62 protein-coding genes and 3 pseudogenes (1 of these 65 cut by a window edge) are annotated in these 107,883 nt (G+C 74.1%); 32 read left to right on the top strand and 33 right to left on the bottom strand.

The window, feature by feature from the left end; translation table 11 throughout:
• Positions 1-177 precede the first annotated feature (177 nt).
• The 7 genes from ACIGYR_RS05130 to ACIGYR_RS05100 all read right to left on the bottom strand — a co-directional run bounded on the left by ACIGYR_RS05130 (position 178) and on the right by ACIGYR_RS05100 (position 44,945).
• Positions 178-1,428, bottom strand: a complete 1,251-nt coding sequence (locus tag ACIGYR_RS05130; protein WP_400014135.1) for an MFS transporter — start codon at positions 1,426-1,428, stop codon at positions 178-180.
• Entirely contained in the window at positions 1,425-2,249 is an 825-nt protein-coding gene (locus ACIGYR_RS05125; RefSeq protein ID WP_399603168.1) for a GNAT family N-acetyltransferase, read from the bottom strand. The genes ACIGYR_RS05130 and ACIGYR_RS05125 overlap by 4 nt, the downstream gene beginning before the upstream one ends.
• A gap of 136 nt (positions 2,250-2,385) precedes the next feature.
• A complete protein-coding gene (locus ACIGYR_RS05120; protein WP_345060467.1) occupies positions 2,386-2,589 on the bottom strand; it encodes an MbtH family NRPS accessory protein in 204 nt (67 codons plus the stop codon).
• Between the two features lie 135 nt (positions 2,590-2,724).
• Entirely contained in the window at positions 2,725-22,764 is a 20,040-nt protein-coding gene (locus ACIGYR_RS05115; RefSeq protein WP_399603164.1) for a non-ribosomal peptide synthase/polyketide synthase, read from the bottom strand.
• 13 nt (positions 22,765-22,777) lie between these two features.
• The gene (locus ACIGYR_RS05110) at positions 22,778-41,704 is read right to left on the bottom strand and encodes a non-ribosomal peptide synthase/polyketide synthase (RefSeq protein ID WP_399603161.1); all 18,927 of its coding nucleotides are present in this window, start codon (positions 41,702-41,704) and stop codon (positions 22,778-22,780) included.
• 577 nt (positions 41,705-42,281) lie between these two features.
• On the bottom strand, positions 42,282-43,634 hold the full coding sequence (locus ACIGYR_RS05105) for a serine hydrolase domain-containing protein (protein ID WP_399603158.1): 1,353 nt from the start codon (positions 43,632-43,634) through the stop codon (positions 42,282-42,284).
• 102 nt (positions 43,635-43,736) lie between these two features.
• A complete protein-coding gene (locus ACIGYR_RS05100; protein WP_399603155.1) occupies positions 43,737-44,945 on the bottom strand; it encodes a cytochrome P450 in 1,209 nt (402 codons plus the stop codon).
• A gap of 1,321 nt (positions 44,946-46,266) precedes the next feature.
• Here ACIGYR_RS05100 and ACIGYR_RS05095 point away from each other — a divergent pair.
• Positions 46,267-48,411: a SpoIIE family protein phosphatase gene (locus ACIGYR_RS05095; RefSeq protein WP_399603259.1), complete on the top strand. Its 2,145-nt coding sequence runs from the start codon at positions 46,267-46,269 to the stop codon at positions 48,409-48,411.
• A gap of 256 nt (positions 48,412-48,667) precedes the next feature.
• Here the strand turns inward: ACIGYR_RS05095 and ACIGYR_RS05090 are convergent, their stop codons facing one another.
• Positions 48,668-50,137: a S1 family peptidase gene (locus tag ACIGYR_RS05090; RefSeq protein WP_399603257.1), complete on the bottom strand. Its 1,470-nt coding sequence runs from the start codon at positions 50,135-50,137 to the stop codon at positions 48,668-48,670.
• A gap of 211 nt (positions 50,138-50,348) precedes the next feature.
• Here ACIGYR_RS05090 and ACIGYR_RS05085 point away from each other — a divergent pair, with 211 nt between their 5' ends.
• From ACIGYR_RS05085 to ACIGYR_RS05065, 5 genes are all read left to right on the top strand, one after another.
• A complete protein-coding gene (locus ACIGYR_RS05085; protein WP_399603152.1) occupies positions 50,349-50,762 on the top strand; it encodes a PaaI family thioesterase in 414 nt (137 codons plus the stop codon).
• 454 nt (positions 50,763-51,216) lie between these two features.
• On the top strand, positions 51,217-51,432 hold the full coding sequence (locus tag ACIGYR_RS05080; RefSeq protein ID WP_399603149.1) for a type A2 lantipeptide: 216 nt from the start codon (positions 51,217-51,219) through the stop codon (positions 51,430-51,432).
• Positions 51,433-51,600: 168 nt separating this feature from the next.
• Complete coding sequence (locus tag ACIGYR_RS05075; RefSeq protein WP_391837642.1) at positions 51,601-52,404, top strand: HlyD family efflux transporter periplasmic adaptor subunit; 804 nt, start codon at positions 51,601-51,603, stop codon at positions 52,402-52,404.
• A 113-nt stretch (positions 52,405-52,517) separates the two neighbouring features.
• Positions 52,518-54,635: an NHLP family bacteriocin export ABC transporter peptidase/permease/ATPase subunit gene (locus tag ACIGYR_RS05070; protein ID WP_399603255.1), complete on the top strand. Its 2,118-nt coding sequence runs from the start codon at positions 52,518-52,520 to the stop codon at positions 54,633-54,635.
• A gap of 1 nt (position 54,636) precedes the next feature.
• Entirely contained in the window at positions 54,637-57,564 is a 2,928-nt protein-coding gene (locus tag ACIGYR_RS05065; protein WP_399603145.1) for an NHLP bacteriocin export ABC transporter permease/ATPase subunit, read from the top strand.
• On the opposite strand, the gene ACIGYR_RS05060 is transcribed toward ACIGYR_RS05065, so the two are convergent.
• Positions 57,494-58,318 carry a ribonuclease BN gene (locus ACIGYR_RS05060; protein ID WP_399603142.1) on the bottom strand — a complete coding sequence of 275 codons (825 nt, stop codon included), beginning with the start codon at positions 58,316-58,318 and terminating at the stop codon, positions 57,494-57,496. The two genes, ACIGYR_RS05065 and ACIGYR_RS05060, sit on opposite strands and share 71 nt — an antisense overlap.
• A gap of 343 nt (positions 58,319-58,661) precedes the next feature.
• Between ACIGYR_RS05060 and ACIGYR_RS05055 the strand changes: the two genes are divergently transcribed.
• Entirely contained in the window at positions 58,662-59,708 is a 1,047-nt protein-coding gene (locus ACIGYR_RS05055; protein ID WP_399603252.1) for a galactosyldiacylglycerol synthase, read from the top strand.
• Positions 59,709-60,045: 337 nt separating this feature from the next.
• Here ACIGYR_RS05055 and ACIGYR_RS05050 read toward each other — a convergent pair whose 3' ends face one another.
• The 5 genes from ACIGYR_RS05050 to ACIGYR_RS05030 form a co-directional block, all read right to left on the bottom strand.
• Positions 60,046-60,831 (bottom strand): polysaccharide deacetylase family protein, encoded by a 786-nt coding sequence (locus ACIGYR_RS05050; protein WP_399603139.1) that lies wholly within the window; start codon positions 60,829-60,831, stop codon positions 60,046-60,048.
• A 7-nt stretch (positions 60,832-60,838) separates the two neighbouring features.
• Positions 60,839-61,762 carry a DMT family transporter gene (locus ACIGYR_RS05045; protein WP_399603137.1) on the bottom strand — a complete coding sequence of 308 codons (924 nt, stop codon included), beginning with the start codon at positions 61,760-61,762 and terminating at the stop codon, positions 60,839-60,841.
• Positions 61,763-62,054: 292 nt separating this feature from the next.
• Positions 62,055-62,909: an SDR family NAD(P)-dependent oxidoreductase gene (locus ACIGYR_RS05040; RefSeq protein WP_399603135.1), complete on the bottom strand. Its 855-nt coding sequence runs from the start codon at positions 62,907-62,909 to the stop codon at positions 62,055-62,057.
• A 498-nt stretch (positions 62,910-63,407) separates the two neighbouring features.
• A complete protein-coding gene (locus tag ACIGYR_RS05035; protein WP_399603132.1) occupies positions 63,408-63,935 on the bottom strand; it encodes an SRPBCC family protein in 528 nt (175 codons plus the stop codon).
• Between the two features lie 26 nt (positions 63,936-63,961).
• A complete protein-coding gene (locus ACIGYR_RS05030; protein WP_399603130.1) occupies positions 63,962-64,282 on the bottom strand; it encodes an ArsR/SmtB family transcription factor in 321 nt (106 codons plus the stop codon).
• Positions 64,283-64,444: 162 nt separating this feature from the next.
• Here ACIGYR_RS05030 and ACIGYR_RS05025 point away from each other — a divergent pair, with 162 nt between their 5' ends.
• From ACIGYR_RS05025 to ACIGYR_RS05005, 5 genes are all read left to right on the top strand, one after another.
• Positions 64,445-65,950, top strand: coding sequence for an MFS transporter (locus tag ACIGYR_RS05025; protein ID WP_399603127.1), 1,506 nt, complete (start codon positions 64,445-64,447; stop codon positions 65,948-65,950).
• 132 nt (positions 65,951-66,082) lie between these two features.
• A complete protein-coding gene (locus ACIGYR_RS05020; RefSeq protein WP_391837659.1) occupies positions 66,083-66,250 on the top strand; it encodes a hypothetical protein in 168 nt (55 codons plus the stop codon).
• A gap of 369 nt (positions 66,251-66,619) precedes the next feature.
• A complete protein-coding gene (locus tag ACIGYR_RS05015) occupies positions 66,620-67,702 on the top strand; it encodes an iron-containing redox enzyme family protein (RefSeq protein ID WP_399603125.1) in 1,083 nt (360 codons plus the stop codon).
• A 45-nt stretch (positions 67,703-67,747) separates the two neighbouring features.
• Positions 67,748-68,377 carry a HemK2/MTQ2 family protein methyltransferase gene (locus ACIGYR_RS05010; RefSeq protein WP_399603249.1) on the top strand — a complete coding sequence of 210 codons (630 nt, stop codon included), beginning with the start codon at positions 67,748-67,750 and terminating at the stop codon, positions 68,375-68,377.
• On the top strand, positions 68,358-68,579 hold the full coding sequence (locus tag ACIGYR_RS05005) for a CDGSH iron-sulfur domain-containing protein (protein WP_391837665.1): 222 nt from the start codon (positions 68,358-68,360) through the stop codon (positions 68,577-68,579). The genes ACIGYR_RS05010 and ACIGYR_RS05005 overlap by 20 nt, the downstream gene beginning before the upstream one ends.
• 208 nt (positions 68,580-68,787) lie before the next feature.
• On the opposite strand, the gene ACIGYR_RS05000 is transcribed toward ACIGYR_RS05005, so the two are convergent.
• Entirely contained in the window at positions 68,788-69,222 is a 435-nt protein-coding gene (locus ACIGYR_RS05000) for a protease inhibitor (RefSeq protein WP_399603122.1), read from the bottom strand.
• 503 nt (positions 69,223-69,725) lie between these two features.
• On the opposite strand from ACIGYR_RS05000, the pseudogene ACIGYR_RS04995 reads away from it, so the two are divergent.
• Positions 69,726-70,230: pseudogene (locus ACIGYR_RS04995) on the top strand (cytosine permease); the annotation flags it as partial.
• Positions 70,231-70,325: 95 nt separating this feature from the next.
• Positions 70,326-71,495 (top strand): lactate 2-monooxygenase, encoded by a 1,170-nt coding sequence (locus ACIGYR_RS04990; RefSeq protein ID WP_399603119.1) that lies wholly within the window; start codon positions 70,326-70,328, stop codon positions 71,493-71,495.
• Between the two features lie 298 nt (positions 71,496-71,793).
• Here the strand turns inward: ACIGYR_RS04990 and ACIGYR_RS04985 are convergent, their stop codons facing one another.
• Positions 71,794-73,458 (bottom strand): RICIN domain-containing protein, encoded by a 1,665-nt coding sequence (locus ACIGYR_RS04985; RefSeq protein ID WP_399603117.1) that lies wholly within the window; start codon positions 73,456-73,458, stop codon positions 71,794-71,796.
• 689 nt (positions 73,459-74,147) lie between these two features.
• Here ACIGYR_RS04985 and ACIGYR_RS04980 point away from each other — a divergent pair.
• Positions 74,148-74,678 carry a methylated-DNA--[protein]-cysteine S-methyltransferase gene (locus tag ACIGYR_RS04980; protein WP_399603114.1) on the top strand — a complete coding sequence of 177 codons (531 nt, stop codon included), beginning with the start codon at positions 74,148-74,150 and terminating at the stop codon, positions 74,676-74,678.
• Between the two features lie 151 nt (positions 74,679-74,829).
• The gene (locus ACIGYR_RS04975; protein ID WP_399603111.1) at positions 74,830-75,552 is read left to right on the top strand and encodes a 2OG-Fe(II) oxygenase; all 723 of its coding nucleotides are present in this window, start codon (positions 74,830-74,832) and stop codon (positions 75,550-75,552) included.
• A 108-nt stretch (positions 75,553-75,660) separates the two neighbouring features.
• Here ACIGYR_RS04975 and ACIGYR_RS04970 read toward each other — a convergent pair whose 3' ends face one another.
• Positions 75,661-78,765, bottom strand: a complete 3,105-nt coding sequence (locus ACIGYR_RS04970) for a glycoside hydrolase family 2 TIM barrel-domain containing protein (RefSeq protein ID WP_399603108.1) — start codon at positions 78,763-78,765, stop codon at positions 75,661-75,663.
• Positions 78,766-79,041: 276 nt separating this feature from the next.
• Here ACIGYR_RS04970 and ACIGYR_RS04965 point away from each other — a divergent pair, with 276 nt between their 5' ends.
• Complete coding sequence (locus ACIGYR_RS04965) at positions 79,042-81,435, top strand: SpoIIE family protein phosphatase (protein ID WP_399603105.1); 2,394 nt, start codon at positions 79,042-79,044, stop codon at positions 81,433-81,435.
• Positions 81,436-81,474: 39 nt separating this feature from the next.
• Here ACIGYR_RS04965 and ACIGYR_RS04960 read toward each other — a convergent pair whose 3' ends face one another.
• Positions 81,475-82,023: an RNA polymerase sigma factor gene (locus ACIGYR_RS04960; RefSeq protein WP_399603102.1), complete on the bottom strand. Its 549-nt coding sequence runs from the start codon at positions 82,021-82,023 to the stop codon at positions 81,475-81,477.
• Positions 82,024-82,070: 47 nt separating this feature from the next.
• On the opposite strand from ACIGYR_RS04960, the gene ACIGYR_RS04955 reads away from it, so the two are divergent.
• The 5 genes from ACIGYR_RS04955 to ACIGYR_RS04935 all read left to right on the top strand — a co-directional run bounded on the left by ACIGYR_RS04955 (position 82,071) and on the right by ACIGYR_RS04935 (position 87,635).
• Positions 82,071-83,462, top strand: a complete 1,392-nt coding sequence (locus tag ACIGYR_RS04955; RefSeq protein WP_399603099.1) for a protein kinase — start codon at positions 82,071-82,073, stop codon at positions 83,460-83,462.
• A 152-nt stretch (positions 83,463-83,614) separates the two neighbouring features.
• Positions 83,615-84,328 carry a DUF4232 domain-containing protein gene (locus tag ACIGYR_RS04950; RefSeq protein WP_399603098.1) on the top strand — a complete coding sequence of 238 codons (714 nt, stop codon included), beginning with the start codon at positions 83,615-83,617 and terminating at the stop codon, positions 84,326-84,328.
• 196 nt (positions 84,329-84,524) lie between these two features.
• Entirely contained in the window at positions 84,525-85,766 is a 1,242-nt protein-coding gene (locus ACIGYR_RS04945) for a hypothetical protein (protein WP_399603095.1), read from the top strand.
• 64 nt (positions 85,767-85,830) lie between these two features.
• Complete coding sequence (locus ACIGYR_RS04940; RefSeq protein WP_399603246.1) at positions 85,831-87,084, top strand: SLC13 family permease; 1,254 nt, start codon at positions 85,831-85,833, stop codon at positions 87,082-87,084.
• A gap of 32 nt (positions 87,085-87,116) precedes the next feature.
• A complete protein-coding gene (locus tag ACIGYR_RS04935; protein WP_399603092.1) occupies positions 87,117-87,635 on the top strand; it encodes a universal stress protein in 519 nt (172 codons plus the stop codon).
• A gap of 1 nt (position 87,636) precedes the next feature.
• Here the strand turns inward: ACIGYR_RS04935 and ACIGYR_RS04930 are convergent, their stop codons facing one another.
• Together ACIGYR_RS04930 and ACIGYR_RS04925 are read right to left on the bottom strand one after the other, a co-directional pair.
• Positions 87,637-89,634 (bottom strand): ricin-type beta-trefoil lectin domain protein, encoded by a 1,998-nt coding sequence (locus ACIGYR_RS04930; protein WP_399603089.1) that lies wholly within the window; start codon positions 89,632-89,634, stop codon positions 87,637-87,639.
• A gap of 338 nt (positions 89,635-89,972) precedes the next feature.
• Complete coding sequence (locus ACIGYR_RS04925; protein ID WP_399603086.1) at positions 89,973-90,941, bottom strand: aldo/keto reductase; 969 nt, start codon at positions 90,939-90,941, stop codon at positions 89,973-89,975.
• Between the two features lie 139 nt (positions 90,942-91,080).
• Between ACIGYR_RS04925 and ACIGYR_RS04920 the strand changes: the two genes are divergently transcribed.
• Positions 91,081-91,932: an endo alpha-1,4 polygalactosaminidase gene (locus ACIGYR_RS04920; RefSeq protein ID WP_391837689.1), complete on the top strand. Its 852-nt coding sequence runs from the start codon at positions 91,081-91,083 to the stop codon at positions 91,930-91,932.
• Positions 91,933-91,996: 64 nt separating this feature from the next.
• Here ACIGYR_RS04920 and ACIGYR_RS04915 read toward each other — a convergent pair whose 3' ends face one another.
• Entirely contained in the window at positions 91,997-92,197 is a 201-nt protein-coding gene (locus ACIGYR_RS04915) for a ferredoxin (RefSeq protein WP_399603082.1), read from the bottom strand.
• Between the two features lie 12 nt (positions 92,198-92,209).
• Positions 92,210-93,439, bottom strand: coding sequence for a cytochrome P450 (locus ACIGYR_RS04910; protein ID WP_399603079.1), 1,230 nt, complete (start codon positions 93,437-93,439; stop codon positions 92,210-92,212).
• Positions 93,440-93,946: 507 nt separating this feature from the next.
• Here ACIGYR_RS04910 and ACIGYR_RS04905 point away from each other — a divergent pair.
• Positions 93,947-94,396: a nitroreductase family deazaflavin-dependent oxidoreductase gene (locus tag ACIGYR_RS04905; RefSeq protein WP_391837695.1), complete on the top strand. Its 450-nt coding sequence runs from the start codon at positions 93,947-93,949 to the stop codon at positions 94,394-94,396.
• Between the two features lie 127 nt (positions 94,397-94,523).
• Here ACIGYR_RS04905 and ACIGYR_RS04900 read toward each other — a convergent pair whose 3' ends face one another.
• On the bottom strand, positions 94,524-95,642 hold the full coding sequence (locus ACIGYR_RS04900) for a cation diffusion facilitator family transporter (RefSeq protein ID WP_399603076.1): 1,119 nt from the start codon (positions 95,640-95,642) through the stop codon (positions 94,524-94,526).
• 98 nt (positions 95,643-95,740) lie between these two features.
• On the opposite strand from ACIGYR_RS04900, the gene ACIGYR_RS04895 reads away from it, so the two are divergent.
• Positions 95,741-96,757 carry a glutathione S-transferase family protein gene (locus ACIGYR_RS04895; protein WP_399603074.1) on the top strand — a complete coding sequence of 339 codons (1,017 nt, stop codon included), beginning with the start codon at positions 95,741-95,743 and terminating at the stop codon, positions 96,755-96,757.
• Positions 96,758-96,785: 28 nt separating this feature from the next.
• Positions 96,786-97,088 carry a DUF4235 domain-containing protein gene (locus ACIGYR_RS04890; RefSeq protein ID WP_391837701.1) on the top strand — a complete coding sequence of 101 codons (303 nt, stop codon included), beginning with the start codon at positions 96,786-96,788 and terminating at the stop codon, positions 97,086-97,088.
• A gap of 135 nt (positions 97,089-97,223) precedes the next feature.
• On the opposite strand, the gene ACIGYR_RS04885 is transcribed toward ACIGYR_RS04890, so the two are convergent.
• From ACIGYR_RS04885 to ACIGYR_RS04875, 3 genes are read right to left on the bottom strand one after another with little or no spacing between them, the layout of a single operon-like run.
• A complete protein-coding gene (locus ACIGYR_RS04885) occupies positions 97,224-97,616 on the bottom strand; it encodes a VOC family protein (protein WP_391837702.1) in 393 nt (130 codons plus the stop codon).
• A gap of 52 nt (positions 97,617-97,668) precedes the next feature.
• On the bottom strand, positions 97,669-98,133 hold the full coding sequence (locus ACIGYR_RS04880) for a pyridoxamine 5'-phosphate oxidase family protein (RefSeq protein ID WP_399603071.1): 465 nt from the start codon (positions 98,131-98,133) through the stop codon (positions 97,669-97,671).
• 55 nt (positions 98,134-98,188) lie between these two features.
• Positions 98,189-98,431, bottom strand: a complete 243-nt coding sequence (locus ACIGYR_RS04875) for a hypothetical protein (RefSeq protein ID WP_399603069.1) — start codon at positions 98,429-98,431, stop codon at positions 98,189-98,191.
• Between the two features lie 179 nt (positions 98,432-98,610).
• On the opposite strand from ACIGYR_RS04875, the pseudogene ACIGYR_RS04870 reads away from it, so the two are divergent.
• Both ACIGYR_RS04870 and ACIGYR_RS04865 read left to right on the top strand, forming a co-directional pair.
• A pseudogene (locus ACIGYR_RS04870) lies at positions 98,611-98,708 on the top strand (APC family permease); the annotation flags it as partial.
• Positions 98,709-98,878: 170 nt separating this feature from the next.
• Positions 98,879-100,504 (top strand): amidohydrolase, encoded by a 1,626-nt coding sequence (locus ACIGYR_RS04865; protein ID WP_399603066.1) that lies wholly within the window; start codon positions 98,879-98,881, stop codon positions 100,502-100,504.
• A 144-nt stretch (positions 100,505-100,648) separates the two neighbouring features.
• Here ACIGYR_RS04865 and ACIGYR_RS04860 read toward each other — a convergent pair whose 3' ends face one another.
• The gene (locus ACIGYR_RS04860; protein ID WP_399603064.1) at positions 100,649-101,494 is read right to left on the bottom strand and encodes a hypothetical protein; all 846 of its coding nucleotides are present in this window, start codon (positions 101,492-101,494) and stop codon (positions 100,649-100,651) included.
• A gap of 93 nt (positions 101,495-101,587) precedes the next feature.
• On the opposite strand from ACIGYR_RS04860, the pseudogene ACIGYR_RS04855 reads away from it, so the two are divergent.
• Positions 101,588-101,716: pseudogene (locus tag ACIGYR_RS04855) on the top strand (zinc-binding dehydrogenase); the annotation flags it as partial.
• 129 nt (positions 101,717-101,845) lie between these two features.
• Positions 101,846-102,226, top strand: a complete 381-nt coding sequence (locus ACIGYR_RS04850) for an anti-sigma factor antagonist (protein ID WP_399603062.1) — start codon at positions 101,846-101,848, stop codon at positions 102,224-102,226.
• On the opposite strand, the gene sigJ is transcribed toward ACIGYR_RS04850, so the two are convergent.
• Positions 102,218-103,162: an RNA polymerase sigma factor SigJ gene (sigJ, locus tag ACIGYR_RS04845; RefSeq protein WP_399603059.1), complete on the bottom strand. Its 945-nt coding sequence runs from the start codon at positions 103,160-103,162 to the stop codon at positions 102,218-102,220. The two genes, ACIGYR_RS04850 and sigJ, sit on opposite strands and share 9 nt — an antisense overlap.
• Before the next feature lie 176 nt (positions 103,163-103,338).
• On the opposite strand from sigJ, the gene wrbA reads away from it, so the two are divergent.
• Together wrbA and ACIGYR_RS04835 are read left to right on the top strand one after the other, a co-directional pair.
• Entirely contained in the window at positions 103,339-103,947 is a 609-nt protein-coding gene (gene wrbA / locus ACIGYR_RS04840; protein ID WP_399603056.1) for an NAD(P)H:quinone oxidoreductase, read from the top strand.
• Between the two features lie 135 nt (positions 103,948-104,082).
• Positions 104,083-104,739 carry a DUF4230 domain-containing protein gene (locus ACIGYR_RS04835; RefSeq protein ID WP_399603054.1) on the top strand — a complete coding sequence of 219 codons (657 nt, stop codon included), beginning with the start codon at positions 104,083-104,085 and terminating at the stop codon, positions 104,737-104,739.
• Here the strand turns inward: ACIGYR_RS04835 and ACIGYR_RS04830 are convergent, their stop codons facing one another.
• The 5 genes in view from ACIGYR_RS04830 to ACIGYR_RS04810 are tightly spaced (at most 21 nt apart) and all read right to left on the bottom strand, a layout consistent with a single transcriptional unit that may run on beyond the window.
• Complete coding sequence (locus tag ACIGYR_RS04830) at positions 104,740-106,503, bottom strand: complex I subunit 5 family protein (RefSeq protein ID WP_399603053.1); 1,764 nt, start codon at positions 106,501-106,503, stop codon at positions 104,740-104,742. It lies immediately after the preceding gene.
• Positions 106,503-106,850 carry a sodium:proton antiporter gene (locus ACIGYR_RS04825; protein ID WP_201837993.1) on the bottom strand — a complete coding sequence of 116 codons (348 nt, stop codon included), beginning with the start codon at positions 106,848-106,850 and terminating at the stop codon, positions 106,503-106,505. The genes ACIGYR_RS04830 and ACIGYR_RS04825 overlap by 1 nt, the downstream gene beginning before the upstream one ends.
• A gap of 8 nt (positions 106,851-106,858) precedes the next feature.
• Positions 106,859-107,596, bottom strand: coding sequence for an MnhB domain-containing protein (locus tag ACIGYR_RS04820; RefSeq protein WP_399603051.1), 738 nt, complete (start codon positions 107,594-107,596; stop codon positions 106,859-106,861).
• Complete coding sequence (locus ACIGYR_RS04815) at positions 107,593-107,853, bottom strand: Na(+)/H(+) antiporter subunit B (protein WP_391837724.1); 261 nt, start codon at positions 107,851-107,853, stop codon at positions 107,593-107,595. The genes ACIGYR_RS04820 and ACIGYR_RS04815 overlap by 4 nt, the downstream gene beginning before the upstream one ends.
• 21 nt (positions 107,854-107,874) lie before the next feature.
• A protein-coding gene (locus tag ACIGYR_RS04810) for a monovalent cation/H+ antiporter complex subunit F (RefSeq protein WP_399603047.1) crosses the window boundary here: on the bottom strand, positions 107,875-107,883 show its 3' end. Its footprint extends 444 nt past the window's final position; 9 of the gene's 453 nt are visible here — the last part of the coding sequence; the start codon falls outside the window, past its right edge; the stop codon is at positions 107,875-107,877.

Genomic DNA, 107,883 nt, shown 5'->3' with positions numbered 1-107,883 from the left:
AACTAGACAGACACCGCCCGGATGCCCTTGCCGAAGGTGGCCGTCACCGCGGCGGCGACGACCAGCACCGGGAACACCAGCATGGCCGGCCCCGGACACCGGCGAGCCAGCAGAGCGCCGACCCAGAGCAGGGGGCCGGCACGCCTGAACCACCCGCACAGCCCCCGTACACCCGAACTAGACAGACACCGCCCGGATGCCCTTGCCGAAGGTGGCCGTCACCGCGGCGGCGACGACCAGCACCGGGAACACCAGCATGGCCGGCCCCGGATTCCACCGGGCCAGGAGGGCGCCGGCCAGGGCGGGGGCGAGCGCGGCGGCCGAGCCCGCGGCGAGCAGCACACCGCTGACGACGCGGCCTTGCAGGTGGTCCGGGGTGACGGCGGCCTGGTGGCCGAAGAGGGCCGCGTTCGCCGTGGGCCCGAGGAACACGGCGGCGGCCAGCGGTACGGCGGCCAGGACGGTACGGGACAGCAGCGCGCTGACCGCCATCAGCGCGGCCGTCACCCAGCACAGCAGCGTGATCAGGACGGGCAGCCGCAGCCGCCGCTGAAGGGCCGGGGCGGCGAAGGCGCCGAGGAGGCCACCCACCGCGAAGATCGTGCCGGCGACGCCGATCAGGAGCGGTGAGGCGCCGGCGCGGCGCAGCGCCAGGGTCATCGCGAAGACCATGCCGGTGAAGGCCATGTTCAGCGGGGCGGCGATCACCAGCAGGGCCCGCAGGAACGGATGCCCCAGCAGGAAGCGCAGGCCCTCCGCGGCGGACGCCCCGGCGGTCGGGGCCGTCCGCTGCCGGGCCTGCTGAAGGGGCCGCCGGATGCGGCAGACGGCCACCAGGGAGAGCAGGAAGCTCAGTGCGTTGCCGAGGAAGGGCAGGGCCCGGCCGAGCCCGAACAGCAGGCCGCCCAGTGGTGGCCCGGCGAGCGACACGCCGTAGGTGCGTGCCTCGTTGCGGGCGACGGCGGAGGTGAGCTGGTCGGGGCGGACCAGGCTGCGCACCGAGGCGTGCTCGGCGGTGCTGAAGACGGCCGTGGCGGCGGCGCCGGCGACCACCGCCGCGAGGATCACCGGCAGGCCCGCGGTGCCGGTCACCACCGCCCAGCCGAGGAGGGCGTAGACGGCGAGCCGCAGCAGATCGCAGGCGATCATCAGCCGGCGCCGGTCGTAACGGTCGGCGAGGACACCGGCCGGCAACCGGCACGCCAGGGTGGTGACGAGCCCGGCGGTGCCGACGAGCCCGGCCCGCGTCGGGGATCCGGTCTGCTGGAGAACCAGCAGCGGCAGGGCCAGGTCCACCATGGCACCGCCCAGGTCGGACAGGCACTGGCCGGTCCACAGCAGGTTGAAGTCGCGGTTGCGCCACAGACTCGGCGCCGGGCCGGTGTCGGCGGCCCCCGCGGGGCCCTCGGCCACCGGCGGCCGGCTCATACCGCGTCCTCGGCGGACGCCGCCGCGACACCGCCCGCGCGCCCAGCCCCTCCGACCGCACCCCCGACACCGTCCACCGACCCAGCCCCTCCGACCGCATCGCCCACGAACCCAGCCTCTTCGACCGGGCCCCCGACGTTCGTCACCCGGTCCGGGGCCGAGTCCTTGGTGGTCGCCGGTGCGGTGGCGGCCGCGCCGCTCGTCGGTTCCGTGGGCTCCCCGGCACTCGCCGCCCTCCTGGCGCTCGCCCCGACACCCTGAACCCCACCACCGCTCGTCGCTCCCCCCGGATGCCCGGCACGCACCGGCCCGCCCGGGTCAGTGGTCGGGATGACCAGGAGCTTCGTGACGGAACCGTCGTCGCCGACCACGTCCCGGACGTGGCGGAAGCCCAGGCGGCGGCACATGGCCAGGCTGGCGGTGTTCCCGGCGCCCACCATGCCGTACGCCTCGCTGAGCCCGAGGTTGTCGGCGGCGTGCCGGAGCAGGCCGCGCACCGCCTCACCGCCCAGCCCGTGCCCCCAGTACCGGGGGGCGAGCGCGGTGACGAGTTCGTGGCCGTCGACGTTGCCGGTCGGCTTCACCTCGGCGTGGCCGACGTAGGCGCCCGCCAGCCACAGTCCCCACACGTCGAACCGGCGCCGGGGGTAGATGTCGGTGAGGATGGCGCGGAAGACCTCGCGGATCTGTGGTTCGGGCACGAGGTCCTGCCCCATCCAGCGGCACACCTCCTCGTCGCGCAGCAGGGCGACGAAGACGTCCTCGTGCTCGGGCCGGTAGGGGAGGAACTCCAGGCGTTCGGTACGCAGGACGGGGGTCATGGCGGGCTCCTCGGGTGTGATGCGGTGCGGTGGGGCCGAGGGCGGTGGGGCACCGTGACGGCGACGCGTGGGGGGAGGCGGCGCCGGGCCGGCGCGGGTGCGGCCGGCCCGGCGTGCAGGTGTCAGGCGTGGCCGGTCAGGCGCCGGTGCTCTCCATGCGCTCGCGCAGGCTCTTGGGCCGCATGTCGGTCCAGACCTCGTCGACGTAGGCGGAGCACTCGGCCTCGGTGCCCTCCTTGCCGACGGGCTGCCAGCCGGCGGGGACCTCGATGTCGACGGGCCAGAGGGAGTACTGCTCCTCGTCGTTGCGCAGCACCTGGTAGCGGGTGTTCTCGTCCATGTCGTGTTCCTTCGTCGTCCGGTTCGGATGGGCGGGTGAGTGGATGGTGGGCCGGTGGTGGGCCGGTCGGGGCGCGGGGTGAGCGAGGGCCGCGCCGGGCGGCCGGCCGGCGCGGCGCCTCGCGGCGCTGGTGTGTCACCGGCCTCCCCTGGCGTGCCGGGCGAGGTGGCGCAGGGCCTCGGCGAACTCCTCGGCCACCTGGCGCACGGTCGCCGTGTCGTGGACCGCGGGCCGGTGGTGCCAGGTGAAGGCGAGCCGCCCGTGCTGCACCGCGCCCACGACCTCCACCGGGTGCGAGCCGGGGTCCCGGGGGTCGTGGTCCTGCCCGAAAGAGCCGTGTTCGGCGCGGACCAGGCCCTCGTCCGGGGCCTCGGGACGGGCGTCCCACTGGCCGAGGTAGTTGAACACCACCTGCCCGTGGGCGTGGGCGCCGAGGCGTTCGCGGACCTCGGGCGAGCCGAAGGTGCGCAGCGCCCCGAAGCCGATGCCGTTTCCGGGTACGGCGCGCAGCTGGCGGCGCACCGCCTTCACCAGGGACCGCCAGTCGCGGTCCGGTCCGAGGTCGCCGGGGTCGGGCACCTGGACGGCGACCGGGTAGACGGTGGTGAACCAGCCGACGGTGCGGGAGAGGTCGACGCCGTCGAGCAGGTCCTCGCGGCCGTGGCCCTCCAGGTCCAGGCGGACCCGGTCGTGTCCGGTCCAGCGGGCCAGCGCCAGGGCCAGGGCGGCGAGCAGCACGTCGTTGACCCGGGTGCGGTACGCGGTGGGCGCGGAGCGCAGCAGGGCCGTGGTGTCCTCCTCGTCCACCTCCACGCTCACGGTGGCGGCCGGTCCGGCCTCGGCGGCCGGGGGCTGGCCGGCCGGCGCGGGTGCGGTGTCCACCGCCTGCTCCCAGTGGGGCAGTTCGTGGTCGAGACCGCCCTCGGCGACGTGCGCGGCCAGCCGCCGGGACCACTCCCGGAAGCTGGTGCCGCGCTCCCCCAGCGTGACCGGACCGCCCTGGAGGGCCTGCCGGTAGGCGGTCTCCAGGTCGTCGCGCAGGATGCGCCAGGAGACGGCGTCCACCACCAGGTGATGGGCGACGAGGAGGAGGAACACGGGCCGGCCCGGGTCCCCGGTGAACAGGGCCGCCCGCAGCTGCGGTCCACGGGCCAGGTCGAAACCGGCGTGCAGCTCGTCGGCGGCCTTGGCCATGGCCGCGTCGGCCTCCTCGGCGGACAGGCCGGTCACATCGTGCCGGACGAGGATGTCGTGGCCCTCGGCGGGCGGCGGATTGAACTGCCGCCAGCCGTTCTCGTCCCAGGTGAACCGCATGCGCAGCGCGTCGTGGTGGTCCAGCAGCGCGTCGAGCGCGGTACGCAGCGCCCGCTGGTCCGGGGCGCCGTCCAGCTCCAGCAGCGCCGACTGGTTGAAGTGGTGGTGGGCGGCGCGGGGGGTGGTAAGGAACCATTCCTGGATCGGGGTGAGCGGCACCTCGCCGGTGACCGGGCCCTCGCCGGACCGCCGGGGCGCGGCACGGACCACGGTGGCGAGTTCGGCGACGGTCTGGTGGGTGAACAGGTCCCGGGTGGCGACGTGCAGGCCGTCGCGGCGCAGCCGCGAGACGACCTGCATGCTCAGGATGGAGTCGCCACCGAGCGCGAAGAAGTTGTCGTCGGCGCCGACCTCCTCGATGCCCAGCACATCGGCCCAGATACGGGCGATCCGGCGTTCGGTGTCGGTGCGCGGCGCGGTCCGGGGACCGTCCGCGGCCTGCGCCGGCCCGGGTGCGGGCAGGGCCCGCCGGTCGGTCTTGCCGTTCGGGGTGAGCGGCAGCCGGTCGAGCGGCACGAACACCGACGGCACCATGTACGGCGGCAGCAGCCCGGCCAGGTGCAGCCGCAGCTCACCGACGGGCAGCCCGGCGGCGGAAGGCTCAGCGGGTACGACATAGGCGACCAGCCGGGCCGGGGCGGCGGACGTCTCCTGCGCACCCGCTCGGCCCGGGGCGCCGGACGTCTGCGCCGCGCGCTCCGGGGCCGGGGCGCCGGACGTCTGCTCCGCGCGCTCCGGGGGCGGGGCGCCGGGCGTCTGCGCCGCGCGGACCACCACGACCGCGTCCCGCACCAGGGGGCTGCGGCGCAGGGCGCTCTCGATCTCGCCGGGTTCGATGCGGAAGCCGCGCAGTTTGACCTGGTCGTCGGCGCGTCCGGCGAACCGGAGCCGGCCGTCGGCGGTCCAGCGGACCAGGTCCCCGGTGCGGTACATCCGCTCCCCCGGCGCGCCGAACGGGTCGGGCACGAACCGGCCGGCGGTGAGCCCCGGCCGCCCCAGGTAGCCGCGGGCGAGACCGGGCCCGGCGACGTACAGTTCCCCGGTCACGCCGGGAGGTACGGGGCGCAGGGCGGCGTCGAGCACATGGACGCGGGTGCTGCCCGAGGGGTGCCCGATGGGCGGGGCGCCGGTGCCGGGGGACAGCGGGCCGGTCCAGGTGGCGACCACGGTGGCCTCGGTGGGCCCATAGGAGTTGATCATGCGGCGGCCGGGGGCCCAGGTGTCGACCAGGTCGGCCGGGCATGCCTCGGCGCCGACGATGAGGGTGCGCAGGTGGGGCAGGGCGGCGGCGGTCTCCGGCGGGACGGTGGCCAGGGCCGCCGGGGGGATCAGCGTGTGGCTGACACGCCGCTGGGCGAGCACCTCCGCCAGCCGTTCCCCGACCAGCGGCCCCTCCTCACCGGTGACCAGCGCGGCCCCGCTGAGCAGGGAGACGCACAGCTCCAGCACGGAGGCGTCGAAGCTCGGTGAGGCGAATTGCAGCACCCGGTCACCGGGACCCGCCGCGTACTGTTCGGCGGCTGCCGTGGCGAAGGACGCGAGGCCCCGATGGGTGACGACGACGCCCTTGGGTGTGCCGGTGGAGCCGGAGGTGTAGATGACGTAGGCGGGGTGTGCGGGGGTGAGCGCGGTGGTGCGGTCGGCGTCCGTGGGTGCCGTCTCCGGGCCGTCGGCGGCCCACACCTCGGCCGGGTCGCCGAGGACCAGGCGGGCACCGGCGTCCCGGATCATGAACTCCCGGCGCTGTCGCGGATAGTCGGGATCCACGGGCAGGAAGGCGCCGCCGGCCTTGGCGACGGCCAGTTGGGCCACCACGATCGCCGCCGAGCGGGGCAGCGCCAGGGCCACCACGTGCTCCGGTCCGACGCCGTCCCGCAGGAGCCGGTGGGCCAGCCGGTTGGCCGCCCGGTCCACCTCCGCGTACGTCAGTTCCCGCTCGCCGTCGACCAGCGCCACCGCGTCGGGGGTACCGGCCGCCTGCCGTTCGAACAGGGCGGCCAGGGTGGCCTCGGGCACCGGGCGGAAGCTGCCCCGGCCCTGGTCCAGCAGGGTCTTCAGCTCGTCGTCGGAGGTCAGTGGCAGGGCGCCGAGCGGGCGGTCGGGGTCCTCGGCGACGGCGTGCAGCAGGGTGCCGAGCTGTCCGGCCATCCGTTCGGCCGTGGCCGGGTCGAACAGGTCGGTGTTGTAGGTGAGCAGGCCGTGCAGGGCTCCGGAGCCGGTCTCGGCGAACTCCAGGGTGAGGTCGAACGCGGCCTGCTCCGAGTCCGGTTCGACGTCGGTGACGTCGAGGCCGGGCAGGTCGAGGTCGGCGGCCGGGGTGTTCTGGAGGACGACCATGACCTGGAAGAGCGGACTGCGGCTGGTGTCGCGGACGGGCTGCACCTCGTCCACGACCCGCTCGAACGGCACGTCCTGGTGGGCGAAGGCGTCGAGCACGGTCTGCCGTACCGAGTCGAGGAACCCGGTGAACGGCTGCTCCGCCCCGGCCCGGGAGCGCAGCACCAGTGTGTTCACGAAGAACCCGACGAGGGCCTGGGTCTCCGGCCGGTCGCGGCCGGAGGTGACGGTGCCGACGGCGATGTCCTCGGCGCCGGACAGCCGGGCGAGATACGTCTGGGCGGCGGCGACGAGCGTGGTGAACAGGGTGGTGCCGCGGTCCCGGGCGAGCCGGGTGAGCCGGCGTACGGTGCGGGCGGGCACCACCAGCCGGGTGGTAGCGCCGGAGCTGGTGCGCACCGGCGGCCGGGGACGGTCGGTGGGCAGGTCCAGCGGTGCGCTGTCGGCCAGTTGCTCCTTCCAGTAGGCGAGGTGCGCGTCCGCGCCGGTGTCCCCGGCGGTGCGCTGCCAGTGCGCGTAGTCGGCGTACTGCACCGGCAGTGGCGTCAACTCGGCCTCGCTGGAGCCGAGTGCGGCGCGGTAGAGGTGGGCGAGGTCGCCGAGCAGGACGGAGGTGGACCAGCCGTCGGTGACGATGTGGTGCAGGGCCAGGGCGAGCACATGGTCGTCCTCGGCGAGCCGGACCAGGCCGGCGCGCAGCAGCGGGCCCTCGCGCAGGTCGAAGGGGCGGGTGCGTTCCCCGGCGAGCAGCCGGCGCAGCGCCGGCTCCCGCTCGGCCTCGGGGAGCCGGGACAGGTCGTGCTCGGGCAGCGGCACGTGCTGCGGGGGGTGGACGATCTGGATGCCGTGCCCGTCGACGCTGTCGAAGGTGGTGCGCAGCGACTCGTGCCGGGCGACGACCGCGCGGAGGGCGGCGCGCAGGGCGCCGGTGTCCAGGGTGCCGCGCAGGCGGAGGGCGAGCGCGGTGACGTACTCGGCGCCGCCGGGCTCGAACTCCTGGAGGAACCACAGGCGTTGCTGGGCATGGGACATGGGTGCGACGGCGTCACGGGCGACCGGGACCAGCTGCGGGCGGCCGGAGCCCTGCCGTTCGTCGAGCAGGCGGGCGAGCGCGGCCGGGGTGGGGTGGGTGAACACCGCGCGGGGTGTGAGGTCGGTGTCGAAGGACTCGGCGAGGCGGGAGGCGAGCCGGATGCTGAGGATCGAGTCGCCGCCGAGCTGGAAGAAGTCGTCCTCCACGCCGGGCGGTTCGCAGTCCAGCACCTCCCCGAAGACGGCCGCCGTGCGGCGTTCGGTCTCGGTGCGGGCCTCGACCCGCGGGCGCCGGGAGTCGGCGTCCGGTGCGGGCAGGGCGGCCCGGTCGACCTTGCCGTTGCGGCTGAGCGGGAGGGCGGCGAGCGGGACGAAGGCGGTGGGGACGAGGTAGTCGGGCAGGGTGCGGGCGGCGAAGGCGCGTAGTTCCTCGCCGTCCTCTCCGGCGGGTCCGACGACGTAGGCCACGAGCCGCTTGACGCCCGGCCGGTCCTCGCGGGCCAGTACGGCGACGTCCGCGACGTCCGGGTGGGCGGCGAGCGCGGCCTCGACCTCGCCGGGCTCCACCCGGAAGCCCCGGATCTTGACCTGGTCGTCGGCGCGGCCCAGGAACTCGACGGTGCCGTCCGGGCGTCGCCGCGCCAGGTCACCGGTGCGGTACATCCGGGCGCCGGGCGGGCCGAGGGGGTCGGCGAGGAAACGGGCCGCGGTGTCGCCGGGGCGGCCCAGGTAGCCGCGGGCGACCCCCTCGCCGGCCAGGTACAGCTCGCCGGGGCAGCCCGGTGGCACGGGCCGCAGCCGGGCGTCGAGGAGGTGCGCCCGCATGTCGTCCAGCGGGCGGCCGATCGGTACGGTGCCGGGCACCGCCGCGGGGTCGGTGAGGGCGCAGGAGGTCGCGAAGGTGGTGGTCTCGGTGGGTCCGTATCCGTCCACGACGGTCAGGCCGGGGCACGCGGCCAGCACCCGGCGCACGGCGGTGGCGGGAACGACGTCGCCGCCGGTCCACACCTGCGCCAGGCCCCGGAAGCAGTCGGGCGTGTCCTGGGCGAGCAGCCGGAACAGGCCCGCGGTGAGCCACAGCGCGGTCAGTTCGCCGTCGCCGGCCAGCCGGCGCAGCAGGGCCGCGTCGACGCTCCCGCCCGGAGCCACGACCACGCGGCCGCCGTTGAGGAGCGGAGCCCACACCTCGAACGTGGCGGCGTCGAAGGCCACCGGCGAGTGCAGCAGCACGCCTTCGCACACGCCGTCGGCGAACCGGCTGTCGGTGGCCAGCGCCGCGACGTCCCGGTGCCGTACCGCGACCGCCTTGGGCAGGCCGGTGGAGCCGGAGGTGAACATCACGTAGGCCAGCCGGTCGGGGTCGGCGGGCGGTGCCTGCCGACCCGGGGCGGCGGTGCGGGGCGCGGGCGGGCCGGGCTGCGCGGGCGGTGCCGGCTCCACCCGGGCGGCGGTGACCTCGGCGGCGGTGAGCTCGGCGGTCGCGCCGGCCTGGGCGAGCAGGACGCGGCGGCGCTCCTCGGGGGCCCGGTTGTCGACGGGGACGTAGGCGCCGCCGGCCATGAGTACCGCGAGCTGGGCGACGACCAGTTCGGCGGAGCGGTCCAGGAGCAGCGCCACCCGGTCCTCGGGCGCCAGCCCGTCGGCCACCAGGCGGGCGGCCAGCGAGCCGGACCAGTCGCGCAGTTGCCGGTAGGTCAGCTCGCGGTCGCCGTCCCGGACCGCGATCGCGTCCGGCGTGCGGCGCGCCTGCTCGGCGAACAGGTCCACGGGGCTGCGCGGGGCGGCCCGGCGGGCGGTGGTGTTCCAGGTGGCCAGCAGGTCGCGGTCGGCCGGGGTGAGCAGGTCCAGGTCGGCCAGGTGGGTGTCGAGCCCGTCGGCGAGGGTGGTGAGCAGGGTGGCCAGCCGGTCCGCGGCGAGTTCGGCGGTGGCGGGGTCGAACAGGGCGGGGTCGTAGGCGAGGTCGAAACCGAGCCGGTCGGCCAGGTGGGCGCGCAGACACCAGGGGAAGGTGGTGGCGTCGTCGGCGCGCACCTCCTCGACCCGGACGCCCGTGCGGGCCGTGGCCGACTCGTCCACGGGGTAGTTCTCGAACACCACCATGCTGTCGAACAGGGTTTCCCCGGACGGGACGTCACTGACGGCCTGGATGCGGGGCAGGGCGAGGAAGTCGAAGCGGCGGGCGTCGCTCTGCCGTTCCTGGAGTCCGCGCAGCCAGGGCAGCACCGGCCCGGCGGGGACGTGGACGCGGGTCGGCACGGTGTTGATGAACATGCCGATCATGCCCTCGACGCCGGGCAGTTCGGCCGGGCGGCCGGAGACGGTGGTGCCGAACACCACGTCGTCCCGGCCGCTGGAGCGGGCCAGCAGCAGGGCCCAGGCGCCCTCCACCACGGTGTTGACGGTGAGCCCGGCGCGGGCCGCGTTCTCCCGCAGCCGCCGCGAGGTCTCCGCGTCCAGTTCGCGCGGGACGGCGGCGGCGGACCGGGCGCGGTGGGCTTCGGCGGGTGAGCGGTCGTACGGCAGCGGGGTGCGGGCGGTGAACCCGGCCAGGGTCTCGGCCCAGTGCCGCTCGGCCGCCGTCTCGTCCTGTGCGCGCAGCCAGTGCAGGAAGTCCGCGAAGGGCCGCCGTGCCGGGGGTGCCGGGTCCGGGCCGCCGGTGAGCGCCGCGTAGCGTTCGCACACCTCGGTGAGCAGCTGTCCGGTGCTCCAGCCGTCGAGGACGATGTGGTGGGTGGACCACACCAGCAGCACCTCGTCACCGGGCAGGGCGGCCAGGGTGAGCCGGGTGAGCGGCGCGGTGGTGAGGTCCATGCCGGCCGCGCGGTCCTCGGCGAGCAGCCGCTCGGTGGCCTCCGCGCGCCGCTCGGGTGGCAGGGTGCGCCAGTCGAGGTGGGTGACGGGCAGCTCGGCGCGGTGGTGGACCACCTGGACCGGGTGGGACAGGCCGTGCCAGTGGACGCTGGTGCGCAGGGCCGGGGTGCGGTCGGCGACCTGCTGCCAGGCAGTGGCGAACGCGCCGGGGTCGGCCACCCCGGCCAGCCGTACGGCGGTGCGGTCGAAGTAGGCGTGCTCGGTGTCCACCAGGCCGTGGAAGAGCATGCCGGACTGGAGCGGGGTGAGCGGCAGGACGTCCTCGACGTGCCGGCCGGTGCCGACGACCCGGTCCAGCTGGTCCTGGCCGAGACCGGCGAGGGGGAAGTCGGAGGGGGTACGGCCGCCCGCTTCGGGGCGGGCGCAGTGCGCCACGATGTCCCGCAGGGCCGCGAGGGTCTCCTCGGCGAGCCGGCGGACGGTGGCCTCGTCGTAGACCCGCGCCGGGTAGGTCCAGCCGAGTTCGAGTCGGCCCGCCTGGACCACGCCGGTGATGTCCAGGAGGTAGGGGCGGGGTTCGTCCGGGTCGGTGTCCCGGCCGGCCGGGGGGAGGGAGCCGCGGAACAGGCCGTCGCCGCCGCCGGTGTCCCACTGGCCGTGGTAGTTGAAGCCGACGCGTGGTGCCGGGGCGCCGGCGAGCGGGCTGCCGGGGACGAGGTGGCGCAGGGCGCCGTGGCTCAGGCCGTGCAACGGCACCGCGCGCAGTTGCTCCTTGACCGCGCGGAGGGTGTCGTGCCAGCCGGCGTCCGGGTCGACGGTGAGCGCGAGCGGGAACTCGGCGGTGAACCAGCCCACGGTCCGTGACAGGTCCACGTCCTCGAAGAGGTCCTCCCGGCCGTGTCCCTCCATGCCGAGCAGGACCGTCTCGCGCCCGCACCAGCGGGCCAGGGTGCGGCCGAGGGCGCTGAGCAGGACGTCGTTGACCTGGGTGCGGTAGGTCTGTGGGACCTTGCGCAGCAGGGCCTCGGTCGTCTCCGTGTCCAGAGTGACCGTGAGGGTGGCGGCGGTGCCGTGGGTGTTGGGGCCGGGCCGTCCGGCGGGCAGCTCGGCGGGGGCCGTGCCGGTGCGGGTCCAGTGGGCCAGGTCGGTGTCCAGGGCCCCGGAGCGGGTGTGCCGGTCGAGCCGGGCGGCCCAGTGGCCGTAGGGGGTGCCGGTGGCGGGCAGCTCGACCGGGTCGCCGGCCGCCGCCGCCCGGTGGGCGCTCTCCAGGTCCGCCAGCAGGATCCGCCAGGACACCCCGTCGATCACCAGGTGATGTGCGGTGACGACGAGTTGCCCGGACCGTGCCGGGCCGCGGTCGAGGAACAGCACGCGCACGACCCGGCCCGTCGTGGGATCGAGAGCGGCCTGCGCCTCGTCCGTGAGCCGCTGGACCTCGCTCTCCAGCGCCGTATCGTCCAGCCCGGCCACGTCGTGGCGGGTGAAGACGCCCTCCGGGGCCTCGGGCAGGACTTCCTGGCGCCAGCCGTCGGTGGTGCGGCGGAACAGGGTGCGCAGGGCGGCGTGGTGGCGTACGAGGGCGACGGTGGCGGCCCGGAGCGCCTGCCCCCGCACGTCCGGGGCGAGTTCGAGGCGCTGTGTCATGGTGAAGCGGAGCTTGTGCCCAGGGTCGCGGCCGTCCAGGTACCAGTGCTGGATCGGCGTGAGCGGCGCCTCGCCGGGCGCGGTGTCGACGGCTTCCTCGGTTCGCGGCGCCGGCTCCCGTGTACGCAGGGCGAGTTCGGCGACCGTCTGGTGGCGGAAGACGTCCTTGGTGGTGAGGGCCAGTCCGGCCTGCCGGGCACGGGAGACGATCTGGATGCTCAGGATGGAGTCTCCGCCGAGTGCGAAGAAGTTGTCGCGCGCGCCGACACGTTCGACGCCCAGCACCTCCGCCCAGATCGCGGCCAGGCGTTCCTCCGTACCGGTCCGCGGAGCGACGTACGGGGTGGCGCTGTCGGGCTGCGCGGGCGGGGCGGGCAGGGCGCGCCGGTCGGTCTTGCCGCTGGTGGTGCGGGGGATGCGGGCGAGCGGGACGAACGCGGCGGGCACCATGTGGTCGGGCAGGGTACGGCGCAGTGCGAGGCGCAGGGCGTCGGCGGACGGGACGCGGCCGGCGGTGGGCACCACGTAGCCCACGAGCATGCGGCGGCCGGCGTGTTCGCGTGCGGTGACGGCGGCGTCGGCGACGTCCGGGTGGTCCAGCAGGGCGGCCTCCACCTCGCCGGGCTCGATGCGGAACCCGCGGATCTTGACCTGCTCGTCCACCCGGCCCAGGAACTCCAGTCGCCCGTCCCGCTCCCAGCGGGCGCGGTCCCCGGTGCGGTACATCCGCTCCCCCGGCCCCCCGAACGGATCGGCGAGGAAGCGGGCGGCGGTGAGGCCCGGCCGGTTCAGATAGCCGCGGGCCACCTGTGCCCCGGCCAGGTACAGCTCGCCGGGCACGCCGGGGGGTACCGGGCGCAGGGCGCCGTCGAGCACGTAGGCGCGCAGGTTGCCGCCGGGGCGGCCGATGACCGGGCGGTCGGGCCGGTCGGCGCAGCGGCCGTAGACGGCGTCGACGGTGCACTCGGTGGGCCCGTACATGTTGTACACGGCCACGCCCAGTTCCCGTTCGGCGCGCACGAGGTCACGCCAGCCGGCCGGGGTGACGGCCTCCCCGCCGACGAGCAGCAGGCCCGGGTGGTGACGGCCCGGGGCGAGCAGCCCGGCGGAGGTCAGTTCGCGCAGGAAGGACGGGGTGACGTTCACCAGGTCGAGGCGGTCCTGGGCGACCCTGGCGCAGAACGCCTGCGGGTCCAGGCATACGTCCTCGTCGATCAGGTGGACCTCGTGACCGAGGGCGAGGAGGAGGGGTCCTTCCCAGGAGGTGTCGAAGGAGAAGGAGGCGCTGAGCGCGGCCCGCAGCCGCCGCCCGCCGGTGGTGTGCGGGCCGAGCAGGCCCGTCCGGTGGTCGTGGCAGAGGTTGGCCAGCTGCCGGTGTTCGACGGCGACGCCCTTGGGACGGCCGGTGGATCCGGAGGTGTAGACGATGTACGCGGTGTGCTGTGGGCGCAGCGGCCGGACGCGGTCGGTGTCGGTCGGGTCGTGGGCGGGCAGCCGGTCCCAGGGCACCGCGCCGAGGTCGGTCAGCAGGGTGTGCGGCCGGGCGTCGGCAAGAAGGAACTCGGTGCGCTCCGGGGGGAGTTCGGGATCCAGGCAGAGCAGTGCCGCGCCCGCCTTGAGGACCGCGAGCAGCGCCACGACCAGCTCGGAGGTGCGGGGGAGCCGCACGGCGACCACGTCTTCGGGGCCGGCCCCCTGGGCGATGAGGTGGTGGGCGAGCCGGTTGGCCCGCTGGTTCAGCGCCGCGAAGTCCAGGGTGGTGTCGCGGGCCGCCAGGGCGGTGTGGTGCGGGGTGCGGGTGGCCTGGGCCTCGAACAGGGCGGGGAAGGTGGTGTCCGGCTCGGGCAGCCGGGTGCCCTCCTGCCACCGGAGCACCTGCCGCCGCTCGCCGTCGGTCATCAGCGGCAGCCCGCCCACGGTCTGCTCCGGGTCGTGGGCGGCGGCCTCCAGCAGGACGCGCAGCCGGGCGGCGAGGCGTTCGGCGGTGTCGGCGTCGAAGAGACCGGTGTTGTACTCCAGATAGCCGGTGAGACCGTCGTCGTCGGCCACGAAGTCGAAGGCCAGGTCGAAGGTGGCGTTGCGGACCGGCGGGGTCATGGGCTCCACCGCCAGGCCCGGCAGCCGGGGCGGCTCGGCACCGAGGTTGTGCAGGGCGACCATGACCTGGAACAGCGGGGTGCGGCTGGTGTCCCGCTCGGGCTGGAGTGCGTCCACCACGCGCTCGAAGGGCACTTCCTGGTGGGCGAACGCCTCCAGGACGGTGGTGCGCACCTCGGCCAGCAGTTCCCGGAAGGGCAGGTCGGGGCGGACCCGGGCGCGCAGTGCCAACGTGTTGACGAACATGCCGACCATGTCGTGCAGTTCGGGCCGTTCACGGCCGGCGGTGACCGTACCGACGGTGACGTCCTCCTGGCCCGCCCAGCGGGCGAGCAGCACCTGGCATGCCGCCACCAACGTCATGTAGAGGGTGGCGTCGGCCTCCCGGCCCCGCTCGCGCAGCCGCTCGGTCAGCTCGGCGGGCAGGGTGAACGTCACCAGGGCGCCGTCGCGGGTGCGGACGGCCGGCCGCGGCCGGTCGGTGGGCAGCTCCAGGGGGGTCACGCCGTCCAGGACCCGTCGCCAGTAGGCGAGTTCGTCCTCGGCGCGGTCGGTGCGGGCGCGCTGCCAGGCCGCGTAGTCGGTGTAGCGGACGGGCAGGCCGGGCAGTTCGGGGTGGCGGTTCTCCAGGGCCGCCGCGTACAGCTCGCCCAGGTCCCGGGCGAGCACGCCGACGGACCAGCCGTCGGTGACGATGTGGTGCACGGCCAGGACGAGGACGTGCTCGTCGGTGCCGAACCGGGCCAGGCGGGCGCGCAGCAGGGGCCCGGTGGCCAGGTCGAAGGGGGTGGCGGCCTCGCTGTCCAGGAGGGTGTCCAGGGCCGCGGTGTCCGCGAGGTTCCGCACCGGGAGGTCCACGCGGTGCGGCGGGCGGACGATCTGCCGGGGCCGGCCCTCGTGTTCGGCGAACGTGGTGCGCAGGGCCTCGTGCCGGGCGACCAGGCCGTCCAGGGCGGTGCGCAGGGCGGCGGTGTCGAGCGGGCCGCGCATCCGCAGCACGGACAGGGTCGTGTACTCGGTGCTGCCCGGCTCGAACCGGTCGAGGAACCACAGGCGCTGCTGGGCGTACGACAGGGGCGCCGGGGCGTCCGCGCCGGCGGCCGGGATGGTGCCGGCGCTCTCCCCGGAGCGGGGTTCGCCCAGCGTGGCCGCGAGGTCGGACAGTGTGGGGTGGGTGAACAGCAGTCGGGGTGAGACGTCCGTGCCGAAGGCGGCGCGCAGCCGGGAGGTGACGCGGACGGCGAGGATGGAGTCGCCGCCGAGCGCGAAGAAGTCGTCGTCGGCGCCGACCTCCGCGGTGTCCAGGACGTCCGTCCACGCGGCGGCGACCAGCCGTTCGGCGGGGGTGCGCAGCGGGGTCCGTGCGCCGTCGGCGGCGAAGCCCTCGGGGCCGGGCGCGGGCAGGGCGCGCCGGTCGAGCTTGCCGTTGACCGTGAGCGGCAGCGCGGTCATCGGCACGTAGGCGGCCGGCACCATGTGCGCGGGCAGCAACCCCTCCAGGTGGGAGCGGAGTTCGGCCGCCGACGGAGGCGGTGCGCCGGCGTCCCCGGTGCCGGTGCCGACGACGTGGGCGACCAGCCGGCGTGTCCCGGCGGTGTCCTCGTACACGCCGACGGTGGCCGCGCCGACCCCCGGGTGACTGTGCAGGGCGGCCTCGATCTCGCCGGGTTCGATGCGGTAGCCGCGGATCTTCACCTGCTGGTCGGCGCGGCCCAGGTACTCCAGGGTGCCGTCGGCCCGCCAGCGGGCCCGGTCCCCCGTGCGGTACATACGGGTGCCGGGCCGGCCGAACGGGTCGGCGGGGAACCGGGTCGCGGTGAGGCCGGGCCGGTTCAGGTAGCCGCGTGCCAGGCCCTCCCCGGCGACGTACAGCTCGCCGACGGCGCCGGGCGGCACCGGCCGGAGGGTGTCGTCGAGGACGTACAGCCGGAGGTCGGGGATGCCGGTGCCGATGGGGCTCGCGGTGCCGGGGCGGGCCGTCGAACGGTCGAGCCCGGCGTAGGTGACGTGCACGGTGGTCTCGGTGATGCCGTACATGTTCACCAGGCGGGGCGCGGTGTCCGGGTGCCGGGCGTACCAGTCGGCGAGCCGGGCTACGTCCAGCGCCTCGCCCCCGAAGATCACCGTGCGCAGCGCCAGCCGGGCGCCGGTGTCGGGGAGTTCGGCGTCCGCGCGGATCAGCGGATAGAACGCGGAGGGGGTCTGGTTGAGGACGGTGACCTGTTCGTCGGCGAGCAGGCGCAGGAAGTCCTCCGGGGAGCGGGCGGTGTCCTCGGGGACGACGACGAGCCGGCCGCCGTGCAGCAGCGGGCCCCACAGTTCCCACACCGAGAAGTCGAAGGCGTAGGAGTGGAACAGCGTCCACACGTCCTCGGGGCCGAACCCGAACCAGTGCCGGGTGCGGGTGAACAGCCGGACCACGTTGGCGTGCGGGACGACCACGCCCTTGGGCCGGCCGGTGGAGCCGGAGGTGTAGATGGCGTAGGCGGGGCTCTCGGGCAGCGCGCGGCGGGCCGGGCCGGCGGCCGGACGCCGGGCCAGATCGGCTCGTACGGCGGGGTCGTCCAGCAGCAGGAGCGGCACGGTGGTTCCGGCCCGGGTCCCTGTCGTGGTCACCAGCGTCACCGGCTCGGCGTCCGCGAGCAGGTGCCGAAGGCGTTCCGGGGGCAGCCCGGGGTCGATGGGCAGGTAGGCGGCACCGGTCTTGAGGACGGCGAGGACGGCCACGACGAGGTCGGTGGAGCGGGGCAGCGCGAGGGCCACGAACTTCTCCGGTCCGGCGCCGAGTTCGGCCAGCCGGTGGGCGAGCCGGCCGGAGCGCTCGTCCAGGGTGGCGTAGTCGAGGCGGTCGTCGCCGCAGGTGACGGCCTCGGCGTCGGGGGTGCGGGCGGCCTGGGCGGCGAAGAGGCGGTCCAGGGTGTCGGCGGGCCGGCCCTCTTCGGTGCCGTTCCAGTCGGCCAGCATCCGCCGCCGCTCCTCGGCGGTCGTCCAGGCGAGGGCGCGCACGGGCCGGTCCGGGTCGTCGGCCAGCTCGGTGAGCAGCAGGCACAGCCGGTCGGCGAGGCCGCGCACGGTGGTGGCGTCGAACAGCTCGGGATCATAGGCGAGGTCGAAGCCGAACCGCTCGCCCTGGTAGGCCCGCAGCACGAGCGGATAGTTGGTGGCGTCGCGGGCTGAGACGTCCGCCAGGCGTATCCCCGAGCCGGCCGCGCGGGTCTCGTCGAAGGGGTAGTTCTCGAAGGCCACCATGCTGTCGAACAACGGGCTGCCGGAGGGCACGTCGCTCAGCGAGGTCAGCTCGGCGAGGGACACCGCCGCGAACCGCCGCGCCTCCGCCTGCGCCTCCTGCAGCTCTCTGAGCCAGGCGACGGCGGTCCGTCCGCCGTCCACGCGGACACGGGTGGGCAGGGTGTTGATGAACATGCCCACCATCGACTCGACGCCGGGCAGATCGTCGGGGCGTCCGGAGACGGTGGTCCCGAACAGCACGTCCCGTTCGGCGCTGAAGCGGGACAGCAGCAGCGCCCAGGCGCCCTGCACCACGGTGCCGAGGGTGAGCCCGGCCGCGCGGGCGGTGCGCGCGAGCCGCGCGGAGACCTGGTCGGACAGCCCGGCCGTGTGCAGGCCCGCGGACCGGGCCTCGTGTCCCGGGCGCCGGGCGCGGTCGACGGGCAGCGGGGTGGGGGTGGCGAACCCGGCGAGGACGGTCCGCCAATGGGCGTGCGCGGCCTCACCGTCCTGGCCCGCCAGCCAGCGCACGTAGTCGCCGAACGGCCGGCGCGCCGGGGGCCGTGGTGGGGCACCGGTGGTGAGAGCCGCGTACTCCTCGAACACCTCGGTGAGCACCTGGGCCAGGCTCCAGCCGTCCAGGATCAGGTGGTGGGAGGTCCACAGCAGGTGCAGCCGGGCGTCGGGCAGCCGGACGAGGGTGAGCCGCATCAGGGGGGCCGTGCCGAGGTCCAGGCCGCGTTCGAGGTCGTCGGCGCGCAGCCGGTCCAGCCGCTCGGCCCGCTCCCCCGCGTCCAGCGCTCGCCAGTCCAACTGGGTCACGGGGACGGTCACGTGACGGTGGACGACCTGGAGCGGCGCCGGCACGCCCTCCCACACCACCGAGGTGCGCAGGGCGGGGGTGCGGTCGGTCACGTGCTGCCAGGCCAGGGCGAGGGCCTCGGGGTCGGTCACCCCGTCCAGCAGCAGTGCGGCCTGGTCCACGTACACGTCGTCCGGTCCGCCGACCAGCCGGTGGAAGAGCATGCCCTCCTGGAGCGGGGTCAGCGGCAGCAGGTCCTCCACGTCCAGGCCGTCGCCGGCCAGGCGGTCCACCCCGGCCTGGTCCAGGCCGGCCAGCGGGAAGTCGGAAGGAGTCCGGCCGCCCGCGCCGGGACGGGCGCAGTGCTCGGCGATGGCGGCGAGGGCCCGCACCATGTGGTCGGCCAGCTCCTGGACGGTGCCGGCCCGGTGCACCTGGTCGCTGTAGTGCCAGGTGATCTCCAGCTCGCCGTCGGCGACCAGGGCGGACACGTCCAGCAAGTGGTCCAGGGGCGCACCGGGGTCCATCTCCCGGCCGGGTACGTCGGCGACGGGCGCGAAGTCTCCTCCCGCAGGCGCCTCCCACTGGCCGTGATAGGTGAAGCACACCTGGGGAAGGGGCAGTTCGCCGAGGGCGCGGGCTTCCGGCCGGGGGGAGCCGAGGTGGCCCAGCGCCTGGTAGCTCAGGCCGCGGCGGGGCACGGTCCGCAGTTGTTCCTTGACGGCCTTGAGCGTGGCACCCCAGTCGTGCGGGGCCGCCGGGGCCAGGGTGACCGGGTACTGGGTGGTGAACCAGCCGACCGTACGGGACAGATCGACACCCTCGGCCAGATCCTCCTCCCGCCCGTGACCCTCCAGGGCGACGGTCACCCGGTCCGCGCCCGTCCAGTCGGCCAGCACCCGGCCCAGCGCGCTCAGCAGCACGTCGTTGACCTGGGTGCGGTACACGCCGGGCACCCGGCGCAGCAGTGCCTCGGTGGTGGCGCGGTCCACCCGGGTGCGGACGGTGCGCACGGACCCGGCGAGCGGGGTGCCGGGGAGGTCGACCGGGAGCGGGGTGCGCGACGGGGCGACCTGCTGCGTCCAGTACGGCAGGTCGTCGTCGAGGTCACCGGCCCTGACCCGTTCGGCCAGTGCGCGCGCCCATTCGGCGAACGGGGTGTGCTCGGGCTCCGGCCGGGGTTCCTCGCCCGCCGCGGCCTGCCGGTAGGCCCGTTCCAGGGCCGTGAGCAGCAGGCGCCAGGAGACGCTGTCGACGGCCAGGTGGTGGGCGGTCAGGAACAGCCGTGGGCGCTGCGGACCGGTGATCAGGGCCGCGCGCAGCAGGGTGCCGGTGGCCGGGTCCAGGGCCGCGCGGGCGGCCTCCGCCGCCTCGGCGGGTGAGGTGCCGGGGCCGTGGCGGGTGAGGAGTCCGGTGGCGGGTCCGGTGCCGGGCTGCTGCCGCAGGCCCTCCGCCGTGCGGGTGAAACGCGTCCGCAGCGACGGGTGCCGGGCCACCACGGCCTCCAACGCCCTTTCCAGCGCCCGTTCGTCGAGGTCGTACGGCAGGTCGAGCAGCATCGACATGCTGAAGTGCCGCAGCGGGCCGTGCGTGGCGAAGAACCACTCCTGGACCGGGGTGAGCGGGGCGGGCCCGTCCTCGCGCGGGCGCCGGGGCGCGGGCACGGCGGCCGTGCGCAGGGACGCGGCGGCGGCCAGGTCGGCGACCGTCTGGTGCCGGAAGACGTCCTGGGACTTGATCCGCAGGCCCGCGGTGCGGGCCCGGGAGACGGCCTGGATGCTCAGGATCGAGTCGCCGCCCAGCTCGAAGAAGTTGTCCGTGACGCCCACCCGGGCCACCCCGAGCACCTCGGCCCAGATGCCGGCGAGGGTCTCCTCGTCCGGGGTGCGGGGGGCGACGAACTCCCGCTCCTCGCCGCCGTCTTGGAGGTCGGGGGCGGGCAGGGCGCGACGGTCCAACTTGCCGCTGGTGGTCAGCGGCAGCGCGGCCAGGGAGGTGAAGGAGGAGGGCACCAGGGGGTCGGGCAGGACGCGGCGCAGGGCCGCCCGCAGGTCGGCGGCGGCGGGCCGGGGCGTGCCGGGCGCGGGGACGACGTAGGCGGCGAGGCGGGTGTGGCCGTGCGCGTCGGGCACGGCGACGACCGCGGCGGCGGTGAGCCCGGGCAGCGCGAGCAGGGCGGCCTCGATCTCGCCGGGCTCGATGCGGTGGCCGCGCACCTTGATCTGGTCGTCGGCGCGTCCGAGGTAGTCGAGGCGGCCGTCGGCGGTCCACCGGGCCAGGTCGCCGGTGCGGTACATGCGGGTGCCGGGCGGCCCGTACGGGTCGGGGAGGAAGCGGGCCGCGGTCAGGCCCGGCCGGCCGGTGTAGCCGCGGGCCAGCTGGGCGCCCGCGAGGTACAGCTCGCCGCCGACACCGGGCGGCACCGGCTGGAGCCGGTCGTCCAGCACGTAGGCCCGCACCCCGGGCAGGGGGCGGCCCACCAGCGGGCGGTCGCCGCCCTCGATACGGCAGGACAGGGCGTCGACCGTGCATTCGGTGGGGCCGTAGAAGTTGTGGGCGGCCACGTCCGGGTGGTCGGCCAGCTCACGCCAGAGCGCGGGCCCGACGGCCTCGCCGCCGAGCATGAGGACCCCCGGGCGGTGCCGGGGATCGGTGAGCAGCCCGGCGGGCAGCAGCTGCCTCAGGTAGGAGGGGGTGACGTCGAGGAAGTCCACGCGGTGTTCGACGACGTACTCGACGAGGGCGGCCGGGTCCATCCGGGTCACCTCGTCGACCAGGTGCAGCGGATGGCCGTCGGCCATCAGCAGCACGCCTTCGAGGGAGGTGTCGAAGGAGAAGGAGGCGGTGAGCGCGACCCTGAGCGGGCCGCCGCCCGCCTCGGCGACGAAGCCGGCCCGGTGGGCGGCCAGCAGGTGGGCTGCCGAGCGGTGGCTCACGGCGACCCCCTTGGGGCGGCCGGTGGAGCCGGAGGTGTAGATGACGTAGGCGGTGTGCTCGGGGAGCAGGGGGGCGCGCCGGTCGGCGTCGGTGGGGTCGGTGTCCGGGGCGGTCGCGGGCACGGCACGCAGGGCGGTGTCGTCCAGGACCAGGGCCGGGCGGGCGTCGTCCAGCAGGAACCGGACCCGTTCCTCGGGCAGGGCCGGGTCCAGCGGCAGGTAGCCGGCGCCGGACTTCCAGACGGCGAGGATCGCGACGATCATGTCGGCGGTGCGCGGCAGCCGTAGCGCGACCAGTTGTTCGGGACCGGCGCCCCGGGCGATGAGGTGGTGGGCGAGCCGGTTGGCGCGGGCGTTGAGCGTGGCGTAGTCCAGCCGTTCGCCGCCCGCGACGAGGGCGAGGGCGTCGGGGGTGCGGGCCGCGCGGCGTTCGAAGAGTTCCGGGTGGGGGGTGGCGTCCACGGGGTGGGGCGCGGTGGTGTTCCATTCGTGGACGACGCGCCGTACCTCCTCCTCGGACAGCAGGGGCAGGCTGCCCAGCGGGCGGTCCGGGGCGTCGGCGGCGCCCTGGAGCAGGCGCAGCAGTTGTCCGGCCAGCCGCTCGGCCGTGGCCGCGTCGAACAGGTCGGCGCGGTACTCCAGCAGACCGGTCAGCGCCGTGCCGTCCGGTACGAACTCGATGCTCAGGTCGAAGGTGGCCGCCTGCCGGGGCACGGTGACCGGGGTGGTGGCGAGTCCGCGCGGAGCGGTCGCGGCGGGCGGGTCGGGGTGCAGCAGGACCATCACGTCGAACAGGGGATTGCGGCCCGCCTCGCGCGCGGCACCCACCGCCTCCACGATCCGCTCGAACGGCGTGTCGCCGTGGGCGAAGGCGTCGTTGACCGTGTCGGCCGCTTCCGCCAGCAGGTCCCGGAAGGATCCGGACGCGTCCACCCGGGTGCGGAGCACGACGGTGTTCACGAAGAATCCGACGGTCCGTTCGAGGTCGGTGCGGGACCGGCCGGGGGTGAGGGAGCCGACGGTGATGTCGTCCTGGCCGGACCAGCGGGCCAGCAGGGCCTGGGTGGCGGCGACGAGGGCGGTGTGCAGGGTGCTGTGGTGTTCTCTCGCGAGGTCACGCAGGCGCGCGGCCAGGCCGGCGGGGACGGTGAAGGTGTGGACGGCGCCCTCGCCCGCCTCCTCGCCGCGCCGCGGCCGGTCCAGGGGCAGCTCGGGTGCCACCGCCCCTGCCAACCGCTGCTTCCAGTGGGCGAGCTGGCGCTCCAGACGGGGCCCCGAGAGCTGTGCGCGCTGCCACACCGCGAAGTCCGGGTACTGCGTGGCGACCGGGGGCAGCTCCGGTGCGGCGCCGTGCGCGAGGGCGCCGTAGGCGGTGCACAGCTCGTCGAGGACCACGCCCATCGACCAGCCGTCCGTGATGATGTGATGGACCGTCAGCAGCAGGACGTGCGTGGTCGCCGACTCGCGCAGCAGCAGGGCGCGCAGCAGGGGCCCGGTTCGCAGGTCGAAGGGGCGTGAGTACTCCGCGAGCAGATCCGCGTCGAGGTCACCGGTGTCCCGCTGCGGCAGCGGCACCGGGGCCGCCGGGTGCACGCGCTGCACCGGCCGGCCGTCGGTCTCCTCGAAGGTGGTGCGCAGGGCCTCGTGCCGGGCCACGACGGCGGCGAGGGCCGCGTGCAGCGCGTCGTGGTCCAGGGCGCCGGTGAGGCGGACCGCGACCGCGCTGTTGTAGCGGGCGTCGCCGGGCCGCAGCCGGTCCAGGAACCACAGGCGTTGCTGCGCGAAGGACAGCGGCAGCGGGCGGTCCCGGTCGGCGCGCGGGATGCCCTGCCGGGCGGCCGGGGCCGTACCGGCGGCCCGTCCGGCGAGCCGCCGCCGCAGCGCCTCCCGCATTTCCTCGGGCAGGGCCTCGGCCCGGTCCCGCTTGGAGGGCCGCGCGGAGCCGGAGGGGTTCGAAGGGGTCGAAGACGTCATGGTCGTCGGATCCTCACCGTTCGTGGTCGTGGCCGCCGTGCGCGGCGTCTTCGGCGTCGTGCCCGGCATCTTCGGCGTCGTGCCCGGCGTCTTCGGCGTCCCCGTCGTGGTCGCCGTACGCGGCGTCCTCCAGTTCGCTCAGCACCTGGTCCTCCACGAGTTCCGCGAGGGTGGTGACGGTGCGGGAGACCAGGACGTCGCGGGGGGTGAGCGTGACGCCGAACGCGTCGTTGGCACGGGAGGCGATGAGCAGGGCGCGCATGGAGTCGCCGCCGAGCAGGAAGTAGTCGTCCTCGGCGCCCACGGCCACCTGGAGGGTCTCCTCCCAGATGGCCGCGAGCGCCTCCTCGGTGGGCGTGCGGGGTGCCACGTACTCGGGCCGTTCCCGGTCCCCGGCCGGGGCCGGTGCCGGTGCGGGCAGGGCGGCCCGGTCGGTCTTGCCGTTCTCGGTGAGCGGGAAACGGTCCAGCGCCACGAACGCCGACGGGACCATGTGGCCCGGCAGCGAGCGGGCGGCCAGCGCCCGCAGCTCCGGGGCGGTGGGCGGTTCGGCGCCGGGGGCCGTGAGCAGGTGGGCGACCAGCCGCGGCAGGCCCGGTTCGTCCTCGCGTACGGTCACCACGGCGTCCAGCACGCCCGGATGGCGGACCAGCACCGCTTCCACCTCCCCCGCCTCGATGCGGTGGCCGCGCAGCTTCAACTGGTGGTCGGTGCGGCCCAGGTAGTGCAGTTCGCCCGCGCTGTCGCGGCGCACCAGGTCGCCGGTGCGGTACATACGGGTGCCGGGCGGCCCGAACGGATCGGCGACGAACCGGGCCGCCGTCAGTCCGGGCCGGCCGAGGTAGCCGCGCGCCAGTGCCGGTCCGCTCAGCCACAGTTCGCCGGCGACGCCGTCGGGGACCGGCCGCAGCCGGGTGTCGAGGACGTACGCGCCGGTGGCGGGCAGCGGGCGGCCGATGGGCGGTGCCGTGCCGTCCGCCTGAAGGGGTGCGGACCAGGTGGCGACGACGGTGGCCTCGGTGGGGCCGTAGGAGTTGACCATGCGGTGGTGCGGGGCCCAGCGGGCGACGAGTTCGGCACCGCACGCGTCGGCGCCGACGATCAGCGTCTTCAGGTCGGGCAGCGTGCCCGGGGTACCGGCCGGCAGGGTGGCGAGGGCGGCCGGTGGCAGCAGGGTGTGCGTGACGCGCTCGGCCCGCAGGACGTCGGCCAGTTCGGCGCCGAGCAGCGGCCCGGGCCGGGGTACGACGAGCCGGGCGCCGTGCGGCAGGGACGCGCACAGCTCCAGCACGGAGGCGTCGAAGCTGGGCGTGGCGAACGCCAGCACCCGGTCCCCCGGGGCGACCTGGTAGTGCGCGGCCTCGGCGGCGGCGAACGCGGCGAGCCCCCGGTGGGTGACGACGACGCCCTTGGGGCGGCCGGTGGAGCCGGAGGTGTAGATGACGTAGGCAGGATCGTCCGGATCGAGCGGGCGGGTCCGGTCGGCGTCGGTGGGCCGGTGTCCGGGCACGTCGTCGGGCGGGGCGGCGAGCAGGCCGGCGACCTCCTTGGCGTCGAGGGTGAGGGCGGGGGCCGCGTCGCGCAGCATCAGGGCGATCCGCTCCTCGGGGTAGGCGGGGTCGACGGGCAGGAACGCGGCGCCCGTCTTCGTCACCGCCAGCTGTGCCAGCACCATCTCCGTCGAGCGGGGCAGCAGCAGCGCGACGAGGTCGCCGGGTCCGGCCTGGCGGGCGATGATCCGGTGGGCCAGCCGGTTGGCCCGGTCCTCGACCTCGGCGAAGCCGAGTGTCGTGCCGCCCCCGTCGAGGGCGGGGGCGGTGGGCCACCGGTCGACGGCGGCCTCCACGAGGGCGGGCAGCGTGACGGCGGGCACCGGGCCGAGCAGGGGGCGAGCCGGGCCGCGCAGCAGCCGCTCCCGGTGCGCGGGCGGCAGGACGTCGAGGTCGTCCAGGCGGGCGGTGCCGTCCGTGCGGGCCAGGGCGCGCAGCGTGTGCAGCAGTTGTCCGGCCAGGGAGTCGGCGGTGGCCGCGTCGAAGTACCGCGGGTCGTGCCCGAGTTCGACGGCGAGCCGGTCGCCGGGCGAGACGACCACGGTGAGGGGGTAGTTGGTGGCCTCCCGGGCGTCCAGGTCCCGCAGGGCGAGCCCGTGCGCGCCCGCGGTCGCGTCGCCGACCGGGTAGTTCTCGAAGACCACCAGGCTGTCGAACAACGGTGTCACCGGCGGCAGTTCGCTGAGGGCGTGCAGTTCGTTGAGGGGCAGGTGGTCGTGGCGGCGGTCCTCGGACCACGCCTCCTGCAACGCGCGCAGCCAGCCGGCGCAGGACGCGCCGCCGTCGACGTCGATCCGCGCGGGCAGCGTGGTGATGAACAGGCCGGTGATGGTGTCGGCGCCGGGCAGATCGGCGGGCCGCCCGGAGACGGTCGTGCCGAAGCAGACGTCCCGCTCCCCGCTCCAGCGGGCCAGCAGCAGCGCCCAGGCCCCCTGCACCAGGGTGTTGAGGGTGAGGCGGTGCCGGCGGGCGAACTCCTGGAGCCGCTGTGTCTCCTCGGCGTCGAGCCGCCGGGACAGCCAGGTGCCGGAGCGGGCGGTGTCGCCGGGTGCGGGCCTGCGGTCGTACGGCAGCGGGGTCGGGCTGCCCAGGCCGGCCAGGACGCCACGCCAGTGCTCCGCCGCCGCAGCGGTGTCACGGGCGGCCAGCCAGGCGGCGTAGTCCTCGAACGGCCTGCGCTCGGGCAGCCGGGGCCGCTCCCCGCGGGCGAGGGCGGCGTACGCGGCCATGACGTCGGACAGCACGTGGAAGACGCTCCAGCCGTCCAGCAGGACGTGGTGGAAGGTCCACACCACCCGGACCGCGTCCGGGCCGAGCCGGACCAGGGCGAGCCGCAGCAGCGGGGCGCGGTCCAGGGCGATGCCCCGGGCCCGGTCGTCGGCGAGCAGCCGCTCCAGCTCCGCCTCCTGCCGGTCCGCCGGGATCCCGCTCCAGTCGTGCTCGGTTACCGGCAGGGTCACGTCCCGGTGGACCACCTGGAGCGGCACGGGGACGCCGTGCAGGGCGACGGACGTGCGCAGGACCGGTGTGCGGTCGACGACGTGCTGCCAGGCGGCGGCCAGGGTGCGCGGATCGTGGGCGCCGTCCGCGACGAAGGTGATCTGCTCGACGTACAGGCCGTGTTCGGCCTCGTCCAGGCCGTGCATCACCATGCCCGTCTGCGTGGGCGTCAGCGGATGGACGGCCACCACGTCCGCTCCGTCGCCGACGAGCCGGTCGACGGCCGCCTGGTCCAGCGGCGCGAGCGGGAAGTCGGAGGGGGTACGCCCGCCGGCGCCGGGCTCGGCGCAGTGCCGGACGATGGTGCGCAGTTCCTCGGTCAGCTCGGCCGCCAGCCGGGCGACGGTCTCGCGCCGGTGCACCTCACGCGAGTACGACCAGGTGAACTGAAGCCTGTCGTCGGCGACTTGTCCGAGGACGTCGAGGAGGTACGGCCGTTGCGCCGACGGGTCCATGCCGCCGGCGAGGCCGCCGTGGGGGGCGTGCAGCAGGCCGCCCGGGGTGGCTGTCCGGTCCTGCCGGCCCAGGTAGTTGAAACAGACCGGGGGCAGGCCGGGCAGCTCGGCGCCGGCCGTCGGGTGGAGGAAGCGGAGCGCGCCGTAGCCGAGTCCGCCGTGCGGTACGGACCGCAGGTTCTCCTTGACGGCCTTCAGCACGGTGCCGGTGCCGGCATCCCGGAGCACGTCCAGGGCGACCGGGTACATGGCGGTGAACCAGCCGACGGTCCGGCCCAGGTCGGTGTCCTCGAACAGGTCCTCGCGGCCGTGGCCCTCCAGGGTCACCGCCACCCGGTCCCGGCCGGTCCAGCGGGCCAGGACCCGGCCCAGCGCGCTCAGCAGGACGTCGTTGACGCGGGTGCGGTACGCGTCCGGCACCTCCTGGAGCAGGCGGCGCGTCTCCTCGGCCTCCAGTCCGACCGTCAGGCTCTCCTCGACGGCGACGGTGTTCACGCCTCCGGTGTGGTCGGCCGGCAAGGTGGTGTCGGCGTCGAGGGACCGCCAGTGGGCGAGTTCGCCGTCGAAGCCACCCGTCCGGGTGTGGGCGGCGAGCCGACGGGCCCAGTCCCGGAACGAGGTGCTCTTGGCGGCGAGGGCGGGCCGCTCGCCGTCCCTCAGAGCGAGGTAGGCGGTCTCCAGGTCCTCCAGGATCAGCCGCCAGGACACGGCGTCGACGACCAGGTGGTGGGCGGCCAGCAGCAGCACCGGCCGGCCGCCGTCGGCGGGACGGCACAGCGCGGCCCGCAGCAGCGGTCCGCCGGCCAGGTCGAAGCCGGCCCCGAGCGCACGGGCCACCTCGCTCGCGACCGCCCGGTGATGCACCTCCAGGTGCGGGGCGGCGCCACCGGGCACGGTGCCGTACTGCCGCCACCGTCCGTCGCCGGCCGGCTCGAAGCGCAGCCGCAGCGCGTCATGGTGCTCCAGTACGGCGGCCAGGGCGGCCCGCAGCAGCGACTCGTCGGGGTCGGTGGTCAGCTCGTGGGCGACCGTCTGGCTGAAGTGGGCGGGGTCGCCGGTGAGGGTGCCCAGGAGCCAGTGCTGTACGGGGGTGAGCGGGGTGTCGCCGGTCACCGGTCCCTGTTCGGCGGTGACGGCGGACACCGCGGGGTCCGGCATCCGCTCGGCCGCGGCGGCGAGTTCGGCGAGGGTCTGGTGGGTGAACAGGTGCCGGGGGGTCAGGGCCAGCCCGGACCGGCGGGCGGCGGAGACGATCTGGATGCCCAGGACGGAGTCGCCACCGAGTGTGAAGTAGTTGTCGTCGGCCCCGACTTCGGGCACGCCGAGCACCTCGGACCAGATGCCCGCGAGGGTCTGCTCGGCCCCGGTACGCGGCGGCCGGCCGGCCGCGCCCGCGGTCGGGGCGGCCCACCGCGGTGCGGGCAGCGCCCGCCGGTCGAGTTTGCCGGTGGCGCCGAGCGGAAGCCGCTCCAACGGTACGACGAGGGCGGGGACCAGGTGGTCGGGAAGGCTGCGGGCGAGGAAGGCACGCAGCTCGGCGGGGTCCGGGAGGCCGGTCGGGCCGGCCACCGCATCGCCGGGCGGGTCCGCGAGACCGGCCGAGTCCGCGGGACCGTTCGCGCCCGCAGGGCCGGTCGAGCCGGGCACCGCCTTGTCCGCGGGGGCCGGGAGGCCGGTCGTGCGGGGCACCGCGTAGCCGACCAGTCGGCGGTGGCCCGCGTGCTCGATCACCCGGGCCGCTGCCGCCGCCACGGCGGGATGGCGGGCCAGCGCGGCCTCGACCTCGCCGAGTTCGATACGGAAGCCACGCACCTTCACCTGGTCGTCGCCACGGCCGAGGTAGACGAGGTCGCCGTCGGCCGTCCAGCGCACCAGGTCGCCGGTGCGGTACATCCGGCTGCCGGGCGGGCCGAACGGATCCGGCAGGAAGCGGGACGCGGTCAGGCCGGGCCGGCGCAGATAACCGCGCGCGACACCGGTCCCGGCGAGGAACAGCTCGCCGGGCGCGCCGGCCGGCACCGGACGCATCCGCTCGTCCAGGACGTAGGCACGGGCGCCGCCCAGCGGACGGCCGATCGGCGGGTCGCGGTCGGGGTCGGCCGGGTCACAGGTGAAGGCGGTGGCGTAGACGGTGGCCTCGGTGGGTCCGTAGATGTTGCGCACCTGGCAACCGGGCACCGCCTCCCGGACCCGGCCCACGGTGCGGGCGGGCAGCCCCTCCCCCGCGAGGACGACGGTGTCCGCGGTGATCCGCACGGCGTCCTCGGCGAGCAGCCGGTCCAGGGCCGAGGGCACCGCGCTGAGCAGTCCGGCCCGCCAGGGGCCGGGGCGCTCGGCGAGGGCCAGCAGGTCGCGGACGACTTCCACGCAGCCGCCGGACAGCAGCGGCGAGAAGATCTCGAAGACCGACACGTCGAAGTTGAGCGAGGTCGAGGCCACCACGTGAGCCAGTCCCCGGCCGGTGAACTCGGCCGCCGCCCAGTCGGTCAGGGCCCGCACGGACGCGTGGCTGACGACCACGCCCTTGGGGCGGCCGGTCGAGCCGGAGGTGTGGATGACGTAGGCCGGGTGGCCGGGCAGCAGGGTGCCGCGCCGCTCGTCGTCGCCGACGGGGGCGTCCGGCACCGCGGTGTCCGGTTCCTCGTCCAGCAGGATCCGGGTGAACGGGCCCTCGGGCAGCCGGCCGGCGGTCTCCGCGGCCGTGATCACGGCGTCGGGCCGTACGTCCTCGAAGAGGAACGCGACCCGCTCCGCGGGGTACTGGGGGTCGACCGGCAGATAGGCCGCGCCGCTCTTCAGCACCGCGACGAGTGCCACGATCAGGTCGGCGGTGCGGGGCAGGCACAGGGCGACGAAGCGCTCGGGTCCGGCGCCGGCGGCGATGAGCAGCCTGGCCAGCCGGCTGGAGCGGGCGTCGAGTTCGCGGTAGGTGAGGCAGGTGTCGCCGTGTCGCACGGCCGGGGCGTGCGGGGTCCGCTCGGCCTGCCGCCCAAACGCGTCGGGCAGGGTGTCGTGCGGTGGCTCGGTCACCGGTCCGCCGAACCGGGCCACCAGCGCCCGCCCCTCGGCCGGGTCCAGCAGCGGCAGGTCGGCCGGCCGGCGGTCCGGGTCGGCGGCCATGCCGGTCAGCAGGGTGCGCAGGCCCTCGCCGAGGGCTTCGACCGTCGTGGCGTCGAAGGCCGCCGGGTCGTAGTCCAGGTTGACGGTCAGGGTGTCGCCGGGGGCGACGACGACGCTGAGCGGGTAGTTCGTCGGCTCCAGGTCCCGCTCCTGCTCCATGGCCAGTCCGTGCCGGGCCAACGCCCCTTCGTCGAAGGGGTAGTTCTCGAACACCACGATGGAGTCGAACAGGCCGGTGCCGCCGGGCACCTCGCTCCACGACTGCAACTGGGCCAGCGAGACGAAGTCGTGGCGCCGGGCCTCCGACTGCGCGGCCTGCAGTTCGCGCAGCCAGTCCAGCAGCGGGCGCCGTTCGTCGACGCGGGCCCGGGTGGGCAGGGTGTTGATGAACAGGCCGACCATCGAGGTCACGCCCGGCAGTTCGGCGGGCCGGCCGGAGACGGTCGTGCCGAACACCACGTCGGCACCGCCGCCGTAGCGGGACAGCAGCAGCGCCCACGCGCCCTGGAGAACGGTGTTGAGGGTCAGCCCCGCACGCTGGGCGGTCTCCCGCAGCCGCGCCGAGACGTCCGGGCCGAGGGTCATCCGCACCGACGCGGAGGAGGACGCGCGGTGGGCCTCGGCGGGCCGCCGGTCCCGGGGCAGTTCGGTGGGCGCCTGGAAGCCGGCGAGGGCGGTGCGCCAGTACCGCTCGGCCCGGCCGGTGTCCCGTCCGGCCAGCCAGCGCAGATAGTCGGCGAAGGGCCTGCGTTCCGGCAGCTGCGGGCGGCGCCCCGAGGTCAGGGCGGCGTACCGCTCGCACACCTCGTCGAAGACCTGGGCGGCGCTCCAGCCGTCGAGCAGGGCGTGGTGGAACGTCCACACCAGGCGGACCCGGTCGGGTGAGAGGCGGATCAGCGTCAGCCGCATCAGGGGTGCGGTGCCCAGGTCGATGCCCGCCTCCCGGTCCTCGGCCAGCAGCCGGTCCAGCTCGCGCGGGTCGGCGGGCCGGCCGGACCGGTCGAGGACGGTGACGGGCACGGTGGCCCGGTGGTGGACGACCTGGAGCGGTTCCGGGGTCTCCTGCCACACCAGGCGGGTGCGCAGCACGGGGTTGGCGTCCGCGGTGTGCTGCCACGCCTCGGCGAGCGCGTGCGGGTCCACGACGCCGGACAGCACCAGCTGCACCTGGTTGACGTAGGTGCGGCCGCCGGGGTCCAGCAGGCTGTGGAAGAGCATGCCCGACTGCATCGGCGTCAGCGGGTACATGTCCGCGACGTCCCGGCCGTCCCCGGCGATCCGGTCCACGGCGGCCTGGTCCAGCCGGGCCAGCGGGAAGTCCGACGGCGTGCGTCCGCCCGCGTCCGGCCGGGCGCAGTGCGCGACGATGTCGCCCAGGGCCCGCAGCATGCCCTCGGCGAGCGCGGTGACGGTCTCCTCGTGGTGCCGGCCGGCGCTGTAGTGCCAGGTGATCTCCAGCCGGTCGTCCTCGACCCGGGCCACGACGTCGAGCAGGTGCGGCCGTTCGGTGCCGGGGGCCTCCGCGCCGCCGAGGCCGCCGGGCACCGCCCCGATCAGGGCGCCGCCGCCTGCGGTCCAGTCGAAGCGGCCCAGGTAGTTGAAGCTGATACCGGGTTCGGGCGCGCCGGTGAGCCGTTCCTCACGGGTGAGATGGCGGAGCACGCCGTAGCCGAGTCCACGGTCGGGTACCGCCCTCAGCTGCTCCTTCACCGTCTTCAGGGCGGTGCCCCAGTCCCCCGCCGGTACGGACAGGGCGAGCGGGAAGAGCGAGGTGAACCAGCCGACGGTGCGGGACAGGTCGACGTCCTCGAAGAGCTGGTCCTCGCGGCCGTGTCCCTCCAGGCCGACGGCGACCGTGTCGCGTCCGGTCCAGTCGGCGAGGACCCGGCCGAGCGCGGTGAGCAGGACGTCGTCGACGCGGGTGCGGTAGACGCCCGGGACCCGGCGCAGGAGGTCGGCGGTGCGCTCGGGGTCCAGCCGTACGGTCACCTCCCGTACGTCGGCCATGGTGTTGCCGCCGGTGCCGTCCACGGGCAGCGGGTCGGCGCAGGTCCGGGCGGCCCGCTCCCAGTGGGCGCGCTGTGCGGTGAAGCGGTCGGGGTCGCGCAGCCGTCGGGCCCATTCGCGTACGGAGGTGGTGCGGGCGGGCAGTCGTACGGGTTGCCCGGCCGCGGCCTGCCGGTAGGCGGTCTCCAGGTCCTCCAGCAGGATCCGCCAGGAGACGCCGTCGACCACCAGGTGGTGGGCGACCAGCAGCAGCCGTTCGGGCAGGGTGCCGACGGCGGTGAACAGGCGGGCGGTGAACAACGGGCCCGTGTCCAGCCGGAGTCCGGCGTGGGCGGCCGTCGTGACGTGTTCCTCGGCCCGCCGGTCGTGGATCTGGAGCAGCTCGGGTACCGGGCTGTCGGCGGTGGCCACGTCCTGGTGCGGGACGCCCTCGTCGTCGTAGGTGAACCGGGCGCGCAGGGCGTCGTGGTGGGTCCACAGGGCGGTGAGGGCGCGGCGCAGGGCGTCCTGGTCGGCGGCGCCGGCCGTCTCGATGACGACGGACTGGTTGAAGAAGGCGGCGTGCTCCGGCCGCGGGTCCAGGAACCAGTGCTGGATGGGCATGAGGTCCGCCGCTCCGCCGACCGGCTCGGTGCCGGCGACGGCGGTCGCGGCGCCGCCCGCGGCGGCGGCCAGCTCGGCCACCGTGGGGCGCCGGAAGAGGTCACGGGGGGTGAGCGTCAGTCCCGCCGCGCGGGCCCGGGAGACCACCTGGATGCTGAGGATCGAATCGCCGCCCAGCATGAAGAAGTTGTCGTCCACTCCCACCCGGTCCACGCCGAGCAGTTCGGACCAGATCCCGGCGAGGACACGTTCGGTCTCAGTGCGCGGGGCGCGGTGGGTCCGCTCGCCGCCCGCCGACCAGTCGGGGGCGGGCAGCCGTCGCCGGTCGACCTTGCCGTTGGCCGTCAGCGGCAGTTCGGGCACGGTGACGAAGGCGGCGGGCACCATGTAGTCGGGCAGGCCGGCCGCCAGGTGGGCGCGCAGCTCGGCGGCGGCCGGCACCTCGGCGGCACCGGCCGGTACGAGGTGGGCGGCCAGCCGCTTGCGTCCGGCGTCCTCGTACAGGGAGACGACGGCCTCGGCGATGCGGGGGTGGGCGGTGAGCCGGGCCTCGATCTCGGCGGGTTCGACGCGGAAGCCGCGGATCTTGATCTGGTCGTCCGCGCGGCCGACGAAGTGCAGCTCGCCGTCGGCGCTCCAGCGCACGATGTCGCCGGTGCGGTACATCCGGGTGCCGGGCGGGCCGTAGGGATCGGCGAGGTAGCGGGCGGCGGTGGCCCCCGGCCGCCCCGCGTAGCCGCGCGCCAGGCCCGCACCCGCGACGAACAACTCGCCGGGGATCCCCGGAGGCTGGGGCTGGAGGGCGGCGTCGAGGACGTACACACGCGTGTTGTCCAGCGGACGGCCGATGGGCAGCACGGCGGACAGCGGGTCGCCGGAGCGGAAGACGCGGCGGGTGGCGAAGGTGGTGGTCTCGGTGGGGCCGTAGCCGTCCACGACGGTCAGGCCCGGGCAGGCGTCCAGGACCCGGCGCACGGCCGCACCCGGTACGGCGTCGCCGCCGGTCCACACCTCGCGGGCGCCGCGCAGGCACCCGGGGTCCTCCTGCGCGAGGAGGCGGAACAGGCCCGCCGTCAGCCACAGGCAGCTCACCCGCCGCTCGGTGACGGCGTGCCGGACCTGGGCGGCGTCCAGGTCGGCGGGCGGGGCGAGTACGGCCGTGCCGCCGCGCAGCAGGGGCACCCACACCTCGTAGGTGGCGGCGTCGAAGGCGTGCGGCGAGTGCACGAGGACCCGGTCGTGCCCGGCGAAGGCGCGGTCGAGGGCGAGCGCGACGACGTCCCGCTGGCGCACCGCGACCCCCTTGGGGGTGCCGGTGGAGCCCGAAGTGAACATCAGATACTGGACGTTGTCGGGGTGCACGGCACAGGTCGGCGCGGGGCCGTCGGTGCCGGTGATGTCGTCGACGCGCAGCACGCCGTCGCCGGGCAGCACCTCCCGGGCCGTCCGAGCCCAGCCGGCGTCGGTCAGCAGCAGACCGGCCCCGGCCTCGGTCAGCATCCGGCGCAGCCGCTCGGCCGGTGCCCTGCCGTCCAGGGGCACGTACACGCCGCCGATGCGCACGAGGGCCAGCTGGGTGACGATCAGTTCCACGGAGCGGTCCATGAGGACACCGACCGGGCGTTCGGGCCGCACCCCGAACCGGGCCAGCCCGGCCGCCAACCGGTCGGCGCGTGCGTCGAGTTCGCGGTAGGTGACGTGCTCGTCCCCGGCCTCCAGGGCCACGGCGTCGGGAGTACGGCGCGCCTGCGCGGCGAAGAGGACGGCGACGGTGGTGTCGGGCAGGTCGGTGGCGGTGTCGTTCCAGGTGCGCAGCACCTGCTCGCGGCGGTCCGGGGCGAGCAACGGCAGCCGGGCGGGTGGGCGCGCGGAGCCGGTGGCCAGGCCGGCGAGCAGCGCGGTCAGGTACTCCGCCATCCGCTCGACGGTGCCGGCGTCGAACAGCTCGGGGTCGTAGCCGAGCCGCAGGGCCAGTTCCGCGCCCGGGTAAGCGGTCAGGCTCAGCGGGTAGTTGGTGGTCTCGATGCCCTCCAGGCCGCTCAGGCGCAGCCCGTGGCCGGCGGCGAGGTCGTCGTCCACCGGATAGTTCTCGAAGACGACGATGCTGTCGAACAGGCCGACACGCTCGGGGAGTTCGGTGAACGCTCTCATCCGGGTGAGCGGCAGATGGTCGAAGCGCCGGTCCTCGCTCTGGTCACGCTGGAGCGCGCGCAGCCAGTCCAGCAGGGTGCCGTGGCCCGGGACGGTGACCCGGGTGGGCAGGGTAGTGATGAACAGGCCGGTCATGGCCTCGGCGCCGGGCAGCTCGGGGGGCCGGCCGGACACGGTGGTGCCGAACACCACCTCGTCCCGGCCCGCCTGCCGGGCCAGCAGCAGCGCCCAGGCGCCCTGAACCAGGGTGTTCAGGGTCAGGCCGGAGGTGCGTGCGAGTTGTTCCAGCTCCCGGGTGGCGGCCGCGGGCAGCGTGCTGCGGACCGCGTGCGTGGACTCGGCGCGGTGGGCCTCGCGCGGCTCACGGTCGTAGGGCAGCGGGGTGGCCTCGGCCAGGCCGGACAGGCGGTTCTGCCAGTGCCGTTCGGCCGCGGCCGGGTCGCGCTGCCGCAGCCAGGCGACGTAGTCGCGGTGGGGCGGGCGGTGCGGGAGGGCGTCGGGACCGGTGCCGGCGTGCTGGGCGAAGACGTCCGAGAGCACCTGGAACAGGCTCCAGCCGTCCAGGAGCAGATGGTGGAAGGACCACACCACGCGCACCGCTGTGCCGGAGACCCGGGCGAGGAGCAGGCGCTGGAGCGGGGCCCGGCCGAGGTCGATGCCCTGCGCGCGGTCACGGGCCAGCACGTCGTCCAGCCGGGTGCGGCGCTCCTCGGCCGTCAGGTCGCGCCAGTCCAGGTGGGTGACCGGTACGGCCGCGTGGCGCTGCACCACCAGCAACGGCTCGGGTACGTCCTGCCAGACGACCCGGCCGCGCAGCACCTCGGTGCGGTCGGTCACGTGCTGCCAGGCGGCGGCGAGGGCCTCCGGGTCGGGCACACCGTCCAGGTCGAACGTCAGCTGCTGGAAGTAGACACCGCGGTCGTCCTGGGACAGGCCGTGGAAGAGCATGCCCGCCTGGGTGGGCGTGAGCGGCAGGACGTCGGCCACCGCCGCCGGGTCCACGCCCGCGATCCGGTCCACGGCGGCCTGGTCCAGCCGGGCCAGCGGGAAGTCGGACGGCGTGCGTCCGGCGGCTCCCGGGCGGGTGGCGTGCCGGGCGAGGTCCGCGAGCGCGTCGGCGAACCGCCCGGCCAGGGCGGTGACCGTGTCCTGCCGGTACCGCCGGTCGGTGTAGAACCAGGTGAACTCCAGGACGTCGTCCACGAGTTGCCCGACGACCTCCAGGGCGTGCGGTCGCCCGGCCGCCGGGTCCGCGTCCAGCTCCAGCGGTCGTACGGTGCCCCGGTAGAGGCCGTCGGGATCCTCCGACAGCCCCATCCGACCCAGGTAGTTGAAGCTGACCTGCGCGTCCGGGGTGCGCGGCGCCGGCCCGGGGCCGGTCAGGTGGCGCAGCGCGTCATGGCCCAGGCCGTGCCGGGGTACGGCACGCAGCTGCTCCTTGACCCGCTTCACGACGGTGTCCCAGTCGGCGTCCTCCGGCACGGCGAGCGCGACGGGGTAGCGGGTGGTGAACCAGCCGACCGTGCGGCTGATGTCCAGTTCGGGAAAGAGCTCCTCGCGGCCGTGTCCCTCGACGTCGACCACCACCCGGGCCCGCCCGCTCCAGGCGCACAGCGCCCGGCCCAGAGCGCTGAGCAGGACGTCGTTGGCCTGGGTGCGGTAGGTGTCGGGCAGGGTGCGCAGCAGGGCCGAGGTGTCCCCGGGGCTCAGGCGGACGGTGACCGAGCGCTGGGCGGCGTAGGTGTCGGCTCCGTCCGGCAGGTCGGCGGGGAGGGCGGGTTCGGGGCCCGGGACCGCCTCGGCCCAGTACTCCCGTTCGTCGTCGAAGCCGCCGTCCGCCGCGTGGGCGTTCAGCCGGCGCGCCCACTGCCGTAGCGGTGAGGACTTCGCGGGCAGTGCCGCGGCGCCGTCGTCGCCGGCGCGGCGGGCTCGGTAGGCGCGGTCCAGGTCCTCGAGGAGCACCCGCCAGGAGACGCCGTCGACCACCAGGTGGTGGACGGTGAGGTGCAGTACGTGGGGCCGGCCGGCGCCGGGGTCGTGCAGCACGGCGCGCAGCAGCGGTCCCCGGGCGAGGTCGAAGGGGCCGAAGTGCGGGGTGTCCGTCTCCGGGCCGGTGTGGCGGCCCAGTCGGACGCGGGGCGCCCGGTCGTCGATGAGCCAGCCGATCCCGTCCGCCGCGTCGGCCGCGACGAAGCGGGAGCGCAGGGCGTCGTGATGGGCGACCAGGTCGTTCAGGGCGTCCTCCAGGGCCGCCGGGTCCAGATCGTCGGGCATCCGGACGGACAGCGCCTGGGAGAAGTGGCCGGCGCGCTCGGGGGCGGCGGAGAACAGCCAGTGCTGGATGGGGGTCAGGGGGGCCGAGCCGGTGGCCGCCTCCGGTGCGGGGGCCGTCTCGCGGGGGCCCGCGGCGGCGTCCGCGCAGCGGGCGAGGGCGGCGACCGTCTGATTCCGGTAGACGTCCCGGGAGGTCAGCGGTACGCCCTCCTGCCGGGCGCGGGCCACCACCTGGATGCTCAGGATCGAGTCGCCGCCGAGTTCGAAGAAGTTGTCGTCGACGCCGATCCGTTCCACGCGCAGCACCTCGGCCCAGATCGCGGCGAGCGTGCGCTCGGTGGGCGTGCGGGGCGCGACATGGCGCACCGCGCGCACGGCGGGGCCGGGGTCGGGGAGCCGGGCCCGGTCGAGCTTGCCGTTCGGGCTGAGCGGCAGGCCGTCCAGCACGAGGACGGCCGACGGGACCATGTAGTCGGGCAGCGTACGGCCGAGTTCCCGGCGTACGGCCTCGGGCTCCGCCCGCTCCCCGGCGGCCGGGACGACGTAGCCGACCAGGCGCCGGTGGCCCTCGCCGTCGGTGGTGACGGTGGCCGCCGCCTCGGCGACGCCCGCGCAGCCGCGCAGTGCCTCCTCCACCTCGCCCAGTTCGATGCGGAAGCCGCGCACCTTGACCTGCTGGTCGAGCCGGCCCACGTACTCCAGCCCGCCGTCGGCACGGCGGCGCGCCAGGTCGCCGGTGCGGTACATGCGCTCCCCCGGCGCGCCGAACGGGTCGGCGACGAACCGGGCGGCGGTCAGTCCGGGACGGTGCAGATAGCCGCGGGCCAGGCCGCCGCCTCCCAGGTACAACTCTCCGGTGACGCCGACGGGCTGGGGCCGCAGGGCGTGGTCCAGGACATAGGCCCGGGTGAGCGCCACCGGATCGCCGATGGGCGGGGCCTGCTCCGGCAGCCGGTCACCGGCGAACCAGGCGGTGGCGTACACGGTGGCCTCGGTGGGGCCGTAGATGTTGGCGATCCGGCTGCCGGGCATGGCGGCGCGCAGGTCATGCACCGTCTGCGCCGGCAGGGCCTCGCCGGCCAGGACGACGGTGTCCGCGGTCACGGGCGTCGTACCGCCGGCGAGCAGCCGGGAGACGACGGACGGCACTCCGCTGAGCAGCCCGGCCCGCCGCGGGCCGGCGCCGTCGGCGAGGGCCGGCAGGTCGGCGACCACCTCGACGGTGCCGCCCGCGGCCAGGGGGCAGAGCAGTTCGAAGACCGAGACGTCGAAGTTGAGGGAGGTGGAGGCGATCACATGGGCCAGCCCCTCGGCACCGAACCGTTCCCCCGCCCACCGTGCCAGGGCGGCGACACTGCGGTGGGTGACCACGACCCCCTTGGGGCGGCCGGTGGAACCGGAGGTGTAGATGACGTAGGCGGGATGGTCCGGCAGCAGCGGGCGGAGCCGGTCGGCGTCGGTCAGCTCCGTGTCGGCCGCGGCCGCGTCGGCGCAGTCCTCCAGGAGCAGCGGTTCGCAGTCCGCGGGCAGGGCGGAGGCGGTCTCGCGGGTGGCGACGACGAGGGCGGGCCGGGCGTCGCTGAGCATGAGGCGGACGCGCTCGGCGGGATAGCCGGGGTCGACCGGGAGATAGCCGGCGCCCGAGGCGAGCACCGCCCACAGCGCGGGCACGAGGTCGGCGGTGCGCGGCAGGCACAGCGCGACCAGTTGCTCCGGGCCGGCGCCGCGCGCCACGAGGAGCCGGGCCAGCCGGCTCGCGCGCCGGGCGACCTCGGCGTAGTCCAGCCGGACCGGGCCGCAGACGACGGCGGTGCGGTCGGGGGTCCGGGCCGCCTGGGCGTGGAACAGCTCGGGCAGCGTGCTGTGCCCGGTGTCCCGTGCGCGGCGGACGGGCGGGTTCCAGGTGTCCACGAGCATGCGCTGTTCCTCGGCCGAGAGCATGGGCAGCTCGGCCAGCGCGCGGCCCGGGCCGTCCGCCATGCCCTCCAGCAGGCGGTGCAGATGAGCGGTCAGCCGGGCCACCGTCGACGCCTCGAACAGGTCCGTGTTGAACTCGGCGGTCAGCACGCAGCCGCCGTCCGTGTCCGGTGTGAACTCCAGGACCAGGTCGAAGCGGGCGGCCGGGCGGGGCAGCGGATGGTCGGCGAAGCGCACGCCGCCGGAGAGCGGCGGCACGGGCAGCGCGGTCTGCTGCACGACGAGCGCCTGCACCAGCGGGGTGCGGCTGGGGTCGCGGGGCGGGGCCAGCTCCTCCACCACCCGGTCGAAGGACACCGTGTCGTGGGCGAAGGCGTCCAGCACCGTCGTCCGCATGCTCTCCACGAACCGGTCGACGGTCGCCCGCTCGTCCACCTCGCCGCGCAGCACCACCGTGTTGGCGAAGAAACCCGGCACGTCCTCCAGGTCCCGTCGGCCGCGCCCGGTGGTGACGGTGCCGAACGCGACGTCCCGCTGCCCCGAGTAGCGGGAGAACAGCAGCGCGGAGGCGCCCGCGAACAGGGTGAACACGGTGGTGCCGCGCCCGGCGGCCAGCTGCCGCAGCCGGGTCACCAACTCCGCCGGGAGGGTGTGCCGGTGGGCCGCTCCGGCGGTGGTGCGCACCGGCGGACGCGGCCGGTCGGCCGGCAGCTCGAGGTGCTGGATCCCCGCCAGGTGCCGTTTCCAGTAGGTCAGGTCGGCGGCATCGGCGTCGGCTGCCCGCCGCCGGTGCTCCCACACCGCGAAGTCCGGGTACTGCACGGAGGGTTGCGGCAGACCGTCCGGCTCGCCGGTGGTCTCCGCGTGGTAGAGGGCGGCGAGTTCACGGGTGAGGATGCCCACCGACCAGCCGTCGGTGACGATGTGGTGCTGGCCCAGGAGCAGCAACTGGTCGTCGGCGGTGAGCCGGACGAGCAGGGCCCGGGTGAGCGGGCCGGCCGCCAGGTCGTAGGGGCGGCTCAGTTCGTCGGTGAGCAGTGCCTCGGCGGCCTCGGCGCGACGCGCGTCGGGTACGCCGGTGAGATCGGCCGTCCGCAGCGGCAGGTCCGGCTCGGGGGCCACGCGTTGGGCGCCCTGGCCGTCGGCCGTGGTGAACGTGGTGCGCAGGGAGGCGTGGCGGGCCGCGAGGCGGCGCAGGGACCGGCGCAGCGCGTCCGCATCCAGCGGGCCGCGCAGCCGCAGGGCCACCCCGGTGTTGTACTCGGTGCCGCCCCCGGTGAGGTCGTCGAGATACCAGAGCCGCCGCTGCGCGCTCGACAGAGGCAGGTCGCCCTCGGCCGGGGCCGGCGGGATCGGCTCCGCCGGAGCGGCGGCCGACGGGTCGGCGAGCAGGGGGGCGAGGGCGGCCACCGTACGCGCGGTGAAGACGTCCCGTACGGTCAGCCGTACGCCCAGTTCGTCCCTGATCCGGGACAGGGCGCGGGCGGCGAGGATCGATTCGCCGCCGAGGTCGAAGAAGTCGTCCGTCACCCCGACCGTGGCGACCCCCAGGACGTCCGCCCAGATCTCGGCGAGGGCCCGCTCCCGCGCCGACCGCGGTGCCACATGGCCGGCCGTGGCCGTGCGCTCAGGGGCGGGCAGCGCCCGCCGGTCGATCTTGTTCTGCGGGGTGAGCGGCATGTGGTCCAGGACGACGACCGCGGACGGCACCATGTGCGCGGGCAGCACGGCGGCCATGGCCGCCCGCAGAGCCACCGGGTCCAGGGCCGGCGCGGGGTCCGCGGAGGCGGTGGCCTGCTCGCCGGTGGCCGGCGGCCGGGCCGGGGTGACGTATCCGACGAGCCGCTGATGCCCCGGCTCGTCCTCGCGTACGACGACCACGGCCTCGCCGACGTCGCCGGCCCGGCGCAGGGCCGCCTCGATCTCGCCCGGCTCGATACGGAAGCCGCGGATCTTCACCTGCCGGTCCAGCCGGCCCAGGAACTCCAGTTCCCCGTCGGCGGTCCGGCGCGCCCGGTCCCCGGTGCGGTACAGACGGGCGCCGGGCGGCCCGAAGGGGTCGGCGACGAAGCGGGCGGCGGTCAGGCCCGGGCGGCCCAGGTAGCCGCGGGCCACCGCGTCGCCGCCCACGAACAACTCGCCGTCCGCGCCGGGCGGTACGGGGCGCATCGCGGGGTCGAGGACGTGCACCCGGGTGTGCGGCAGGGCACCGCCGATCGTCGGGGTGCCACGGCCGGCGGTGAGCGGCCCGGTCCAGGTGGCGACGATGGTGGTCTCGGTCGGGCCGTAGGAGTTGATCATGCGGCGGCCGGGTGCCCAGCGGTCGACGAGCCCGGCCGGGCATGCCTCGGCGCCCACGATCAGCGTGCGCAGGTGATGTGCGGTGCCGTGCGCGGGGTCGGGCAGGGTGGCCAGCGCGGCGGGCGGGATGAGGGCGTGGGTGATGCGGTGCTCGTCCAGGACCGCAGCGAGTTCGTCACCCAGCCATGGGCCGTGCGGCGGTACGACGAGGGTGGCTCCGGTCAGGACGGATATGAACAGCTCCAGGACGGAGGCGTCGAAGCTCGGCGAGGAGAACTGGAGCACGCGGTCGCCGGGACCCACCGCGTACCGTTCGGCGGCGGCCGAGGCGAAGCCGCCGATGCCGCGGTGGGTGACCGTCACGCCCTTGGGGGTACCGGTGGAGCCGGAGGTGTAGATGACGTAGGCCGCGTGGTCGACGTCGGTGCCGACACCGCCGCGTGCCGCGCGTTCCGAACCCTCCCGGCTCTCCAACGGTTCGCCCGTGGTCAACGGTTCCGTGCCCAACGGCTCGCCAGTGTCCAGCGGTTCATCCCCGACCAGCGGTTCACCGGTGACCAGCGGTCCGCCCGTTGACCGCGGTGCGCCGGTGGACAACGGTTCCGTGTCCAACGGTTCGCCCGTCTCCAGCAGTCGGCCGAGTCGGCGCGGATCGTCGAGGGTGACCGTGGGCGCGGCGTCGGCGAGCATCAGCGCGCGGCGCTCGGCGGGGTAGGCGGGGTCCACGGGCAGGAAGGCGGCGCCGGCCCGGGCGACGGCCAGCTCCGCAGCGATCAGCTCCATGGAGCGGGGCAGCACCAGGGCCACCACCCGGTCGGGCCCGACTCCTCGCCGTACCAGGTGTGCGGCCAACCGGTCGGCGCGGCCGGCCAGTTCGTGGTACGTCCAGGTGCGTCGGCCGTCGGTGAGGGCCGGCGCGTCCGGGGTGCGGGCCACCCAGGCGGCGAACAGCTCGCCGAGCGTCTGGGACGCCGGAGCCGCGGCACTCTCCGGTGCGCCGGCGGCGCGGCCGGACTGCGCCAGGGAGGACGCCGGTGCGGGCTTGTCGTGCAGGTCCGTCATGGGTCAAGTCCTTTGGAGAGCGGGACGATGCGGCGCGGACGAACCGGGCCCACCGCGGGGGCGGTGCGCTGGATCGGGGTGGTACACCGGGCGTGCGCGGCGGTGCGGCGGTGCGGCAGGCAGACCGGGGTTCAGCGGACTCCCTGGACGTGCCCGGCCGGTCCGGGATGGCGCCGCCGTGGCCCGGCGGCGGTCCCGCCGGGTGTCAGCGGGACGACCGGGGGTCCGGCGCGGGTGATGACCGCGGGACCGCCGGCGTCCACCGCAACCGGGACGGGTGCCTGTCGGGACTCAGGCGAGTACCTGTCGGGAGTCGGGCGGGTGCCTGTCGGGAGTCGGAGCGGTGTGGCCGGAACCAGGGCCGCGACCGAAGCCGAGACCGGAACCGAAGCCGAGACCGGAACCAGGGCCGCGACCGAAGCCGAGACCGGAACCGAAGCCGAGACCGGGACCAGAGCCGGAACCGAAGCCGGCGCCGGGGACCAGAGCCGGAACCGAAGCCGGCGCCGCGACCGGAGCCGGGACCGGGACAGGGACCGGAGCCGAGGCCCGGGGCGGGGCCGGTCGGCACCGCGGGTCAGCCGTCGTCGGTGCGGCGCGCCGTCCGCCCCGATATCTGCACCCGGTCGATCTCTCCGGTGCCCGGATCGCGGTGGAACCGGCCCCCGGGCTCCGGCCGCCCGGTGGCCGGATCGAGCAGATCGCACGACAGGTCGGCGTAGCAGACCAGTCCGAGCGCCAGGTCACCGTCCACGGACAGGGTCGGCGCGCCGTCCGGACCGGCCGCGACGCGGTACGTCGTGGTGCCGTTGCGGTAGACGCCCTCGCAGCCGGGCACGGCGACGGGACGGCCCCGGTCCGGGGCCAGGGCGCCGACGGGCACCCGTATACCGGTGAGCCGGGCCAGCTCCGCCGTGAGATCACGCCAGAGCGCGGTGGCGCCGCCGGCGTTGCCCGTGAAGGCGACCACCACCCCGCTTTCCGGGTCGGCCCGCAGATGGCAGGACGTGCCCTGGGCGTTGCCGTCGTGTCCGCACCATACGCGGTCGTCCCGCTGGTACAGGGCGAGTCCGGGGCCCCAGCCGTCGGCCAGCGCGCCCGGCCGGGCGGCGGTCTCGGGGCGGCGCATCTCCTTGATGACGGCGGGCGGCAGCAGATCCGAGCGGCCGATCAGCGCGTTGCCGAACGCGACCAGGTCCAGGGCGCTCGCGAGCAGCGCGCCGGCCGGTGCCTCCAGCGGCGCCAGGTTCTGCCGGGCCGGACGGGCGCTCCCCGTCGCGGTGTTGACGGCGTGTCCGGCGGCCACGGGGCGGACGGGCGAGGCGTCGCCGATGAATGCGGGCAGCACGCCGAGGGGTTGGAGGAGCAGTGCCCGGACCGCCTCGTGCCACGGCATGCCGGTGACCGTCTCGACCAGCCGTCCGGCGGCGACGTAACCGGCGTTGGAGTAGGAGAAGTCGGTGCCCGGCGCGAACAGCGTGTCGCGGGCGGTGCAGACGGCCGTGAGATAGCGGGCGGCGGTGGTCGCGGCGGCGGTGTCCGAGTCGGGACCGGTGGGCAGACCTCCGGTGTGGCTGAGCAGCTGACGTATCGTCACGACGGGCGTCCCGCTCAGCTCCGGGAGGTGCTCGGCGGCGGGTTCGTCCAGGTCGAGGTCGCCGTCGTCGGCCAGCAGCATGACGAGCGCGGCGGTGTAGGGCTTGGTGAGCGATCCCAGGGGGACCGCCGTTTCCGTGGCGACGGGGCTGCCGGTCGCGACGTCGGCCGTACCGGTGTGCACGGCGACGACGTCCGTCCCGGTGTCCAGGGCCAGTTGGGCACCGGGTACCCGGTGGGTCCGGGCGAGCGCGTCGAGCCGGTCCTGCAGGTCACGGCGTAACCGGGAAGACGTCGGGGCGGCGGCCGGAGCGGCGGGGATGGTGTACGGCATGAGAAGGGGACTCCCGTTGGGTGGGTCTCATGTGCGGGTGTACCGGTCCGGTCCGTGGACGAGCGGTGTAGGGGCCGGCCGGGGGCGCTGTGCGCGCTCGGACTACGGTCTGCGGACCTCGACGGGCAGATGGCGAACGCCGATGATGACGGCCGGGTTCTGGTAGGCGATGTCCTCGTAGGACGGGATCGCCAGGATGCGGAATCGTTCATGCAGTTTCCGCAGGGCGATCCGCGCCTCCAGCCGGGCCAGTGGTGCGCCGAAGCAGAAGTGGATGCCGTGCCCGAAGGTCAGATGGGGATTGGGACTGCGGGTGACGTCGAAGACGTCCGGTGCGGCGAAGCGGCCGGGATCCCGGTTGGCGGCGCCCAGATGCGCCATCAGCATGGTGTCGGCCGGGATGTCGTGGCCGCCGAGGGTGACGGGCCGGGTGACGCGGCGGCCCAGTTCCGGGAAGGGCGGCAGCCAGCGCAGCACCTCCTCGACGGCGGCCGGTATGCGTGCGGGGTCGGCGCGCAGCGCGGCGTCCGTGCCGGGGTGGCGGTCGAAGGTGACGACCGCGTTGCCCAGCAGCGCGGTCGTGGTGATGTGGCCGGCGACCAGCAGCAGGGCCACGAAACCGACCATCTCCTGGTCGGCGAGCCGGACGCCGTCCACCTCGGCGGCGATGAGTCTGCTGGTGAGGTCGTCACCGGGGTCGGCGCGGCGGGCGCGGATGTACTCCAGCATGTAGCTGTTCATCTCGCGCACCGTGGGGGCGATGGCTTCCAGCGCCCGCTCCAGGTCGGCCATGTCGGGCGCCTCGCCGAGCTGGTCGCCGCCGAACAGGACGCTCGCCCACTCCTGGAAGAGCCGGTGTTCCTCGGCCGGGATACCGAGCAGTTCGGCGATCACGATGATCGGCAGCGGATAGGCCAGCGTGTCGACCAGGTCGAACCGGTCGCGGTCGGCGACGGCGTCCAGCAGCCGCGCGCAGACCGCCTCGATGCGGGGTTCGAGCCCCTGCACGACCCGCGGGGTGAACGCCTGGCTCACCAGCGTGCGCAGTTTGCGGTGCTCCGGCGGGTCCATGCCGACGAAGTTGCCCTGGGTGAAGGTCTCGAAGTCGGCCTGGGTGGGGGCGAGGGCGGAGAGATCCGAGGAGTACGTCGCCGGGTCGGCGAGCACGGTGGCGACGGTCTCGTGGTCCAGCACCTGCCAGACGCCCTGTGTCTCGTCGTACCGCACCGGCCCGGCTTCGCGTAAACCCCGCCAGCGGTCGGGTAACTCGTCCAGGAGGGGCCGTGAGCCCGTCGGTTGCTTGCTGATCACCTTGTCTCCTTGCTAGCGCGTGCGGGCACGGAGGAGTCACGCACACAGCGGGTGTCTCGGACCGGATTCGGCCCGCGGCGCCGGGCACCCCGGGCACGGCTGTGCCACCGCTGCCAGGACATCCGGACGGAAAGAGACCCGCGTGACCTTCCTCGTACGCGGCGAAACGGTCAGACGGCGCCGGTCTGCTGTCGGGACGGGCCGAGGGCCCTCAACACGTGCGGTGCAGGACGCGGCGACCGCGCGGCCGGCCCCGGCCCCGGCCCCGCAGCGAGCCCAGTCGTTTGGCGCGCCAACCCGACATAACCCATCCCCTCGGCGATACCTCCCGCGCAACGATCACGCGGGACCCTCCCGGCTCGTGAAACGGACAACGGGGCCCGCGGCCCCGACCGTCCGAAACGAGGTGTGAGAATACGCAGTCCCAGTCCGTGCCGCCCCATGATTGGCATGATGCGTACCTCGAACCACCTTCGTTTCGATGGAACTCGGCCACAGTCTTCACGGTGAGTCACACGCAAGCAACCCCCTGAAGTTGAACGGAGAGTACTCCCGAGGTGCTCTTGGGTCACCATCCGGCCACTTCGCCAAGCACCGCACGCGCACGACGCGGCGGCCGGATCGTCGCAGCCGCGTGTGCCCCGGCGGCTCACCCGCAAACCGGGCGCGCGGGAAAAAATATGGCGCCGGAAGACCGGCCGGAACTCCGCCGGACCCCGGCCGCGCCGGTCCGGCGCTTCGCCACGCTGTTCGACCGGTTGGCTGGAACCTCCTCTGATCTGGACTGATGATCCGGTCGGCGACACTCCGGGGCCGCCGTCGGCAACGGTGACGCGACACGCCGTGGGCACCTGCGGAGCCGCCGGCGACACCCGCGACCACCTCGCCCACCACCGCCTCGACGCTCGGTCGTTCCGGGGTGAGAGAGACGACGGATCACGCCTGTGCGCATGGAATCAGCCATCCTGGCGCGACGGGGGCGCACACGACGCATCCGTACATCGCCCGTGCTTCACCCGCACTCCCGGTGCCCGAGCCGTAGGACGACACGCGCAAGCGTGCCCTAGCCCCCGGCCCGGCTCATCCGGTCGGCCGGTGCCGGGCATGGAGACGGCGGAACGGGGTGTGCGGAGCCGTCCGCCGCGCGGGGCGCGGAACCGGGGTGTCCGGAGCCATCCGCCGCGCGGCGCGGAACGCGGGGGCGTGCGGAGCCGTCCGCCGCGCGGGGGCGGGGACGGAGCCTCATGAGCGCTCGCCGTGCGCGGGGCGCCGCCCCGAGGGAGTCTTGTGCCCGGGATGCCACGCACGGCCGGACGAGGAGGTGGTCGGCGTGCCGGACGGACCGGGGCCGGAACCGGCGGCCAACGGGGCACCGGCCGCCCAGCCGGTACTGTCGCTCGCGCTGGTCTCGATGATGCACGAGGTGCGCGCGCACTCCGGCGCGGTCTATCTGCTCAGGCCCGACGAACCGGTCCTGGAGATGGCGGTCCACGCGGGCATGCCCCGCGCGTTCGCGGCGCCGTGGGAGCGGGTCGGGCTCAGCGCGCCGCTGCCGCTGGCGGACGCGGTGCGCGAGCGGCGGCTGGTGTGGGTGGGCGGCGAGGAGGAGATGGCCCGCCGCTATCCGCGGATCGCGGTGGTGCTGCCGTACCCGTTCGCGATGGCCGCGGTGCCCGTGGCGACGGAGCGACAGGTGTACGGCGCGGTGTTCGTGACCTGGCCCGGCGCGCATCCGCCGGAGCTGTCCGACGGCGAGCGGGACCATCTGTGGGCGGCCTGCGCGCGGCTCGCGCTGCGGCTGGAGCGGTCGGGGCAGGAGAGGCGGCGGCGCGCCCTGGAGGACGACGTGCTGGCGACGCCGGTCTCCGGGGTGGCGGACACACTGGGCTCCGTCGAGGCGGCGCGGATGGTGTCCCGGCTGCCGTACGGACTGGTGTCACTGGATCTGCACGGCCGGATCACCTTCGTCAACACGGCCGCCGCCGAGCTGCTCGGCAGACCGGCCAGGGAACTGCTGGGCGTGCTGCTCTGGGCGTCGGTGCCATGGCTGAACGACCCGGTGTACGAGGACCGTTACCGGGCGGCGCTGCTCAGCCAGCAGGTGGCCTCGTTCGTGGCGCTGCACCCGCCCGGCGACTGGCTGTCGTTCCGGCTGTACCCGAGCACGAGCGGACTGAGCGTGCGCATCAGCCGGGCCCGGGCGGTGGCGGAGATGGCGCAGGAGGCTCCCCGGACGGGACCGGGGCCGTCCCGGCTGGTGACGATCTCCCAGGTGCTGAGCCTGGCGGGCGCGCTGACCGAGGCGGTGGGGGTGGAGGACGTGGTGCAGCTGGTCTGGAACGAGGTGGCCCCGGCCGTCGGCAGTCAGGCGCTGGCGGTCCTCGGCTCGCAGGGCGGCCGGCTGCACGTGCTGGGGCACCGGGGATACCCGGCCCCGCACGTCGTGGAGCGGTTCGACGGGCTCCCGCTGTCGGAACGCACACCGGGCACCCAGGCGCTGAACACCGGCGTGCCCGCGTTCTTCGACTCCCGAAAGGAGCTGGAACGGCTGTACCCGAACCGGCACGAGACCCCGGACGGCTTCGCGGCCTGGGCCTATCTGCCGCTGATCGCGTCCGGCCGCCCGGTGGGCACCTGTGTGCTGGCCTACGCCGAGCCGCATGTCTTCCCCGCCGACGAGCGGGCGGTGCTGACCTCGCTCGGCGGTCTGATCGCGCAGGCCCTGGAGCGGGCCATGCTGTACGACACCAAGCACCGCCTGGCGCACGGCCTGCAACAGGCGCTGTTGCCGCACTCGCTGGCGCCGCTGGCCGGAATCGAGGCGGCGGCCCGTTATCTGCCGGCCACGCACGGCATGGAGATCGGCGGCGACTTCTACGATCTGGTGCCGACCCGGCCCCTGGCCGCGGCGGTGATCGGCGACGTCCAGGGACACAACGTCACGGCGGCGGGCCTGATGGGACAGATCCGTACCGGGGTCCGGGCCTACACCACGGTGGGACAGGCGCCGCACGAGGTGATGAGCAGCACCAACCGGCTGCTGATCGATCTCGGTGCCGATCTGTTCGCCAGTTGTCTGTATCTTCGGCTGGATCCGGCACATGGACGGGCCGTGATGGCGCGGGCGGGTCATCCGCCGCCGCTGTTGCGCCGGCCGGACGGGCGGGTGCGGGTGCTGGATCTGGCCGGGGGCCCGCTCCTCGGGATCGACGCCGCGGCCGTGTACCCGACGACCGAGGTGTCCCTCGCTCCCGGCTCGCTGCTCGCGCTGTACACCGACGGCCTGGTGGAGTCCCCCGGCGTAGACATCGAGGACGCGTTGGTCGGCCTGGGCGAGCTGCTCACGGACATCGGTGACCAGCCGTTGGAGAGGCTGGCGGACGAGGTGGTCCGACACAGCGCGGCGGCGCGGCAGCGGGTGGACGACGTGGCGGTGCTGCTGCTGCGGGCCCGCGCCGACGGCTGACCCTCAGACGACTGTGGTCCGGTCCTCCCGCGGGAGGACCGGACCACTCCCCTCCGGCCGGACCGAGGGGGAGGGCCGGCGGGGAGCAAGGGGTGCCGGTCCGCTCAACGGTCGCCGTGCAGGGACGGCTCGATGGATGCCGTTGAGGGACGGCTCGACGCACGCCGGACAGGGGACGGCTCGACGCGCGCCGGTGCGGGACGGCTCAACGGATCCCGGTGCAGGGACGGCTCAGCGGATCCCAGGGCGGGACGGCTCAATGGGTCCCGCTGAGGGACGACGACCCGTCGTCCGCCGTGCCGCTGCCGGACTGGTCGCCGGCTGAGCCGGCCGGGTCGGACGGGTCGGCGCCGCCGCCGATCTGGTCGCCGCCGGCGCCTGCCTGATCACCCGCGCCCGCCTGGTCGCCGGCACCCGCCTGGTCACCCGCGCCGGACTGGTCACCCGCACCTGCCTGGTCACCGGCACCCGACTGGTCACCCGCGCCGGACTGATCACCCGCGCCTGCCTGGTCACCGGCACCCGCCTGATCACCCGCACCCGCCTGATCACCCGCGCCGGACTGGTCGCCGGCGCCGTTGCCGCCGGCGCCGAGGGTCGCGCCGGTGGCCTGCAGGGCGGTGGTGACCGGCTGGAAGAAGGTCTCGCCACCGCTGGTGCAGTCGCCGCTGCCGCCGGAGGTCAGGCCGAGGGCGCTGCCGTCCTGGGTGAACAGGGAGCCGCCGCTGTCGCCCGGTTCGGCGCAGACGTTCGTCTGGATGAGGCCGGTGACGGTGTCGACGCCGTTCGGGTCGGTCTCGCTCTGGAAGTTGACGGTGGCGTCCAGGCCGGTGACCTGGCCGTCGTGCAGCCCGGTGGTGGACCCCATGCGGAACACGGTCGCGCCTACGGTGGCCTCCGCGGCCTGGTTGATCTGCACGGTCCGGCCGTTGCCGACGTTGACCTCGCTGGGCGCCTGGGTGCCCGCGTCGTTGTACTTGACGAGGGAGAAGTCACCCTGGCCGGGGAAGGTGGCCTGGTCGACGGTGGCGATGGGCTGGCCGGTCTGGGAGTCGGACCAGTCCTTGGCGGCGACCCCGCAGTGACCGGCCGTCAGGAAGGCGGGACTGCCGTCGGAGGCGGTGACGTTGAAGCCGAGGGAGCAGCGGACGTTGCCGCCCTGCACCTGGGAGAAGATGGCGTCACCGCCCGAGACGAACGTCTTGAAGGTGCCGGAGGACTTCTTCAGGGTGGCCATGCCGGAGCCGAGGCTCCGCACGGTGGACTGGAGCCGGTCCCACTTGGCGCCGGTGACGGTGGAGTCGGCGGTGACGAGGACCTTGTCGGTGCGCGGGTCGACGGCCCAGGAGGTGCCGGGGATGGTCGCCCTGGTCTTCAGTGCCCGGGCGGCGGATTCGAGTTCGGCGGTGCTGTTCTCGACCTGGCGGACGACCGCGCCCGCCTTCTTCGCCTGGACGATGACGTTGCTGTCGCCGCTGACCACGTTGACGACGAGCTGCTGCTTGCCGCTGTCGTAGTAGGAGCCGGCGAAGGCTTCACCGAGCATCTTCTGCAACTGGGCGGCGAGGCCCGAGGCGTCGGCGGCCTTCAGGGTCCTGGCGTCCGCCGTGCCGCCCGCGGTCGCCTTGTCCTGGTCCTGGGAGGCGTTGGCGTTGGGCAGCAGGAGGGCCGCCGCTCCGAGCGCCGCGACACCGCCCACCGCTATCGCGGCCTTGCGCTTGGGCATTCGCTTGTGACTCAACCTTCTCGACCTCCTGGGGACGGGGGTCTGCCGCTCATGGGCAGTTCGTATCGGGGTGGGTACCGGGGCGCCTGGATGGCCGTAGGTACGCACCGGCCGCGTGGTGTGTTCAATTCCGTTTCCCAACGGCGGTACGGGCAAGGCGAATCGGCCAGGCTCCGCGTGTCGCGACGGGCGGCCGGGAACAATCCCCCATATGACGATGAGCCCCGCCGAAGCCGACAAGATCCTCTCCGCCAACTTCGCCCCCTGGGTGCTCCAACTCCAGCTCACCGTGGAGGCGGTGGGCGAGGACCGGGCCGTGCTGCGTCTGCCGTGGTCGGACCGGCTGGCCCGGGAGGGCGGCGGGTTGTCGGGGCAGGCGCTGATGGCGGCGGCCGACACGGCGACGGTGATCGCGGTCTCGGCCGCCCGGGGCGGGTTCGTGCCGATGACGACGGTTCAGCAGTCGACCTCGTTCCAGCGGGCGGTGACCGGTGCGGATGTCCTGATCGAAGCGGTCCTGACGAAGCTGGGCCGGCGCATGGCCTTCGCGGATGTCACGTTGAGCGACGCCGCCTCGGGTGCGCTCGCCGCCCGGGCGAGCACGGTCTACGCCATCCTGGGCTGACACGCACAGCTATCGATCGGTAACGGTCAGCTCCGAACACGAAACGGAATCCCACCTTCAGGGAATCTGCACATCCACTACCCAGTGACGTCACCGGCACCCGGGGATCTGCACATCCGCACGCCCCCTGACGGGCCATTGGCGAGGAGTGCCGGATTCGCGGTCCGGCGGACAAGCCACCCGACGCGACGATGCGGTGCGGCATGTGAAGGAGTCGCCGACAAGGCGTGCGCATGCCTGCACGGATGAACCAGCTCGCGAGCAAAGTGCCCAGGTGAGAGCCCTGATTGATTGGAAGCGCGCCCTGCGTGCGTGCTTTGATCCATCGCACCGCAGGGGTCAGGCGGGCCTTCCGGAGACGGAAGCCCGGCGCCCGCGGCGGCGGCCGTCCGTCTGTCCCCAGAGGGGGCCGCTCTCCCCCTTGTGAAATACCCATACGAAGGGAAGTTCCATCATGAACTCCACCCCCCAGGTTGAGACCGTCGAGATCTCGGACGCCGAGCTGGACAACGTCGCCGGCGGCCTGTCCGTGAACGCCCTGAACACCGTGACCGGTGCCGTCAACGGCGTCGCCCCGGTTTCCGGCCTGGTCAACACGGTCGTCGGCACGGTCGAGGGTGTCACCGGCCTGCACACCCAGCCGGTCACCAACCTGGTCGCCGGTCTCTGATCGCACCTCGGTGTCACCGACAGTCCCGGAGCCGTCCCTCGGCTCCGGGACTCTCGGATGCCCTGAAACACCTGGGCAGCCGCTGCTCATGCGCCTCGACAACACGCGCATCCGACACACATGTCCCTTTGAAACACTTGCGTCTCTCCCACAGGTGAGGGAAGTTCCGTGCAGTTCCGCCAACAGGCCCTCGCCAAGCTCCAGTCCCCGGAGGAGCTGGACCTTCCGGTGCGTCTCGCCCGCCCGCAGGGCTGGCTCGCGCTCGGCGTCACCGTCGTCGTCATGGCCGCCGCCTCGGTGTGGGCGGTGACCGGCTCGGTCGCCTCCACGGTCGGCGCGCCGGCCATCCTCACCCACGGCCAGGGCAGTTACCTGCTGCAGAGCCCCGTGGCAGGGCAGGTGACAACCGTCCTGGCCCGGCAGGGCGAACGGCTGCCCGCGAACGCGCCGGTCCTCAAGGTCCGTACGGCCAAAGGTGACTTCACGGTCCGGTCCGTCGCCGCGGGCCGGGTGACCACGCTCGCCGCCGACATCGGGCAGATCATCCAGACCGGCACCACGGTCGCCGCGGTGGAGAAGGTCGCCCATGCCTCCGACCCGCTGTACGCGACCGTGTACGTGCCCGCCGAGAACGCCGCCGCCATCCCGGCGCACGCCTCGGTCGACCTGACCGTGTCCTCCGTGCCGACGGAGCGGTACGGCGTCCTGCGCGGCGAGGTGAAGTCGGTGGACCGCACCGCGCAGTCCGCCCAGTCGATCGCCGCGTTCCTGGGCGACAGCCAGCTCGGCGAACAGTTCACACGCAAGGGCCGCCCGGTGGCCGTGCTGGTGGAACTCGACAAGTCGTCCACCAAGAGCGGTTACCGGTGGTCCAGCGCCGGCGGGCCGCCGTTCCGGCTCGATTCCATGACCCTCGCCAGCGGTTCCGTCCGCCTCGCCGACCAGCATCCCGTCGATTGGCTGCTCCCGTGACCGCCCCCACCGGGAACGCCCAGGAAACCCGTGGCCGCAGACGGGCGGCTCCCGCGAAACGGCCGGTCCCCAAGTCCCGCACCGGTACGGTGCGCACGCCCACCGTGCTGCAGATGGAGGCCGTCGAGTGCGGCGCCGCCTCCCTCGCGATGGTCCTCGGGCACTACGGCCGGCACGTCCCGCTGGAGGAGCTGCGCATCGCCTGCGGCGTCTCCCGCGACGGCTCACGCGCCTCCAACCTGCTGAAGGCGGCCCGCGGTTACGGTCTGACGGCCAAGGGCATGCAGATGGACCTGGCCGCCCTCGCCGAGGTGCGGGCGCCGGCCATCCTGTTCTGGGAGTTCAACCACTACGTCGTCTACGACGGCATGGGCCGCCGCTTCGGCCGGCGCGGGGTGTACATCAACGACCCCGCCAAGGGCCGCCGGTTCGTGCCCATGGAGGAGTTCGACGGCAGCTTCACCGGTGTCGTCCTGGTGCTGGAGCCGGGCGACGGCTTCAGCAAGGGCGGCCGCAGGCCGGGCGTGCTCGGCGCCATGCCGGCCCGGCTGCGCGGCACCGCGGGCACCCTCCCGGCGGCGGTGCTGGCCAGCCTGCTGCTGGTCGCGGTCGGCGCCGCCGTCCCCGCGCTCAGCCGCACCTACATCGACATGTTCCTCATCGGCGGGCAGACCTCGCTGCTGAGCGTGCTGTTCACCTCGATGGCCACCTGTGTGCTGCTCACACTGGTGCTGACCTGGCTCCAGCAGGCCAACCTGCTGCACGGCCGGATCATCTCCTCGACCCTCTCCAGCGCCCGGTTCCTGCGCCATCTGCTGCGGCTGCCGGTCACGTTCTTCGCCCAGCGCTCCCCCGCCGACCTGGTCCAGCGCCTGCAGTCCAACGACCAGGTCGCCGAGACCCTGGCCCGCGACCTCGCGGCGGCCGGCGTGGACGCGATCGTGCTGGTCCTGTACGCGGTCCTGCTCTACACCTACGACCCGCAGCTCACGGTCCTCGGCATCGCCGTGGCCCTGCTGAACGTGGTGGCCATGCGGCTCGTCGTACGGCTGCGGGCCACCCGGACGGCGAAACTGCGCGCGGACACCGCGCGGCTCACCAACACCTCCTACACCGGGCTCCAGCTGATCGAGACGATGAAGGCGACCGGCGGCGAGGACGGCTACTTCCGCAAGTGGGCCGGCCAGCACGCCGCCACGCTGGAGGAGCAGCAGCGGCTCGGCGTGCCCAGTGCCTGGCTGGGCGTGGTGGCGCCGACACTCGCCACCTTCAACAGCGCGCTCATCCTGTGGATCGGCGGGCTGCGCGCGGTCGAGGGGCACATCTCGGTCGGTCTGCTGGTCGCGTTCCAGGCGCTGGTCACCCGCTTCACCGCCCCGCTGACCCGGCTCAACGGAGTGGCGGGCCGCATCCAGGACTTCGCGGCCGACGTGGCCCGGCTGAAGGACGTGGAGAACTTCCGGACCGACCCGCTCTACGCCCGCCCCGGCGGCGGCGACTCGACCCGCCGGCTGCGCGGGCACGTCGAGCTGGAGAACGTCACCTTCGGCTACAGCCCGCTCGACCAGCCGCTGCTCGCGGGCTTCGACCTGACCGTCGGTCCCGGGCAGCAGGTGGCGCTGGTCGGCGGCTCGGGCAGCGGCAAGTCCACGGTCTCCCGGCTCATCTCCGGCCTGTACACGCCGTGGGACGGGGTGATCCGCATCGACGGCCGCCGGCTGGAGGACATCCCGCGCGGCGCCCTCGCCTCCTCCGTCTCCTTCGTCGACCAGGACGTGTTCCTGTTCGAGGGTTCGGTCCGCGACAACGTGGCCCTGTGGGACCCGTCGATCCCCGACGAGGCCGTGGTGGAGGCGCTGCGGGACGCGGCCCTGTACGACGTGGTGATGCGCCGGCCCGGTGGCGTCCACAGCAAGGTCGAGCAGGACGGCCGCAACTTCTCCGGCGGGCAGCGCCAGCGCCTGGAGATCGCCCGGGCGCTGGTGCGCCGGCCGAGCATCCTGGTGCTGGACGAGGTGACCAGCGCGCTGGACGCGGAGACCGAGCTGGTCGTGATGGACAACCTGCGGCGGCGCGGCTGCGCGTGTGTGGTGATCGCACACCGGCTGAGCACGGTCCGCGACAGCGACGAGATCGTGGTCCTCCAGCACGGCACGGTCGTGGAGCGCGGACGGCACGAGGAGCTGGTGGCGCGCGGCGGCACGTACGCGGCGCTGGTCAGGGAGCGGTGAGATGACGACTGTTCAGGAGGGTTACGGGGGCGACCTCGTCATCGGTGCCATCGGTTCGCTGGGCACGCGGCTGGACTGTGCCGGGCTGGGCCGCCTGGACCTCGCGGGCCCGCAGGTGCTGTGGCTGGTCACGGCCGGCGCCCTGGACCTGTTCGCGGTGGACGCCGCCCAGCAGGGCCACTGGCACCACCTCGGCCGGCTGGAGCCGGGCGCGCTGCTGCTCGGCCCGGTCGCCGGGCCCCAGCACACCCTGGTGGCCCGCCCGGTCCGGGACTGCGTGGTGCACCGCGTCGACCTGCGCGAGCTGTACCAGCCGGCCCAGACGCAGACCTGGTCGTACGACGAGTACGGCAACCCGCAGTACGTGCCGCCCGCGACCAGCCCGCTGGAGTACGCGGTCGCGCTCGGTGTCGGCCGGGGCCTGTCCGTCCTCTTCCAGGCGCCGATGGCCGAGGAGCGCCCGGCCACGCAGGGGGGTGCCCCCGAGGAGGCTCGTTCGAGCGCGGGGGACGACGACGACGTCTTCTGGATGCAGGTGCCGCCGGGCAGTGTCCAGTACGGCTCGCTGTACGGCGCGGAGGCCGCCGCCGATCTGCTGATGGACCCGGCGCTGTGGCAGAGCATGGTCGACCAGCAGTACCGGTTGCTGACCGCGCTGGACCGGTGGATCGAGCAGCTGGAGCGCGCTCACGAGACCCGCACGGCCGCCGGGATCAAGGCCGGTGAGGCGGTGCGCGCGCAGGCCGACCGGACCCTGCTGGCCTCCATCGGCAAGCGCTCGGACCGCCGTACGACCGCCGCCGACGCGGATGCCTCGTACGCGGCCTGCAAACTGGTCGCCGAGGCGGCCGGGATCACGCTCGCCGAGCCCGCGCAGAGCGGCACCGAGAGCGACCGGCTGGATCCCGTCGAGCGGATCGCGCTGGCCTCGCGCGTGCGCACCCGGGCCGTCCGCCTGGACGGACGCTGGTGGCGGGAGGACGTGGGCCCCCTGGTCGGCCACCGGACGTTGTCCGGGGCGCCGGTCGCGCTGCTGTGGCGGCGCGGCGGCTATGTGGCCGTACAGCCCGCGACCGGCCGGGAGACACCGATCGAGAAGGCGAACGCGGAGGAGTTCGAGCCGCGCGCGGTGATGTTCTACCGGCCACTGCCCGACAGACGGCTCGGACCGCTCGGGCTGCTGCGGTTCAGCCTGCGCGGCACCCGCGCCGACATGCTGCACCTGCTGCTCGCGGGCCTGGTGACGGTGGCGATCGGCGCTCTGGTCCCGATCGCGACGGGCAAGGTGCTCGGCGAGTACGTGCCGCGGGCACAGGTGGGCCTGATCGTCCAGGTGTGCCTGGCGGTGATGGTGAGCGGGGTGGTCACGGCGGCGTTCACGCTGCTGGAGAACATGTCGATCCTGCGCCTGGAGGGGCGGATCGAGGCGGCGCTGCAACCCGCCGTCTGGGACCGGCTGCTGCGCCTGCCCACCCGGTTCTTCACCCAGCGCTCGACCGGTGAGCTGGCGAGCGCGGCCATGGGCATCAGCGCGATCCGCCGGCTGCTCGCCGGAGTCGGCCCGGTGGTCGCGCAGTCGGTGACGGTCGGCGCGATGAACCTCGGTCTGCTGTTCTGGTACAGCGTGCCGATGGCGATGGCGGCGATCGGCATGCTCGTCGTCATCGCGGCCGTGTTCACCGGTCTCGGTCTGTGGCAGGTGCGCTGGCAGCGGCGGCTGGTGGTGCTCGGCAACAAGCTGAACAACCAGGCGTTCCAGACCCTGCGCGGGCTGCCCAAGCTGCGGGTGGCGGCGGCCGAGAACTACGCGTACGCGGCCTGGGCGCGCCAGTTCGCGCGCAGCCGGGAGCTCCAGCAGCGGGTCGGCCGGATCAAGAACCTCAGCACGGTCCTCGGCGCGGTCTATCTGCCGGTGTGCACCCTGCTGATGTTCATGCTGCTGGCGGGCCCGGCCAAGGGCACGATGTCGGCCGCGGACTTCCTCACCTTCAACACGGCCGTGACCATGGTGCTCACCTCGGTCACCCAGCTGACCGGCGCGTTCGTGTCGGCGGTGGCGGCGCTGCCGCTGTTCGAGGAGATCAGGCCGGTGCTGGAGGCCACGCCCGAGGTGCGGACGGGGAGCACCCGCCCCGGCCCGCTGTCGGGCGCCGTGGAGGCCCGCCGGCTCTCCTTCCGGTACGCCGACGACGGTCCGCTGGTCCTGGACGACGTGTCCTTCGCCGTGCGGCCGGGCGAGTTCGTGGCGGTCGTCGGCCCGAGCGGCTGCGGCAAGTCCACGCTGCTGCGCCTGCTCATCGGCTTCGACCGGCCGGTCTCGGGCAGCGTCCTGTACGACGGCCAGGACCTCGGGGCACTCGACCAGTCCGCGGTGCGCCGCCAGTGCGGGGTGGTCCTCCAGCACGCGCAGCCGTTCACCGGCTCGATCCTGGACGTCATCTGCGGCACCGAGCCGTACACGCCGGAGGAGGCGATGGCGGCGGCCGAGCTGGCGGGGCTCGCGGAGGACATCAAGCGGATGCCGATGGGGCTGCACACGATCGTCGCGGGCAACGGCGCGATCTCCGGCGGTCAGCGACAGCGTCTGATGATCGCCCAGGCCCTCGTCCGGCGCCCGCGCATCCTCTTCTTCGACGAGGCGACCAGCGCCCTGGACAACGACACCCAGCGCATCGTCATCGACAGCACCCGCAAGCTGAACGCCACCAGGATCGTCATCGCCCACCGGCTCTCGACCGTCCTGGACGCCGACCGGGTGATCGTGATGGAGGACGGCAAGGTCGTCCAGCAGGGCACCCCGGCCGAACTCCTCGCGGACACGACAGGCCGCCTGCACGAACTGGTGCGGCGGCAGCTGCCTAGGGTCTCTCGTCGCCCGTCCCGTCCGGCTCGTCGTGGTGATGGGACGGCATCCAGTGGTGTTCGGTGAACCAGCGGCCGAACAGGGCACCGCCGTAGATGACGAACCCGACGCCGATGAGCCAGGACTCGACGACCAGTACGGTGCCGACGGGGCCGTAGCTCAGGGCGTTGGTGACGATGAGCGGGGTGAAGACGAGGTAGGAGAAGGCCCTGAGTCCGGCCAGTCCGATGACCGTGGCGAGGGCGCCGGGCAGCAGCGCGCGCCAGCGGACCTGGCCGCCCAGCAGGAAGCGCTGGCCCCACCAGAAGAAGAGCACCCCGCTGACGGCGGACAGCGTGATCCGCTGGTCTCCGTGCAGCGTCGCCTTGGTCGCCACCTCCTGGTAGAGGTAGACGGTGAGCACCACCAGCCAGGTCGCCTGCCGCCACACCCGGTGCCAGGGGCCGGAGGCCAGGGCCCAGATGCGTTCGTAGGCGTTCTGCACACTGCCGCCGAAGGCCACGCCGAAGACGGCGAGCAGCACGCCACTCCAGACACTGGTGGTACCGATGACCTTGCGCGGCGGGCTGATGACGTCGGTGATCACCCGCGCGGACCGGCCGGACAGCCCCATGCCGTCGGTGAGCCAGGAGGCGAAACCGCCCCGCACCAGGGGATCGGCCGCGGCCACCACGATCAGCAGCGGCGCCAGCGTCACCAGGGCCAGGGTGGCGAACCCCATGGCCCGGTGCATCAGCTCCAGTTCCCGTCCGTGTTCGAACAGGGCCCGGACGCGCAGCCACTGCCACGCTCGGTGCAGGCCGCGCCGCAACCGGTTCACGGCTCCTCCCGTGGTCGCCGCCCACACGCTCTCCCGTACCGATTCAGCCAGCGTGGCACGCGCCGGGCAACTCGCAGCCGGCGGGCGGCCACCGGCACGGCGCCGTGGTGCGCACGAGTGACCCGCCGACCGGGCGACACGGCCTGCGGGTCCGCCGTTCGGGCACGGCGCCGACCGGGCGACACGGCCCGCGGGTCCGCCGTTCGGGCACGGCGCCGACCGGGCGACACGGCCCGCGGGTCCGCCGTTCGGGCACGGCGTCGGCGGAGAATCGTGAACCGTGCGGACCACCGACCAGGAGACGCCAGGCGGCCGGCGGCGAACGCTGATCGTGAGCGCGAGCATGGGAGCCGGTCACGACACCGTGGCCGCCGAACTCGCGCGGCGGGCCACGGCCCGGGGGCACGAGGCTCATGTGGCCGACGTCCTGCGGCTGCTGCCGTACGGCCTGGGCACGGGACTGCACCGCGGCTACCAGGCGTCGGTGCGGCACCTGCCCTGGGTGTACGCCGGGGTCTACGGCGCGTTCCTGCGCGAGGGCCGCGGGCCGCGGCCCAGCGGGGTGCCGCTGGCCCGGCTCGCCGGAGACCGGCTGACGGAGCTCGTGGACCGGCTGGACGCCGATGTGGTGGTGTCCGTCTTCCATCTGGCCGCACAGCTGACCGGGCATCTGCGGGCCCGGGGCAGGCTGCGGGTGCCGAGCGCCGTCTTCCTGCTCGACTTCGCGGTGCACCGGCAGTGGCTGCATCCGGGCAACGACCGGTACCTGTGTCTCACCGACGCGGCGGCGGCGCAGGTGCGCCGGGCCGTCCCGGTGCCCGTGGTCACGACCGGCCCCGTGGTCGCGCCCGTCTTCCGCGCCCCGGCCCCCGGAGCGGCCCGGTGGCGGGAGCGGTTCGCCTCCCGGGCGCCCGGCCGCCCCCCGGTCCTGCTGTCGGCCGGCGCCTGGGGTGCGGCGTCCCGGCCGGCCGCCACCGCCCGGCTGCTGGCGGCGGCCGGCTGGCTGCCGGTGGTGCTGTGCGGCCGTAACGAGCGGCTGCTCACACGCATGTCGCGCGAGCCCGCCGTGCTCGCCCTGGGCTGGGTCGGCGACATGCCCGGACTGCTGGCCGCCTGTCACGCCCTGGTGGACAACGCCGCCGGTCAGACCGCCGTCCAGGCCCTGGCCACGGGCCTGCCCGTGATCGGCCACCGCCCGCTGCCCGGCCACGGCGCGGACGGCATACGGCGGATGGCAGAGCTGGGCCTGTCCGAACTCGCCCCGGACGGCCCCGCCCTGCTGTCGGCCCTGGACGCGCTCCGGGAGGGCAGCCCGGAACGCACGGACCGGGCGACCCGCGGCCAGGCACTGTTCCGGCACGACGCGATGGAATACGTGACCCGGTGGTGAACCGCCGCCACCACGCCCGCGCCCGCGCATGACCGGCGCGGCCACGTTGCGAGACCGTACGACCTACGACCTGAGGCCCCGCGACCCGAGCCCAACGCTGAACCGCCGCGTCCGGGCGCGCGCACGGCCGGCGCGGCCACTTTGCGGGAGCAGCCGGCACGGCCACTTTGCGCGAGCGCACGACATACGACCCGGAGCCCCGCGACCAGAACCAACGCTGAACCGCCGCGTCCCCGCCCACGTACGGCCTGCGCGGGCGCCCGCGGCACGGCGGTCGGGCCCGCGACCAGAGCCCAACGCTGAACCGCCGCGTCCCTGCCCGCGGACGCCGGTGGGGTCACCGTGCGCGGGTGCCCCCCGGCGCGGCGGTCGGGGCCGGAGCCGGTGTCGTTGCCGGGCCGTGTTCGCACAGCGGCCCCACCTCGAGGGCCGCCTCCCGGCAGCCCCGGACGAGGGCCGGCAGGGCGCCCAGTGTCGCGTGCCAGCAGCCGGAGGCCGAGTACCGGTCGGAGTCGTGCAGCAGGACGGTGCCGCCACCCCGCAGGTCCGCGGCGACCCGGGCCCGTACGGACTCCGGCGTGGCCCCGGCCGTCCAGTCCCTGCCCCAGGCCGACCAGAGCACCGTCCGCAGTCCGGCCCGCCGGGCGGCCCGCCAGCGGCTCATGGTGAGGATGCCGTACGGCGGGCGGTACCACAGCGGGCGGTGCCCGGTGAGGTCGTGCACCGCGCGGACGGTCCGGGCGACTTCCTCGGCGTCGCGGGCGAACGCGGGGCGCCAGGGCCGGTCGTGCCGCCAGCCGTGCACCCCCAGCTCGTGCCCGCGCCGTACGGTCTCGCGGATGACGGCCGGATGGCGCACCACATGCTCGCCGACCACGAAGAAGGTGGCCCGTACGCCGAGCTCGTCCAGCGCGTCGAGGAAGCGCGGGGTCGACACCGGGTCAGGTCCGTCGTCGAAGGTGAGCGCGATGTGCCGGCGGCGGCCGGTGCCGGCGAACCCGGGGAAGAGCAGGGGCCGCAGGCCCGGTAGCCAGGTGGCCGCCGGGCCGATGTGGGCCGCGGCGGCCCCGGCCGGCAACAGGACGGCGGCCGTCCGCCAGGAGCGGCCGGGCACGGTGAACATCGGTGACCTACCTCCTCGGTGTGCGCGGGGCAGCGGCTGCGGAGCCGGGGGAATCCGTCGGGTCCGTGGCGTCCCACTCCCCGGCGGCCGATGACGCGTGGGCCAGGCCGATGCTGCCCGCGCCGATCAGGGCGACGCCGATCGCCTCCGGCAGCAGGTGCAGGCCCAGACGGATCGTTTCGGAGAAGAGCACCCAGCCGAGGACGACGCTGGTGAGCGCGTCGCCGAGGGTGAGAGCGGGCTGGGAGGCGGTCAGCGATCCGGCGGCGAGCGCCCCCTGGAGCAGGAGAAACGCGACGAGTCCGGCGGCCCCGGTGGCGTACAGCGACCAGTGCCCGAACATCGCGGCGGGCCCGTCAGCGAGCCGCCCCACGGCCTCCTTGAGCAGCGCCGCCGTGGTGGCGAAGGTGACCGCCGAGGCGAGACCGAGCAGCGCGGCGCGGGATGCGCCCTTGACCGGGCGGGCGGCCAGCACGAGCAGGACGACCGCGCCGAGCACTCCGCCACCGCCCACGAGCCAGGCCCCCGGACGCACGGTGGGCCGGCCCGGCGACGGCGCCGCGGCCAGCAGGAACAGGGCCAGGCCGACGGCGAGGGCGGCGAACGCCAGCCAGGTCCGGGCATCGGGGCGGCGCCGGAAGACGACGCTTCCCACGGCCAGGGTGAACAGCAGCTCGGCGGCGAGCAGGGGCTGGACCAGGGACAGGCTGCCCGTGGCCAGCGCCCCGGCCTGGAGCAGGCTGGACAGTGCGAGCAGCCCGGTACCGGTCAGCCACGAGGGGTGCCGCAGCAGATAGCCGAACCGGCGCACGACGGACCCCGCCCCGCCGCCCCGGTCCGGCTCCTGCACGGCGGCCCGGCGCTGCAGCACCGAGGCGGACGCGTTGGACAGGGCCGCGAGCAGGGCGAGCAGCACGGTGACGGCGATCACGGCGCACCCACCCCGAACAAGCAGCGAGCCACCGGAACAGCCCCGCCACGGCACCACACACCCCGGCCGGCGAACAACGTCTTGACGACGATCACGGCGCACCCACCCCGAACAAGCAGCGAGCCACCGGAACAGCCCCGGCACCGCACCACACACCCCGGCCGGCGAACAACGTCTTGACGACGATCACGGCGCACCCACCCCGAACAAGCAGCGAGCCACCGGAACAGCCCCGGCACCGCACCACACGCCCCGGCCGGCGAACAACGTCTTGACGGCGGTCACGGCGCACTCACCCGAAACGAGCGGCGAGCCGCCGGTAGAGTCCGGGTGCTGCGCCGCGCACCCGGGCGGGCAGGCGCAGCCAGCCGGGGACGTACACCTCGTCCCTGCCGTGCAGGACGGCTGCGTGGACCGCGTCCGCCACCCGCTCGGCAGGGACGGCCCGCGGCCACGACCGCGTGTAGGGGATGCCCCGCCGGTCGAAGAACGGCGTGTCCACCACGCCCGGGATGACATGGCTGACGCCCACTCCGGTGCCGCGCAGCTCGTACCGCAGGGAGTCGGCGAAGGCGCCCAGGGCGGCCTTCGCCGCCGAGTAGACGGCTTCCCCGCGTACGCCCACGCTGCCGGCGAGGGACCCGATGAGCACGATCCGTCCCGACCCGGCCGCGACCATGTGCGGCAGCAGGGCGCGCACCAGGTGCACGGTGGCCAGCAGATCGACGCCCACGATCTCGTCGATGCGGGCGGCGGGCATGCCGGTGAAGTCTCCGGCCCAGCCCACGCCGGCGCCCGCCACGAACAGGTCCACCTGGCCGAGACGGTCCAGGGCGAGATCGGTGAGCCGGCGGTCGGCGCCGGGCCGGGTCAGGTCCGCGGGCAGCGCGATCGCGCCGGCCTGTGCGGCCACCTGCTCCAGTCGGGTGACATCACGTCCGTTCAGCGCCAGCCGCCAGCCTCCCTCGGCGGCAAGTCGGCGGGCCACGGCCGCACCGATGCCGGAGGAGGCACCCGTCACCAGCGCGGCACGGCCCTGGCCGTCCCGGCCGCGGCCGGTGAGCGGGGCGGCACAGCGCTCCCCGGCCGCGGCCGGGGCCGGCCGGGTGCCGTTCGACGGTCCTGGAGGGGAGGGGGCATGGGACATGGTGACGACCTCACTGCGACGGCGTGCACGGGCTCGCGAACTCCGGGGCCGAATCCTCGCGGTGTATCCAGGGCGCCACACACTGAAACACCGCGCACGGCGGAGCCCCGGCCGCGGGCTGGACTCCACCGCGCACGAGCCCCGGCCCCGGACCGGCTCCGCCGTGCACGAGCCCCGGCCACGAACCGGCTCCGCCGCGCGCCTACCCCGGCCTGAACCGGCTCCGCCGCGCGCCAGCCCCGGCCACGACCAGCTGCCCCCGTGCACGAGCCCCGGCCACAGACCGGCCGCCCCGTGCACGAGCCCCGGCCACCGGGTTCCTGCCCCTGCCCGTGCTCAGGGACGGCCGGGGCGAGTTCCGGGACCGGTTACGCGCCCGATGGGAGCACCGCGTGCCTCGTACGCCCCGACGACCATCTGGCGGCGCGGGTGTCGGCGGCCGGGTCCGGGTCGCTGTCGGCGGCCCCGGGGTCTTCCGCATCTGACCGGCGGGCGCGCTCAGTCCCGGCCCGGCACCGGGGCGCCCGAGGGCACTCCGGCGGCGAGGTAGCCGTCGTAGAGCCGCTTCCAGCGCGCCGTCGGACCGGCGTGCGGTTCCTCGAACCGTTCACCGCGGGCCTTGGCGTCCAGCGCGGCGAGGCACACCTCCCAGCCGGCGCCGTTGCGGGCGGCGGTGTCCGCCGCGTCCAGGACGTCGGTGAGCGTGAACCGGGTGCGACCGGCTCCGGCCTCCTCCAGATCGAAGTGCAGCTCGTCACCGCCCCAGGAGAAGGACAGGTGCCGGGGTGGGTCGACCGCGAGCACCCGGCCGGTGGACTCGGGCATGTGCGGGTCGCCGCTGAAGCGGATGGCGCCGCCGGGCCGCAGGTCCATCTCGGCGCGGGCGGGGAACCAGGCGGCGAGTTCGGCGGGGTCGGTGACGAAGTGCCAGACGCGGTCGACGGGGTGGTCGTAGGTGCGGCTGAAGCGGACGGCGGGTCGGCCGTCGGCCAGGGTCAGATAGGTGCCGGTGAGGTCGGCGGACATGGCGCTGGGTCCTTCGCGGTGGGGGGTCAGGTGTCGTCCGACGTCTCGTCGAGGCGTCGGCCCAGGGTGTCCAGGCTGCGGTTCCACAGCCTGCGGTAGGGCTCCAGCCAGGCGTCGAGTGCGGCGATCGGCGCCGGGTCGAGGGCGTGGACGCGGCGCTGCGCGTCCTGCCTGACCCGGACCAGGCCCGCTTCCCGTAGCACCCGCAAATGCTTGGAGGCGTTCGGCTGGCTCAGTCCGCACGCCTCGGCGATCTCGCCGACGGGCCGGGGACGCTCCCGCAGCAGCGCGACGATGGCCCGGCGGTGGGGGTCGGCGAGTGCGGTCCAGAGCGCTGCGTCGGACATGCGATTCAATATGCCTTACCAGTTATATGCCAGTCAAGGAATTCAAGAATAAAGAAACGTTGCCGTTTCGTTCGCATCGCCGTACGCTGGATGTGTACGAAACAGTTTCGTTTATGGACTGTGCGTTCTTCCGCACCCGGACGACTTCCCTGGAGTGGCTTCATGTCCGAGAAGACCCTGGCCGCCGGCTCCCACGCGGAAGCGGCGGAGACAGACCGCGGCGCGGCCTCACCCAGGCGGTGGTGGATCCTCGCGGTCGTCGCCATCGCCCAGCTGATGGTGGTCCTCGACGCCACGATCGTGAACATCGCGCTGCCGTCCGCCCAGACCGACCTCGGCTTCTCCGACGGCAACCGGCAGTGGATCGTCACCGCCTACGCCCTGGCCTTCGCCTCCCTGCTGCTGCTCGGCGGCCGGATCGCCGACCTGTTCGGCCGCAAGCCCGCCTTCCTGGTCGGCGTCGTCGGCTTCGCCGGGGCCTCCGCGCTCGGCGGCGCCGCGAACGGCTTCACCATGCTGGTCGCCGCCCGCGCCCTCCAGGGTGTCTTCGGCGCACTGCTCGCCCCCGCCGCGCTGTCGCTGCTCAACACCACGTTCACCGATGCCCGCGAGCGGGCGCGCGCGTTCAGTGTGTACGGCGCCATCGCCGGTGCGGGTGGCGCGGTCGGCCTGCTGCTCGGCGGTGTGCTGACCGACGCGCTGGACTGGCGCTGGACGCTGTACGTGAACGTCGCCATCGCCGTCATCGCCTTCGCGGGCGGCTGGACACTGCTCGGCAACCACCGCGACGCGGCGAACGCCAAGCTCGACGTACCGGGCACGGTCCTGGTCGCCGCCGGCCTGTTCGCCCTCGTCTACGGCTTCTCCAACGCCGAGACCCACGACTGGGACTCGCCGCTGACCTGGGGTTTCCTGATCGCGGGTGGTCTCCTGCTGGCGGCTTTCGCCTGGTGGCAGACCCGGACGGCGCACCCGCTGCTGCCGCTGCGCATCCTGCTCGACCGCGACCGCGCGGGCTCCTTCCTCGCGGTGCTCATCACCGGCGCGGGCATGTTCGGCGTGTTCCTCTTCCTGACCTACTACCTCCAGCTCAACCTCGGCTTCAGCCCCACGAAGACCGGCGTGGCGTTCCTGCCGATGGTCGGCGCGCTGATGGTGACCGCGCAGGCCGGCACCACGATGCTGCTGCCCCGGTTCGGCCCGAAGGCCGTCATCCCGCTGGGTTTCGCGATCGCCACGGCCGGCATGGCCTGGCTGACCGGCATCGGCCTGGGCTCCCACTACCTCGGCGCGGTGCTGCCGCAGCTGATCGTGATCGGTGTGGGCCTCGGCCTGGTCATGCCCCCGGCCATGCAGCTGGCCACGGGCGGGGTCGCGGCCGAGGACGCGGGTGTGGCGTCGGCGACCGTCAACGCCATGCAGCAGGTGGGCGGGTCGATCGGCACCGCCCTGCTGAACACCCTCGCGGCGGGCGCCGCCACCGACTACCTTTCCGGCCGGGACGCCACCAGCAAGCTGGTGCAGGCACAGGCCACCATCGAGAGCTACACCACCGCCTTCCGGTGGTCGGCGGTCCTCTTCGGCGCGGGCGCGGTGATCGCGTTCCTCTGCTACCGCCGTGGGGTGCCGCGGCACGACGCGGACGCCACGCCCGTCGTCCACATGTAGCCGCCGTGAACGGGCCGAGGGGCCGCCGTCCGCGGGGAGACGGCGGCCCCTCGGCCTGCCCCGGCACAACGCTTGAGAACGCGCCGGCGGGTAACCCGCACAGGAGATCACCACACGGCGGAAGGAGACGTCATGCCGGGCGGCAACGACCACGAGGACCAGCCGGAGACGGCCCTGGAGGAAGTGCTCCGGGAGGTCGAGGAGGCCGAGAAGCGCGACGAGGGCAAGACGGACTCGGGCGAGGCGGGCGACGCCATCACCCCGAACACCGGGGCACAGGAGCAGGCGAAGGGCGACTGAGACCGGCCGGGCGGCACTCCCACCCGGCGGACGAGCGGACCGGCCCGTGGCCGGTCGGGCGGCACTCCCCCGGCGGACAAGCCCGTGGCCGGCCGGGCCGCACGCCCACACGGGAGCACTCGGAGACCGGGCCGGGCGGCGCACCCGCAGAGGTGGGCCTTGAGGCCGCCGGGCGGTACGCCCACACCGGAGCAGCCTGAGACCGGCCGGGCGGCGTGCCCCAGCGGTGTCACGTCGGCACCCGGCCCGCTCCCCGCAGGTTCACCGCCGTGGTGCGACGGGGGGCGGCGGACGTGCCCCCGGCCGGGCCCGGTCGGAACAGTGCAGGTGAGCGCTGATGCTTTCGGGCGGGCCGGGTACCCGAGCCCCATGAACGACCACCTGCGAGGACCTCAGCTGCCCCCGCCCCGCGGGCCCCTCTCCAGCGCGGTCACCGCGTATCTGCGCGGCACGGGCCCACTCCCCCACCCCGCGGACGCCGGGGCCGCCGACCCGTACGGCGACGATCTCCAGCTCGCCCTGTACCTGTCCTACGAGCTGCACTACCGCGGCTTCGCCGGGGTGCCGCCGGACACCGAGTGGGACCCGGACCTGCTGCGCGTCCGGGCCGCGCTGGAGCACCGCTTCCTGTCCGCGCTGCGCGCCGACAGCCCGGCCCACGACAGCCTCGACGAGGCGCTCGCCGCCCTGCTGGTCGAGCCGGCCGACGGCGACGGTGTCTCCCACTTCCTGTCCGCGCGGGGTGAGCTGTGGCAGCTGCGGGAGTACGCGGCGCTGCGCTCGCTGTACCACCTGAAGGAGGCCGACCCGCACGCCTGGGTGCTGCCCCGGCTGTGGGGCCGGGCGAAGGCGGCGATGGCCGCGGTGGAGTACGACGAGTTCGGCGGCGGGCGGGCCGAGCGGGTGCACGCGCGCCTGTTCGCCGACCTGATGACGGACCTGGGCCTGGACACCGCGTACGGCCGCCATCTGGACGCGGCACCGGCCGAGATGCTGGCCGTGGTCAACCTGATGTCCCTGTTCGGCCTGCACCGGGAGCTGCGTGGCGCGCTGGTGGGGCACTTCGCCGAGGTGGAGATCACCTCCTCGCCCGCCTCCCGCCGGCTGGCCGAGGCGATGCGCCGCACCGGCGCCGGGCCGGCCGCGGAGTTCTTCTACGACGAGCACGTCGAGGCGGACGCGGTGCACGAGCAGATCGTCCGGCACGAGGTGATCGGCGGACTGCTCGACGAGGAGCCGGAGCTGGCACCGGACATCGCCTTCGGGATCGACGCGACCGAGTATCTGGAGGACCGGCTGGCCCGGCGGCTGCTCGACGAATGGCGCGCAGGGCGGTCGGCGCTGCGGACACCTCTGGAGCCGCCCCGCACCGCTCCCGAGACGTCTCCACGGGCGCCGCGGGAACAGCCCCAGACGAACCCCACGGAACACGAGATGTCTCATACATCCTGACTACCGGGGTACCCGCGCGATGTGATCGCTTTGCTGCTACCGGGCGTGTACGCCCCTCAGGACGACACCGCGCTGCTGGCGGAGGTCCTGCGTGAAGAGGACGTGCCGCGCGGCGCGCGTGTGCTGGACGTCGGCACCGGAAGCGGTGCGCTGGCCCTGGAGGCGGCCCGGCGGGGCGCCGAGGTGACCGCGGTGGACGTGTCCCGGCGGGCGGTGTGGACGGCCCGGCTGAACGCCTGGCTGTCCCGGCTGCCGGTGCGCATCCGGCGCGGCAACCTCTTCTCCCCGGTCCGGGGGCGGACGTACGACCTCATCCTGACGAATCCGCCCTATGTGCCCGCGCCCGACGCCGGGCGCGGGCCGCGCGGCCGGTCCCGCGCGTGGGACGCGGGGAGCGACGGGCGGCTGCTGCTGGACCGGATCTGCCGCGACGCGCCCGCGCTGCTGCGTCCCGGAGGGCTGCTGCTGATCGTCCACTCGGCGCTGAGCGGTCCCGACCGCACCCTGGAGTTGCTGCGGGCCTCGGGGCTGAAGGCCACGGTGGTCCGGCGCCGCTGGATCGACCTCGGTCCGGTGCTGCGCTCCCGGGAGGACTGGCTGCGTCGGCGCGGTCTGCTCGCGCCGGCCGACGAGAGGGAAGAGCTGGTGGTCATCCGTGCCGAACGACCCTGCTGACTCCGCGGCGAACGCCTCCGCCGGGCGGCCCCGCCGGATCACGGTGCAACGCCGCGGGCCCCTCCTGGTGGAAGGGCCCGTGGAAGTCGAACTGGAGGACGGGACCACGGTCTCCTCGGACCGGTTCCGCGTCGCTCTGTGTACCTGCCGCCGCAGTCGCCGCTACCCCTGGTGCGACACGAGTCACCGGCGTAAGGGCTGAGCGCCCGGTTGAAACCGCTTGTTTTTCGCCGCTCCCCGGAAGGCCCCCCACGGACCTGTCCGGGGAGCGGCTGTGTGCTCGGGACCGGCGGGAGGCCCCACTCCGCCCGCCTGCCCCGGTGCGAGATCGCAGGTTCCCCGCTCCAGGGGCCGCACTCCCCAGTTGCGAGCCGTGTCCGGTGACGCGGAGACCCATGCGATCCCGGTCTTTAGAACGCGAACAGGGTGCCGCCGACGGCATCCTTCATGCACGCGTTGCCGAAGGTGCGCTCGTAGGAGAGGCGCTTGCCCTGCCAGACACCCTGGACCGTGACGACGACGGGGTCGTAGACCTTGGTGCACATCACGTCGTCGGCGGGCTTCAGGGCGCTGAGGTCCCCGCCGAGGCCGCGCAGCTCGGCGCATGCCTGGGGCGCCGCGGGGTGAGTGCCGGAGGCCGAGGGGGCGCAGTTCAGGGTGACGGCGCGCTCCGGAGTGGCCGAGGCCGCGTCGTTGCCGTGGCCGGTGGTGAGCACCAGGGCCGAGGGGGCGTAGAGCGACGACGGGGCGGCGCCCGGTGCAGCGACGGCAGCCCCGATCAGGGGTCCGCAAACGGCAGCGGCCGTGAGGCCGAGGGCCGCTGCCCAGCGCGCGGTGTTCCGCATTGTGTGCATCCTTCCGCTCGAACAGAGACGAGGTGCCGGCTCGGGCCCGGTCGGGCACCGCGACGGCGAGCGCCACTCTGCCGAGTCCACGGGCGAAACTCACATCGCACCCATGGATTTCAGTAACCTTTCGTGTTGAATCAGTGGCGTGAAGTCACGGAAGTCGAACGCTGTGACCCTGCAACAGAGCGGTTCCCCCGCTTCGCGAGCGGCCGGATGGCCGAAACTCAGCGCTTCGTTAATCGTCCTGAAACATTCAGGCTTCGCCCTCGAAAAGTCCCTTCATGACTCCCTGTGTTCACGAACCGATCACCAGGAGCGGGTGCCTCCGCCATCCGGCGGGACCGGCAGGACCCACCGGCCGGTGGACGGTTCGTCCACCGGCGGCATGAAAGGTGGATGAACCGCCATCTGGATCATGGAGTTCCGCCCGCCGTACCGTCGGCCCACCCCGCCGTCCCCGCTGGAGCGCCCGTGACAGTCCAGGCCGGTGCCGTAGAGCGATCTTCATCGGCCGGTTCGGCCTTGACCTGGTGCGGTCCATCTCCACCTTCGCCACGATGATCATCACCTGCACCACTCCGTGGATGGTCGTGATGACGCTGGGCTCTTCACCCGGCGCGGCTGGTACGACCCGGACGGCCTTCAGGTCTTCAACCGCCGTCTGCGCGGCGGGCGTTACTGGTTCGCGCACGGCTGGAACTGGCGGGGCACGACCGCCTGGTGGGTGGCCGCGCTGATCGGCGTGCTGTTCACCGACATCCCGGGCCAGTTCGTGGGGCCGCTGGGTGACCTGGCGCACGGCGTCGACATCGGCCTGCCGCTCTCCCTGACCGTGGCAGCGGTCCTCTTCCTCGCCCTGCTGTGGCTGTTCCCCGAACCGCGCGCCGCCTACGGCCCGGAAGGTGCCCGGCTGGTCCGTACGGTCGGAATCCGGTGCCGCCGATCACCGGTCCGGGCGCGTCGGCCGACGCCCCGGGGCCCCGGCCGGCGGCCGACGCGGGCTGAGGCGGTCCGGGAGAACTCCGGGCTGCCGTGCCGACTTACCGGTCGGTATCGTCGGGCGGGCACGCGGCCGACGACGCGCGGGAGGACGGGGACGGATGGCACAGCACTGGGCGGACTTCCAGTACGAGATCTACCTGAACGGGATGACCGGGACCGTGCCCCGGCTCCCCACCGACCTGACCCGGCTGGAGGAGCTGGCCGAACACCGGCTCGGTCCGGGCCCGGTGGGCTATGTGACGGGCAGTGCGGGCGACGGCGGCACGGCCCGCGCCAACCGGGCGGCGCTCGCCCGGCGCCGGATCGTGCCGCGCATGCTGCGGGACGTGCACGAGCGCGACCTCACGACCGAGGTGCTCGGGCGGACCCTGCCGGCACCGCTCGCCCTGGCGCCCGTCGGCGTCCTGTCGATCATGCATCCGGACGCCGAGTGCGCCGCCGCCCGGGCCGCCGCCGCCCAGGGCGTGCCGTTCATCCTGTCGTCGGCGTCGAGCACGCCGCTGGAGCAGGTGGCGGAGGCGATGGGGGACGCCGAGCGGTGGTTCCAGCTGTACTGGGGCAAGGACCGCGAGGTGACCCGGAGTTTCCTCGCCCGGGCGAAGGCGGCCGGCTTCTCGGTGCTGGTGGTCACCCTGGACACCCCGCTGCTGGCATGGCGGCCCCGCGACCTGGACCAGGCGTACCTGCCGTTCCTGCACGGGGTGGGCACCGCCAACTACTTCACCGACCCGGCCTTCCTGGCGGGCCTCGCCAAGCCGGTGCACGAGGACCCGAACGCGGCGGTGCTGCACTTCCTGGGCCTGTTCGGGGACGCGAGCCACACCTGGCCGGACCTGGCCTTCCTGCGCGAGCACTGGGACGGGCCGATCGTCCTCAAGGGCGTGCTGCACCCGGACGACGCCCGGCTGGCCGCGGACGCCGGGATGGACGGCGTGGTGGTGTCCAACCACGGGGGCCGGCAGGTGGCCGGCTCCGTCGCGGCGGCCGACGCGCTGCCCCGGGTCGCGGACGCGGTGGGCGACCGGCTGACGGTGCTGTTCGACAGCGGGGTGCGCACCGGCGACGACGTGTTCAGGGCCCTCGCCCTCGGCGCACGGGCGGTCCTGCTGGGCCGGCCGTACGTCTACGGGCTCGGCCTGGACGGCCGGGCGGGCGTGGAACACGTCATCCGCTGCCTGCTGGCGGAGTTCGACCTCACGCTCGCCCTGTCGGGCCATGCGACCCCGGACACGGTGACACCGGCGGACCTGATCGAGGCCCCCGCCTGACAACACCGAGCCAGGACAGCCGACGCACCGCGGCTCCGGGGAAACTGCGCGCACAACACCTGGCCTGCCCAGCCGACGGCACGGCGACCCCGCCGGTGCGCGGGCCACCGCGCGACCAGCGCCGGGCCGCACAACCGACGCCACCACCGCTCCCCTGCCAAGACCGCACCAACAACGCCCGGCCTGCCCAGCCGACGACACTGCGGCTCCTCAGGGGCGCGGGGAACTGCGCGAGCGGCCACGACGGACCCGCGGCCGGTGACGTACCCCCGCGCCCCACAGCGAGCCGCCGAAGGCGCTACGCCGGCCGCGCCGGGTGACCACCCGTACCGGCGATCGACAGCGAGCCCGGACCCGCCGTCGGCGTGTCGGTCGTCCAGCGCTGGCCGACGGAGCCGTCCCGGACCTTGACCACGAGATCGGCGCCGGCCCGGTCGTCGGCGGCGAGGGCGAGACTCCGGTCCCAGCGGGGCAGCAACTCGCCCTGCGCGGTGAGGTCGTAGCGCACGTCGTCGCCGCGCTTCGATCCGGCCTCGGCACAGTCGCCCAGGAGCACCACGCCTGCGTCGGCGTGCGAGTCCAGGCACAGACCGGCGCCGGCGGCGTTGCGCAACTGCCCGTCGGAGTCGTACGTCCACCGTTGCGTGACCGCGCCGGAGCACCCGGCGAGGACGGTGCTCGCCCCGGCGCGGGGCGTGCCCTCAACGTCCAGACACAGACCGGCGGCGGCGTTGCGCAGCGGGCCCGGCCGGCCGGCGGCGGGCAGGGACGCGGTGCCCGGTGCGGTGGCTGATCCCGGTGCGGACGAGGCTCCGGGGACGGCGCCGGCGGTGGCGACGGGACCGGTGCCGTCGTCGCCGTCAGGCCACACGACGACCGCGAGCACGGTGGCGAGCAGCCCGGCCGAGGCCACGCCCACGCCGGTCAGCAGGGCCCGCGACGACCGGTCGGCGCCGGGCGCGCGGCGCGCGGACTCCCCGGCGAGCGACCGGCCCGGCGGCACGGTTCCGTCCTCGTCGGCGCGACGCCGTCCACCGGACGCGGTAGCGCGGGCCAGGAGACCCGGTCCGCCGCCGCGTCGGCGTCCGCCGGAACGCCGGGAACCGCCGCGGGTGCGGTCGGGGCCCGGACGGCGGCCGGGGCGCGAGTCGAGGTAGCGGCGGGCGCCCCAGCCGAGCACGGCCTCGGCCAGCAGTACGCCCAAGGCCGCCTCGGAGTGGCCCAGTTGCTCGGCGGCGTGCCGGCAGTAGGCACAGCCGGCCAGATGCTCCTGGACATCGGGCAGCAGCGCGCCGCCCCGGCGGATCGGGACGTCGAGCAGACGGTTGTAGTAACGGCACTCCTTGCCGGGCGCGAGTTCCCGGTGGGCGCGTGTCAGGCCCTCGCGGAATTTCTCCCGGGCCTGCTCCAGCGCGGCCCGCGCGCTCTCGATGTCCACACCGAGCAGCCCGGCGGGCACGTCCAGCGGCTCCGCCTCGACCTCGGCGTGCCACAACAGTGCCTGTTCCAGCCGGGAAAGGCTGTGGAACGAGCGGTCCGAAAGGCTGCGGTTCTCCGGTATCAGCGGGTGAGCGGCGCGCATACCGCGGCCCCCGGCCGGTTTGCCGAGTCCGGGCAGCACGGCGGCGATCCGGTCCGTGCCGGACCAGTTCGCGACCGTGTCCCGGACGGTCACCAGCAGGCGTGGACGCAGCGCGTCGGCGGGTTCGCCCAGCGCCAGCCGGCCGAGGACCTGGTGGAAGGCGGTGGCGGTGACCATGTGGGCGAGAGGCCCGGAGGCGGCCAGGCAGATGACCGCGTACTCCTGGGCCGGCTGCCAGTGCCGCGCCATCAGGAGGGCGGAGGACCGGGACGCCTCCGCGTCGGAGCCGGCCCGCAGCGGACCGGCGAGGAATTCGTCCGATTCCGCGGGTTCGGCGCCGGACGGTGGATAGGGCGGACGAGGGGGGTGGGGGGTGAGCACTGAGCGGATTCCTTCGGCGCGTGGTGCGTCGGTGCGTGTCTCTCCCGCTCTCGCGTGTTCGAGGGAGCGGGGAATGCACCGCGCTCGAACCCTTGCACAACTTCCACACCAGCAACAAGGCGCCCGCGAGACATCACGGCTTTGAAGGAGAGTCAGAGTCGGGACGGTGTCCAGGGCTTGGGGCCAGGGGTCCGGATCGCCGCGCACCCCGTGTGAAACGGGCGCACGTACCGGCCGGCCGCGCACGCTCCCGGAGCGAGAGGCCCGGTAGTGGACTGTGAGCCGGTCCTCCTCAAGAGGCTCCGCCCCCGGCCGGCGACCCCGGCGGCTTCCCCCGCCGGCCGGGGCGGTCCACCCGGTGCCGGGCCACGGCGGCGACCGGCGCGGAGCCCCTCCGCACCGCCCGCTGGGCATCAGTGGCCGACAACGGCGGAATCTTCGGACCCGGGCGACTCATGCCCGACTCACAACGAATCCCCGACTCAGGTCACTGGTTCCCGTTCGCTGAACTCCACGGTGAGGGCTGGCAGGTCCGGCACGGTGCCGCGCGGGTTTCACGGGTAAATAACCGCAGGTCAGACGGTTTCTCTCACGGTACCGGTGAGCGGGAGGGCCATGTCCGATTCCCGCCGGTGACGGGGCGTGCGGCGCGACAGACTCGACAGCACGGAACAAGCCGAGGAGGACCGATGACGACGCACACCGCCCACGCCGTCCGCATGATCCACACCGTCCACGCGAGCCCGCTGGGCGACCTGCTGCTGACCGGTTCCGTGTCCCCGGCCGGCGATCTCACCCTCGCCTCACTGTCCCTGCCCGGACAGCGCGGCACGCCCGCGATCCGTGCCGAGGATCGGGACGACCGTCCCTTCGCCGGGGCGCACCGGCAGCTGGACGCGTACTTCGCGGGCCGCCGCACCCGGTTCGACCTGCCGCTCTCCCCCGTCGGCAGCCCGTTCCAGCGGGCCGTGTGGCAGGCCCTGGACGACGTCCCGTACGGCACGACGACCACGTACGGCGAGCTGGCCGCCCGGCTCGGCGTGCCCCGTTCCGAGGTCCGCTCGGTGGGCCGGGCCCTCGGCGCGAACCCGCTCCTTGTGCTGCGCCCCTGTCACCGGGTGATCGGCGCGGACGGCTCGCTGCGCGGCTACGCGGGAGGGGTCGAGCACAAGCTGTGGCTGCTCACCCACGAGGGCGCACTCCAGCCTGCCCTGCTGTGAGGTGCGGGGACGCACCGGAGGCCGCCCTGCTTGAGACACGAGGGGGCCACCACAGCCCGCGCCGCTTGAGACACGAGGAGGCCACCACAGCCCGCCCCGCTGTGAGACACGAAGGCGCACCACAGCCCGCCCTGCTGTGAGAGGACGATCCATGACGCTCACCCTGGCCGAGGTCCGCCGCCGGGCGGACCGCACCGACTGGTCCGCGCTCGCGGCCGAGCTGGACGAACACGGCAGCGCGCCCACCGAGGCGCTGCTGACGCCCGCCGAGTGCGCGGACCTGGCCGCCATGTACGAGAAGCCCGAACTGTTCCGCACCACGGTCGACCTGGCCCGGCACCGGTTCGGCTCCGGCGAGTACCGCTACTTCACCCACGACCTGCCCGCCCCGGTCGCCGCGCTGCGGGCCACGCTCTACCCCCGTCTGCTGCCGGTCGCCCGGGACTGGGCGGCCCGGCTGGACCGCCCGGCCCCCTGGCCGGACTCGCTGGACGAGTGGCTGGCGCGCTGCCACGCGGCCGGGCAGGACCGGTCGGCGCAGATCCTGCTCCGTTACGGGCCGGGCGACTGGAACGCCCTGCACCGGGACGTGTTCGGCGAGCTGGTCTTCCCGCTACAGGTGGTGATCGCGCTGGACGCGTACGGCACCGACTACGGCGGCGGCGAGTTCCTCATGGTCGAACAGCGCCCGCGCGCGCAGTCCCGGGGCACGGCGAGCGTTCTGCGGCAGGGGCACGGTCTGGTCTTCACGACCCGGGACCGCCCCGTGCGCACGCGCCGCGGCTGGTCGGCCGGGGCCATGCGGCACGGGGTGAGCACCGTGCGGTCCGGGCGGCGGCGGACCCTGGGCCTGGTCTTCCACGACGCCGCCTGACGCGCACCCCGCCGCGCCCCCGCCCCGTCCGACGCCCAGCCGCCTGCTGCGCACCCCGCCTCCTCACCTCCGACCACCTGACGCGCACCCCGCCGCGCCCCCACCCCGTCAGGCGTCCAGCCGGCTGATGCGCACCGCTCCCTTCGCCTGCCCCGGGTAGGCGCTGGTGAGCGTCAGCCGGAGCCGGGAGCCGCGCACCGCGTCGAAGGTGATGAGCGTCGGGCTGTCGGAGGAGGTGGCCCACTCCACCGTCGCTCCGGTCACCGGGACATAGGCGTGTCCGTCCCACACCGCCACCTCGGCGCGCGCGGGCAGTGTGTGGCCGGCGTCGACCGTGAAGCAGGCCGTCACCCGGTCGAAGGTCCGGCTGCGCCCGAAGTCGACACAGACCCAGTCCCGCGCGCGGGCCCCGCCGAACGCGGGCAGCAGCGCGGTCGCCGACTTGACGAAGGCGTTGGACCAGCCGGTGGCCGGATCGCCGTCCAGCATCGCGGCGGGCAGGGTGTCCGGGCGGCCGGAGTAACTGGCGTCCGCGTAGGGGAGGGTGCGCGGTGCCGGGTGGTCGGGCCGGAGGTCGGCGGGCGTGGTGGTCGCGGGCCGGGGGGCCGAGGTGGTGCGCAGCCGCACGGTGTCCGGGCGCAGGCCGTCCACCCGGGCGGTGACCCGCAGGTCGGCGGAGGTCGTGCCGGAGCGGACGATGGCGAGCGCCTTGCCGTGGAAGGCGGTGCGGGTGCTCGCCTGGTAGCGCTCGGCGCTCTCCTCCCGGCCGTTGTCGACGCCGGCCAGGGAGCCGCCGGTGACGTCGAAGGCGATGAGGTGCTCGGCGCCGGGCACGACCACGCCCTGTGCGTCGACGATCTCGGCGGTGACGAACGCGAGCGATCGGCCGTCGGCGGCGAGGGAGGTGCGGTCGGCGGTGAGGCGTACGGCGTGCGGGGCACCGGCCGTGCGCAGGACGTCGGTGGCGACCACTCTGCCGTCCCGCCGGGCCACGGCCTTCAACTCGCCGGGCCGGTACGGCACTTTCCAGGTCAGGTGCAGCTTGCCCGCGCTGCCGTTGGGACTGGTGTAACTGCCGGGGTAAGGGCCGTCGGTGAACGTCTTGTCGTCGCCGGTGGCCTCGGTGGTCTCCAGGTAGGTGCGGCCGTCGGTGGTCTTCTTGACGTCGAACTCCCGCACCCCGAGGGACTTTCCGTTGAGGAACAGCTCGACGGACGGGACGTTGGCGTACGCCCACACCTCGACGGTGGCTCCCTCTCCGAGGTCCTCGTGGTTCCAGGTCATCGGCAGCAGGTGGACCATGGGTTCGGCCGTCCACTGGCTCCGGAAGAGGTGGTACATGTCCTTCGGGAAGCCCGCCGTGTCGACGGCCCCGAAGAAGGACGCCTTCACCGGGAAGACGTCGTAGGGGGTCGGCTCGCCGATGTAGTCGATGCCCGACCACAGGAACTGGCCCGCGAACCATTTCCGGTCCCGGTCCTTCTTGTGCCCGTACTCGCCGCTCATCGTCCAGGACGCGAGGTTGTTGTCGTAACTGGAGACCTCCCGCCTGCCCGGCGTGTGGTTCTCGCCGGTGTTCAGGTGCTCCGGCTCCTGGTACGTGCCCCGGGTCGAGGTCTCCGAGGAGGACTCGGACTCGAACAGGAACAGGTGCGGGTAGGCGGCGTGCAGGGCGTCGACCGACTTGGCGGTGTTGTAGTTCAGGCCGAGGCCGTCCAGCTTGGCGAGCATCAGGTCGGCCGCCGATCCCTGGGCCGGCACGCGCCGGTACTTGTCGGAGCCGATGACGAGCGGCCGGGTGTCGTCGGCCGCCTTGATCGCGCCGATGATCCGGTCCGCCATGGCGAGCCCGGCGGTGGAGGTGGAGTCGGGGATCTCGTTGCCGATGGACCACAGCACCACCGCCGGCGAGTTGCGGGCGGCAAGGACCATCTCGGTGGCGTCCTGTTCGCACCACTCGTCGAAGAAGCGGCCGTAGTCGTACGTCGTCTTGCCGGTACGCCAGCAGTCGAATGCCTCCACCATCATCACGATGCCCAGCTCCTCGCAGACCTGGATCATCTGCGGGGAGGGCGGGTTGTGCGAGGTGCGGAAGGCGTTGACGCCCATCGACTTCATGATCCGCATCTGCCGGCGGACGGCATCGATGCTGATCGCGGCGCCGAGGGCGCCCTGGTCGTGGTGGAGGTCGACACCCTTGATCTTGGTGTGCGTGCCGTTGAGGGAGAAACCCTCCTGCGGGTCGAAGCGGAAGGTGCGGATGCCGAAGGGGGTCCGGCAGGTGTCGGTGGTGCGGCCGGCGACGCGCAGCTCGGTGTGCAGGGTGTAGCGGTGCTCCGGGGTCGTGAAGTCCCACAACAGGGGCTGGGGGACGGTCAGTTCGTGGGTCTCGGTGACCTCGTCCGGGACGGCGGCCGTGGTGGCCGTACGGGCTACGGTCCGGCCGTCGGGGGCGACGAGGCGGGACCGGATCTCCACGTCCGTGGCGGTGCCGGTCCCGTTCCGCACGGTGGTCCGCACCCTGACCAGCGCCCGGTCGGCGGAGACCTCCGGGGTGGTGACCCAGGTGCCCCAGCGGGCCACGTGCACCGGCTCAGTGATCACCAGGCGGGCCTCGCGGTAGATGCCGCTGCCGGAGTACCAGCGGCTGCTCGGCAGCTGGTTGTGCACCTTGACCGCGAGCACGTTGGGCGTGCTGCCGTCGGTGTGCACCAGGCCGGTGAGGTCGAGGGCGAAGCCGGTGTAGCCGTAGGGGTGCCGGCCCGCCTGCGTGCCGTTGCAGTAGACGTACGCGTCCATGTAGACGCCGTCGAACTCCACCGAGATCCGCTTGCCGGCGCAGGACCGCGGGAGCGTGAAGGCGAGCCGGTACCAGCCGAGGCCGCCGGGGAAGAACCCGGTTCCGCTGGTGGTGCCGTGCTCGGTGGTGGGGGCCTGCTCGATGCTCCAGTCGTGGGGTACGGCGATCTCGCGCCACGCCGCGTCGTCATGGTCCGGCTCCGCGGCTCGCGCGTGGGCGCCGCTCGGGTCGGCGGTGCCGCCCGGATCGACCAGCGCGAAGCGCCACCCGTCCCGCAGCGGCACGATGTGCCGTCCGCCGGCGGCGGCCGCGCCGGCGGCGAGGGCGGCCGGGGCCGCCTGGATGCTCAGCAGCGTGCCGGCCGCGGGCGCTGCCGTGGCTGCGGCCAGAACCGATCTGCGCGTGACCGTCATGGGCGGCTCTCCCTCATCAGGTCTCAGAAGTACTCACAACTCATCGTGAACGAACAGATTCTGACGGGTTGCCACACGCGATCGTCAAGAGTCCGTCGCGGCACGGCTTCCCACCGGGCCACGGTCCGGCCGGATTTGCCCTGACCGTGGCCCTGACCTGTTCGACCGGTCGGCCAAGTGGCCCGGGACGGCGTTCATGGAAGGCCGGGAAGCACTACGCTGGAACACGGGTGGTGTCACCCGTTCACTGTGAGTGTGCGCTTGGGAGCGGCGACGATGAGCCGGGTCTATCCGTTCGACGATGCGGCGACGGCCCGGGCTGTCATCGGAGCCGACGGCACGCTGACGGAGTGGAACGAGGGCGCCCGGCGCCTGCTCGGCCACCCGGCCGACGCCGTCCTGGGCCGCCCCGCGTCCCGTCTGCTGGCCGACGGCGGCACGCCCGCCCGGCCCACGGGCTCCCGCTGGGTGGGAACGGTCGGACTGCGCCACCGCGACGGCACCACCCTCCCGGTGTGGCTGCTCGCCCACCGCCGCCCGCCGCACGACGGGTTCCCGGGCGACTGGCTCGTGGTCACCCCGCTCACCGGCGCGTCGGAGCCGCCCGCCGCCCAGGACCCGCTCGCCGAGGCGGGCCTGATCCAGTCGCCCTGCGCGATCGCCGTGTACGACGACCGGCTGCGGCTGCGCCGGATGAACGAGGCGATGGCCTCCGTCGTCGGCCTGCCGGAGGAGCGGCTACGCGGCCTCCGGCTCACGGAGATCGACGGCAAGACGCAGAGCGAGGAGCTGGAGCAGGGCCTGCTCCGGGTGCTGACCTCGGGCCGGCCGCTGGACGTGCGCACCTTCCCGCGCGGCGGCGCGGACGACCGGGCCCACGCCTGGCTCGCCCGCATGGCGCCGGTCCGGGACGCCACGGGCCGGGTGCGGGGCGTGTGCATGGCCGCGCACGACGTCACCGACAGCCAGCGGGCCCGGCAGCGGCTGCAACTGGTCAACGAGGCCAGCGTGCGCATCGGGACCACCCTCGACGTCAGCCGCACCGCGCAGGAGCTGGCGGACGTGTGCGTGCCCGTGCTCGCCGACTTCGTCACCATCGACCTGCTCGACCCCCACGAGTACGGCGGCGAGCCCCCGGCCCGCGTCAGCGCGCCGGTGCGGCTGCGCCGCGCCGCCCACCAGTCGGTGCTCGACGCCGTGCCGGAGGCGGTGATCAGCCCCGGACAGGCGGAGGAGTACCCGGAGTTCTCCCCGCAGGCCGACTCGATGACCGCGGGCCGCACGATCGCCACGTCGCTGGCGGCCGGCGACATGGACCAGTGGCTGACCTGGCACGGCAAGCGCGGTGAGCGGGTGCGGGAGTTCGGCATCCACTCCTCGATGTCGGTGCCGATCCAGGCGCGCGGGCTGACCCTCGGGGTCGCGGTGCTCACCCGGCACCGGCGCCCGGACGCGTTCACCACGGACGACGTGCTGCTGGCCGAGGAGATCACCGCGCGAGCCGCCGTCTGCATCGACAACGCCCGCCGGTACTCGCGCGAGCGGGAGACGGCGCTCGCGCTCCAGCGCAGCCTGCTGCCCCGCTCGCTGCCGCGCACGGCCGCGCTGGAGGCGTCCTCCCGCTATCTGCCGGCCGCGCGCGCCGGCGTGGGCGGGGACTGGTTCGACGTGATCCCGCTGTCCGGGATGCGGGTCGCGATGGTCGTCGGGGACGTGGTCGGGCACGGCATCCAGGCGTCGGCCACCATGGGCCGGCTGCGCACCGCCGTACGCACCCTGGCGGACATCGACCTGGCCCCGGACGAGCTGCTGACGCACCTGGACGACCTGGTGCTGCGGCTCTCGGACGAGTCCGGTGGTGAGGGCAGCCCCGGCGAGGTCGGCGCGACCTGTCTGTACGCCGTCTACGACCCGGTGTCCCGCCGTTGCACGATGGCCCGGGCGGGGCATCCGGCGCCCGTGCTGGTGCGCCCGGGCCGCCGGCCGCACCTGCTCGACCTGCCCGCCGGTCCCCCGCTGGGCCTCGGCGGGCTGCCGTTCGAGTCCGCCGAGGTGGAACTGCCCGAAGGGACCGTCATCGCCTTGTACACCGACGGCCTGGTGCTGTCCCGGGAACGGGACGGGGACGCGAGCCGCGAGTTGCTGTACCGGGCGCTCGGGCAGCACGCGGACTCGCTGGACACCACCTGCGACCGCGTCCTGCACGCCCTGCTCCCCTCCGGTGACGCCGCCGACGACGTGGCGCTGCTGGTCGCCCGCACCCAGGGCCTGCCCGCCTCCCAGGTGGCCACCTGGGACATCCCCGCCGACCCGGCGCTGGTCGCGCCGATCCGCAAGCAGGTCGTGGAGCAGTTGGACACCTGGTCGCTGAGCGAGGCGTCGTTCACGGCGGAGCTGGTGGTCAGCGAGCTGGTCACCAACGCCATCCGGTACGGCGCGCACCCGATCCGGCTCCGGCTGATCCACGACGCGGCCACGCTGATCTGCGAGGTCTCCGACACCAGCCACACCGCCCCGCACCTGCGCCGGGCCAAGATCTTCGACGAGGGCGGCCGGGGACTGCTGCTGGTCGCCCAGCTCACCCAGCGCTGGGGCAGCAGACACACCCCGGAGGGCAAGACGATCTGGGCCGAACTGCCGGTGTACGAGCGGGACGAGCCCGCCGAGTAGGTCCGGTGCGGCGAAGCCGGCGAACGAGGACGGACGGGCTCAGGAGGCTGTCAGCCAGGGCCGTACCTGCTTGCGGGCCTCGTGCAGGCGGGACTTGAGCGTACCGAGCGGAATGCCGGCGCGCTCGGCGGCCTCGGCGTAGTCCAGCTGGCAGATGTCCCGGTACACCAGCGGCGCCACCAGGTGCGGATGCTCCCGCTCGAGGCGGTCCAGGGCCTCCAGCAGATCCACCCGGGATCCGGCGATGACACTGGTGGTGCGCGGATCGACGGCGTGCGCGGGCTCGATGGCGGCGGGCTGTTCGGCGGCCCGGCGCTTCAGCTCGCGGTACTTCTGCCGGCAGCAGTTGGCGACGACGGTGTACAGCCAGGTGCCGAAGCGGCTGCGGCCCTCGAAGCCGGCGATGTACCGGGCCACCTGGAGCAGCACGTCCTGGGCGGCCTCCTCGGCGTCCTCACGGCAGGGCAGGAAGCGCGCGCAGCGGCGCACGACCTCCGGCCGGATCTCGGTCAGCAGCCGGTCCATGGCCGCGCTGTCGCCTGCGGCGGCACGCCGGGCGAGGTCTTCCGTCGGCGCCCGGTCCTGCACGGCTGGGCCCCCCTTCGAGTCGATCTCAGGGCAGGCATGATAGTCGTATGCACCCCCTGGAGCGGATCGGCCGCTACCGCCTCGAACGGCCGCTGGGCACCGGTGCCTTCGCCACCGTGTGGCTGGCCCACGACCCCGAGCTGCAGGCCCCGGTCGCCGTGAAGGTCCTCGCCGAGAACTGGGCGCACCGGCTCGACATCAGGGAGCGCTTCCTGTCCGAGGCGCGACTGCTGCGCCGGGCCGGTTCCAGCCGGGTGGTGCAGGTCTACGACATCGGGGAACTCCCGGACGGCAGACCGTACTTCGTCATGGAGTACGCCGGCGGTGGCACGCTCGCCGATCTGCTGTCGGGCGGTCCGCTGCCGGTGCGGGACGCGCTCGCGCTGACGGCCGAGGCCGCTCGCAGCGCCGCCGCGCTGCACGAGGCCGGCATCGTGCACCGCGACATCAAGCCGACCAATGTGCTGCTGCACACCGCCCCGGACGGCACCCGGCGGGTGCTGCTGGCCGACCTCGGCCTGGCCAAGAGCCTCGCGCATGCCTCGGTGCTGACCCTGGCCGCGGGTTCGGCCGGCTACCAGCCGCCGGAGCAGGCCGAGCCCGGCGCGGGCATCGACGAGCGGGCGGACGTCTACAGCCTGGGCGCGGTCGGCTACGAGCTGCTGACCGGGACCGTGCCGGGACAGCCGGGAAAGGTGGTATCGCCCCGGCGGCTGCGGCCGGAGCTCGGGGAGGACGTGGAGCGGGCGCTGCTGCGCGCGCTGGAGCCGGACCGGGCGCGGCGCTGGCCGGGCGCCCTGGCCTTCGCGCACGCACTGGACCGGCTGGCCGCGGACCCGGCGGTGCGGTCCGCGCGGCGGCTGGACAGGGTGCGCGGCCGGCTCAACACCGTGACGCTGGCCCTCGCCGCGGTCCTCGCCGCCACCGCCGCCGCGGTCACCATGACCGTGGTGCTGCACCGGGGCGGCACCGGTGACGACGAGGTGCGGGTCGCCGACGCCGACGGCCGGCTGAGCGTCGAGGTGCCGGCCGGCTGGGGCCGCGAACTGCGCGACTCCGGCTGGGACCCGCACACGCTCGGCCTGACGGCAGGGCACGAACCCGGCCTCGTGGTGGCGGACGACCTGTCCCGCTGGCCCGACCTGAGGGCGGCCGTGGACGGGGTGTTCGCCGGGGTCAGCGCGCACGGCGACGTCACCGCCCAGGTCAAGGCGCTGGCTCATTCCGGCTGCCGTTACGCGGGCGCCCGCACCTTCACGGACGCCGACTGGCACGGACTGGTCCGGTCCTGGGGCGGCTGCCCGGACGGCGGCTCGGTCACCGAGTCCGCGTTGGTGCCGGCGGACGGCGCCGCGCACCCGCAGGTGTATGTGCAGATACGCCAGCGGGGTGACGGCGACGCCGCCGACGGCGTACTCCGTTCGCTTCGGATGGACTGAAAGGGGCCTGCCGAGGGCCGGGGCGGGGAAACATCCCCGCGTGTCCCGAACTTTTCCGGCGCCGCGCGCATCGCACCGTGTTGACGGCGCACCCGGCGCCGCAGGCACGCGTCCCGGTCGCGTGCCGTGACCCTCCAGGAGTGTTGAGCGACATGGTGTACATTCCCCGGTCCGCGCCGCGCGGGGCCCTGCTCGTGGGCACGGTTGCCGTGCTGGGCCTCCTGACCGCCTGTGGCAACGGCGAGGACGTCCACGGCAATCCGCCGATCACGGCCTCCGGTACGGCGGCGCCCGCGCGGGACGGCAAGAGCGGCTCCGCGTCCGCCTCGGTCTCGGTACCGTCCGACTCCGCCTCGGCCTCCGCCCCCGCGGCCACCGGCTCGCCGCGCCCCACGGCGGCTTCCACGGGCGGTGCCAAGACCCCGCCGGTGGCGACCACGGCGAGCGGTTCCCGCTGCCACACCTCCGAGCTGGGTGCCGCCGTGGGCCGCAACGACCCCGGTGCCGGCCAGGAGAACTTCCCCGTGGTGCTCACGAACAGGTCCGGCCGCACCTGCACCCTGCGCGGATATCCGGGCGCGGCGTTCGTGAACGGCTCCGGCGGGCAGCTCGGTGCCGACCCCCGGCGGGAACCCGGCTCCACGGTGACCGTCACACTCAGGCCCGGGCAGAGCGCCTGGACCGGTCTGACCTTCTCCAACCCCGGGGTCAGCGGGGCGAAGCAGGCCACGCCGGCCGCCCTGCTGGTCACCCCGCCGGACGAGCGGGACCCGCTGAAGGTGACCTGGTCGGGCGGCCCGGTGCCGGTCTCCGGGAACTCCTCGTCCGTCCGGCTGACGGTGCTCGGCCCCGGCACCGGCCCCTGAGCCGGCGCCCCTCTCGCGCGAACCCCGCTGCCACCACCCCCGAGGCAGCGGGGTTCGTCATGACGGCGCCACAACTGTCACAGGACGGCAACAGGCGCCGCCGGCCGCGATCTTTCCCCGGTCCTCGGTCATCGAACCCGGTCGACCGCATGTGAACGGGCCCCGCGAGGGCCAGGACCAGGGAATCGGGGAGAAGATGAGCGCGATCTCACGCAGGCGGGTACTCACGGCGGGAGCGGCGGCGGGCGCCCTCGGGACACTGGCCGCCTGTTCCTCCGGCACCGGCCTGCGGTCGGCCGGAGCGGACCCGGCGGACGGCAAGGGCACCGCGCAGGCCCGGCCCGTGCGGCCGATCGGCGACGGCTCCACCGCCGACACCGGTGTCCAGCCGCACCAGCCGAAGCCGGTACGGCTGGAAGCGGGCCGGCGGCCCCCGCAGTTCGTGGTGTTCTCCTGGGACGGAGCGGGCGAACTGAGCAACCAGCTGTTCTCCCGGTTCCGCAAGGTGGCCGCCGACCACGGCGCCGGGATGACGTTCTTCCTCAGCGGCGTCTACACCCTGCCCGAGTCCAAGAAGCACCTGTACCGGCCGCCGCAGCACCCGGTCGGCGCCTCGGACATCGGCTACCTCGCCGACCGGCACATCCACGCCACCCTCCAGCAGGTGCGCGCCGCGTGGCTGGAGGGACACGAGATCGGCACCCACTTCAACGGGCACTTCTGCGGTGCCACCGGGGTGCGCAACTGGTCCCCGGCCGAGTGGCGCAGCGAGATCGAGCAGGCGGTGGACTTCGTCACGAAGTGGAGGACCAACACCGGCTTCACCGACCTCGACCCGCTCCCCTTCGACTACCGCAAGGAGTTGATCGGTGGCCGTACCCCGTGCCTTGAGGGTCAGGCGAACCTGCTGCCGACCGCCGCCGCGCTCGGCTGGAAGTACGACGCCAGCTCCCCCGGCGGGCTCCAGGTCTGGCCGGGAAAGGTGCAGGGCGGCCGGATCTGGGACTTCCCGCTCCAGTCCATACCGTTCGCCGGGCACTCCTTCCAGGTGCTCTCGATGGACTACAACATGATGTTCAACCAGTCCGGCGGCAGCCCGCTCGGCGACCGTGCGCGGTACGACGCCTGGCGCACCCAGGCCCGCGACACCTATCTGGCCGGTTTCCGGCGGGCCTACGAGAGCAACCGCGCCCCCTTCTTCATCGGCAACCACTTCGAACGCTGGAACGGCGGCATCTACATGGACGCCGTCGAGGAGGCCATGGCAAGGATGGCCGCGTACGACGACGTGCGCTTCGTGTCCTTCAAGCAGCTGGTGGCCTGGCTGGAGGCGCAGGACCCGGCGGTGCTGCGCACGCTGCGCACGCTCCCGCCCGGGCAGTCACCGGCAGGCGGCTGGGCGGAGTTCCTGGGCGCGGCGGGCAGCCGGTCGTCGTAGTCCGTTCAAGGTCGTCTGTTTTCATGGGTGGGCACGCAGTGATCGATTTCCGGAAGGACCCGCCCTGAACTCCCCGCTCGCCGAGGCCCTGTCCGCCGTTCTGCTGGTCGCCGTGCTGGCCTGGGCCGTCGTACGGCCCTTCGGGTGGCCGGAGGCGGTCATGGCCGTGCCCGCCGCCGGGATCGCCGTCGCCACCGGGGCGATCTCGCTCGACCACGCCCGGGCCGAGGCGGAGCGGCTCGGTCCGGTGGTCGGCTTCCTGGCGGCGGTGCTGGTGCTCGCCCACTTCTGCGACGTGGAGGGGCTCTTCCAGGCGTGCGGGGCGTGGACGGCGCGGTGGGCGGCGGGCCGTCCGGTGCGGCTGCTGACGGCGGTGTTCGCGCTGGCGTCGGCCATCACCGCCGTGCTCAGCCTGGACGCGACGATCGTGCTGCTCACGCCGGTGGTCTTCGCCACGGCCGCGCGCACCGGCATGCGGCCCAAGCCGCATGTCTACGCCTGCACGCATCTGTCGAACACGGCGTCGCTGCTGCTTCCGGTGTCCAACCTGACCAACCTGCTGGCGTTCGCGGCGAGCGGGCTGAGCTTCACCCGGTTCGCGGCACTGATGGCGCTGCCGTGGCTGGCCGCGATCGGGGTCGAGTACCTGGTGTTCCGGGGGTTCTTCGCCCGGGACCTCGCCGCGGCGGCCCCGGCGGACCGGGACACCGGCGAGGCGCCACGGCTGCCGCTGTTCGCGGTGGTGACCGTGGGCTGCACGCTGGCCGGGTTCGTGGTGGCGTCGGCGTTCGGCGTCGAACCGGCCTGGGTGGCGGCCGCGGGCGCGCTGGTGCTGGCCGGGCGGGCACTGGTGCGGCGCAGGGCGACGCCGCTGACGGTCGTGCGGGCGGCGGCCCCGGCCTTTCTGGCCTTCGTCCTGACGCTGGGCATCGTGGTGCGGGCGGTGGTCGACAACGGGCTCGCGGACGTCCTGGGGCATGTGATGCCGGGCGGCACCGGGCTGCCCGCGCTGCTCGGCACGGCCGCGCTGGCCGCCCTGCTGGCCAACCTGATCAACAACCTGCCCGCGGTGCTGGTCCTGCTGCCGCTGGCGGCACCGGCCGGGCCGGGCGCGGTCCTCGCGGTGCTGCTCGGGGTGAACATCGGCCCGAACCTCACCTACGCCGGGTCGCTGGCCACGCTGTTGTGGCGGCGGATCGTGCACCAGCACGAGCATGACGTGGACCTCGGGGAGTTCACCCGGCTCGGTCTGCTCGCCGTGCCGTCCTCCCTCGCCGTCGCGGTGGTGGCACTGTGGGGGTCGTTGCGGGTTCTCTAGGGGTGTGCGGGAGCGGAGGGAGGCCGAAGAAGATGCGGGTGATCGCCTGGCTGGTGGAGGGCACCTGGCCCGCGTGCGTGGACGCCGTGCGCGCCCATGCGCCGGACGACGCGGAGGTGGTGCTGCTCCATGTGAGCGGCCCGGACGTGCCCGCGGTGGCGCACGGTGCGTTCGCCGGTCTCCTCGGGCGCGGGCATCCATCGGGGCACCTGCCGGCCGAAGGCTGGGGGAGGGATCCGGGTGACCGGCTGGAGACGCTCGGGGGGACGTCGGCGGCGTCACTGCTCGGGGCGGCGGCCGAGCGGCTGGGCCGGCCCTGCACGCGTGAGGAGCGGTCGGGCCGGGTCGAGCGAGAGGTGGTGGCCGCCGCGGAGGGGGCGGGGCTGCTGGTGCTGGCCCGGGACGGGGACCGGTCCCGGCTGGGGCCGAAGAGCCTCGGCCCGGCCGTCCGGTTCGCCGTCGACCACGCGCCCTGCCCGGTGCTGCTGGTGTGGCCGGAACCGGCCCCGGGGCTGGGGACCATCCCGCCCCCGCCGCCGCACCACCCCTGACTCAGCGCTGCCGGCGCCCACCGTCCCAGCTGTGCCCACCGCGGCCGCCACCGCCCCGGTCGCAGTACTCCGGGTCCACCGTGCACGGGTCGCCGGTGACGGTCGGCGACGGTGCCGGGCCGGGCGTCGCCGGCGTGGCTTCGACACGGGCCCGCCCAGTTGCTGACGCAGTGGCGGTGACCGGTGCCCAGGAGGTGCCGCGGGGTGCGCCGCCGACCGGTACCGGGGTGCTGTCGCTGCCCCAGTTGACGTTCTCCATGCGCAGGTCCGCGTGGGCGGTGTCGACGGACCAGCGCTGGGCGGTCCCCGGGGCCCGGATCTTGAGCACGAGGGCACCGGAGCCGTCGGTGGCGGCCGGGGTGAGGGCCAACTCCTGGTTCCAGCGCGGCACCAGGACACCCTGGAGGGTGAAGTCGTAGCGGATGCCGCGGGCGGCACCGCCGGTGGCCGCGCAGGGGGCGAGGCGGACCGAGTAGCCGAGACGGGAGTCCAGGCACAGGCCGGGGGCGGCGGCGCTGCGCAGCAGACCGTCGGTCTCGTACGTCCACTGCTGGGTGGCGGTGGCGGCGCAGGCGGTGAGCTCGGTCTCGGCACCCTGGACGGCCTTCTCGCCGACGACGCCGACGCACAGTCCGGAGGCGAGGTTGTGCAGCCTGCCGCGCAGGGCGCCCTGCGTGCCCACGTGCGTACCGGTCCAGCCCTTCCCCGGTGAGGCCGCGTCCTTGCCCGGCGTCCGGGAGGGCGTGCCGGCGGCGGGAGCGGGGGTGCCGTCGGAGCCGAGCACCGACCACAGCACCAGGGGCAGGACGACCAGGCCGCTGACGGTACCGACGGCCAGGGCGAGGTTGCGGCGCCGGGCCCGCCGGGCGGCGCGCTGCACGGAACGGCCGGGGGCGGGGGCGGGCCCGGCACCCTCGGCGGTGCCGGGGGATGTGCCCGCTCGGCGGCGGGCGGACGACGCGCCGCGGCCGGCCGGCCGACGACGGGCCCTCCCGGCGCTCGCCTCGTCCCGCGCGGCGGGTGTGGCGGGTTCGGCGGACGCGAAGTCTTCCCATGCCGCACGCGCACCGGCAGGCCCGCCCCGGAACGCGCTGGTGTCCCCGTCTCGGAACGCGCTGGTGTCCCCGCCCCGGGACACGACGGCATCCCCGTCGGCCCGCACGACGGCGGCGGCGGGCGGGGCCGGCGCGGTGGGCTCCTCGGCGCGGGCCGCCCGGGACTCCAGATAGCCGAGGGCGCCCCAGCCGAGGACCGCCTCGGCCAGCGCGCGGCCCAGGCCGTCGTTGAACCGGGCGAGTTGCTCGGCGGTCCGGCCGCAGTGGGCGCAGCCGGACAGGTGCTGTCGCAGGTCCGGGTCGATGTCGATGCCGCCGCGCCGGAAGGTCACGTCCAGCATGCGCAGATAGCGCCGGCACTCGTTCCCGGGGGCGAGTTCGCGGTGCGCCTGGAGGCATTCCTCGCGCAACCGCTCGTGAGCGCGGCGGAGTTCGAGGCGGGTGGCCTCCTCGTCCAGGCCGAGGAGCGCGGCGGGCACGGCCAGGGGCTCGGCCTCGACCTCGATGTGCCACAGCACGGCGCGGGAGGTCTCGGGCACCCGCTGGAAGGCGCGGGACAGCAGTCGCCGGCCGGGCGGCGGCAGCAGCCGGGCCGCGGCCCGCTCGCCCGCGCCGGTGCCGGTGCGCAGGGCGGGGTGCAGGTGCGCCCGGCGGTCGTCGGCGTCCCACTCGGCGGCGATACGGCGGACGGTGACCAGTACCTGGGGCCGCCAGGCGGCGCTCGGGCCGGCCTGCCGGAGGGACGCGCCGAAGAGCCGGGTGAAGGCGGCGGTGGTGAGCATGCCCGCGGCGCGCGGCCCGTCGGTGCACAACCGGGCGTAGGCGAAGGCCGCCGCCCAGTGCCGGTCGAGGAGTTCGCCGACGGGGTGCAGTGCGGGTGACGCGCCCGTCCACTTCTTCAGTTCGGCGCTCAGCTCTTCGTCCGACGGGCCTTCCTCGGTCACGGCCGTATTCCTCCAACGCACTTACGGAATTAGTCCATACCATTCGGTATGGGGAAGGTCGTGAGGCAGCTCGGACGTCCGCCTGAACAGGCTCTTTCGAAGCGTGGGGGCGAACGGGGAGCGGCCTGGCACATACGCGGGAATGTATGTTCCTGCTCGCCGACAGCGCACACTTTCGCACAGCCGAACACGCCCGAACAAGAGATCTCGCGATTCTCGGGATTTCCCACCGCGGATTCTCTGTTGACGTTTCGTCAAGGGCATTGTTGACGTTTCGTCAAGGGCGGCCAATTCCCCCCTTCATTGCCGTTCGCGCCGCGCACACGGCCCGCGTGCGGTCAGTGGCCGCTCACGGCACGCGGGGTGTAGGGCTGCTGGAGTTCCTCGGTCTCCTTGTCGCTCAGCTCCAGTTCGACGGCGGCCACCGCGTCCTCGATGTGCCGCGGTGTGGCCGCGCCGACGATGGGGGCGGCCACCGTCTCCTGGTGCAGCAGCCAGGCCATGGCCACCTGGGCGCGCGGCACGCCCCGGTCGGCGGCGATGCGGGTGACGGCCTCGACGATCGCGCGGTCGCTCTCCAGGTACAGCCGGCTGCCGAAGTCGTCGCTGGCGCTGCGCTCGGTGACCGTGCCCCAGTCGCGGGTGAGCCGGCCACGGGCGAGCGGGCTCCACGGCAGCACACCGACCCCCTGGTCCGCGCACAGGGGCAGCATCTCCCGCTCCTCCTCGCGGTAGAGCAGGTTGTAGTGGTTCTGCATGGAAACGAACTTCGTCCAGCCGTGCCGCTCGGCGGTGTACTGCGCCTTGGAGAATTCCCAGGCGTACATCGAACTCGCCCCGATATAACGGACCTTGCCCGCCTTGACCAGGTCGTGCAGCGCCTCCATCGTCTCCTCGACGGGCGTCGCGTGGTCGTAGCGGTGGATCTGGTAGAGGTCGACGTAGTCCGTGCCCAGGCGGCGCAGGCTGTGGTCGATCTCGGTCATGATGGCCTTGCGGGACAGACCGGCTCCGTTGGGGCCGGGCCGCATCCGGCCGTTCACCTTCGTGGCCAGCACGATCTCGTCACGGTGGGCGAACTCCCGCAGGGCCTTGCCGACGATCTCCTCGCTGGTGCCGTCGGAGTAGACGTTCGCGGTGTCGAAGAAGTTGATGCCCGCCTCCAGCGCCTGCCGGATCAGCGGACGGGACGCCTCCTCGTCCAGGGTCCACTCGTGCGTGCCGCGGTCCGGCAGCCCGTAGGTCATGCAGCCCAGACAGATCCGCGAGACGTCCAGGCCGGTCGAACCGAGCTTCACGTACTGCATCGTTGCTGCTCCTGCCTTCGGGACGACGGTCACCATCGAGCCTACGACGTGGCCAGGGGCCGACTTGACGACCGGAGGGCCCGGGGGATTTGATCCTGACACGTGCCGCGCCGCCCGGCGTGGGCAGGATGGAGCGGACTTGCCCCCCAAGGGTGTTCTCCGCGCCTGGGGGTCACGCACCGCCCCGGGCGCCCTGGCAACGGCACTGATCGTGGCGGTGACGGCCCTGACCGGCTGCTCGTCCGGCGACCGCGAGAAGAGCGGTTCGCCGAAACCCCCCACGGTCCGGCTGCCCCCGCGGGGCGCCGGGTTCGACTACCAGATCGGCGGCGGCTATCCCCCGCCCGCGGGTGTGCGGATCGTCAGCCGCGACCGGTCCGACTCCCCCGCGCCCGGCCTGTACAACATCTGCTACGTCAACGCGTTCCAGGCCCAGCCCGCCGAGCGCTCCTCCTGGCCGGCCGACCTGCTGCTGCGCGACGCGCGCGGCAGGGTCGTCATCGACGAGGACTGGAACGAGCCGCTGCTGGACATCCGCACTCCCGCCCGACGGGAACGGGTGGCGCGGCGGGTGAACCGGTGGATCGACGGCTGCGCGGACAAGGGCTTCGACGCCGTCGAGCCCGACAACTACGACAGCTACACCCGCTCCCACCGGCTGCTCACCACGGCCGACGCGACCGCGTTCATGACCCTGCTCTCCCGGCACGCGCACGCTCGCCACCTGGCGATCGCCCAGAAGAACACCGCGGAACTGGCCGGGCGGCGCGAGCGGGCCGGGCTGGACTTCGCGGTCGCGGAGGAGTGCGGGCAGTACGACGAGTGCGAGGTGTACGCGAAGGCGTTCGACGACCGGGTGGTGGACATCGAGTACACCGACCGCGGCCTGCGCGCCGCCCGCGCCCACTGGGGCGCCCGGCTGAGCATCGTCCGCCGGGACCGGAACGTGTCCACGCCGGGCAGCGCGGCGTACGTCCGCAAGGTGCGCTAGCGCGGTCGCCGCCTCGGCCACCCTCGGGCGGTACGGCGGTGGCCGCCGCCGGGCCGCCGGGCCGTCAGCCGACGCCTTCCCGCACGGTGATCGCGCTCACCGGGCAGGCGCGGGCCGCCTCCCGGGTCATCGGGTCGTCCCCGCCGTGTTCGCTGCCGGGGAGCAGCACGCTGTACCCGTCGTCGTCCTGGGTGAAGACGCCCGGCGCGGCCAACGCGCACTGCCCGGCGCCGATACAGACGTCCTTGTCGATGTCGATGTGCATGAGCAGAGCCTCCTACCAGGTGACGGGGAGTTCCAGCATCCCCTGGATCGTGTCGCCGGGTTTGAAGGGAATGTCCTCCGCCGGGGCGGCCAGCCGCAGCCCGGGCAGCCGTGCGAGCAGGCTGCCGAGGGCGATCTCCAGTTCGGCGCGGGCCAGGTTCTGGCCCAGGCACTGGTGGATGCCGAAGCCGAACGCCACGTGGTGGCGGTCGGAACGGTGGAAGTCCACGCCGTCGGGGTCTTCGTACACGGACGTGTCACGGTTGATCACCGACGTCGCGAAGAGGACGCCGTCGCCCGCCCGGATCGTGGTGCCGGAGATCTCGATGTCCTCCAGCGCCACCCGCTGCAACCCGTCGGCGATGGAGAGCATGCGCAGCAGTTCCTCGACGACGGCGGGCAGCAAGGTGGGGTCGGCGCGCAGTTCGGCCAGCCGGTCGGGATGCTGGAGCAGGGTGTAGGTGCCCAGGGAGATCATGTTGGCGGTCGTCTCGTGCCCGGCGACCAGCAGGATGAGAGCGAGCGACACGAGGTCGGCCCGTTCCAGCTCGCCCTCGCGGAACCGGTTGTGGAGGAGGTCGTCGAGGATGCCGTCGCCGGGTTCGGCGTCCTTGGTCTTGGCGTCGATCAGCCCGCCCAGATACTGCTCCAGCCGGTCGCGGGCCTCCACGGCGTCGGCGCCGGTGGGGCCGCGCAGCAGCAGGCGGGACTGTTCCTCGAAGAACTCGTGGTCGGCGTAGGGCACGCCGAGCAGGCCGCAGATCACCATCGACGGCACGGGCAGCGCGAAGGCGGAGACCAGCTCGGCCGGTGGGCCCTGCTCGATCATCGCGTCCAGCAGTTCGTCCACCACCCGCTGGATCGAGGGGCGCAGCGCGGCGGCGCGTTTCACGGTGAACGACGGGATCAGCATGCGCCGCTGCCGGTGGTGCTCGGGGTCGTCCATCCCCAGCAGGGCCACCCTGCGGTCGCGGCCGGCCTCGAAGCGGGGCGTGGGCACGGGGAAGCCGGAGCGGCGGCGGTCGGTGGACAGGCGGGGGTCGGCGAGCAGGGCACGGGCGGTGGCCTGTGCGGTGACCAGCCAGACTTCTCGGCCGTCGTAGAGGGTGACGCGGGACAGGGGTCGCCCGTCGCGCAGCGGGTCGTAGCCGGTGGGCGGGTGGTAGGGGCAGGTGCGGTCCTGGGGGAAGGCGACGGGGTCGGGCAAGGCAGCCGGGCCGGTGGTGTCCGTCAGTTCCGTCATGGAAAGACCTCGCAGACGAAGGAAGTGCGTCGTGCCGATCTTCATTAGATGCCCCGGGCATCTATGGGTCGACCCGAAGTTCGGCCACTTCGGTGACCCAGGTGATCTGGCCGAAGCACCGTGGGTCCCAGGGACGGGAACCAGCCGCCGTCCGCCGACCAGGGTAGGCCGACGGGGGGTCCGCGGCCGGGGTCGCCCTCAGCCCCGGGCGGAGGCGCGGCCCGGACGGGACTGCCCTCGTCCTACGGCGGGACCGTCCTTCCTTCTCATGATGCCGCACGACCATGCCCTCCCGGACGGTGAGGCGCAGGGCGAACGGCAGGGGTGGTCCGCTGCCCGGGCGGGCAGTGATCGGGACGGAGATCATGTGCCGTGCGCCGGGAACGGCGTGACGATCCCGGGGTGATCACCCCGTCGGCGGACGCGGCACGCGGTACGGATGCATCCGGCCGCCTTCGGTGTTGACCGTGGCGGACGTTCGTTGGACCGACGAAGGGACAGCAGGAAATGCCTCTTGACGGCGAGTACGAGCCCAGCCCGACGCAGTGGGTGCGCGAGCAGGTCGAGCTGTACGAGAGTTCCGGCGGGACGAAGGGCACGACGCTGCGCGACACGGGGATGCCGGTGATCGTGCTGACCACGCGGGGTGCGAAGAGCGGGAAGATCCGCAAGACACCGCTGATGCGGGTGGAGCACGACGGCCGGTACGCGGTGGTCGCCTCCCTCGGCGGTGCGCCCAAGCATCCGGTCTGGTATTTCAACGTCAAGTCCGACCCGCACGTCGAGCTTCAGGACGGCCCGGTGAAGCGGGACATGCGGGCCCGGGAGATCACCGGGGCGGAGAAGGCCGAGTGGTGGGAGCGGGCGGTGGCCGCGTTTCCGCCGTACGCCGACTACCAGCAGAAGACGTCCCGGGAGATCCCGCTCTTCGTGCTGGAACCTCTCGACGGGAGCTGATCCGGTGGTGACCGCTGCGCCGGGAGCCGGTCCGCCGGGAGCGGCCGATTCAGGCCGGGCACCGGCCCGTTTCAGAAAAATCTGTTCCCGGCACGTGTGAACCGGCTCCCCCGCGGGCACTCGTGCGTCAGGCCCCGCCGCGTTCCCCCGTCGCGGCGGGGCTTTCGTGTGCCTCGTCCGCGGGCCGGTCGGTGACATCGAGGAAGATCTGGTCGGTGTCGGGGAACGTCCGGGCGAGGGACCGCTTGATGCGTACGGCGACCTCCTCGACCCGTTCGCTGTCCAGGCCCGGGACCAGGTCGATGCGCGCGGCGACCAGGGTGGAGTCGAGGCCCATCTTCATGGTGAACAGAGCCTCGACGCTGTCGATCTCGGGCTGTGCCCGCAGCAGTGCCCGGATCCGGCCGCTCATCTCGGGGTCGGCCGCCTCACCGATCAGCTGGGCACGTGCGTCGCGGCCGAGCCGGTAGGCGACGTAGACCAGCAGGACACCGATCGCCAGCGAGGCGGACGCCTCCCAGACGACCTGCCCGGTCGCCATGTGCAGGGCCATGCCGATCATGGCGAGGGTCACACCGATCACCGCCGTGCCGTCCTCGGCGACCACCGTGCGCAGCGCCGGATCCCGCAGTCCGCCGAGGCCGCCGCCCTGCCGGCGCACCTGGTGCAGGGCCCGCAGCAGCGACAGGCTCTCGGCGATCAGTGCCACGCCCAGCACGATCAGACCCGCCACATAGCCGCTGAACTTCTCCTCGGCCCCGCCGCGCAGGGCCTCGAAGCCCTGGAAGAAGGAGAAGCAGCCGCCCATCACGAAGATGCCCACGGCGGCGAGCAGGGACCAGAAGAAGCGCTCCTTGCCGTAACCGAACGGGTGCCGGCTGTCGGCCGGACGGCGGCTGCGGCGCAGGGCGGCCAGCAGGAAGACCTCGTTGAGACTGTCCGCGACCGAGTGCGCGGCCTCGGACAGCAGCGCCGGCGAGCCGGCGAGGATGCCACCGACCGCCTTGGCCACGGCGATCACCAGATTGGCGCCCAGCGCGACGAGGACGGTGACCTTGGTGTGCCGGTCGGCCTTGGAGCCGGGCCGCGCCGGTGGCGCCGCCCCGCTCCTGGTGTCCGCCGTTCGCGCTCCGCCGTCCCCGTCGGGTGCCGGTGGTGTTTCCGGACCCGAGGCGTGTACCGGTCGCGTTGCGCTGTTCTCGGCCGTACGTGCGGCCGTCTCCCGTTCCGAGGATGTCCCGCTCACCCTTCGCCGACTGCCCCCGACCGGGCGGCTCACACCGTGCGGGCCGCGCGAAACGGGGAACGCGTCGGGCAGGAGAACCCGGGCGGCGAGGAGGAGAGATGGGCGAGGACGGCAACAGCGCTTACGGACACCGCACGTTCAAGAGGTCCAGGAGCCACTTCGGCGACCGGATCACCGCCGACGGCCGGGACGGCTGGCCGGTGGCGGCTGACCGTTACCGGCTGGTGGTCTCCCGGGCCTGCCCGTGGGCGAGCCGGGCGGTGATCTCGCGCCGCCTGCTGGGGCTGGAACCCGCGCTCTCACTGGCGGTCGCCGATCCGGTCCAGGACGACCGCAGCTGGCGGTTCACCCTGGACCCGGGCGGCCGGGACCCGGTGCTCGGCATCCGGTTCCTGAGCGAGGCGTACGACAAGCGGGAGACCGGTTACCCGGGCGGGGTGAGCGTGCCCGCGATGGTGGACGTCCCCAGCGGGCGCCTGGTCACCAACGACTACCAGCGCATCACTCTGGACCTGGCCACCGAATGGACGGCCCTGCATCGCGCCGGTGCGCCGGACCTCTATCCGGCCGGCCGGCGCGACGAGATCGACCAGGTGATGGCCGACGTGTACGAGGACGTGAACAACGGGGTGTACCGGGCCGGCTTCGCCACGCACCAGAAGGAGTACGAGGAGGCGTGCGCCGGGGTCTTCCGGCGGCTGGAACTGCTCGGCGAACGCCTGTCCGGACAGCGGTATCTGGTCGGTGACACCCTCACCGAAGCGGACATCCGGCTGTTCACCACCCTGGTCCGGTTCGACGCCGTCTACCACGGCCACTTCAAGTGCAACCGCTGGAAGCTGGCGGAGCACCCGGTGCTCTGGGCGTACGCCCGGGATCTGTTCCAGACGCCGGGATTCGGCGACACGGTCGACTTCGACCACATCAAACGCCACTACTACCAGGTGCACACCGGCATCAATCCCACCGGCATCGTGCCGCTCGGCCCGGATCTCGCCGGGTGGCTGGGTCCGCACCACCGCGAGGAACTGGGTGGCCGGCCGTTCGGTGAGGGCACGCCGCCGGGACCGGTGCCGCCGGGCGAACGAGTGGCCCCACAGGGACAGCCCGCATGAGGGACGTCTGACGAGGAAGTAGTCACCCATGGCCAAGAACAAGAAGAAGAAGCTCCCTCTCGCCTACCAACCGGTCGGATTCGTGCTCAGCTGGGCGGGCGGCGCACTGGCCGGGATGGCCTTCCGACAGGCGTGGAAGGCGATCCGGCACGAGGACGACGCGCCCGACGCCCTGGACCCGGACCGCGGCTGGGGTGAGATCCTGCTGGCCGCGGCGGTCCAGGGCGCCATCTTCGCGGTGGTGCGCAGCGCCGTGGACCGCACCGGCGCCAAGGCCATCGCCCGCTCGACGGGCGTCTGGCCGGCGACCGACAAGGGCGGCCGGGACTGAGCCGGTCGGCCGGCCCGACTCCGGCGGGCCGGCCGACCCCGTCGCCGAGACTCCCGTCCGCCGGCGTCCTGCTGTCGGCGAGGCACCCGTGCGCGACGGTCAGCCCTGTCGCCGAGGCCCCCTCGCGCCGACGGGTCAGCCCTGTTTCGGGGCCGCCGGGGGCAGCAGGCGCAGGGTGAAGGAGTGCCCGGCGGGGTCGGCGTAACCGCGCTCCTCGTACGGCCCCGCCGCGTCCCTCGTCTCGATCGGCCGGCCGCCGAGCCCCACCACCCGCCGCTCGGCCGCGTCCAGGTCCTCGACCAGGAAGTCGAGGTGGGCCTGGAGGGAGTTCTCGGGGCGCGGCCAGCTGGGCGGGGTGGCGTTCACGTCACGGCGGAAGGCCAGCCGGGCACCGTCGGCGCCCCGGATCTCCACCAGGTTGGCGGACTCGGCAGTCCGCTCGCCTTCCAGCAACTCCCTGTAGAACTCGGCGAGTTTCTCGGGCTCGGCGCAATCAAGCACGATCACGCCCGCTTTCACCAGTGCCATGGATCCTCCCGGGAAGTGTCCTCTTCCCAGCGGATATCCCGGGCCGTCGGATTCAGTCGGCGGCCAGCCACTCCCCGTCCCGCATCAGCTCACGCCCGCGCAGCTCGTTCTCCTCGCGCCACGCCTGGATCCGCTGCGGGATGACCACGAAGTACAGGTACCGGGCGGCCAGTTGGCGCGGGTCGAAGCCGGTCTTCCCGGCGAAGACCTCGGCGTCCTCCTCGGGCAGGTCCTCGGGCGTCACCGCCCGGACGGCACCTTCGACCAGGACGACGTCCCGCGTGGGGCCGATGCCGAGCCGGGCCCTGCCGGTGGCCGCGAGATTGCGGCCGGTGGGGCTTTCGGCCGGGGTGGCGATCAGCAGCGCGGTGCCGTCCCACACGAACGAGAGCGGCACGAGATACGGGGCCGCGCCGTCGGGACCGGCGGTGGCGACCCAGGCGTCGACGTCGTTCTCCAGCCGGTGGAGGGTGTCCTTCTTGCGCTGCTCCGCGGAGCGGGCGGGGGGCGGGGTCATGGCGTGCGGCCTCCTCTGAGTGATCGTCCCGTTCAGTGTGGCCGTGGGCCCCGGTTCACGCAGGGAGTTGCTCCAGGCGTGTCCGGGCCGCGGCGAGGAGCAGGTCCAGGGCGGCCGGGTAGGAACTGGTGCGCATAGTCATGACCAGGTGCCGGGCGGTGGCCGCGATGTGCGGGTGGGTCTGGGCGGGCAGCCGGCCGTAGGTGGTCCGCCACACCTCCGCCTCAGCGTCGCGGGCGGGTCGCGGCAGGGCGGTGCCCGCGGAGTCCAGGGCCCCGAAGGCGAGGGCCTGGTCCACGAACGCGGCCTCCCTGGGACGTGCTCGGCTCCTTACGACAACACCGTTGACCCGTTGAGTGCCCCGGTAGTTTCCTGTCCGGTCACCGGGGCCGACCACCGGGGCCCCCGCGGTGCGAGCGGAGAGCCGGCCATGAACGACAGAATCCGTCCAGCGGGACGACCCCCGCGGGTCCCGGGCTGCGCCGGTCCCTGGGTGTGCGGACGGTATCGCCGTCGCCGCGTCCAGTACGGCGGCGACCACCGGCATCGGCATCGGGCTCGGGGTGCCGGCTGGGCGATGGGGCCCCCTGTCCGAGCGAAGCCGAGAACTCGGGGGACGATGCGCAAGTCGCCCTGCTTCCGCACCGGCGCGGGCACCGACGCCGACTCGCCGAAGCCGCTCGCTCCCTCCCACTGACCCACACCGACCCACACTGACCCACACCGACCCACCAGGATAGGCATCATGCACGCTGACCTGCTCTTCACCGGCGGCCCCGTCCTCACCCCCGAGGGCCGTACCGCCACCGCCGCGGCCGTCACCGGCGACCGGATCACCGCCGTCGGGCACGCGGAGGTGCGCGAACTCGCCGGACCGCGCACGGAGGTGGTGGACCTGGCCGGGCGGCTGCTGCTGCCCGGTTTCCAGGACGCGCACGTCCATCCGGTGCCGGCCGGGCTCGAACTGTCCCGGTGCGATCTGACCGGGGCGACGACGGCCGAGGAGACCGTGGCCGCCGTACGCGCCTACGCCGACGCCCACCCGGAGCGGAAGTGGATCCTGGGCGGCGGGTGGTCGATGGAGGCGTTCGCGGGCGGTACGCCGTCGAAGGAGCTGCTGGACGCGGTCGTTCCGGACCGGCCGGTGTACCTTCCCAACCGGGACCACCATGGCGCCTGGGTCAACAGCCGCGCGCTGGAGCTGGCCGGGATCGACCAGCTGACCCCCGATCCGGCCGACGGGCGAATCGAGCGCGACGCCCTCGGAGAGCCGAGCGGCACCCTCCAGGAGGGCGCGATGCAACTGGTCGGCCGGCTCACCCCGGCCGCCGGCCCTGCCGACCGGCTGGCCGCGCTGCTGCACGCCCAGCGGCACCTGCACGCGCTCGGCATCACCGCCTGGCAGGACGCCCTGGTCGGTGACTTCATCGGCATGGACGACCCGGCGCAGGCGTATCTCGCCGCCGCCGCGGAGGGTTCGCTGACCGCCCGGGTGGTGGGCGCCCTGTGGTGGGACCGGGAGCGCGGGGCCGAGCAGATTCCCGAACTCGTGGCGAGGCGGGAGGCGCTGAGCCGGGGCCGGTTCCGGGCGGGCACGGTGAAGCTGATGCTGGACGGCGTCGCCGAGAACCACACGGCAGCGCTGCTCGACCCGTACCTGGACCGGTGCGGATGCACCACGGCCAACCGCGGCAAGAGCTTCATCGATCCGGAGCGACTTCCCCGGTTCGTGACCGAGTTGGACGCGCTCGGCTTCCAGTGTCACTTCCACGCGCTGGGCGACCGGGCCGTACGGGACGCGCTGGACGCGATCGAGGCGGCCCGGACCGCCAACGGACCGAGCGACACCCGGCCGCACCTCGCGCACCTCCAGGTCGTGCACCCCGACGACGTGCCTCGCTTCGCCCGGCTCGGCGCCACCGCGAACATCCAGCCGCTGTGGGCCGCGCACGAGCCGCAGATGGACGAGCTGACGATCCCGTTCCTCGGACCCGAACGGGCCGCCTGGCAGTACCCGTTCGGGGCGCTGGCGCGCTCCGGGGCACGGCTCGCGGCGGGCAGCGACTGGCCGGTGAGCAGCCCTGATCCGCTCCAGGGAATCCATGTCGCGGTCAACCGGGTGGAGCCGGGCGGCACCGGGCCGGTGTTCCTGCCGGACGAACGGCTGAGCCTCGCCGACGCGCTGACGGCGTACACGGCCGGATCGGCGTACGTGAACCACCTCGACGACAGCGGCCGGGTGGCCGTCGGCGCGCTCGCCGACCTGGTGGTTTTGGACCTCGATCCGTTCGCCGGGCCGCCGGAGACGATCGCGGAGACGACCGTGGCACTCACCTACGTCGGAGGTGCGTGCGTGTACGCCGCCGAGTGACCTCGTCCCGGTGGCGGATGCGGGTACACCGCCGACCGACCCCGTCCCGGTGGTGCGTGACGTGGCGCGGGACCGTCGTGGCCGGTGGTGCGGTTCCCGTATCCGGTCGGGCGCCGCCCGGCCCCGGACGCCCGGTCGGCGCCCTCAGTCGCAGCCGACGCCCTTCTTCAGCAGCGGCCACGCCTCCACGCCGGCGGTCGTGCGGACGTAGACCGTCGTCCTGGCGTCCGTCAGCCACAGCCGCCGGCCTGCGAGGTGGTACCCGGTGTCGTGGGCGTCCGCCGGCATGCGGACCTTCGCCCGGTACGGCGCCCGGAGCAGGCCGTCCCGGCCCAGGACGCCGTCGGGGTCGCGGGCGTACATCCGGTCGTCCAGGATGAGGAAGTGGGCGGACTGCCAGCCGCAGTGCTCGGACCCCGGCGTGCTGCTGACCCGGGTGACCGGTACCCGCCGGCCCCGGCGGTCCGTCCAGATCTCCCAGTCCGTGGTGTCCGTGAAGCTCGCGGGGAGTTCGGCCGGGTCGCAGGAGGCGTTCGTCTCCGGTCCCCAGCCGGGCCGGTCCTTCTGGTCCTTGGCCACCACGACGGCCACCTTGGTCCGTCCGCCGACGTCGTAGGAGTACAGCACCCGGTCCGCCTCCGTGCGTTCCGCGCGGTAGCCGTGGTCGGGCTGCTCCGGTTGGCCCATGTCGAAGTAGAGGGCCAGCCCCTCTTCCGGTGTGGCACCGCCGTCGGACACGCTCCACCCGTCGGGTCCGGAGCCGTCGAAGATCTCCCCGTCGCACTCCAGTGCCCGGCCGGCCGCCCCGGAGGCCAGGCGGAGCGCACGCGGGCCGCTCCCGTCGAGCCGCGCGGTGGGCACGTGGAGCGGGCCGGAGTACGCGGTCGCCGGCGGGGTGCCCTTCACCACCAGGTCCGGGCGGGGGCCGTCGTCGCAGCCCACCACCGTCACAGCCGTCAGCACCGCCGTCGCCACGAGCCCCCTGCGCATTCCCGCCCCTGTCCTCCGCTGTTTCCGTGTGGCCCTTCGACGCCGGGGCGAGCCGGAACGTTCAGCGGACCCGCCGGAAGGTCCTGCGGTACGGAACTGGCGGAGTCCGGCAAGCTGAAGGCGACGATCGCCGGGACGTTCCCGCTGGCCGACGCCGTGAAGGCGCACGAGCGGGGTGAGAGCGGCCGCACGACGGGCAAGCTGGTACTCCTGGCGGACTGAGCCGCACCCGTCGTAGCCGCAGCGAAACTCGAAGACATATGTCAATCGAACATGCTCAAATTCCTTTCAACGAGGGTAACTTGACGATCGAGAAGTGACATCGGGGCGCGGGTGGGAGGTGGGGCCGAGGTGCGACACGAACCCGTACCTCTCACCCGGCAACTGGGCATGTACGCGTACCGCGGGCACACCGTGCTGGAGTTGCGGGGCGAGATCGACATCGTCGCGGCCACGGAGATCGGCCCGTTCCTCGACCGCGTCACCGGCCGGGCCGGCGCCCGGGTCGTGTTCGACCTGCGACCGGTGGAGTTCTTCGACTGCTCGGGGCTGCGGCTGCTGTACCGGGCGCGCGTCCGGGTGCTGGAGCGAGGGGGGCAGCTGCGCCTCGTGTGCACGCATCCGCTGACCCTGCGGGTCTTCCGGGTCACCGGCCTGGCCCGGCTGCTGCCCCCGCACCCGGACCTGGACGCCGCCCTGAGCCGCTCTGGAGCCGCCTCCGGCTCACTGTGAGCGCCACGACCGGAGCTTCTCGGGGTTCAGCACTGCCCAGATGCGGTTGATCCGCTCGCCCACGACGTCGAACGCGTACACCGACACGATGGTGCCGTCCGCTCGGGCCACCAGCCCGGGCCGGCCGTTGACGGCGCACTCATGAAGCGTCAGACGGCCGTCGGGGGTGCGGGCGGCGAAGAAGCGGGCGACCTCTTCGGCGCCTTCCACCGGGTGCCGCAGGGCCGTGACGACTCCCCCGCCGTCGCCGATGGCGGTCGCGGCGGGGTCGAGAAGGCCGATCAGAGCGTTGATGTCCTTGGCCTCCCAAGCCTGCTTGAAGTCCCTGACGACGCGGGCCCGCTGGGCCGCGGTCGGCTCGGGAGCCCGCGCGGCGCGGATGCGGCGGCGGGCCGAGGACGCCAGCTGGCGGCAGGCCGCCGGGGTGCGGCCGACGATGTCGGCCACCTCGGTGAAGGGATAGCGGAAGACGTCGTGGAGGATGAACGCGACGCGTTCGGCCGCGGTCATGGATTCGAGCACGACGAGGAAGGCCATGTCGACCGACTCGTCCAGCGTGACGCGGTCCGCCGGGTCGGCCACGGCGCCGTCCCACGGCCCGTCCCACTCGGCGCGCTCGGGCAGCGGCTCGGGAATCCACGCACCCACGTAACGCTCCCGCCGGGCCCGTGCCGAACCCAGCACGTTCAGGCATATCCGGCTGGCGACCGTCGTCAACCAGGCGCCCACCGACTCGACGGCCGCCCGCCGGCTGTCGGACATCGCGTACCACCGGACGTAGGTCTCCTGGACCACGTCCTCGGCCTCGGACAGGGAACCGAGGAGGCGGTAGGCGAGGTTGATCAACCGGCGCCGCTCACCCATGATCACGTTCAAGGTCGGATCCAGTTGATCCGGTTCGATACGGCTGTCCCCCGGTCCCGGCTGGATGGTCATGGCCCTCATCTTCCTTGGTGGCAACAGCTCTCGGCTGTATGACCGGCCGGCCCCGTGGAATGTCAGGTCACAGCGCCGCCTCACATTCCGCGGGGCCGCCCGGTCGTAGACAGCGGAACGACACTGCTCCGCCGGTGGCCGCACCGGGGAGAACCCACGGAGGAAGAACACCGATCATGGATCCCATCGCCGTCTCGATCATCTACTACAGCTCCACCGGCACCGTGCACGCTCTGGCGCAGGCCGCCGCGGAGGGCGCCGAGAAGGCGGGCGCGCAGGTGCGCCTGCGCAGGGTCGCCGAAACGGCCCCGCCCGAGGCGGTCGACGCCCGGCCGGAATGGGCGCAGCACCTCGCCGACACCGCCGACATCCCCGTGGCCCGAGGCGACGACCTGGAGTGGGCCGACGCGGTGCTGTTCGGCTCGCCGACCCGCTTCGGCAACCCGGCCGCCCAGCTCAGGCAATTCATCGACACCACCGGGCCCCTGTGGTTCCAGGGCAAGCTCGCGGACAAGGTGTACTCGGCGTTCACCGCCTCCAACACGGCTCACGGCGGACAGGAGTCCACCATCCTGGCGCTGTCGAACACCTTCTACCACTGGGGCGGAATCATCGTGCCGCCCGGCTACACCGATCCCGTCCAGTTCCCATCCGGCAATCCCTACGGCACTTCGCACGTGGCCGGTGACGGCCGGCCCGGCGAGGTGGCCTCGGCCGCGGCCCACCACCAGGCCCGCCGGGTCGTCACGATCGCGACCGCGCTGAAGGCCGGCCGTTCCGCCTGATCCCGCACGCGATGCCGGCGAGGCGCAAGGCCCACAGGCCGGCGGAGGCACGCCATCCGCCGGCCGTTCGGGCAACACGTCGGTCTGTTACGGCCATTGGCGGGAATCCGGTCAGCAGGAAGGAGGACCGTCCCGATGACGACTTCCGTCAGACGTCTGCCGGGCTGGGCCAAGGCCGTGGCGGCGCTCGTACTGGTGCTGGCCGTCCTGTTCGCCGGGATCCGGCTGGCCGTACTGCCGGGCATCAAGGACCTGTTCGGCACCGAGACCCATGACCGCTCCGGACCCGCTCTCCTCAAGTCCGTCCAGGACATGAGCCGTTATAACGCTGCCTCGGGCAACTTCCAGGTCGTCGTGGACCTGGACAAGGACGCCAAGTTCCTGCCCGACGCCATCCGCGGCTCCCGCACCCTGTACGTCGGCGCGGGCACCGTGGAGGCGTACGTCGACCTCGGACAGGTCGGTGAGAAGGACGTGACGGTCGATGACGACCGTACGTCCGCCACCCTCCGTCTGCCGCACGCACGGCTCGGCAGGCCGGCCCTCGATCCCGACCACTCCTACGCCGTCTCCAAGCAGCGCGGGCTGCTGGACCGGCTGGGCGACCTGTTCTCGGACAATCCCAACAGCGAGCAGGCCGTGCAGAAGCTCGCCGTCCGGCACATCGGGGACGCGGCGAAGAGCAGCGGGCTGACCGCCCGCGCCGAGAGCAACACCACCGGCATGCTCCAAGGTCTGCTGCGCTCCCTGGGCTTCCGGGAGGTGCACATCTCGTACCGCACGGCGGGCTGATCAGGAGCCCAGCACGCCCGGCAGGGCCAGCGCCCCCAACATGGTCGCGCCCACCAGCAGCCAGGCCACGTAGTCGCCGACGTGCCCGGACTGCAGGCGCCTGAGGGGCGCGGCCCAGTCGGGGGCGGCCACCCAGCGCGGGCGGGTGACGGCGAGACCGGCGAGGGCCACGGCCAGCACGGTGGAGGCCACGCCCAGCAGCACGCCGTGCACGGTCCAGTGCACCAGGACGTGGGCGCCGCCGGAGCCCGTCTCGTTGACGGAGCGGGCCACCAGGTTGCCGAAGCCGGGGACGACCCCCATGGCGAGGGCTGCGGCGAGCAGCACGGCGGGCACGGTCGTCATGGTGTCCGGGATCCGGCTGAGCAGGCCGGAGGTCTCGGGTTCCTCGTCGGAGCCGCTGGTCTCGTACTCCGCGTCCTCGGGGCGTGGTCCCAGGCCCCAGAACACGCGGGCGGTGACCCGCAGGACGGCGCCGGCGGTGATCGCGGAGGCGGCCACGTACACCACGGTGAGCGGACCGCCGACCGCCTCCTCGGTGACGGCTTTGCCGAGTGCCGTGCCGAACGGAGGCAGGCCGGCCAGGCCCAGGGAGCCCACGGCGAACATCACGGCGGTGGCCCGCAGTTGCCGGGCCCGGCCGTGCAGGGCGTGCTCGTCGACGCTGCCGAACCGGTCCAGGAGGGCGCCCGCGCAGGCGAACAGCGCGGCCTTCACCCCCGCGTGCCCGAGGAGGTAAAGGGCCACCCCGTCGTCGCCCTCGGGGGTGAGGATGCCGAGGCCGACGAGGAACAGGCCGGTGTGGGCGACGGTGGAGTAGGCGAGGAGCCGCTTGATGTGCCGCTGGTACCAGCACATGACCGCGCCGATGGCGGCGGTGAGGACGCCGAGCGTCACCAGGGCCCGGGTCAGGTCGGCGGCGGGGATGCCGCCGGGTCCGGCGAAGACGGTGCCGTACACCCGCCAGACCCCGTAGGCGCCGAGTTCGACCATGACGCCGGACAGGAGCATGCAGACCGGGGTGGGGGCGACGGCGTGGGCGTCCGGGAGCCAGAAGTGGAAGGGGACGGCCGCGGCCTTGACCAGCAGACCGGTGAGCACCAGCACGAAGGAGGCGAGGACCAGCGCGTCCGGGCCGCCGTGGGCGGTGGCGTCGAGCCCACGCCCGATCTTCGTCATGGCCAGTTCGCCGGTACGGGCGTACAGCAGGGCGATGCCCATCAGCATGGCGTACGCACCGAGGGAGTTGACGACTCCGAAGGTCAGGGCGCCCTGGACGGCCTTCGCCTCGTCGATGCGGTAACCGGTCAGGGCGTAGGCCACCACGCTCATCAGCTCGAAGAAGACGAACGCGTTGAACAGGTCGCCGGCGATGGCGAATCCGCACATGGCGCCCTGGAAGACCAGCAGCAGCGCGGTGAACGTGCCGGTGTGGCCGGTGGGAGGCTCGTCGAAGTAGCGCCAGGAGTAGGCGAGGGCCGCCAGGGTCAGCAGTGAGACCAGGGTGGCCATGCCGAGCGCCGGGCCGTCCCCGACGACGAGGATGCCGACGCTCTCGCCGCCGACGGGCAGCCAGCCGCCGACCCACTCGACCATCGGCGGTGTGGAGTTCAGCAGCAGCAGGAGCGCGAGGGCGGTCGTGGCGCCGCAGACCACGAAGCCGGTGATCTCGGCGAAGAGCCGGGGCAGATGGCGGCCCGTGACCACCAGCAGGGCGGCCCCGAGCAGCGGGACCGCGACGAGCAACGGGAGCAGGTGGTGCATCAGCCGCGCAGCTCCCGCAGCTCGTCGGGGTCGACGGTGCCGTGCCGTTTGGCGATCTGCAGGACGAGGGCGAGCAGCAGTGCGGTGACGGTGGCGCCGACGACGATGTCGGTGAGGGTGAGGGCCTGCACCACCGGGTCGACCACCGGCCGGGAGCCGGGCTCGATGTCGGAGAAGACGGGCGCGGTGGCGCCGTCGCGGTAGCCGACCGCCAGCAGCAGGACATAGGTGGCGGACTGGCAGACCGCGAGACAGCCGACGGCGTGGATGAGGTTCCGGCTGGTGGCGAGGCCGTAGCAGCCGGTCAGGAAGACATAGACGGCGACCAGGTAGGGCAGGACGTGCATCACTGTTCTCAACTCCCGTGCTCCTCGTCGATCTCGACGGCCTGGTCGAGGAAGTGGGCGAGCAGGACGACGACGGCGCAGGCCACCTCGATGCCGATGGCCGCGTTCAGCAGGGGGACGGCGCCTCCGGAGGACAGCGTGTTGAAGGTGCCGTACGGCAGCAGCGTGTTGGCCAGGAACGCGGTGCCGGCCAGGACGGAGGCGAGGCCCAGCACGAGGTAGGCGCAGACGGCGAGCGCGTCGGAGGTCTCGTAGAGGCCGAGCGGGCGGACGCGTTCCAGTGCCCGGTAGTCGGCGCCGAGGTAGAGCAGGTGCAGGGCGGTGGCGGCGACGACCCCGCCCTGGAAGCCGCCGCCGGGACTGAGCTGGCCGTGGGCGACGACGTACAGGCCGGTGAGCAGGGCGACGGGCAGTACGAGCAGAGCGTAGCGGCGGACCGGAAGGGCCACTTCGGCGGGTTCGGGCCGGGCCCGGTGCTCGTCGTGGCCCTGGCGCAGCAGCACCACGCAGCCGAGGACGGCGGCGAACAGGATGCTCATCTCGCCGAGGGTGTCGTAGGCGCGCTGGTCGAAGTTGACCGAGGAGATGGTGTTCGCGGTGTGCCGGGCGAGGGAGGCGTGGACGGCCCGGTCGCCGTACGGGTGCCGCTCGCCGCCGAAGCCGGGCAGGTCGAGGCAGGCGGCGACGAGCAGGGCGGCCAGGCCGGCGCCGCCCACGGCCAGGAGCCACAGTCGCAGCCGGTTCACTTCGCCTCTTCCTTCGACCGCCCGCGGCGTCTGATCTTGCGCACGCACAGCATGATCAGGAGCGGGGTCAGCGCGGAGCCGACGGCCAGCTGGGACAGGCCCACGTCCGGGGCCTGGAGCACGGTGAACAGCACCGCCAGCACCACCCCGAGGACGGACAGCACCAGCGCCTGGCGGGCGGGATCGCGCTGGGCCACGGCCGCCGTGGCGGAGGCGGCCACCAGCAGCAGGGCGACGACGATCACCGGGTCGGACACGGCGCGCCTCCGCTCAGCTCGTCAGCCACT

The sequence above is a fragment of the Streptomyces sp. NPDC053076 genome, assembly GCF_044546845.1.
Classification (GTDB): domain Bacteria; phylum Actinomycetota; class Actinomycetes; order Streptomycetales; family Streptomycetaceae; genus Streptomyces.
The sequence above is the reverse complement of the archived record's forward strand: the minus strand, read 5'-3'. Positions and strand labels throughout refer to the sequence as shown.

Excerpts from the sequence above, each read along its gene's own strand:
- ACIGYR_RS05130 (WP_400014135.1), bottom strand. The coding sequence starts at position 1,428 with ATGAGCCGGCCGCCGGTGGCCGAGGGCCCCGCGGGGGCCGCCGACACC.
- ACIGYR_RS05125 (WP_399603168.1), bottom strand. The coding sequence starts at position 2,249 with ATGACCCCCGTCCTGCGTACCGAACGCCTGGAGTTCCTCCCCTACCGG.
- ACIGYR_RS05120 (WP_345060467.1), bottom strand. The coding sequence starts at position 2,589 with ATGGACGAGAACACCCGCTACCAGGTGCTGCGCAACGACGAGGAGCAG.
- ACIGYR_RS05115 (WP_399603164.1), bottom strand. The coding sequence starts at position 22,764 with ATGACGTCTTCGACCCCTTCGAACCCCTCCGGCTCCGCGCGGCCCTCC.
- ACIGYR_RS05110 (WP_399603161.1), bottom strand. The coding sequence starts at position 41,704 with ATGACGGACCTGCACGACAAGCCCGCACCGGCGTCCTCCCTGGCGCAG.
- ACIGYR_RS05105 (WP_399603158.1), bottom strand. The coding sequence starts at position 43,634 with ATGCCGTACACCATCCCCGCCGCTCCGGCCGCCGCCCCGACGTCTTCC.
- ACIGYR_RS05090 (WP_399603257.1), bottom strand. The coding sequence starts at position 50,137 with ATGCCCAAGCGCAAGGCCGCGATAGCGGTGGGCGGTGTCGCGGCGCTC.
- ACIGYR_RS05085 (WP_399603152.1), top strand. The coding sequence starts at position 50,349 with ATGACGATGAGCCCCGCCGAAGCCGACAAGATCCTCTCCGCCAACTTC.
- ACIGYR_RS05080 (WP_399603149.1), top strand. The coding sequence starts at position 51,217 with ATGAACTCCACCCCCCAGGTTGAGACCGTCGAGATCTCGGACGCCGAG.
- ACIGYR_RS05070 (WP_399603255.1), top strand. The coding sequence starts at position 52,518 with ATGGAGGCCGTCGAGTGCGGCGCCGCCTCCCTCGCGATGGTCCTCGGG.
- ACIGYR_RS05065 (WP_399603145.1), top strand. The coding sequence starts at position 54,637 with ATGACGACTGTTCAGGAGGGTTACGGGGGCGACCTCGTCATCGGTGCC.
- ACIGYR_RS05055 (WP_399603252.1), top strand. The coding sequence starts at position 58,662 with ATGGGAGCCGGTCACGACACCGTGGCCGCCGAACTCGCGCGGCGGGCC.
- ACIGYR_RS05050 (WP_399603139.1), bottom strand. The coding sequence starts at position 60,831 with ATGTTCACCGTGCCCGGCCGCTCCTGGCGGACGGCCGCCGTCCTGTTG.
- ACIGYR_RS05040 (WP_399603135.1), bottom strand. The coding sequence starts at position 62,909 with ATGTCCCATGCCCCCTCCCCTCCAGGACCGTCGAACGGCACCCGGCCG.
- ACIGYR_RS05035 (WP_399603132.1), bottom strand. The coding sequence starts at position 63,935 with ATGTCCGCCGACCTCACCGGCACCTATCTGACCCTGGCCGACGGCCGA.
- ACIGYR_RS05030 (WP_399603130.1), bottom strand. The coding sequence starts at position 64,282 with ATGTCCGACGCAGCGCTCTGGACCGCACTCGCCGACCCCCACCGCCGG.
- ACIGYR_RS05025 (WP_399603127.1), top strand. The coding sequence starts at position 64,445 with ATGTCCGAGAAGACCCTGGCCGCCGGCTCCCACGCGGAAGCGGCGGAG.
- ACIGYR_RS05020 (WP_391837659.1), top strand. The coding sequence starts at position 66,083 with ATGCCGGGCGGCAACGACCACGAGGACCAGCCGGAGACGGCCCTGGAG.
- ACIGYR_RS05015 (WP_399603125.1), top strand. The coding sequence starts at position 66,620 with ATGAACGACCACCTGCGAGGACCTCAGCTGCCCCCGCCCCGCGGGCCC.
- ACIGYR_RS05000 (WP_399603122.1), bottom strand. The coding sequence starts at position 69,222 with ATGCGGAACACCGCGCGCTGGGCAGCGGCCCTCGGCCTCACGGCCGCT.
- ACIGYR_RS04990 (WP_399603119.1), top strand. The coding sequence starts at position 70,326 with ATGGCACAGCACTGGGCGGACTTCCAGTACGAGATCTACCTGAACGGG.
- ACIGYR_RS04980 (WP_399603114.1), top strand. The coding sequence starts at position 74,148 with ATGACGACGCACACCGCCCACGCCGTCCGCATGATCCACACCGTCCAC.
- ACIGYR_RS04975 (WP_399603111.1), top strand. The coding sequence starts at position 74,830 with ATGACGCTCACCCTGGCCGAGGTCCGCCGCCGGGCGGACCGCACCGAC.
- ACIGYR_RS04970 (WP_399603108.1), bottom strand. The coding sequence starts at position 78,765 with ATGACGGTCACGCGCAGATCGGTTCTGGCCGCAGCCACGGCAGCGCCC.
- ACIGYR_RS04965 (WP_399603105.1), top strand. The coding sequence starts at position 79,042 with ATGAGCCGGGTCTATCCGTTCGACGATGCGGCGACGGCCCGGGCTGTC.
- ACIGYR_RS04955 (WP_399603099.1), top strand. The coding sequence starts at position 82,071 with ATGCACCCCCTGGAGCGGATCGGCCGCTACCGCCTCGAACGGCCGCTG.
- ACIGYR_RS04950 (WP_399603098.1), top strand. The coding sequence starts at position 83,615 with ATGGTGTACATTCCCCGGTCCGCGCCGCGCGGGGCCCTGCTCGTGGGC.
- ACIGYR_RS04945 (WP_399603095.1), top strand. The coding sequence starts at position 84,525 with ATGAGCGCGATCTCACGCAGGCGGGTACTCACGGCGGGAGCGGCGGCG.
- ACIGYR_RS04935 (WP_399603092.1), top strand. The coding sequence starts at position 87,117 with ATGCGGGTGATCGCCTGGCTGGTGGAGGGCACCTGGCCCGCGTGCGTG.
- ACIGYR_RS04925 (WP_399603086.1), bottom strand. The coding sequence starts at position 90,941 with ATGCAGTACGTGAAGCTCGGTTCGACCGGCCTGGACGTCTCGCGGATC.
- ACIGYR_RS04915 (WP_399603082.1), bottom strand. The coding sequence starts at position 92,197 with ATGCACATCGACATCGACAAGGACGTCTGTATCGGCGCCGGGCAGTGC.
- ACIGYR_RS04910 (WP_399603079.1), bottom strand. The coding sequence starts at position 93,439 with ATGACGGAACTGACGGACACCACCGGCCCGGCTGCCTTGCCCGACCCC.
- ACIGYR_RS04905 (WP_391837695.1), top strand. The coding sequence starts at position 93,947 with ATGCCTCTTGACGGCGAGTACGAGCCCAGCCCGACGCAGTGGGTGCGC.
- ACIGYR_RS04895 (WP_399603074.1), top strand. The coding sequence starts at position 95,741 with ATGGGCGAGGACGGCAACAGCGCTTACGGACACCGCACGTTCAAGAGG.
- ACIGYR_RS04890 (WP_391837701.1), top strand. The coding sequence starts at position 96,786 with ATGGCCAAGAACAAGAAGAAGAAGCTCCCTCTCGCCTACCAACCGGTC.
- ACIGYR_RS04885 (WP_391837702.1), bottom strand. The coding sequence starts at position 97,616 with ATGGCACTGGTGAAAGCGGGCGTGATCGTGCTTGATTGCGCCGAGCCC.
- ACIGYR_RS04880 (WP_399603071.1), bottom strand. The coding sequence starts at position 98,133 with ATGACCCCGCCCCCCGCCCGCTCCGCGGAGCAGCGCAAGAAGGACACC.
- ACIGYR_RS04865 (WP_399603066.1), top strand. The coding sequence starts at position 98,879 with ATGCACGCTGACCTGCTCTTCACCGGCGGCCCCGTCCTCACCCCCGAG.
- ACIGYR_RS04860 (WP_399603064.1), bottom strand. The coding sequence starts at position 101,494 with ATGCGCAGGGGGCTCGTGGCGACGGCGGTGCTGACGGCTGTGACGGTG.
- sigJ (WP_399603059.1), bottom strand. The coding sequence starts at position 103,162 with ATGACCATCCAGCCGGGACCGGGGGACAGCCGTATCGAACCGGATCAA.
- wrbA (WP_399603056.1), top strand. The coding sequence starts at position 103,339 with ATGGATCCCATCGCCGTCTCGATCATCTACTACAGCTCCACCGGCACC.
- ACIGYR_RS04835 (WP_399603054.1), top strand. The coding sequence starts at position 104,083 with ATGACGACTTCCGTCAGACGTCTGCCGGGCTGGGCCAAGGCCGTGGCG.
- ACIGYR_RS04830 (WP_399603053.1), bottom strand. The coding sequence starts at position 106,503 with ATGCACCACCTGCTCCCGTTGCTCGTCGCGGTCCCGCTGCTCGGGGCC.
- ACIGYR_RS04825 (WP_201837993.1), bottom strand. The coding sequence starts at position 106,850 with ATGCACGTCCTGCCCTACCTGGTCGCCGTCTATGTCTTCCTGACCGGC.